Raw genomic sequence first — 110,500 nt, 5'->3', positions numbered from 1 at the left:
GGGTGCCGCGCTGGCCGAGAAGGGCTTCACGACCGATCCGGAGGCGGCCCGTCGGGCCGTCGAGGACGCCTGGGACGGGCCGTCCGCCGCCGGCTTTGCGGGAGCGTGAATTCGAGGTAATTACGGAAGTTCACAGAAAGTGAATTGAGTAATTACCTCGATAGGCTCCCGGTATTCTCCTGCCCGGTTTCCGTGGGCCTAAACCCACTGATTTCTTGAAGCCGGAACATCGGACTCCGAGCACCCCGCGACGGGTTGCATGATTGTGACCCGTTGCACATGCTGCCCGTTTTGTGTGTTATATACCGGTCATTTACCCCCAAAACGCCGCCACTCGCGCGGAAGCACGCGCCCGCGCGATAACACATGAGGCGCCCATACGTAACCCCATCCGGCGATGCATTTTTTAATTCCACTGGGTAAATTCAATTTGCATGACCGCCGCGCAAGCAGACCTGCGAATCGATCGCCCGGAAGTGGCCGACGGAGCCGCCCTGTGGCGGATAGCGAGGGATTCCAAGGTCCTCGACCTGAACTCGTCCTACAGCTATCTGCTCTGGTGCCGTGACTTCGCCGCCACATCGGCCGTTGCCCGCGACGGGCACGGCGTGCCGATTGGCTTTGTCACCGGCTACCTGCGGCCGGACCGGCCGGACACGCTGCTCGTGTGGCAGGTGGCGGTGGACGAGGCTTACCGTGGACGGAAGCTCGCGGCTTCACTGCTCGACGAGCTGGCCGCCCGGACGGTCGCGGAGCACGGGACGGCGACTGTGGAGACCACCATCTCACCCGACAACACCGCGTCCCAGCGGCTGTTCACCTCGTTCGCCGAGCGGCACGGCGCCCGGCTCGAACGCGAGGTGCTCTTCGGGACGGACCACTTCCCCGACGGACCGCACGAGCCCGAAGTGCTGTACCGCATCGGCCCTCTCCCCGCCGCGGCCCGCGACTGACCGACCGGCCCCCGGGCTTCGGCCCGCCGGTCCCGGCCCTCCGGCCCTCACACTTCCCGGCAGAGACCGCACCGGTCCCCGGATCCGTACGACCTTCCTCTCCCACCCTCACCCCACGAGGAGCGATTCGTCGTGACCATCACCCAGCCCGACCTCAGCGTTTTCGAGACCGTCGAGTCCGAGGTGCGCAGCTACTGCCGCGGCTGGCCCACCGTCTTCGACCGTGCGCACGGCAGCCGCATGTACGACGAGGACGGCCACGAGTACCTCGACTTCTTCGCCGGAGCGGGCTCGCTCAACTACGGGCACAACAACCCCGTCCTGAAACGGGCGTTGATCGACTACCTGGAGCGGGACGGCGTCACGCACGGGCTGGACATGTCGACCACGGCCAAGCGCCGCTTCCTGGAGACGTTCCAGAACATCGTCCTGCGGCCGCGCGACCTGCCGTACAAGGTCATGTTCCCGGGCCCGACGGGCACCAACGCCGTGGAGTCCGCGCTCAAGCTGGCGCGGAAGGTGAAGGGGCGCGAGTCGATCGTGTCGTTCACCAACGCCTTCCACGGCATGTCGCTGGGCTCGCTCGCCGTGACCGGCAACGCCTTCAAGCGGGCCGGCGCCGGCATCCCGCTGGTGCACGGCACGCCCATGCCGTTCGACAACTACTTCGACGGCACCGTCGAGGATTTCCTCTGGTTCGAGCGGCTGCTCGAGGACCAGGGCTCCGGCCTCAACAAGCCGGCCGCCGTGATCGTCGAGACCGTGCAGGGCGAGGGCGGCATCAACGTCGCCCGTACCGAGTGGCTGCGCGCCCTGTCCGAGCTGTGCGCACGCCAGGACATGCTGCTCATCGTCGACGACATCCAGATGGGCTGCGGCCGTACCGGCGCCTTCTTCTCCTTCGAGGAGGCGGGCATCACGCCGGACATCGTCACCGTCTCCAAGTCGATCAGCGGCTACGGCCTGCCCATGTCGCTGTGCCTGTTCAAGCCGGAGCTGGACATCTGGGAGCCGGGCGAGCACAACGGCACCTTCCGCGGCAACAACCCGGCCTTCGTCACGGCGACCGCCGCGCTGGAGGCGTACTGGACCGACGGGTCGGCGATGGAGAAGCAGACCCGCACCCGCGGTGAGCAGGTCGAGCAGCACATGATCGCCATCACCGAGGAGAACCTCGCCGACATCAAGGAGTACCGGGGCCGCGGCCTGGTCTGGGGCCTGGAGTTCCACGACAAGGACCGCGCGGGCCGCGTCGCCAAGCGCGCCTTCGAGCTCGGACTGCTCATCGAGACGTCCGGCCCCGAGAGCGAGGTCGTCAAACTCCTGCCGGCGCTCACCATCACGCCCGACGAGCTGGACGAGGGCATGAAGACCCTCGCCCGCGCCGTGCGCGAGACCGCCTGACACCCCACCCCTTCCGGCGCCTTCGGCCCACGCGACCGTGGGCGCCGGGGACCCTGCACACCCTTCACCTAGGAGGCATCGCAACACCGTGATCGTCCGTTCGTTCAAGGAGATCGAAGGCACCGACCGGCACGTGAAGTCCGCGTCCGGCACCTGGGAGAGCAAGCGCATCGTCCTCGCCAAGGAGAAGGTCGGCTTCTCCGTGCACGAGACGATCCTGTACGCGGGTACGGAGACGTCCATGTGGTACGCGAACCACATCGAGGCCGTCGTCTGCACCAAGGGCGACGCCGAGCTCACCGACCGCGAGACGGGGAAGACGTACCACATCACCCCCGGCACGATGTACCTCCTGAACGGCCATGAGCGGCACACGCTCAAGGTCAAGGAGGACTTCCACTGCATCTGTGTCTTCAACCCGCCCGTGACCGGACGGGAGGACCACGACGAGAACGGCGTTTACCCGCTGCTCACCGAGGAGGTGTGAGTCACCGTGACCATCACGACCACGAACATCACCGATCTCTATCCCACCCGCGGTGCCACCGAGGTGGCCACTCCCCGGCAGGACCCGGTGGTCTGGGGCAGCCCCGACACCCCCGGCCCCGTGTCGGCCGGTGACCTCCAGGCGCTGGACCGCGACGGCTTCCTCGCCATCGACCAGCTCATCGGGCCGGACGAGGTCGCCGTCTACCAGCGGGAGCTGGAGCGGCTGACGAGCGACCCGGCCATTCGGGCGGACGAGCGCTCCATCGTGGAGCCGCAGTCCAAGGAGATCCGGTCCGTCTTCGAAGTGCACAAGATCAGCGAGGTCTTCGCGAATCTGGTGCGCGACGAGCGCGTGGTCGGCCGGGCCCGGCAGATCCTCGGCTCGGACGTCTACGTCCACCAGTCGCGGATCAACGTCAAGCCGGGCTTCGGGGCCAGTGGCTTCTACTGGCACTCGGACTTCGAGACCTGGCACGCCGAGGACGGTCTGCCGAACATGCGGACGATCTCGGTCTCGATCGCGCTCACCGAGAACTACGACACCAACGGCGGTCTCATGATCATGCCGGGGTCGCACAAGACGTTCCTCGGGTGCGCGGGGGCCACGCCGAAGGACAACTACAAGAAGTCCCTGCAGATGCAGGACGCGGGGACCCCGTCCGACGAGGCGCTGACGAAGATGGCCTCGGAGTACGGCATCAAGCTGTTCACCGGCAAGGCCGGTTCGGCGACCTGGTTCGACTGCAACTGCATGCACGGCTCGGGCGACAACATCACGCCGTTCCCGCGCAGCAACGTGTTCATCGTGTTCAACAGCGTGGAGAACACGGCGGTCGAGCCGTTCGCGGCACCGATCCGGCGACCGGAGTTCATCGGCGCGCGGGACTTCACGCCGGTACGGTGAATCGGCTCGGCCGGGGGTCCGGGGGTCGCCCCCCGGACAACACAGCATCGGCGCGCGGGACTTCACGCCGGTGAAGTGAGCCGCGTCTGAGATTCGGGCAGGGGCCTCTTCGTGTGGGACGGGAGGCCCCTGCCCGATGCCGTTCCGCCCGGCCGGCTCAGCCCGCCAGCACGTCCAGCAGCCGGTCGACGTCCGCCGCCGTGTTGTAGAGGTGGAACGCGGCCCGCAGGTTGCCCGCCCGGTCCGAGACCTGCACGCCCGCCCGGCTCAACTCGCCCTGCCGGTGGCCGAGTCCGGGCACGGACACGATCGCCGAGCCGGGCGCGGGGACCACCTCGTGACCCAGGGAGCCCAGCCCGTCCCGGAACCGGTCGGCGAGGGCGGTGTCGTGGGCGTGGACGGCGTCCACGCCGAGCTCCTCGATCAGCGCGAGGGAGTGCCGGGCGCCCGTGTAGGAGAAGAGCGCGGGGCTCTCGTCGAAGCGCCGCGCGGAGTGCGCGAGTTCCTCGACGGGGCCGTAGCAGCTGTCCCAGGGGTGCTCCCCCGACGCCCACCCGGCGAACAGCGGCGTCAGTCCGCCGAAGTCCTCCGGGACGACGAGGAACGCGACGCCGCGCGGGCAGAGCACCCACTTGTAGCCGACGGCGGCCACGAAGTCGAAGTCGTCCGCGGCCAGCGGCAGCCACCCGTTCGACTGGGAGGCGTCGACCAGCGTCCGCGCGCCGTGCGCCCGGGCGGCGTCCCGCAGTGCCGCGAGGTCGGCGATCCGCCCGTCGGCGGACTGCACGGAGCTGACCGCGACCAGCGCGGTGTCCGGGCCCACCGACTCGGCGATCCGCTCCAGCGGCACACTGCGCACCTTGAGGTCGCCCCGCATGTGGAGGGGATTCACCAGGGAGCTGAAGTCGGCCTCCGCGGTGAGGACTTCGGCGCCCGCGGGCAGTGAGGCCGCGACGAGCCCGCTGAAGGTGGCGACGGACGCGCCGGTCGCCACCCGGGAGGCGGGGACGCCGAGGAGGCGGGCGACGGCGGACCGGCTCGCCTCGACGTCGGCGAACATGTCGAGGGGCTGCCCGGCCGCCGCCGACTGGGCCGCGTCACGCATCGCGGCGAGGGTACGGGCGGGCAGCAGGCCGGTGCTGGCGGTGTTCAGGTACGTGGTCTTCGGATCGAACTCGGCACGGACGAGGGTCTCGAAGCTCTCCATGGCACCACTGTGCGGCCCCGGGACCTCCCCGTCCATTGCGTATTTCTGCGCGATATCCCCAAGGACTGCTTATGCGATCCCGGTGACCTGGGCGTTTCAGTTCTGGGGCACCGCACAGCCGTCCGGGCCGCACGCCTCCGCGGCCCCGTCCCCGGCGTCGACGAGCTTCAGCGGCGCCCGCTCGCCCCACGCCTGCGTCAGTGCCTGGGCGAAGACCTCGGCGGGCTGGGCGCCGGAGACGCCGTAGGTCCGGTCGAGCACGAAGAACGGCACCCCGGTCGCCCCGAGCTGCGCGGCCTCGCGTTCGTCGGCGCGCACCTCGTCGGCGTAGGCGGTGGGGTCGGCGAGCACCGCCCGGACGGTGTCCGCCTCCAGGCCGGCGCCGACGGCCAGTTCCACGAGCCGTTCGTCGTCGTTGAAGACGGAACGCTCCTCGGCGAAGTTGCCCCGGTAGAGCGCGTCCAGCAGCGCCTCCTGCCGGCCCTCCTCCTTGGCCAGGTGCAGCAGCCGGTGCATGTCGAAGGTGCTGCCGTGGTCACGGCCCCGGGTGCGGTAGTCCAGGCCCTCGGCGGCGGCCTGCGCGCCGAGGTTGTCCTCACCGGCCCGCGCCTGCGCCTCGCTCATGCCGTACTTCGCGGTGAGCATCGTCAGCACGGGCTGGACGTCGTCCTTGGCCCGCCCGGGGTCCAGCTCGAAGGACCGGTGCACCACCTCGACGCCGTCCCGGTGCTCGAAGGCCGCCAGCGCCTTCTCGAAGCGGGCCTTGCCCACGTAGCACCAGGGGCAGGCGATGTCGCTCCAGATCTCGACGCGCATGTGTCGGCTCTTTCTCCAGGTCGTAAGCGTGCGGAGGCCTCCCCTCCGCCGCGTACGTGAACGTTCAAGCGTCGCGTCTCATTCCCCGGGCACGTCGAAGCGCAGGTACAGGTGATGGTCACCCTCGGCGGGCGGGTTGTCCGGGTCCGGGAACCAGCCCTGGCGGGCGTAGAAGGCCTGGGCGCGCCGGTTGCCGACGTGGACGTCGAGGACGGCCGTCCGCCTGCCGTCGGCCTGCCACTGCTCGACGCAGGCCGCGTGCAGGGCGGTGCCGATGCCGGAGCGCCAGTGGTCGGGGTCGACATGGAACTGGTACAGCTTGACCGTGCCGGCCCGGGCGTCCTCCGGGACGCGGAACGAGGCGATGGCGACGATGCCGCCCCGCTCCACGGCGCACAGCACGTGTCCGTCGGTCCGCTCGACGGCGGTGCGCCAGGCGGCGGCCCAGTCGTAGCCGTCGTCGGGGAGCCCGTCCGGGTAGTACGTCGCCCGGGCGCGGACGTGCAGGGCGGCCACGGTCTCCGTCTCGGCGGGCAGGACGGTGCGGATCACCCGGGTTCCGGTCACACGTTCGTCGATCACACTGTGCAGGACGCCGGGCCCGGGCGTCCGGTTGCCTCAGCTGCCGTCGCGCAGGTCCGCCGGCGGGCTCGGCCGGAACTCCAGGTGGTCGAACCTCGCCACGCAGCCCTCGCCCGTCGGCGACTGGGTCATGAAGCCGGCCAGGGCCGCGCCCGTCTCCTTCTCGTCGCCGAGGGTGAACACGCGGACGAAGGTCCAGCGCTCACCGTCGCGGGAGGCGTGGAAGGCGAAGGCCCGCCCGGTGCGGCTGACGCGCAGCCACACCGCATCGCCCTCCACGGTGAAGGAGTTGCAGTCGTCGGAGTGCCCCCGGGTGACCACCGTGCAGACGGTGGCCATGTCCGGGGAGTACTCCAGGCACAGCTTGGCCCAGGCCCGCTCGCCGACGTGGACGTACAGCACTCCGGCGTCGAAGGCGGCCCGGAAGCCGACGGTGACGCGGGCGATCAGCTGGAAGTCCCCCTCGGGAGCACCCAGCAGCCGGGGCGCGTCGGTGGCGGGCTCCAGCACCTCCCCGCCCGGCGGCACGAACCGGTCCTGTCGGGGCCCGGCCACGCCGGTGAGCACGCCGTCCTCATAGGACCAGTTGCCGTCGGGTCCATAGGGACGGAGGGGAAAGGGCAGTTCGGGAAGTTCGACGTCCATCTGCTGATTCTCTCCGGATCAAGGGGATACTCGGGGGCGCGGGGAACTGCGCGACAAGCCACAACGGCGCGGCACCCCGCGTACGAACCGCACTCCCGCGGCGCTACCGCTCAAGAACCCCGTTGAACCGCCGAGGCAGCCCCAGCGGATTGTCGTCCCGCAGCTCCGCCGGCAGCAGCGCCTCGGGCGCCCCCTGATAGGCAACGGGCCGCAGCCACCGCTCGACAGCCGTACCCCCCACCGACGTGGACGTCGACGTCGTCGCCGGGTACGGCCCCCCGTGATGCTGAGCCGCCGCCACCGCGACCCCCGTCGGCCAGCCATTGACCAGCACCCGCCCGGCGAGCGGCGTCAGCTCCGCGAGGATCTCCGCCCCGCGCCCCTGACCCGCCGCCTCCTCGGCAGAGAGCTGCACGGTCGCCGTGAGGTTCCCCGGCAGCCGCGACAGCACGCCCCGGACCTCGGCCTCGTCGTTGTAGCGGGCCACCACGGTGACCGGCCCGAAGCACTCCTCCAGGAGCAGGTCGTGCTCGCCCTCGGCGGCCAGCCGCCCGGCCGGCACGGTCAGGAAGCCGGGGCTGACGGTGTGCTCGCCGCCCGCGCCGGGCGTCACCGGGGACTCCACGTCGGGCAGCGCCGCGCGCTCGGCGACCCCGGCGACGAAGTTGTCCCGCATGCGGTGGTCGAGCAGCACCCCGGCGTCGGTGTCGCTGACGGCGTCCGTGAGGGTCTTGACCAGGCCGTCACCGGCGGCGCCGGACGGCACCAGGACCAGGCCCGGCTTCACGCAGAACTGGCCGACGCCCAGGGTCATCGAGCCGGCGAGCCCGGCGCCGATGGCCTCGGCCCGCTCGGCCGCCGCGGCCTCGGTGACGACGACCGGGTTCAGGGAGCCCAGTTCGCCGTGGAAGGGGATCGGCACGGGCCGGGCCGCCGCCGCGTCGAACAGGGCGCGGCCACCGCGTACGGAACCGGTGAAGCCGGCCGCGGCGACCAGCGGGTGCTTGATCAGCTCGATGCCGGCGTCGAAGCCGTGCACCAGGCCGAGGACGCCCTCGGGGATGTCGTGCCGGGCGGCGGCCCGGCGCAGCACGCTCGCGACCAGCTCGGAGAGCGCCGGGTGGTCGGGGTGCGACTTGACGACGACCGGGCAGCCCGCCGCGAGGGCGCTCGCGGTGTCACCGCCGGGGACGGAGAAGGCGAAGGGGAAGTTGGAGGCCGAGTAGACGGCGACAACGCCGAGCGGCACCTTGTAGCGGCGCAGGTCGGGGATCGGCGGGGTGGCCGTGTCGTCGGGGTGGTTGATGACGACGCCGAGGAACTCGCCCTCGTCGACGATGTCGGCGAAGGCCCGCAGCTGGTAGCAGGTGCGGGCGAGTTCGCCGGTGAGCCGGACCGGGCCGAGCGCGGTCTCGGCGTCGGCCACCTCCACGAGGGTGTTCTCGGCCGCCTTCAGCTCGTCGGCGGCGGTGCGCAGGAAGGCCGCGCGGACGGTGCGGTCGGCGAGGGCCTCGCGCGCCGCGTGGGCGGCACGGACGGTGGTGTCCACCTCCTGGGCCGTGGCCTCCACCGCGACCTGTTCACGCTGCTTCCCGGTACGGGGGTCGACACTCCAGACTGGTGCTGCTGCCACCGCGGGTCCCTCCACGTGCTCTGCGTTCTCTGCATCGGGGTCGTTCGATATACTGAACGCTGTCTCCGATGATGAATACGGTGGACATTATTTCCCGTCGAACGAAGGGGTCAAGGGCGATGTCGGCTGGCGAGACGGGGGGCGGAGCGCAGGTCAAGTCCGCCGTGCGGACGGTTGAACTGCTCGAGTACTTCGCCGGACGCCCCGGCATGCACTCCCTCGCGTCGGTCCAGGAGGCGGTCGGCTACCCCAAGTCGAGCCTGTACATGCTGCTGCGCACACTGGTCGAACTGGGCTGGGTGGAGACGGACGCGACGGGCACGCGGTACGGCATCGGCGTCCGGGCCCTGCTGGTCGGCACGTCGTACATCGACGGCGACGAGGTGGTCGCGGCGGCCCGGCCGACGCTGGACCGGCTCTCCGACGACACCACGGAGACCATCCACCTCGCCCGGCTGGACGGCACCAACGTCGTCTATCTGGCCACCCGTCAGTCCCAGCACTACCTGCGGCCCTTCACCCGGGTCGGCCGCCGGCTGCCCGCACACTCGACGTCGCTGGGCAAGGCGCTGCTGAGCACCTACAGCGACGAGCAGGTCCGCAAGATGCTGCCGGAGACCCTGCCGGCGCTGACCGAACACACCATCACCGACCGGGAGAAGCTCATCGAGGAGCTGCACCAGGTGCGGGAGCAGGGCTTCGCCGTGGACCGCGAGGAGAACACGCTGGGGCTGCGCTGCTTCGGCGTGGCGATCCCCTACCGCACCCCCGCGCGGGACGCGATCAGCTGCTCGGTGCCGGTGGCGCGGCTGACGCCGGCGCACGAGCAGATGGTGAAGGACGCCCTCTTCGACGCACGGGACCGGCTGACCCTGGCGACGCGTAGGCTCTGATCCATGCACATCGCACTGCGCGAGGTCCACGACAGCGATCTGCCCGTCTTCTTCCGGCAGATGAACGATCCGGAGGCCCTGCGCATGGCGGCCTTCACCCCGCCGGATCCCGCCGACTGGGACGCGTTCACGGCGCACTGGAACAAGATCCGGGCGTCGCGCGACGTCGTGCGGACCATCCTGGGCGACGGTGACGTCATCGGCAGCGCCGCGGTGTACGGGGATCCGGGCGAGCGCGAGGTGACGTACTGGGTGGACCGGGCGTACTGGGGCCGGGGCGTGGCCACCGCCGCCCTGCGGGCCCTGCTCGCCGAGGTCGAGGACCGTCCGCTGTACGCGCGGGCGGCGGCGGACAACACCGGGTCGCGGCGCGTGCTGGAGAAATGCGGCTTCGAGACGAGCGCCCGGGCCCGGGGCTTCGCTCCGGCGCGGGGCGAGGTGATCGACGAGGTCGTCCTCCACCTCGCGGTCTGACGTCCTCCACCGCGCGGCGGAGGCGAGCCGCGGCGGCCGGGGCGCGGGCCGCCGGCCTCGCCCTCCGCGACCGGCCGGCACGCGAACCGCACGACTGGGCCGGCCACGCGCCGAGCGGTGAGGCTCCAGGCGGCCACCGGGACCGAGGCCCGCTTCGCGGGAGCGGTTTCATGAACGGATGATGAGAAAACGGGGCGCATGGGAACGATCCGCTCCCGCTCGTTCGTCCTGTGGGCGGGATGAACAAGACGATCAGGCGCGCATCGGTCTTCACGCTGCTCCTGGTGTTCGCTCTGCTGGTGCGGGCGACCTGGGTGCAGTTCTACGACGGTCAGGCGCTCGCGGACGACAAGGACAACCGGCGCAACGCGATCGAGACGTACGCGGAGCCGCTCGGGAACATCATCGTGGCCGGACGCTCGGTCACCGGATCGGCGCCGACGAAGGGCGGCGACCTCACGTACAAACGCGCGTACACGGACGGAGAGCTGTACGCGGCGGTGACGGGCTACGCCTCGCAGGCGTACGCGCCGACACAGCTGGAGGGCATCTACCAGGACCTGCTCAACGGCACGGACCCGCGGCTGAAGACCCTCATGGACACGGTCACCGGCCGGCGGGCCGATCCGGGCAACGTGATCACGACGATCGACCCGGACGTGCAGAAGGCCGGGCTCGAGGCGCTGGGCGACAAGAAGGGCGCCGCCGTCGCGATCGACCCCAAGACGGGCAGGATCCTCGCGGTCGTCTCCACCCCGTCGTACGACCCGTCGTCGCTGACCGACGCCAACACCGCCGGTGAGGCATGGCAGAAGCTCACGAGCGACCCGGACAAGCCGCTGACCAACCGCGCGCTGCGCCAGCCGCTGCCGCCGGGCTCGACGTTCAAGCTCGTCGTGGCGGCGGCCGCGCTGGAGGACGGGCTGTACGGGTCGGTGGACGAGCGGACCGACAGCCCGGACCCGTACACCCTGCCGGACACCACGACGGACCTGTCGAACGAGAACCCGAACGCCCCCTGCGAGAACGCCACGATCCGCACCGCGCTGCAGTACTCGTGCAACAACGTCTTCGCGAAGATGGCCGTGGACCTGGGCCAGGACAAGCTCCGGGCGACGGCCGAGAAGTTCGGCTTCAACGACGAGACGCAGGACGTGCCGGTACGGGCCTACACGAGCACGTACCCGAAGGACATGGACCGGCCGTCGACCGCCCTGACGGGTATCGGCCAGTTCGACGTGACGGCCACCCCCCTCCAGATGGCGATGGTGTCCGCGGCCATCGCCAACGGCGGCAAGCTGGTCTCGCCGCACATGGTGTCGCAGATCACCGGCGGTGACGGCGACGTGCTGGAGGACTACGACGACTCGGCGGAGACGAAGCAGATCGTCAGCTCCTCCACCGCCGAGCAGTTGCAGTCGGCCATGCGGACGGTGGTCGACGAGGGCACCGGGTCGAACGCGCAGATCTCCGGCGCGACCGTGGGCGGCAAGACGGGCACGGCCCAGCACGGCGAGAACAACAGCAAGACGCCGTACGCCTGGTTCACGTCCTACGCCAAGTCCGACTCGTCGGACGGGGAGGTCGCCGTGGCCGTGCTCGTCGAGCAGTCCGACGCGGCCCGCTCCGAGGTCAGCGGCAACGGGCTGGCGGCCCCGGTGGCCAAGGCGATGATGAAGGCGGCGCTCAAGGACTAGCGCGCGGGCCGCGACTCAGGGGCCGGAACTCACCTCCACCTCCGGTTCGGGCTGCCATACGGTGTTCGGCGCACCGTACGGTCGACGCGGCCGACGCTGCTACAGTTCCGGATCCCCGCCCGGCGCACGGCTGTTCGACGCCGGGGAAGCCGCTGCGAGGAGAGTCCGCCCGTGGGCACAGTCGTCGACGACGCCGCCTCCGTGGAGTTCCACGCCTTCTTCGAACGCCACTACGCCGAACTGTCCCGGCTCGCCCATCTGCTGACGGGCGAGCCGGACGCCGCCGACGACCTGGCGGCGGACGCCCTGCTCGCGCTGTGGCACCGCTGGGACCGGGTGCGCGCGGCCGACCATCCGGTGGCGTACGCGCGCGGGGTCGTCGCCAACCTCGCCCGCAGCCGGATCCGCAGCGCGGTGCGCGAGCGCCGGCGCGTCGCCCTGTTCTGGTCGCAGCGCGAGGAGAGGACGGAGAACCCGGACGTCGCGGGCGTGGTCGACGTGCAGGAGGCGTTGCGCGCCCTGCCGTTCCGCAAGCGGGCGTGCGTGGTGCTGCGGCACGCGTTCGACCTCTCCGAGAAGGACACCGCGCTCGCCCTGGGCGTCTCGGTGGGTACGGTGAAGAGCCAGACGTCGAAGGCAATGGCCGAACTGCAGCGGGTGCTCGGCACGCGGGGAGCGCCGCAGCAGGTGCACGCGGCGATCGCACGCACCGGTGAGGCCGCGGGAAGGAAGCGATGACCGGGCGGCGGGACGTGGACGAGGAGCTGCGTGCCCGGCTGCACGAGGCGGCCGGGGCGCACGAGCCCGACCGTGCGCGCATGCTGGCCCGGGTCGAGCGGGGCATGGCGGGCGGGGGCCACGCCGGGCGCCGGGCGGCCCGCCCCCCGGCGCTGGGCTGGGCCCGGGTGGCCGGCGCGACGGCGGCGGTGGCGGGCGTCCTCGCGGCCGGCGGGTACGGTGTCGCGTCCGCGGTCAAGGACGACGCTCCCCCGCAGCGCTCGGTCGCCACCTCGCCGACGTCCTCTCCGTCGCCGGCCGGCCCTACGAGCCCCGCGCCCCGGCCGTCGTCCGTCGCACCGGCACCGAGCGTCTCGGCCGGGACGGGGGAGCCGGACCGGCCGTCGCCCTCCGGGACACCGGCCGGCACCGCGACCGCCACCGCCCCTCCGCCGGCCGCCGGGTCCGAGGACGGCCCGTTGTGGTCGGACGGCTCGGTCGACCCGCACAGCAACGACTACTGGGCGCAGAGCAACATCACCCTGCGGACGAGCAGCCCGCTGACCGCGCTCACCGTCGAGCTGAGGGTGGCGCAGACCGGCGGGGTCGCCTCCACGGGCGCGTGGCGGTCGCTGCCCGAGGACGACTTCACGTTCACGGTCGAGGAGCGGGACGGCTTCCTCGTCCACCGGTGGACGCTCAAGCAGGGCCGTACGGTCCCGGCGGGCGAGTGGATGTTCGCGGGCCAGTACGACCACGAGCGCGGCGGCCGGGACGCGAACGGCGACCGCTACTCCGCGACGGCCGGCGCAGGGGCCGAACAGCTTTCGGTGCAGGGGGGTTTCGCGCCGCACGACGGCGGTTCGTGAGGAAACTCCGCGGACCCGGCAACCCTTTCCCCGTCCGTGGCGACCAGGGAGCGAAAGCTCCCCCTCCCCACGCAAGGACATGGGCATGACTGCAGCACAACAGCGCGTCCGCCACCGCCGGAGGCCCGGCAGGCGCCGGGCGGTGATCGCCTCGGCCGCCGCCCTGGGCCTCACGGGTGCGGCGATCGTCACGACGACGATGCTGACCACCGCCGGCGCCGCGTCGTCCTGGCCCACGGACACCGGCAGCAAGCCCGTCTCGTCGACGATCCCGGTCTCCGGCACCTACGACGGCAAGATGAAGAAGTTCTACGGCACCGGCGACCTCGGCACCTCCGGCCAGGACGAGGACCAGGGACCGATCTTCGAGCTGGCGGACGGCGCCGTTCTCAAGAACGTGATCATCGGCACGCCGGCCGCGGACGGCGTCCACTGCAAGGGGTCGTGCACCCTGCAGAACGTCTGGTGGCTGGACGTCGGCGAGGACGCCGCCAGCTTCAAGGGCACGTCGCCGTCGGCCGTGTACACCGTGTACGGGGGCGGCGCGAAGAACGCCGACGACAAGGTGCTCCAGTTCAACGGCGCGGGCAAGCTCGTCGTCACCAAGTTCCAGGTCGAGAACTTCGGCAAGCTGGTGCGCTCCTGCGGCAACTGCAAGAAGCAGTACCAGCGCACGATCGTCATCAACGACGTGGACATCACCGCGCCCGGCAAGTCGATCGTCGGCGTCAACCAGAACTACGGCGACACGGCGGCGCTGCGCAACATCCGCGTCCACGGCGACAGCAAGAAGAAGATCGAGACCTGCGTCCGCTTCCAGGGGAACAACACCGGCAAGGAGCCCACGGCGCTCTCCCCGGTAGGCCCCTACGGCAAGACGTGCGACTTCACCGCGTCGGACATCAGCTACGAGTAGTCGTCCGAGCCCCCGGTCCGCCGGTCCGCCCCCCGGGCCGGTGCGCGCCGTCCGAGCCCCCACTCGGCCGGCACGGCGAACGCCCCCGCCGGTGACGACCGGCGGGGGCGTTCCCTCGTTCCCCGGGAATGCGGGAGGTCACTCGACGAAGTACGTCGGGTTGGGCAGCTTGTAGGTCCGGTCCGCGTAACCGCCCTGCAGGTCGGAGTACTGGTCGCCGAAGTTGGCGACGATGTCGTACCCGAGGTCCCGCTCGATGTGGCGGCGGGTGCCCGCCTTGTACTGCACGGTGGTGCAGGTCCAGGTGCCCGGGGTGGCGCAGTGGGACAGGTAGGACGGCGGGTTCGCCTTGTCCTTGAGGAACATGTGGCCGGCGTCGAGGTTCACATCGGCGCCCACCTTCTTCAGGTTCTCGACGGCGGCGGCGCGCTGGGACTCGCTCAGGCCGGAGTTGTAGAAGACCTCGACGCCCTTCTCCTGCGCGTAGCGCACGAGTTCGGGGCTGCCGAACACGGCCGGGCGGTCGGCCTTGTTGACGTAGGCGGCCCAGGTGGCGCTGTCGTAGCCGTAGTTGTTCTTCTTCTCGTAGTCGAGGCTGAGCAGCAGCGTGTCGTCGATGTCGAAGACGACCGCCGGCCGGGAGCCCTTGTGGTGCGCCGCCGCGCGGGCCGCCTTGTCGATCTGCTTCCTCGCCGCGGCGTCGACGCTCGCCAGGTCCCTGGCGTACGGGCTGTCCGGGGAGGCCTGGTAGACGCCGTCGTCGTCGGGCGCGGTGCCGTAGTAGGCGTCGATGTCCTTGGTCAGCTGCCCGATGTTGTAGGGCTCGTGGGTGGAGTTGGCCGTCGACTGGCCGGCGGTGGCCGCACCCGTGCCGTAGAGGGCGGCACCGGCGACGGCGCAGGCGGCGGTGACGGCGGCGATGCGCAGTGGTTTATGCATGGGACACGTTTCTACGCGCGTCACCCCCGGGTGCGCGAGAGATGTGGCCGGATCGGTACCCCTTTACCTGGCAAAGATCGTGTCAAGCCAGTCGAGGGCGTCGTCCTGCAGGGGGCGGGTGAAGGCGTGTCCGACGCCGGGCACGACCTCGGTGCGCAGCCGGTCGCCGGCGCCCAACGACTCCCAGACCGCGCGGAGTCGGGCGTGGGCCGCCCGTACGCCCTCGGGCGTGAACAGCGGATCGTGTTCGCCGCTCAGGAACAGCATCGGTTTCGGTGCCGCCAGGCTCGCCACGTCCGGGAGGTCGAGGTGCCGGGCGAGTCCGGGGTGCAGCATGTGGAACGCCGACTGTCCGCGCAGGGTGTTGTTGCCGGGGACCATCATCTCCTTCAGGCCGGTCATCCAGCACACGCTGACGGCGGCGGCGACGTCGTCGCTGAGCGCGGCCGCCTGCCAGGCGCGGTAGCCGCCCAGGGAGAAGCCGAGGGCCGCCACCCGCCGGGCGTCCACCCGGTCGAGGCCGGCCAGGAAGCCGGCCGCCCGGACGTCCTCACGGGCCATCAGCCCGGCGAGGGAGCTGCCGAGGTGGTAGAGGTTGCTGGCGAAGGCTTGCTGCCGCTCGTAGGTGAGCGGGTCGCGGTCGCCCCAGCCGAGGGCGTCCAGGCACAGCACCACGTAGCCGTGCCGGGCCAGTTCGTCGCCGGGGAACCGCCCGTCGAAGTGCCGTTCCGCCCAGTCCCGCGCGGCGGCCAGGCGGGTGTCGTCGTACCAGGGCCGGACCAGTTTCTCCTTGCCGATGTCGAAGCGGGAGCCGTGGTCGTGCAGGAGGAGGACGGCCGGGAAGGGCCCGGCGCCCTGCGGGGTGAGCAGGGCGCCGCGGACCCGGGCGTAGCGGGTGAGGGAGAGGGTGACCGTCTCGCGCGTGTATCCGTCGCCGTCGTGGCGGTCGGCGAACTCGGGGGCGTACGGCGTGCCCTCCTGCCGGTCGACGAGGAGGTGTGCCTCGACCGTGGCGCGGGCCGTCCGCCGCCACCGCGCGAAGTCGCGGACCGGCGAGGTGCCCCAGGCGAGCGGGAAGGTCAGCTCGTCCCTGAGCGCCCGGTGGAAGCCGGGCAGGTCACCGGTGGCCGGCATACGGACGCCAGTCGCCGAGGTACGCCTCCCTGGTGTGCGCCGCGGCCTCGGCGCGGGTCAGCTGCGGGCGGCTGTCCGGGACGGTGATCGCGGCGCCGGGGCCGGTGTTGCGGTACTCGCGGAACCGCTGCTCCTGCCACGGGTACGTGTCCCGCATGGTGGCGTAGGGCGCGAGGGCGTCGATGCCCGCGCCGAGGTGGGTCTCGCGCACCGTGAGCATCGGGCGGGCGGTGGTGTCGGAGCTGGGCACCCAGGGGCGGGCCAGCTTGTAGTAGCCGTCGGGCGCCTCGCTGGTGACGTGGCCCCGGGTCACCAGGTAGCCGCGCGGGTTGGCGCCCGCCGTGGAGGGCGCGAACACGAAGCCGTAGGGGGCGGCGGCGAGGTCGGTGCGGACCAGGGTGCGGAAGTGGCAGTTCTCGTACACGGCGGTCGCCCGGCCGAAGACGAAGTCGACGTCCCCCTCGACGTAGCAGTGGGCGTAGTACTGGCGGGCGAAGTGGTCGAGGGCGCGTGTGTCGGCGTAGAGGGTGTCCTGGTGGCCGAGGAAGCGGCAGTGGTGGAACGCCGTGCGGTCGCCCTGGGCCTTGAGGGCGACGGCCTGGGTGCCGGTCCAGTCGGGGTGGTCGGCGCGCAGCCAGTCGTTGGCGAAGGTGATCCGGTGGGCGGTGAAGCCGTCGGCCTGCACGGTGACGGTGGCCGAGCCGCTGGTGCCGTAGGTGCCGGAGCCGTCGGGCCTGGGGGTGCCGGCCGCGTTGTCGTGGACGACGACGGTGTCACGCGGGTCCTCGGAGGCGCCGATCCAGGTGGCGTCGGTGCGGGTGGCGTCGACGGTGACGGTCTCGCGGTAGGTGCCGGGCGCGAGGACGAGCGTCCAGCCGCTGCCGGCGGCGGCGGTCACGGCGGCCTGGACGGAGGTGAAGTCGCCGCGGCCCTGCGGGTCGACGTACAGGGTCTTCGGGGTGCGGCGGGCGGACGGCGAGCCGTGGCGGCCGAACGGGCGGGAACGGTGGCCGGCGAGGGCCGGGCCGGCGGCGAGACCGACGGCGGTGCCGGCGCCGGCGGTGGCGAGCAGGAAGCGTCTGCGGGACGGGGCGGGACGGGGCATGCGGGTACTCCTTCGGGAGGACGGGGCCGGGGTGGGCCGGGGCGGTGCGGGCGCCCCGGCCCGGTTCGGGGGCGCGTCAGCGCAGGCGGCCGGCGCCCGCGCCGTGGTCGACGACCGCGGGGACGGCCTTCGCCGGGAGGACCTTGGTGCGCAGGGTGGGCGTCCAGCCCGCGCCCGGCTGGAGGGTCTCGCCCGGGATCTCGGCGTTGTGCACGGCGATCAGGTCGACGGTGCGGCCGTTGACCTGGTTGTGCGCGGCGGTGACCGGCGCCTCGCTCCACTTCTTCAGGACCTTCGCGGCGCTGATCCCGGCCGGGAGCGTGAAGGCGTTGTGCTCGGCGACGAGCGCGGACTCCTTGCCGACGCCGAAGCTGTAGGCGTAGTCGTCCGAGGCCACGAAGTGGTTGTTGTAGACGTCGACCTGGCCGAAGCGGACGCGGGGCGCACGCTCGACGAGGTTCCGGAACAGGTTGTGGTGGAAGGTCACCTTGAGGTGGCCGCGGTCGCCGACGGCGGTGGACTCGCTGTCGCTGTTGCCGATCAGGATCGTCTTGTCGTGCTCGGCGAAGATGTTCCAGGAGGCGGTGACGTAGTCGGCGCCCTTGACGATGTCGAGCTGGCCGTCGTGCTGCTGGTAGAGCATGCCGAAGTAGGTCGGGGCCGCGCTGTCGGGGTGCTCGCCGTCGGTGAAGGTGTTGTGGTCCAGCCACACGTGCGTGGACCCGTGGACGACGGCGCTGTCGTACTCGGAGTTCCAGTTGCCCTTGTCGCCGTCCGTGGGATCCCACTGCGGGAAGCAGTCCACGGGGCTCTCGAAGGTGAGGTTGCGGACGATGACGTTGTCCACGCCCTTGATCTGCAGGCTGGCGCCCTTGAGTCCGGCGTTCCTGCCGACGCCGATGATGGTGGTGTCGGCCGGGACGTTCGCCTTGATCGACTGGTCCTGCCGGGCGGCGGAGGCGCGGCGCAGGCCCTCGGGGCTGTCGTCGGGCTCGTCGCTCAGGTCGGTGTCCAGACCCCAGTTCTCGGGCGAGTACTTCTCCAGATAGGCGTCGAAGTCGTAGCCGGGGGCGGCGAAGGCGTCGCAGCCCGCGGAGACGGCGTCGATGGTGCCCTTCACCTTGATGATCCTCGGCGCGTCGCCGCCGGCGGCGAGGGCGGCCTTGAACTCGGCCCAGGTGGTGACCGTGTACACGTGCGCGGCGTCGGCGGCGGCGCCTCCGGTGGTGCCGGTGCCCTGGGAGGCCCAGCCGTCCTTCGCCGGCAGCGTCTGCCGGGCGACGTCATGGGAGTGGTGGTGGCCGGGGCCGGCCTCGGCGGTGGCGGCGGTCAGGCTCAGCACGAGGGCGGTGCAGCCGGCCAGCGCGGCCACTCGCCCTGTGGCATGCGCATGCCATCTCTGTGTGCTCATGGTGCGGCTCTCCATTTCCGGTTCAGGGGTTGTTACGCGGTGCCCGACTGCGGCCAGGTGATCCAGGACGCCGGGACGTCCTCGTCCAGCCGGCGCACGTCCCGGTGCGCCAGCACCCGTGTGCGCAGCAGCTCCCGCGCGACCAGCCGGGCCACCTCGATCGCGCCCGGCGGGTTGAAGTGGGTGTTGTCCTGCTCGGTGGCGGTCCAGTTGAAGTACGTCTTGGTCTCCTCGACGCCGAGCCGCTGCCACAGCGCGAGCGACAGCGCCTGCACGTCGAGCAGCGCCACGCCCTCCTCGGCGGCCAGCGCCCGCATCGCCGCCGGATACTCGCCGTGACTGGGCACCGCGTCGCCGGCCGCGTCGAAACGGCGCCGCTCGACGGGCGTGGCCAGCACGGGCCGCGCCCCGCGGGCCCGGGCGCCGTCGACGTAGAGACGCAGATGGTCCTGGTACGTGGTCCAGGGCTCGGTGTGGCGGGTGGGGTCCTCGTCCTTCTCGTCGTTGTGCGCGAACTGTACGAGGAGCAGATCCCCGGGCCGGATCACACCGAGGATCGCGTCCAGCCGCCCCTCGTCCACGAAGCTCTTGGAACTCCGCCCGTTCACCGCGTGGTTGGCGACGGGAAGGTCCTTGTGGAGGAAGAACGGCAACGCCATGCCCCACCCGGTCTCGGGCGCCGCGTCGGCGTACTTCTGCGCGGCGGTGGAATCACCGGCGATGTAGAGCGTGCGGGACCGCCGCCCACCGGCCCGCGCGGCACCGGCACCGGCGAACGCCAGGGGCAAGGCGGCGACAGCGGCGGCAGTGATGTGTCTTCGGCTGAGAGACACGCTGGTGCACCTTTCGAAGAGGGGGAGGGTACTCACCTCAGGGGCGCGGGGCTGTATCGATGTGCGGCTCCGCCGCGTGGGCGCGACAAGCCAGGGACGGCCCGCAAGGCCCGCAACGCACAGGCCGCCCCACGGCGATGTCCGGCCAGGGCGCTCAGCCCACCTGCTCGTTCCACTCGGCCTGCGCCTCGTTCAACTGCTCCGCCATCGTGTCGAGGAACGACTTCGCACTCATCTTCCCGAGCAGCACCTTCTGGAAGTTCGGCTCGTTGTCCGCCTTGGAGATGGTGTTCCAGTCCGGCAGGTAGTACGGCAACTGGACGATGGTCGTGGACCCGTCGTTCAGCGCCTCCGCGGCCAGCTTCGTCGGCTCGGCCTTGGCGATCCACGCGTCCTTCGCGGCGTCCGTGTTTGACGGCACCTGCCCGGCCGCCTCGTTGAACTTCGAGTTCTGCTCCTTCGAGGTGGCGAACTCGATGAACTTCCAGGCGGCCTCCTTGTTCTTGGAGCTCTTGAAGAGCCCGAGCCCGTCGACCGGGTTGGACACCTGGACCCGCTTGCCGGAGGCGCCGACCGGCTGCGGGATGCCGCGGAACTTGTCGACGCCGAGCGCCTTCACGTGGTCCTGGTAGGAGCCCAGGTTGTGGTTGAGCATGCCGATCGTGCCGGAGTCCCACTGCGCGACCATCTTCGCGAAGTCGTTGTTGACGTCGGCGGCCGGCGTGACCTTCTTGTACAGGGCCGTGTACTTCTCCAGCGCCTCGACGTTCTTCGGGTCGTTGACGGTGGTCTTCTTCTTGTCCGCGTCCCAGAAGGAGGTGATGCCGGACTGCCCGTACATCGCGTCGAGCGCCTGGGCGATGGAGCCGGAGCCGCCGCGGATGGTGTAGCCGAACTCGTTCTTGCCCGCGGCGGTGAGCTTCTCGGCCGCCGTGTAGAAGGCGTCCCACGTCGTGGGCGCCTCCAGGCCCGCCTTGTCGAACAGGTCGGTGCGGTAGTAGAGGACGCCGTTGTTGGCCGAGGTCGGCACCGAGTACAGCCGGCCGTCGCCGCCGCCGGCGGCCCGCAGCGACTCGATCATGTCCTTGTTGACCCTGCCGTTCAGGGACGAGCCGGTGAGCCGGTTGTCCAGCGGCTCCAGCGCGTTCTGGGCGGAGAACCCGGCGAGCATCGCCGCGCCGACGCCGCCGACGTCGGGCAGGCCGCCGCCCTGGATGGCGGTGTCGACCTTGGACTGGTACTCGGTGGCGGCGATGCCGACGTACTCGACGTCGATGTCCGGGTTCGCCTTCTCGAAGTCGGCGATGATCTCCTTCCACACGGCCGTGCGGATGCCGCCGTTGTTGTCCCAGAAGACGATCTTCCCCTTGCCGCTGCCCTCGGCGCCCTTGTCGCCGCCCGCCCCGCTGCCGTCGTCACCGCAGGCGGTGGCGGTCAGCGCGAGCACGGCCCCCAGGGCGACGGCGGCGGACGTCCGGCGCCTGCCTGTGCTTCTGCTGCTGCGCATGCTGATCTTCATTGGTCGGCTCTCTTCTTCTGGATCCAACAGTGCGGTGCTGAACAACGTGGGGGGGTCGGTGGGTGGTGCCGCGGGTGGCTCAGTGGGTGCCGAGCTGCTGCTGCGGTCCCGAGAAGCGCTTCACCAGCGCGGGCACGGCCGCCGCCGGGTCGAGCCGGTAGGCGTAGAAGTCGCGCGGGTCGAAGGCGGTGCCCCACTCGTCGTGGCGGCCCGTCGTGTTGCGCAGGATCGATCCGCGCTGCACCAGCTCGGCGGTGGGGTCGGCCTGGTAGGGGTGCTGGACGTCCTGGTAGTAGCTGTTCTCGATGACCATCTTCGTGGCGCCGCGCGACCAGTTCCCGTACGTCCACACGGGGTCGCCCGGGTCGGCCTGGGCCGTCAGGTAGTTGTTGTACAGGTGGGCGTAGGCGGCGTTGTCGACCGAGGGGTTGCGCTGCTTGGTGTTCGCGAACCAGTTGTGGTCGATGGTGATCTGCGTCCGGACGTTCGTCGTCCAGCCGAGCCCGAACGTCTTGTTGTTGTTCTCGAACCGGTTGTACGACACGGTCACGTACTCGCTGTCCTTGCGGACGTCGAGCTGTCCGTCGCAGATGTTCGAGAAGCGGTTGTGGTCGACCCACACGTGGTGGGCGGTGTCCATCTGGATGCCGTCGAAGTCGGTGTCCTTGCAGTCCCAGTTCCCGGCGACCGCCGAGTCGCGGATCGTCAGATTGCGGATGATCACGTTGTGCGTGCCGGGGTTCAGGTGCAGCTCGCCGTGGACGATCTCGCCGGTGCCGCCGACGCCGATGATCGTCTTGTCCGAGCCGACGGCGATCTGCGCGCCGAAGGGCTCGACGGCGATCGTGCCCGCCACCCGGATGACGTACGGCTCCTTCGCCGCCGCGTACTTCGCCAGCGCGGCCTGGTCGGTGACGGTGACGACCCGGCCGCCCGCGCCGCCGGTGGTGCCGCCGGCGAGGGAGGCGAAGCCGTGGGGCCGGTCGGTCAGGTGCGGGTTGCCCGCCGCCCCTTCTTCCGGCGGAGCGGCGGCGTGCGTCTCCCCGGCCGCCCCGAGGGCGAGGGCGGTGACCAGGCCCAGGACGGCGGCGAGGGTTCTGCCGGTGCCCGGCAAGCGCTTGCTACGGAGGTGCGTCATTGCGGCTCCCAACAGGCGTACGGGTGGGGTGGGTTACTGGGGTCGGATCCGGAACCGGGTGAACTCGGCGGCCCCGGCGTGTCCCTGGCCGGCGGGCGCGAGCGCGAACAGGCCGAGCAGGGCGCCGACCCAGCGCCACGGGGTGGCGGCGAAGGCCTGGCCGGTGGGCCGGTGGCCGTCGCCGAGGTCGTAGGAGAAGCGGCAGCGTGCCCCGGGCGCCGTCTCGATCCGCAGCCGTACCCGTCCCCCGGGTGCGACGCGGGGGTGGTCGGCGTCCCGTTCGGCCTCGGCCACCGACTCGGCGAACCGGTGCACCAGGTGCACGGCCCCGTCCGCGCCCCGCTGGAGCCCGATCCAGCGGTAGGCGTCGCCCAGCACCGCCAGTCCGGCCCGGGCGCCCGGCTCCGCGCTGTCCAGGCGCAGCTCCACCTCGACGGCCGACGGCAGGCCGGGCAGTCGCTGCGTCAGGACGTGCGGCAGCTTGCGCAGGTCGTGCGCGTCGGCCGTGCGGACGCAGGCGAGTCTGAGCCCGTCCCCGGAGTGCTGGGTGGCCCAGCCCTCGCCGGGGTTGGCCGTCCACGACCACTGGCGTCCGTACCGTCCGCCGGGGAAGTCGTCGTCGGTCGCGGGCGCCGCGGGCGGCTGCGGCGGCAGGGCGGGACGCCGGTGGACGGTCACCGGGGCGCCGTCGTCGCCGAGGACCGGCCAGCCGTCCGCGCCCCAGGTCATCGGCTGGAGGTGGACCACCCTGCCGTACGCGCCGCGCTGCTGGAAGTGCAGGAACCAGTCCTCGCCGGCCGCGGTGCGCACCCAGCCGCCCTGGTGGGGGCCGTTGACGTCGGTGTCCTTCTGTTCGAGGACGACCTTCTCCTCGTACGGTCCGAAGAAGCCGCGGGAGCGGAAGGCGCCCTGCCAGCCGGTCTCCACTCCCCCGGCGGGCGCCAGGATCCAGAACCAGCCGTCGTGCCGGTAGAGCTTGGGGCCCTCCAGGGTGAACCAGCCCGGGACGCGGTCGGCGTCGACGATCACCTTGCCCTCGTCGAGGAGCCCGGTGCCGTCGGGGTGCATGCGGTGTCCGGTGAGGCGGTTCTTGATGCCGGAGCGGGAGCGGGCCCAGGCGTGCACGAGGTAGGCGTCGCCGGTCTCCTCGTCCCACAGGGGGCAGGCGTCGATCAGGCCCTTGCCGGGTTTCACCAGGTGCGGCTCGGTCCACGGGCCCCGGATCTCGGGGGCGTTGACCTGGAAGATGCCCTGGTCGGGGTCGCCCCAGAAGATCCAGAAGCGGTCGGCGTGGTGGCGCAGGGACGGGGCCCAGACGCCGCAGTCGTGCCGGGGCGCGGCGAAGGCGTCCGCCGGTTCCAGGCGCTCCAGCGCGTGGCCGACCAGGGTCCAGTTGACCAGGTCCCGGGAGTGCAGCAGCGGCAGGCCGGGGGCGCGGCCGAAGCTGGAGGCGGTCAGGTAGAAGTCGTCGCCGACGCGCACGACGTCCGGGTCGGACCAGTCGGCGTTCAGCACCGGGTTGGTGTACGTGTCCGCGGTCTCGGGGGTCACGGGCTCACCGCCTTGCGTACGAGGGTCGCGGCGCCGTCGGCGTCGAGGCGGCCGTCGGCGACGACGGTGACGACGCGGCGGACGAGGGTGTCGCCGGGGGCGAGCGCGAGCCGCTCGTCGTGGGCCAGGGAGGAGCCGACGCCCGGGTACTCCTCGGTGCGCACGAACCACGGGTCGCGCCGGGTCCGTTCGGTGGCCCCGGCGAACACCAGCGACCAGGTGTCGCCGGTGAGGGCGAGCCAGTCGGCGGGGCTGCCGTGGACCTGCCGCTCGCCCTCGCGGTCGGCGGTGAAGACGTGCGGGGCCGTGCTCTGCTTGCGGGCCCGCCAGAAGAAGCCGCCGTAGGCCGCGCCGGGGCGCCCGTTGGTGGCGGGGCTGCCGATGGTGAGGGGGTCCGGGGTGACGTTGGTGAGGGAGAAGGTGAAGTCCAGCGCCCAGGCGGTGTCCGTGAGTCCGGTGGCCGCGACGGTACGGCGCTCGCGCAGCAGCTCGGTGCCGGCGGCGACCCAGCGCAGCTCCTCGACGAAGCCGTCGGGGTCGCGGAGCTGGAAGGCGGCGTGCCGCTGGGCGCCGTGGTTGTCGAGCTCGGTAGGCCCCTGGTCGCGGACGTAGGTGCGCCCGCCCCAGAAGTTGTGGCCCTCGACGTCGGGAACGGCGACACCGACGCCGAGGTGGTGGAGGTGGTCGGCGGGGTTGAACTCGGTGACGACGGTGCCGGCCAGGGTGGTGACGGGGTGCAGGTAGGGGCGCGGGGAGAGCCGGACGGGCAGCTCGGGCCGGACGACGTACCGGCCGACGGGGCGGCCCGCCACGCGCAGCACCGGGGAGTCGGTGCCGGTCATCGGGTGCTCACCTCTTTCAGCGGGTGCTCCGTGCGCGGCGCCCACGGGGCACCGAGTTCGGAGTACAGGGAGAGGGTGTCGGCGGCGGCGGCCACGAGTCCGTCGACGCCGGGGACCACGCGGCGGTTCTCGCCGGGGAGGCGGTGCCAGGCGCCGTCGGGCAGCGGCTCCGGGTCGGGAGCCCGGCGGATCGCCTCCACGACCTTCATGAACGCGCCGGTCTCGTCCGGCGGGACCAGCAGGCCGGCGCCGGTGGTGAGGTGGCCGACCAGGTTCTCCAGCAGGTCGGTGCGGCCGTGGTCGTACTCCTCGGGTCCGTGGCCTGCACGCTGGAGCAGGACGCGGTCCTGCTTGTACCAGAAGGTGATCCGGCCGCGGCTGCCGTGCACCAGGACGTACGGCTCGTCGGCCCGCTCCGCGCACAGGGTCGCGGCGACGGTGACGCGATGGCCCCGCGCGGTGGTGATCCGCACGCACGAGGTGTCGTCGGCCTCGATGTCGTTGGCGTGGCTCAGCTCGGTCTCGATGCCGGCGACGTCCTCGGCGCGGGCGGTGCCGCCCACCGCGAGGGCGGTGGCGACGGCGTGCGCGAGGGGGTTGGTCAGCGCGCCGTCGATCACGTCGGCGCCGTTCAGCCGCCGCCGGCCCGCCCAGGGAGCCCGGCGGAAGTAGGCCTCGTCGCGCACCCAGGCCCCGGCCCCGCCGACGCCCACCACCTCCCCGACCGCGCCCTCGGCGATCAGCGCGCGGATCGCGGGCACGGCGTGCGAGCCCAGCGACTGGAACCCGACCTGGCAGGCGACGCCGGCCTCGGCGACCCCGTCGGCCATGCGCCGGAACTCGGCGTACGACGGTGCCGGGGGCTTCTCGAGCAGCAGGTGCACGCCCCGGCGGGCGGCGGTCAGCGCGAGGTCGGTGTGGGTGGGGATCGGCGTGCAGATCACGGCGATCCGGGCGCCGGTGGAGTCGAGCAGGGCGCCGAAGTCGGCGGACTGCTCGGGGAGTTCACCGCCGGCCTCCTGCTCGGTCAGCGGGGTGAGCTCGCAGATGCCGGCCAGGCGGACCAGGCCCGCCCGCTCCAGGCGGCGGATGTTGGCGACGTGCCAGCGGCCGTGGCCGCGGGCGCCGGCGAGGACGACGGGAACCCGGCTCATCCCTTCACCGCCCCCGCGCTGAAGCCGGTGATCAGCCACTTCTGGATGAAGGCGAAGACGATCACGACGGGGACGGCGGCGATGATGCCGCCGGCGGCGAGCGCGCCGAGGTCGACGCTGTCCGCGCTCATCAGGGTGTTGAGGCCGACCGGGATGGTCTGCTTGTCCTGGTTGTTGAGGAACATCAGGGCGAACAGGAAGTGGTTCCAGGAGTGCACGAAGGCGAAGGAGCCGACGGCGATCAGGCCCGGCCGCAGCAGCGGCAGCACGACGACCCGGAAGGCCCGGAACCGGCCGCAGCCGTCGACCCAGGCGGCCTCCTCCAGGGAGTAGGGGACGTTCTTGATGAAATTGCTGATGAGGATCATCGACAGCGGCAGCTGGAAGACCGTCTCGGCGATGATGACGCTGACCAGCGAGTTGATCATCTGGAGTTCGGCGAAGATCTCGAACAGCGGGACCAGCAGCAGCGCGCCGGGCACGAACTGGGAGCAGAGCAGGGCGAGCATGAAGCCCCGCTTGACCTTGAAGTCGAACCGGGCGAGGGCGTAGCCGCCGGCCAGGGCGACGAGCGTCGTCATCACCAGGGTGGCGAGGCCGACCAGCACGCTGTTCTGGAAGAAGGTGCCGAAGCTGCGGTCGGTCCACACCTTCTCGAAGTGCTCGAAGGTGACGGGCCAGGGCACCAGCGAGGTCGAGCCGGCCGGGCGCACCGCGAAGAGCAGGATCCAGTAGAACGGGATCAGGGTGAAGACCAGGTAGATCCCGAGCGGCAGGTAGATCTGCCAGCGGGGGACCTCGTCCCAGGCGGGGCGCTTCTTCGCGGGGCGGGGCGGTTCCTGGCCGGCCCGCACGGGCGCGGGGGCGGGCGCGGGGGCCTCCTTGGTGATCACTTGTTCTCGCCTCCGAACTTGCTCAGCCGCAGGTAGACGATCGAGCAGAAGAGCAGGATCACGAACGCGACCGTGGTGAGGGCCGACGCGTAGCCGAAGTCGTGGGCGTCGACGCTGGTGTTGGCGATGTAGAGGGGCAGGGTCGTGGTCTCGCCCGCGGGTCCGCCGCCGGTCAGCGTGTAGAGCAGGTCGACGTTGTTGAACTCCCACACCGCGCGCAGCAGGGTGGACAGGATGATGGCGTCCTTCAGGTGGGGCAGGGTGATGTGCCAGAACTGCTGGAACCGGCTGGCCCCGTCCACCTCGGCGGCCTCGTACAGGTCCTTCGAGACGGACTGGAGGTCGGCGAGGATGAGGATCGCGAAGAAGGGCACGCCGCGCCACAGGTCGGCGACGACCGCCGCGGAGAACACGGTCGAGGTGTCCGACAGCCAGCTGGTGCCGTACGAGCCGATGCCCATGTCGGCGAGGTAACGGGTGACGCCGGTCTGGGAGTTGTAGAGCAGCACCCAGATCGCGGAGGTCAGGACGCCGGAGACGGCCCACGGGGAGAAGACCAGGGCGCGCCCGATCCCCCGGCCCACGAAGGTCTGGTTGACGATGAGCGCCAGCGCCAGGCCGAACAGCAGCTGGAGGCCGACCTCGACGAAGACCCACTTGGCGCTGAAGACGAGGGTGTCCCAGAACTGCGGGTCGTCGGTGAAGATCTTGACGAAGTTGTCGAAGCCCGCGAAGCCGTTCCGCCACGGCTTGGTCGGGTTGTACTCCTGCAGGCTGTAGTAGAAGACGCTGATGACCGGGTAGGCGATGAAGCCCAGCATCAGCAGGGCGGCCGGACCGATCAGCAGGTACGGGAGCCTGCGCGGCGTGGCGGAGGCACGGCGGCGCCGCCGGGGTGGCGCGGGCGGTTTCGCCACGGCTGCGGCTTGGGCCATGACAGTTCTCCGTTCTGGTACGTCGTGCGTGGGTGGTGCGTGTGCGGTGCGCCTGCGGCGCGGCGGCGCGGGAAGCGCTTTCTCCGGGTGCATGGGTGTGCGGTGTCCCGCTGCCGCGGGGTCAGCCGGCGTACGGGTCCCGCACCGTGCCCGGGCGGGCCAGGAACTCGAAGTCGCAGCCGGTGTCGGCCTGGGTGATCTGTTCGTTGTAGAGCGCGCCGTAGCCGCGTTCGTAGCGGGCGGGCGGCGGCGTCCACGCGGCCCTGCGGCGCTCCAGCTCCTCGTCGTCCACATGGAGTTGCAGGGAGCGCGCCTCGACGTCGAGGGTGATCGAGTCGCCGGTGCGCACCAGCGCGAGCGGTCCGCCGACGTACGACTCGGGTGCCACGTGCAGCACGCACGCGCCGTAGCTCGTGCCGCTCATCCGGGCGTCGGAGATCCGCACCATGTCCCGCACACCCTGCTTGAGCAGGTGGTCGGGGATGGGCAGCATGCCGTACTCGGGCATGCCCGGCCCGCCCTTGGGGCCGGCGTTGCGGAGCACCAGCACGCTGTCGGCGGTGATGTTCAGCTCCGGGTCGTTGATGGTGCGCTGCATGGTCCTGTAGTCGTCGAAGACGACGGCGGGACCGGTGTGCTTGAGCAGGTGCGGTTCGGCGGCGATGTGCTTGATGACGGCGCCGTCCGGGCAGAGGTTGCCGCGCAGGACGGCGACCCCGCCCTCGGCCGCGACCGGGTTGTGCCGGGGCCGGATGACGTCGTCGTCGTGGACGAGGGCACCGTCGAGCTGCTCGCGCATCGTGTCGTGCGAGACGGTGGGACGGTCCAGGTGGAGCAGGTCGGGGATGCGGGAGAGGAAGCCGGGCAGGCCCCCGGCGAAGTGGAAGTCCTCCATCAGGTACGTCTGTCCGCCGGGACGGACGTTGGCCAGCACGGGGACGGTGCGGGCGATGCGGTCGAAGTCGTCCAGGGTGAGGGTGACACCCGCGCGGCCCGCCATGGCGATCAGGTGGATCACCGCGTTGGTGGAGCCGCCGAGGCCGAGCACGGTGGTGACGGCGTCCTCGAAGGCGTCCGCGGTGAGGATGTCGCTCAGCTTGCGGTCCTTGTGGACCAGCTCGACGATGCGCAGCCCGGCCGCGGCGGCCATCCGGTCGTGGCCGGAGTCGACGGCCGGGATGCTGGAGGCGCCCGGGACCGTGACGCCGAGGGCCTCGGCGGCGGCGGTCAGCGTGGAGGCGGTGCCCATCGTCATGCAGTGGCCGGGCGAGCGGGCCAGGCCGCTCTCCAGCTCCTGCATCTCGCAGTCACCGATGAGGCCGGCCCGCTTGTCGTCCCAGTACTTCCACATGTCGGTGCCGGAACCGAGGGTCTCGCCGCGCCAGTGCCCGGGGAGCATGGGCCCGGCGGGCACGAACACCGCGGGCAGGTCGGCGCTGGCGGCGCCCATGAGCAGGGCGGGCGTGGACTTGTCGCAGCCGCCCATCAGCACGGCGCCGTCGACCGGGTAGGAGCGCAGCAGCTCCTCGGTCTCCATCGCGAGCAGGTTGCGGTAGAGCATCGGGGTCGGCTTCTGGAAGGTCTCGCTGAGCGTGGAGACCGGGAACTCCAGCGGGAAGCCGCCCGCCTGCCACACGCCCCGCTTCACGGCCTGGGCGCGGTCGCGGAGGTGGACGTGGCAGGGGTTGATGTCGGACCAGGTGTTGAGGATCGCGATGACCGGCTTGCCGAGGTGCTCCTCGGGCAGGTAGCCGAGCTGGCGGGTGCGGGCGCGGTGGCTGAAGGAGCGCAGGCCGTCGGTGCCGTACCACTGGTGGCTGCGGAGCTGTTCGGGGGACTTCCCGGGCGTCATATCGCCCACCCCGCGGCGATCGCGGCCACCTCGGCGCGCTCGCTGTCGGGCAACGGCTTGCTGGGCGGGCGGACCTCGCGGCGGCACAGCCCGAGGGAGGCGAGGGCCTCCTTGACGACGGTGACGTTGTTGGCGGAGCCGTTGGCGGCGCGCAGTTCCTCGAAGCGGCGGATCTGCTCCCAGACCTTCATGGCGGCCGGGTAGTCACCGGATCGAAGCGCTTCGATCATGTTCAGCGAGACGGCCGGGGCGACGTTCACCAGGCCGGAGGTGAATCCGGTGGCGCCCGCGGAGAAGTAGGAGGGTGCGTACGGCTCGGCGAGCCCCGCCACCCACACGAAGCGTTCGAGGCCGGCGTCGCGGGCGAAGGCGGCGAACCGGGCCGCGTCCGGGACGGCGTACTTCACGCCGAGGACGTTGGGGCAGTGGTCGGCGAGTTCGGCGAGGCGGGCCCCGGGGAGCTGGGGGTTGCGCAGGTAGGGCACGACGCCCAGTTCGGGTACGGCCTCGGCGATCGCGCGGTGGTAGTCGACCCAGCCGCCCTGGGAGACGTAGGGGTGGACGGGCTGGTGGACCATCACCATCTGGGCGCCCAGCTCGCGGGCGTGCTGGGCGGAGGCCACCGCGGTCGGCACGTCGTGGCCGACGCCGACCAGGATGGCCGCCCGGCCGCCGGCCTCCTCGACCGTCAGCTCGGTGACGAGGCGGCGCTCGGCCGGGGAGAGGGCGTAGAACTCGCCGGTGTTGCCGTTGGGGGTGAGGGTCGTGATGCCGGCGTCGAGGAGACGACGCAGCAGGGCCCGGTAGCCGGCCGGGTCGACGGAGCCGTCCTCGGCGAACGGGGTCACCGGGATCGCCACCACGTCGGCCAGGGCCGCCCGCTGGGTCTCGAACGTCGTTGTCATGCCTGACCGACCTCTTCCTGGGCCTCGGTTCCCGCGTGCGGGAAGGCCCGCTCGACGAACGACGCGATATGGGCGTGGAGGGCGCTCGCCGCGCCGTCCGCGTCGCCCGCGAGAGCGAGGCGCAGGATTTCCTGGTGCTCGCCGGCCTCCCGTTCCCAGGAGGGATCGGCGGCCCAGGCGACGGCCGAGACGAGGGCCGCCTGGTCGCGCACCTCGTCGAGCATCCGGCCGAGCAGCGGGTTGCCGCACGGTACGTACAGGGCGCGGTGGAACTCGCGGTTGGCGAGCGACCGTTCGGCCGTGTCCGTGGCCTGGTCGGCCCGGGACAGCGCGTCACGGGCGGCGTCCAGGGAGGCGCCGCGGCGCACCGCGCGCTTGAGCGCCTCCGGCTCCAGGAGCAGCCGCACGTCGTAGACCTCGCGCGCCATGTCCGCGTCCACCATCCGCACGGTGACGCCCTTGTACTGGCTCATCACGACCAGTCCGGTGCCGGCCAGGGTCTTGAGCGCCTCGCGCACCGGTGTCTTGGACACCCCGAACTGCGCGGCGAGGTCGGTCTCGACCAGGGCCTGACCGGGCGTCAGGCGTCCGGTGAGGATGCGGCGTTTGATCTCCTCCAGCACGTACTGCGTGCGGGAGGGGATCGGCGTGGGCACAGAGGTCATGCGCGCCTCTCGGATCTCACATATCGCGTCTCATATATGACGTACGGAGTACGACGCGTTGAAGGTAGGAGGGGCGCAGGGCCGCGTCAATGCTTCTGACAAAGAAAGTTCGGGTGGCGCTCAGACGGCGGTGCTGTGGCCCTCGCGCGCGGTGTCGGTCCGGCCGCCGAACGCCGCGGCTGCCCGTGCGGTCGCCGTCACGGGGGTGAGCGTGGGCCCGACGTGCGTGACGAGCAGGCGCCGGGCGCCGGCCTCGCGGGCGGTGTCGCCCGCGTCCTCGGGCGTCAGGTGCACCTGTTCGCCTTCGCGATGCGTGTCGATGTCCGCCTCGCACAGGAAGAGGTCGGCGTCGCGGGCGAGGCCGGTGAGCGCGGCGCACGGTCCGCTGTCCCCCGAGTAGGCGAGGACCCGGCCGGCGCACTCGGCCCGCAGCCCGTACGCCTCACCGTCGTGCCGGACGGCGCGGGCGGTGAGGCGCAGGCCGCCGTGGCGGGCGGTGTGGCCGTCGTGCAGCGGCCCGAAGTCGAGGAACGCGTCGAGGAACGCGGTGTCCGGGCGCCCGAAGAACCCGGCCAGGCGCTCGGCGCAGCCCTGCGGGGCGTACACGGGGACGGGTGCGGGCGGGGTCATGCCCCCGTGGGCGAAGGCGTACAGCGCGGACAGCAGGTCGGCGGTGTGGTCCGCGTGGAGGTGGGAGATCCAGATCGCGCTCAGCCGCGCCGGATCGGTGTGCCGCTGCAACTCGGCGAACGTCCCGGTCCCGGCGTCCACCCACACCTCGGCACCGCCGCCGCGCAGCAGATACCCGGAGCAGGGCCGCCCGGGTGCCGGGTGCGGGGAGGCGGTGCCGAGGACGGTGAGGGAGAACGCCATACGGCGAGCGTAGGCGCCGACGGGGCCCAGCCGTGTGGGCCGGGCTGGCGTGGGGCCGCGCTCCCGCGGGGCGGGCCCGCGGGAGCGCGGCGGGACGCCGGGGCGACGACCGGCCGGGCTCGGCCCCTTCGGGCCCTCGAGGGCGGCGGGCGTCGGCCCCCGGCGGTACGGCGTGTGCCTCCGTCAGGGCCCCGACGGCGGGCGGCGGGGCCATGGCGGGGCCGACGCAGCCGCACGGCGGTGACCGGAGCGTCGGCCCCCGCGGTGCGGGCTCCGGGACGGCGGCCCGGTACTGCCCCGCGTCGCCCCGCGCCACAGGCCTGGGTGCGCCCACCCGATGGTGCGAGGCCCGCCCTCTACGGCCTGACGCTCCGCTCCCCTATCGCGCGGGGCGCGACGGGCGGGTCCAGTTCGGGTCGCGGCCGCTGAGGCCCACCGTGCGGTCCAGCAGTGGGGCGTCGGCCGGGACGGGGACGGGGGGACCGAAAAGGCCGCCTCCGTCGGACTCCTCCGCGGCGGCGGTGAGGAAGCCGTGCGAGACCTGGAGCGCGGCCGGGTCGGGCGCGTACTCCTGGCCGGTGGCGCGGGCCAGGTCCCAGGCGTGGATCACCAGCTCGTCGACCGCCACGGCAGCGGCGACCGCGCCGGGCAGATCGACGCCGCCGGCCCGGGTCATGCCGGTCCAGGCCTCCGGGGCCCGCCAGGCGTCGGCGAGCTCGTCGAGCACCTTGGGCAGCTCCTCGCGCCAGCCGGGACCGATGTCCGGCACGCTCGCGCCGGGGCTGGTGTCGGTGGTGGCGCCCAGGTCCTTGCGCGCGGCGTCGCGGAAGGCGGCGGCCAGGCCGGTCAGATGGCCGAGCATGTTGCGGACGGCCAGGTCGGGGCACGGCGTCGGGTCGCCGAGGCACGCGTCGCTCACGCCCTCCGCGAGGCGCGCCACGATCCGCGTCTGCGGTCCGAGGTCGAGTGTGGGGGTGTCCTGGGTCATCAGCTGCTCCTCGGTGACGCGTGGCCGGCTCTCTCGGAAGGTAGACCGGCCACGGCCGCGGAACTCATCGGTCACCGTCCACCCCGGTACGGCGCGCCCTGCCCCGCCGCACCCCGCCTCTGGACGCACCCGGCCCCTCACCTCCCCGCGAGCGCCGAGCGCACCGCCTCCAGGTCCCCGTCCGACGCCAGACCGGCGTGGTACAGCCGCAGTTCCGTCGCGCCCAGCTCACGCGCGCGTGCCGCGTCCTCGGCGAGGGTGTCCGGGCTGCCGCCCATGCCGGAGACCACGGTGAGGTTGGCGGCCAGGACGGCCCCGGTACGGCCCACCTCGGCGAACGGGGTCAGCAGGCCCGCGCCGCCCGTGCACGGCACGGTCACGCCGTCCGCGACGGACAGGATGTGCGCGGGGTCGACGCCGGCGTTGGCGCCGCAGTGGTACGACACCGGGTCGGCGTGCAGCATCACCTGGAAGCCGTCGGGTGCGGCGGCCCGGACGGCCGCGACCGCCGCCTCCTGGAGGGTGCGCGCGGTGTCGTCCCGCCAGGCGCGCGTGGCGTTCGCCGGTGTCTCGCCGAGCAGCTTCTCCACGCCCGCCCAGCCCCCGTCCGAGGGCGCGGCCCCCCGCCACACCGGCTCCAGCGCGGCCCGTACGGCGGCGGCCAGTCCGTCGGGGTCCAGTCCCCGCGTGCCGTATCCCGCCCGGCAGTCCGGGCAGAAGCAGAGCGACATCAGGTACTGCCCGGCGTCGCCGAGGCCGACCCCGCCGGTCTTGTCGTGGGCGTGCAGGTGCGCCAGCCCGTACCAGCCGAGGGACTCCAGTTCGGTGCCGCGTGCGCCGGGCCGCACCGCCGCCTCGGCGGCCAGATCGGTGAGGTACGCGCGCGTGGCGGGCTGCGCGATGCAGGGCGCCCAGGGGTAGCGGTCGCCGTAGGCGTTGACGACGGAGGTGTGCGGCTGTTCGGCGCCGAGGCGGGAGTTGTGGGCGAGGACGACCCAGGTGTGCACCTCGAGTCCCGCGTCCGCGAGCGCGGCGGCGGCCTCGCCCCAGGCGTCGCCGGGCGCCCAGTCGCCGGCCTCGTACGGGCGGGGCTCGCGGCCCTCCCAGCGGGCGGCGTCCGGCGGGTAGAGGACGGCGGCGTACTCGGCGGTGACGACGCGGTGGCGCGGGTGGCGGGGGGTGAGGGCGCGGGTGGAGTGGTAGGCGGCGGCGAGCGTCACCTGCTCCACGCCGAGGCCCGCGACGAACCCGGCCGCCCCGGGGTCGCCGTTGACGTCCCACGGGTAGACGAACGCCGACGTCCTCACTTGCCGTCCCCCTCGTCGCCGTCCGCGCCCTCGCCGTCGAGCAGCGCGTGTCCCCGCTCGATCAGCTGGGCGAGCTGCTTCACATGGTCCTCGCTCGGCTCGTGCAGCGGCGCCCGCACCTCCCCCACGTCCAGCCCGCGCAGCCGTACGCCCGCCTTGACCAGGGCTACGGCGTATCCGCGGCCCTGGGCGCGCAGTTCGACGAACGGCCGGTAGAAGCCGTCCAGCAGGCGGTGCGCGGTGGCGTCGTCGCCCGCGTGGAGCGCCCGGTGGAAGGCGAGGGCGATCTCGGGGGCGAAGCAGAACACGGCGGACGAGTAGAGGGTGATGCCGAGGGCGCGGTAGGCGAGCTGGGTCTGCTCGGCGGTCGGCAGCCCGTTGAAGTAGAGGAAGTCGCCGCCGGGGACCTCGGTGCGTACGGCGCTGACGATGCGCTGCATCAGGTCGAGGTCGCCGAGCCCGTCCTTGAGACCGATGACACCGTCCGTGCGGGCCAGTTCGGCGACGCTCTCCGGGGTGAACACGGCGTTGTCCCGCTGGTAGACGATCACGGGGAGGGAGGTCGCGGCCGCCACCTCCCGGTAGTGCCGCAGCAGCCCCTCCTGCCCGGCGACGACCAGGTACGGCGGCATGGCGAGCAGTCCGTCGGCCCCCGCCTCCTCGGCGAGCCGGGCGTAGCGCACGGCGAGCGCGGTGCCGTAGCCCGCGCCGGCGACGACGGGCACCCGCCCGGCCGTCTCCTCCACGGCCGCCCGCACGCAGACCTGGAACTCCTCGGGCGTGAGCGCGTGGAACTCCCCGGTGCCGCAGCAGGCGAACACGGCGGCGGCCCCGGCCTCGATGCCGCGGCGCACGTGCGCGCGGTAGACGTCGAGGTCGACCTCGCCGCCGGGGCCGTACGCCGTGACGGGGAAGAACAGCGGCCCGCTGGGGACAGTGAGCCGGGCGGCGAGAGGGGCTGAGGTCACGGGCGGTCCCCATTCCATATGTATGATCTGCGTCTATATTTCTGAACGCCTCCACGCTAAGCCGCCGCCCGGAGGCCGGTCAAGCGCGCCAACTCCCGACACACCAGCGGACTCTTCGCTTCCGCACCGCTCCGCCCGGATACTTGACGGGCCGCGCCTCCCCTCCTTAGCGTGTCCACGCATATGAACGCCGTACGTGCATGCGTATGGCGGCCGCTTCGAGGAGACCCCAGGAGACCCCGAGGATGCCCGCTCCCCGCACCGTTCTGCTCACCGGCGCCGCCGGCGGCCTCGGCACCCTGATGCGGGACCTGCTCCCCGGCTACGGCTACGAGCTGCGCCTGCTCGACCTGCGCCCCGTCGAGGGCGAGCCGGACGCGATCGTCGCCGACCTCGCCGACAAGGACGCCGTGCGCGAGGCGGTCCGGGGCGTCGACGCGATCATCCACCTCGCCGGCATCTCCCTGGAAGCCTCCTTCGAGAAGATCCTCAAGGCGAACATCGAGGGCACGTACAACTTGTACGAGGCCGCCCGCGAGGAGGGCGTCGGACGCGTCGTCTTCGCCTCCTCCAACCACGCCGTCGGCTACACCCCGCGCCCGCAGGGCGACGACCCCCTCATCCCGGTCGACACCCCGCGCCGCCCGGACACCTTCTACGGCCTGTCCAAGTGCTTCGGCGAGGACCTCGCCCAGCTCTACTGGGACAAGCACGGCCTGGAGACCGTCTCGGTCCGCATCGGCTCCTGCTTCCCCGAGCCGACCAGCGTGCGCATGCTCTCGGTGTGGATGAGCCCCGCCGACGGCGCCCGGCTCCTGCACGCGGCCCTCACCGCGGAGCACGTCGGCCACACCGTCGTCCACGGCTCCTCCGCCAACACCCGGCTCTGGTGGGACCTCACCTCCGCGCGGGCACTCGGCTACGAACCGCAGGACGACTCCGAGCCGTACGCCGAGAAGCTCATCGCCGAACAGGGCGACCTCGACCCGGACAACCCGGCGCACGCGCACCTCGGCGGCCACTTCGTGACCGACCCCCCGATCTGGCCGTACTGACCGGAAGACGACCCCACGACGGGCGGGCGGGCACCGAACGGGCCCGCCCGCCCCCGTATGCGGGCGTCCGCGCTGCCCGTTCCCACCCCGTACACCGCTGCCTCCCAGGTCCGGGACGGGCACCCGGCGGCCGAAGCGGGCACAACCGGGCAGCATCGGGCCCGCAACAAGCCTGGTCAGTGCCGCGGAGCCGCTGTAGAACTTCACCCAAGGGCCGCACAGGGCCCGAACGGGCAAGGACGCGGCGACGAGGCGGTGAGGCGGGTGTTCGGCATGAGCACGAGGACGGCGGAGGAACGGCAGCGCGAGATCGTGCGGGTCGCCCGCGCCACCGGCTCGGTCGACGTCACCGCGCTCGCGGCCGAACTGGGCGTCGCCAAGGAGACCGTACGGCGTGACCTGCGCGCCCTGGAGGACCACGGCCTGGTCCGCCGCACCCACGGCGGCGCCTACCCCGTGGAGAGCGCCGGCTTCGAGACCACGCTCGCCTTCCGCGCCACCAGCCACGTCCCCGAGAAGCGCCGGATCGCCTCCGCCGCCGCCGAGCTGCTCGGCGACGCCGAGACGGTCTTCGTCGACGAGGGCTTCACCCCCCAGCTCATCGCCGAGGCCCTCCCCCGGGACCGCCCGCTGACCGTGGTCACCGCGTCCCTGCCGGTGGCGGGCGCCCTCGCCGAGGCCGGCGACACCTCCGTGCTGCTGCTGGGCGGCCGGGTCCGCCCCGGCACGCTCGCCACCGTCGACCACTGGACGACGAAGATGCTCGCCGGGTTCGTCGTCGACCTGGCCTACATCGGCGCCAACGGCATCTCCCGCGAGCACGGCCTGACCACCCCCGACCCCGCCGTCAGCGAGGTCAAGGCGCAGGCCGTCCGCGCCGCCCGCCGCACCGTGTTCGCCGGCACGCACACCAAGTTCGGCGCGGTCAGCTTCTGCCGCTTCGCGGAGATCGGCGCGCTGGAAGCCATCGTCACCAGCACCCTCCTGCCCGCGGCCGAGGCCCACCGCTACTCGCTGCTCGGACCGCAGGTCATCCGCGTCTGAGAACCACCCGCACGTCCCCGCAGGGCACCCCCATGCCCCGCACTGCCCCGTACCTCCCCATATGTTCAGGAGCGATCCATGCGAACCCAGAGCCGACGGAGGCCGCGAGCCCTGCTCGCCACGGCCGCCGCAGGGACGCTGCTCGCCCCGCTGCTCTCCGGCTGCTGGGTCGGGGCGGGCGGGGCCGGGTCGGGCGGCGACGCCATCAACGTCCTGATGGTCAACAACCCTCAGATGACCGTGCTGCAGAAGCTCACCGCCGACCACTTCACGAAGGAGACCGGCATCAAGGTGAACTTCACCGTCCTGCCGGAGAACGACGTCCGCGACAAGATCAGCCAGGACTTCGCCAACCAGGCCGGCCAGTACGACGTCGCCACCCTCTCCAACTACGAGATACCGATCTACGCCCGCAACGAGTGGCTCCACGAGATGGACCCCTACGTCGCGAAGGACCCGGCGTACGACGAGAAGGACATCCTGGGGCCGATGCGCGAGTCCCTCACCGGCGACGACGGCAAGCTCTACGGGCAGCCCTTCTACGGCGAGTCGTCGTTCCTCATGTACCGCAAGGACCTGTTCGCCGCCAAGGGCCTGACGATGCCCGCCCACCCCACCTGGACCCAGGTGGCGGACCTCGCCGCCGAACTGGACGGGGCCGAGCCCGGCATGAAGGGCATCTGCCTGCGCGGACTGCCCGGCTGGGGCGAACTGATGGCCCCGCTGACGACGGTCGTCAACACCTTCGGCGGCACCTGGTTCGACAAGGACTGGCAGGCCCGGCTCGACTCGCCCGAGTGGGAGAAGGCGACCAAGTTCTATGTCGGCCTGGTCCGCGAGCACGGCGAGTCCGGCGCCGCCCAGTCCGGCTTCGCCGAGTGCCTGAACAACCTGACCCAGGGCAAGGTCGCCATGTGGTACGACGCCACGTCGGCGGCAGGCTCCCTGGAATCGGCCAAGTCCCCGGTCAAGGGAAAGATCGGCTACGCGCCGGCCCCCGTCGAGAAGACCGACTCCTCCGGCTGGCTCTACACCTGGGCCTGGGGCATCCAGAAGGCGTCCCGCAACCCCGACAAGGCCTGGAAGTTCGTCTCCTGGGCCTCGGGCAAGGAGTACGAGCAGCTCGTCGGCGACAAGATCGGCTGGTCCGACGTCCCGGCCGGCAAGCGGGCCTCGACGTACGAGAACCCGGCCTACCGCGCCGAGGCCGCCGCCTTCCAGGAGATGACCCGCGAGGCCATCGAGGGGGCGAAACCGGGCGACCCCGGCGTGCAGCCGCGCCCCGCGCCCGGCATCCAGTTCGTCGGCATCCCCGAGTTCACCGACCTCGGCACCAAGGTCTCCCAGGAGATCAGCGCGGCCGTCGCCGGACGCCAGTCCGTCGAGGAGGCCCTGAAGAAGTCCCAGCAGCTCGCCGAGAAGATCTCCGAGGAGTACGAGGGACGATGACCGCCACGACCTCGGCCCCCGCGGCCGCACCCGACCACGTCCGCACCACCGTCCGCCCGCCGTCCTCCCGGCTGAGGGCCTGGGCCACCCGGGCCCCGCTGCTCCCCGCCCTGATCTTCATGATCGCGGTCACCCAGCTGCCCTTCGTGGCCACCCTGGTGATCTCCCTCTTCGACTGGAACGCCCTCTACCCGGACGCCCGCCACTTCACCGGCCTCGCCAACTACGGCGACGTCCTCACCGACCCCGACCTGCGCACGTCGGTGTGGACGACGATCCTGCTCACCGTGGCGGTGGTCCTCGCCAGCCTGGTCCTCGGACTGGCCCTCGCCCTGCTCCTCGACCGCCGCTTCAAGGGCCGGGGCGTGGTCCGCACCCTGCTGATCGCACCGTTCCTGGTCGTCCCGGTGGCGGCGGCACTGCTGTGGAAGCACGTCCTGTACAACCCCGAGTACGGCCTGCTCAACGGCCTGTTGCACTATGTCGGCGGCCCGCAGCCGGACTGGATCTCGAACACCCCGCTGCTCGCCGTCGAGGCCTCACTGGTGTGGCAGTGGACGCCGTTCATGATGCTGATCCTGCTGGCCGGGCTGCAGAGCCGGGACCAGCAGCAGATCGAGGCCGCCCGGGTGGACGGGGCGAGCGACTGGCAGATCTTCGTCCACCTCACCCTCCCCCACCTGCGCCGCTACCTCGAACTGGGCGCCCTGCTCGGCTCGATCTACATCGTCCAGAACTTCGACGCGGTCTTCACCCTCACATCCGGCGGCCTGGGCACGGCCAACCTGCCCTACACCGTCTACCAGAGCTTCTACCAGGCCCACGAGAACGGGCTCGCCTCGGCCGCGGGCGTCCTGGTCGTCATCGGCTCGATCATCATCGCCACCTTCGCGCTGCGCGTGGTGTCGTCCCTGTTCCGCGAGGAGGTGTCCCGCGCATGAGCGCCACCGCCGTACGCCCCGCCGCCGTACGCACCGAGCCCGCCCGAGCCCGCCGCAGGGGCGGCGCCGGCCTGGGCCTGGTCGCCTGGCTGGCCGGGATCGTCTTCTTCCTGCCCATCGCATGGATGGCCCTGACCTCCTTCCACTCGGAGGAGGACGCGGCCGCCAACCCGCCGTCCTTCGCCGCCTCGCTGACCCTGGACGGCTACCGCGAGTTCTTCGGCGCGGGCGGCGGCGCGAGTCCCTGGCCGGCGCTGATCAACTCGGCGGTGGCCTCGGTCGCCTCGACCCTGTTCGTCCTGGTGCTGGCCCTGCCGGCCGCGTACGCGCTCTCCATCCGCCCGGTGAAGAAGTGGACGGACGTCCTGTTCTTCTTCCTGTCCACCAAGATGCTGCCGGTGGTGGCGGGCCTGCTGCCGATCTACCTGTTCGCCAAGAACACGGACCTGCTGGACAACATCTGGCTGCTGGTCGTCCTCTACACCTCCATGAACCTGCCGATCGCGGTCTGGATGATGCAGTCCTTCCTCGCCGAGGTCCCGGTGGCGATCATCGAGGCTGCCCGGGTGGACGGCGCGAGGCTGCCGACGGTCCTGGCCCGGGTGGTCGCCCCGATCGCCCTCCCCGGCATCGCCGCGACCTCCCTCATCTGCTTCATCTTCAGCTGGAACGAACTGCTCTTCGCCCGGGTGCTGACGGGCGTGGTCGCCGAGACCGCCCCCGTCTTCCTGACCGGCTTCATCACCAGCCAGGGCCTGTTCCTGGCGAAGGTGTGCGCCGCGTCGCTCGTCATCTCCCTGCCGGTGCTCGCCGCGGGGTTCGCCGCCCAGGACAAACTGGTCCAGGGCCTGTCGTTGGGAGCCGTGAAATGAAGGCCGCCGTCATCGAGTCCGTGGGCCGTGCCGTCGTCAGCGAGGTCCCGGACCCGACGCCGGGCCCGCGCGAGGTCGTCGTCGAGGTCGCGGCCTGCGGCCTGTGCGGCACCGACCTGCACATCCTCCAGGGCGAGTTCGCGCCCAAGCTGCCGATCGTGCCGGGCCACGAGTTCGCCGGCGCGGTGGTCGGCGTCGGCACCCAGGTCACCGAGGTGTCGGTCGGCGACCGGGTCGCCGTCGACCCCTCCCTCTACTGCTACGAGTGCCGCTACTGCCGCACCGGCCACAACAACCTCTGCGAACGCTGGGCGGCCATCGGCGTCACGACGGCGGGCGGCGCGGCGCAGTACGCGGTGGCACCGGTGGCGAACTGCGTGAAGCTCCCCGAGCACGTCCGCACCGAGGACGCGGCCCTGATCGAGCCCCTGTCCTGCGCGGTCCGCGGCTACGACGTCCTGCGGTCCCGCCTCGGCGCCCACGTCCTGATCTACGGCTCGGGCACGATGGGCCTGATGATGCTGGAGCTGGCCAAGCGGACCGGCGCGGCGAGCGTGGACGTGGTGGACCTCAACCCGGCCCGCCTGGAGACGGCCCGCGGCCTCGGCGTCTCGGCGTCGGCCGCGACCCCGGACGAGCTGGACCGCCCCCAGGGCTGGGACCTGGTCATCGACGCGACGGGCAACGCGGCGGCGATCCAGGACGGCCTGGACCGGGTCGCCAAGGCGGGCACGTTCCTCCAGTTCGGCGTGGCCGACTACGCGACGCGGGTACAGATCGACCCGTACCGCATCTACAACCAGGAGATCACCATCACCGGCTCGATGGCGGTCCTGCACAGCTACGAGCGCGCGGCGGAACTGTTCGCGAACGGCGTCCTGGACCCGGACGTCTTCATCAGCGACCGCATCCCACTGGACCGCTACCCGCAGGCACTGGAGCAGTTCGCGGCAGGCGTGGGCCGCAAGATCGTGGTGGTGCCGTGAGCCCGGTCGCCGCCAGCCCGTCCGGCGTTTGAGGACGAGGCCGTCCGGGCCGAAGCGGAGGTCCGGGGGCGGCAGCCCTCAGGGACGGGAACGGGAAGGGGCGGCGGGGGCGAAACCCACCGGCGCCCCGCCCCACCTCCCCCGCGCCCCGAATGGCCCCCGGGTAAGGGAACGGTAAAACGGCCTCGCTCGTTCACCCGGCATGACAGCTATGACCCCCGGCTCGAACATCCCCCTCTCCGCCGCCCGCGTGACGGTGGACGTCACCGCCCCCGTGCGGCTGGACGTATCGGGCCTGCTGCTCACCGCCGACGGCAAGGTGCGCTCAGACGACGACTTCATCTTCTACAACCAGCCCACCGGCCAGGGCGTGACGTACCGCTCCGGCGGCGGCACCGCCCCGGACGCGATCACGGTCGACACCGCCGCCGTCCCGCCGGGCATCGAGAAGATCGTCGTCACCGCCAGCCCGGACGCCGCCGGCCAGACCTTCCAGGGCATCGAGCCGACCGCCACCATCCGCAACGCGGACGACAACTCCGTTCTCGCCACCTTCACGCCCCCGCAGCTCGGCAGCGAGACGGCACTCGTGATCGTGGAGGTCTATCTGCGCAACGGCGCCTGGAAGGCCCGCGCGGTCGGCCAGGGCTACGCCAACGGCCTCGCGGGCATCGCCACCGACTTCGGCGTCACGGTGGAGGAGCCGGCGGCCCCCGCCCAGCCGGCCCCGCCGCAGGCGGTCACCCCGCCGCCGGCCCCGCCCGCCGCCGCGCCCACGATGCCCGCCGCTCCCCCGGCGCCGCCGGCCACGCCGCCCGCGCCCGCTCCGGGCACCGGGAAGATCAACCTCGACAAGGGCCGGGTCAGCCTCCAGAAGAACCAGACGGTCTCCCTGATGAAGGGCGGCCGGCCGCTGCTGTCCCAGGTCAAGATGGGCCTCGGCTGGGAGCCCGCCTACCGCGGCAAGGACATCGACCTGGACGCCTCGGTCATCGCCTACGGCCCGCAGCGCAACCACATCGACAGCTGCTACTTCGGCAAGCTCCAGATCGTGAACGGCGCGATCCGCCACTCCGGCGACAACCTCACCGGCGAAGGCGGCGGGGACGACGAGGTGATCACCGTCGACCTCGGCCGGCTCCCCATGGACGTCTCCGGCCTGGTCTTCACGGTCAACTCCTTCTCCGGCCAGAAGTTCACGGAGGTCGCCAAGGCCTACTGCCGCCTCCTGGACGGCACGACCGGCGAGGAACTGGTCCGCTTCGACCTCACCAGCGCCGAGCCGCAGACCGGCGTGATGATGGCGAAGCTGATCCGCCAGTTCTCCGGCGAGTGGGAGATGACCGCCATGGGCAACTTCGTCAAGTCCCGCACGGTCCGGGGCATGGTGAAGCCGGCGGGCCAGGCGCTGTAGGGGGCCGGGCACAGGGCCGCCCCCCCGGACCCCCGGCGCGGCCCTACGCCCGCAGACCGTCCACCACCAGCGACAGATACCGCCGTACGGACGTCCCGTCCTCCGCCCCGGCCATCTCGGACGCCGTCACCACGCCGTGCACCAGCCGCAGCACCTCGACGGGCTCGACGTCGCGTCGCAGCGCGCCCTCGTCCTGCGCCGCCCGGACCAGCCGCGTCGCCGCCCCGCGCACGCAGTCACCGCACGCTGCGCCCACCGCGGCCCCGCCACCGGTGACGGCCGTGCCCAGCAGCGCCTTCAGCCCGCTCACCTGAAGCATCCCGACGGCGAGTTCACCGAGCCACGCCACGAGCGCCTCGCCCGCCGGCCGTCCGGCCGCGATCACGTCGGCACGGGCGGCGATCGCCTCGATCCGCTCCAGGTAGGCGGCCTCCAGCAGCGCCCGACGCGTCGGAAAGTGCCGGTACAGGGTGCCGACACCGACCCCGGCGCGCTTGGCGATGTCGTCCAGCGAGGCGCCCTCACCGCGCTCCGCGAAGGCCTGCGCCGCCACCGCGAGCAACCGCTCACGATTGCGCCGGGCATCCGCCCGCATGGGCCTGACCTGCGCCATCCCACTACTCCCTGCCCGCCGGGGAACCTCCCCGGCAGCCTACCGCGCGGGGTCCGCACGGCCGGCTGAGCGGCCCGGTGAGCGGCCCGCGGCCCGCACCCGTCGTGCGTGGGTGCGGGCCGCGGGGACCGGTGGCGTCAGGCCGCCGCCCAGGGCCAGTCGGCGTCCCGGGCCGCCTCCAGCAGCGGGACCATCCGGAAGGCCGCGTCCGAGAGACCTCCGAAGGTGTGCCGGTTCGCCCGGCCCGACGGGCCGTGGCCCGCCCGGTATCCCGCGAGGTTCCAGGTGTAGACCGGCACGTCCGCCGGGACCTGCTCGGTCGGGTCGCCGTGCCGGCTGTACGCGTACTGCTCGTCGGTGACGATCAGCACCCGGTCGTGCTTCTTGTAGTGCCGCCGGACGGCCTCGGTCGTATCGGTGCCGCCCAGGTCGCCGAAGCGGCCCAGGATCTTCAGCACCGACCCGCCCCTGCGGAAGGGCACGCGGTTGCTGGTCGTCCCGAACTCGACGAGGTCCGCGTCCGCCGCCCGCAGCGCGAGCGCCGTGCCGAAGACCGCGGCCGCGTCGGCCCGGTTGAGCTCCGAGCGGTCGGACATCCGGGAGTAGAACATGGAGCCCGAGCGGTCCACGAGGACCAGTGTCCGGCCGGGCAGCGCGGGCACGTTGGCCAGCGAGTGGCCGAGCGCCTGCTCCAGCGGGTAGGACCAGCGCAGCGACGGCGCGTGCCGGTACGCGGCGAGGTAGCGGAAGGGGAACTGCCGCGAGCGCGCCACCTGCTCCGGGTCGCTGATCCGCGCCGCGACCCGTGCGGCGACCTCGTCGGACACACCGGCCTCGTCGAAGTTGCGCAGGTTGCGGACGAGCGCCATGGCACCCATGGACGGGATCACGGCTTCCCACGCCGCCTTGTCCATCGGGCCCTGGAGCCAGCCGGCCAGCATCTCCCAGGTGATGCCCGCCGCCGCGAGCCGCTCGGCACCGTCGGGTGCGGTGACGACCGCCCGCCGCCGTTCGACGGGCAGCGCCATCAGCTCGCGGTGTGCGACCAGGACGCGGTTCGACGCGGGCGGCACCGCGGTGTCGGGGTTGTGCCGGCGGTCCAGCGCGTACTGGAACAGCTCGCCCTGCCACGGCTTGGCCGGGTCCGGCGCCGCGTGCACCAGGTTGAGGATGTCGCCGAAGCGGTACCCCTTGGACGCGGTGTCGTACTTCAGCAGCGACTTGCCGTGGTAGAGCCGCCGTACGGCGTCGGCGATCCCCCGCTTGACCGGCTTGGGCACGGCGCGGCCGTACGTCGCCGTCCAGTAGGCCAGCAGCTCGCCGGGCTCGTCGGGCCGCTGGAGCACGGAGGCGACGACCTCGCGGTTGGTGGGGCCGCCCGTGGCGCCGGCGTCGAGGCGGGCCTTGACGTACTCGGCGGCGCCGACGATCGAGGCGGTGCGCAGGTTGCCCTCGCCGCGCAGCCAGCCGAGCAGGCCGGCCGTCCAGGACGGGTCGGTGAGGGCGAGTTCGCGCACCAGGCCGGCGAACCGGTCGTCGCGGCCGGCGCCGGACTCGTAGAACGTCTGCTGCGACACGAAGTTGCCGACCGCCAGCAGGAAGAGCTCGGAGCGCGGGTCTCGCTCGCGGCCCCGGCCGCCCTGGTGGGTGGTGAGGACGCGGCCCGTCGACGTCACGCGCGAGGCGGGCTGCGCCTTCGCGGACCTGGTGTTGAATCGCGCCATGATGAATTCCCCCGAATTCGTCCGGAGGGAGGCGTGGCGAAGGGAGGGTGCCCGAGGTCGGAATCGGCGACGGGACTGTCCGGACGCTCTTCCGTTTGAGCTACACCGACCCTGGGTCGGTGACGGGATTCGAACCCGCAGCATTCCGGTCTAAGGAAGTAGCCGCTGCCCGCGCACCGGGCACCCACCATTCGCTGCGCCTCCCGAGATCAAGTCGGCCGCGGCATCGGGTTCTTTTTCGAGAAGAAGTAGCCGCGGCCCGCGCACCGGGAGGTGCGTGAAGTTTTCGGTGTCCAGAGTTCAGGTCGGCGGAACCGACAAGGTGCTCTAACCCCTGAGCTACACCGGCGCGTTGTGCCGGAGACGGGACTCGAACCCGTGACCGCCCCATTATGAGTGGAAGTAGGTCCTGCCTTCGCACCTGGACGTTCATCACTCTAAAAGGGCGGCCACCGGCCGGGCGAGCGAATTAATTGCCGCGCTTCTGCCGCTTCCACGGCCCGGTGATGGCGAGCATGATGCCGGGCGTCTGGATGTTGGCGTACAGGGTCCGGCCGTCGGGCGAGAAGGTGACGCCGGTGAACTCGCTGTACTCGGGCTCCTCTTCGGACCCGATGTTCAGCTCGTTGCGGGCGATGGGGTAGGTACGGCCGCTGTCCGTGGCGCCGAACAGGTGCTGGACGCCTTCGCCGTCCTCGGCGATGACGAGGCCGCCGTAGGGCGAGACGGTGATGTTGTCGGGGCCGTCGAAGGCACCGTCGGCGGAGGGGTCGGGGTTGACGCCGAGGAGGACCTTCAGGGTGAGGGTGCGGCGCTTGGGGTCGTAGAACCAGACCTGGCCGTCGTGCGGCCGGGGGCTCTCGTCACGGGCGAAGGAGGAGACGACGTAGGCGCCGCCGTCGGCCCACCACATGCCCTCCAGCTTGCGGGCGCGGGTGACCTGGCCGTCGGTGAACTGCTTGCGCACGGACGTGGTCTTCGCGTCACGGTCGGGGACGGCGACCCAGTCGACGCCGTAGACGGTGCCGGTCTTCGTGGCGCGGGAGAGGTCGTCGACGAACTTGCCGCCGGAGTCGAAGCACTTGAACGCCTCCAGGACGCCGGCGTCGTCGGCGAGGGTGCGCAGCCGGCCCCGGCCGTGCCGGAAGCCCTCCGGCGGGGTCCAGCGGTAGAACAGGCCGTTGGGGCCGGAGGCGTCCTCGGTGAGGTAGAGGTGGCCGCGCTTGGGGTCGACGACGACGGCCTCGTGGGCGTAGCGGCCCAGCGCCTTCACCGGCTTGGGGTCGCGGTTGGCCCGGCGGTCCTCGGGGTCGACCTCGAAGACGTAGCCGTGGTCCTTGGTCATGCCGTTCTTGCCGGCCTTGTCCTCGGTCTCCTCGCAGGTCAGCCAGGTGCCCCACGGGGTGCTGCCGCCCGCGCAGTTGGTGGCGGTGCCGGCGATGCCGACCCACTCGGCGACGTGGCCGCCGCGGCGGACCTCGACGACCGTGCAGCCGCCGGCGGCCGCCGGGTCGTAGACGAGGCCCTCGGTGAGCGGCACCGGGTGGTCCCACTTGGTGCGGGGGCCGCCGAGTTCGTGGTTGTTGACGAGGAGGGTGGCGCCCCGCGGGCCCTCGAAGGTGGCGGTGCCGTCGTGGTTGGAGGGGGTGTACTCGCCCGTCTCCAGCTTGGTCCGGCCGCTGTACGTGACGATCTCGTACCGGAAGCCGGCGGGCAGGGCGAGGATGCCGTCCGGGTCGGGGACCAGCGGTCCGTAGCCGATCCCGCCGTGGTCGTGGCCGTGGCCGTGCGCCTGGTCCGCGCTCTCGGTGTCGGTGGACGCGAGGGCCTGCGGGGCGGTGGCGAGGGCGCCGACACTGCCCGCCAGCACGACTCCGGCACCGGTGAGTGCGGATCGGCTGGCGAAGTCCCTGCGGGTGAGCGACATGGTGTCTCCTGTGACGATGAGCGTGCCGTGGAGGGTGGCGGACCTCGGTTCGGCGTCACGTTGTCGCCCACGTCTGAACACCAGCTGAACTGAACACGACCACCCCCTGCCCACTTGCATGAATCGCACGGGGGAGGTCGTCACCGCGGGCAGGCGTGCCCCCAAGCGCGGCACGGATGGGCACGGCGGCACCCCGCAAACGCCACGCAGCGCCCCGCGGACACGCGTCACCGCGGGCAATCGTGCCGCCAAGCGCGGCACGGGTGGGCACGGCGGCACCCCGCAAGTGCCGGGCCGCGTCACCCACCCCGCGCCCGCGGCAGCGCCGGGCACCCCGCAGGCGCCGGCCGCGGAACCCACCCGCCGGTCCGCTGGACCAAGGGCTCCAGGACGCCCCGGTCACCTCGCCCGCTCAACCCCCGTGCTGCGACCTCGCCTTGAACGCCGCCTTACGCGCCTCCTTGGCCACCTTCTTGTCGGGGTGCAGCCGCCCCATCGCCTCCAGGACGTCCGCCGTGGCCGGGTGCCCGACCCGCCAGGCGGTGTCGAAGAACCCGCTGTGCTGCATGGCCAGGCCCTGCACGAGGGCCCGCAGCTCCTCGGAGTTGCCCTCGGCGGCGAGCTGCGCCGCCACGGTGTCGATGGTCAGCCAGAAGACCATCTCCTCGGGCGGTGCGGGCACGTCCCGCGCCCCGTGCTCGGTCAGCCAGACCCGGGCCAGCCCCCCGAGTTCCGCGTCGTCGAGGACCTCCCGCAGCGCGGGCTCGGCCTCGGCGCCGACCAGGGACAGCGCCTGCTGGCAGCGCAGCCGGCGCAGGGGCGCGCCGGCGTCCGAGCCGCGGGCCGCGGCCAGCAGTTCGCGCGCCGCGGCGAGCGGCTCGCGGTGGGCCAGCCACAGCTCGGTCTCGGCATGGGCCGACACCGGCGGGAAGGACGCCGTGCCGTCCAGCAGCGCGTCGGCGCCCTTGTCGGCGAGGTCCCCGACGGCGGGTGCCTCGAAGCCGGCCTCCAGCAGCCGGGTGCGCAGCGCGTACAGCCCGAGCGGGGTGAGCCGGACCATGCCGTAGCGGGCGACGTCGGCCTCGTCGACGGGCGCCGCGGGTTCCTCGTCCGCGTCGGCCATCAGGGCCTCGTCCACCGGCTGGTAGGTGACGAGGCCGACGGGCTCCAGCAGCCGGAACTGGTCGTCCAGCCGCATCATCGCGTCGGAAACCTGCTCCAGGACGTCGTTGGTGGGCTCGCCCATGTCGCTGGGCACGATGACGGACGCGGCCAGCGCGGGCAGCGGCACCGGGGTGTCGTCGGGCCCCTCCTCGCCGACAGTGAGGAGGTACAGATTGCCGAGCACGCCGTCGAGGAACTCGGCCTCGGCCTCGGGGTCCCAGCCGAGGGACGTCAGGTCGACCTCGCCCCCCTCGGCCATCGCGTCGACGATGTCGTCGAGGTCGGGCACGCTCGCGTCGGCGAGCACCGTCTCCAGGGCGGTGAGCCACACACCGAGCACGTCCTGCGGGGAGCCGCCGGTGAGCAGGGCGAGGTCCTCGCCCGTCGTGACGGTGCCCTGCTCCTCGTCGGTGATCTCCACCAGCCCGGTGTCCACCGCGATCCGCCACGCCTCGCTCGCGTAGGCCGCGGCGTCGTCCCCGGTCAGCCCGAGCAGTTCGGCCGCGGCCGACAGCTGCTCCTCGACGAGCCCGCCACCGGCGTCGACGCGGGTGTCCGGCCCGGCCCAGCGGGCGAGCCGGGCGGCCCGGGAGAGCACCGGTGTGGACAGCGCGTCGCGGGCCAGCTCCGCTTCGGGTCGCAGCCGTGCGGGCGGCAGGGTGGAGCTGTCTGACATCGGCTGATTCTCCTAGCGTGCCTCGACCGCCGTACGGCCATCCTCACCGCCGTACGGCTCAGCCGCTCAGCCTAGACGGGTTTCCACCGATGCCGCCCGGTTCATCTCCCCGTCGGGTGCCGTACATGGCCGAAACCTTGACAACTGACCTGAGCAGGCAGGAGATTGACGCGCGTAGAAAGCGGGGGGACAAGTGTTCACTCAGGTCCACGTGGACCCTGGGGCCCCTCGCGTTGCACCCTCGTCCCGGCGCTCTGTCTCGTCCCCGGAGGGATCCCGTTGGCCAGCAAGTCCTCCGCGCGCCTCGCCGCGCTCACCGTCGCCGCCGTCTGCTCGGCTGCGTCCACCGTCGTCCTCACCTCGCCGGCGCACGCCGACTCGGTGCGCATCCACGACATCCAGGGCACGACCCGGCTGTCGCCGTACGCCGGCCGGCAGGTCACGGACGTGGCCGGAACCGTCACCGGCGTCCGCGGCTACGGCTCCTCCAGAGGCTTCTGGATGCAGGACTCCCAGCCGGACGCGGATCCGGCCACCAGTGAGGGCGTCTTCGTCTTCACGAGCTCCACCCCGAAGGTCGCCGTCGGTGACGCGGTCACCGTCTCCGGCACGGTCTCGGAGTTCGTCCCGGGCGGCACCTCGTCCGGCAACCAGTCGCTGACCGAGATCACCCGGCCGACGGTCACCGTCGTCTCCAGCGGCAACGCCGTCCCGGCCGCGACGACCGTCTCCGCCCGGTCCGTGCCGCGCGCCTACGCCCCCGAGGGCGACCCGGCCGCGAACGGCTCGGTCAACGCCCTGCCGCTGCGCCCGGCGCAGTACGCCCTGGACTACTACGAGTCCCTGGAGGGGATGAACGTCCGGGTCGCCGACGCCCGCGTGGTCGGCGCCTCCGACCCGTACACCGAGCTGTGGGTCACGGTGAAGCCGTGGGAGAACGCCGGCCGCCGCGGCGGCACGGTCTACGGCTCCTACGACTCCCAGAACACCGGCCGGCTCCAGATCCAGTCCCTGGGCAAGCCGGCCGACTTCCCCGCCGCCACCGTCGGCGACACCCTCGCCGGCACGACCGCCGGCCCGCTGGACTACAACCAGTTCGGCGGCTACACGCTGGTCGCGAGCGAGATCGGCGCCCTGCGGAGCGGGGGCACCGAGCGCGAGTCGACGCGGGCGCAGAGCGACCACGAGCTGGCGGTGGCCACGTACAACGTCGAGAACCTCGACCCGTCCGACGCCACCTTCGCCGCGCACGCCGACGCGATCGTGCAGCACCTGAAGTCGCCCGACATCGTGTCCCTGGAGGAGATCCAGGACAACAACGGCGCCAAGGACGACGGCACGGTGGCCGCCGACGTGACGGTCGGCAAGCTGATCGACGCGATCGTCGCGGCGGGCGGCCCGCGCTACGAGTGGCGGGGCATCGACCCGGTCGACAAGGCGGACGGCGGCGAGCCCGGCGGCAACATCCGCCAGGCGTTCCTGTTCAACCCGGAGCGGGTCTCCTTCACCGACCGCGAGGCCGGCGACGCGACCACCGCGACCGGGGTGACGAAGGTGCGCGGCAAGGCGGTGCTCACGCACTCCCCCGGCCGCGTCGACCCGGCGAACGCGGCCTGGGAGAACAGCCGCAAGCCGCTGGCCGGCGAGTTCGTCTTCCGCGGCCGGACGGTCTTCGTCATCGCCAACCACTTCAACTCCAAGGGCGGCGACCAGGGCCTGACCGCGCAGTACCAGCCGCCGGTGCGCAGCTCGGAGACCCAGCGCCACGCCCAGGCGACGGCGGTGAACACCTTCGTCAAGGAGATCCTCTCCGCCCAGAAGAACGCGGACGTCATCGCCCTCGGCGACATCAACGACTTCGAGTTCTCCGGGACGGCGAAGGTCCTGGAGGACGACGGCGCGCTGTGGTCGGCGGTCAAGTCCCTGCCGCGCAGCGAGCGTTACTCGTACGTCTACCAGGGCAACAGCCAGGTCCTCGACCAGATCCTGGTCAGCCCGTCGATCCGGCGCAGCGGGCACCTGTCCTACGACAGCGTGCACATCAACGCCGAGTTCCACGACCAGATCAGCGATCACGACCCGCAGGTGCTGCGCTTCCGTCCGTAGCGGCAGGGGGCTGCTCGGGCACCAGGCCGAGGGCGTGGTCGTACCGGCTGCCGGTGAAGCCCCGTACGTCCGGATGGGTACGCACCCGGTCCCACTGGTCGGTGGCCGCGCCGATGCCCTCGCCCGGCGCGGCCAGGGCGGCGTCGTAGGCCTGGGTGCTCTCCCACTCGGCGTAGTTCAGCACATGGGTGCCGTCGGTGCTCAGGTGGAAGTGGGCCGAGATCAGGCCGCGGTGACCCGCCGGGTCGTCGGCGAGCGCCTTCAGCACGAGGCCGACCCAGTCACCGCGGCGCTCTGCCGCGTCCGGGACGAAGTCGATCCGGACGGTCACGATCAGGCCGGGGACCCGGGTGTCCCCGGCCTGGCGCTCCCGGCTTCCGTGGCGCCGGTACCGGCCGAGTTCCAGCCGTTCGATGCCCGGCACGGCGGTGTCGATCTCGTCGACGCGCTCCTGCCGGTGCGTCTTGACGAAGGCCTCGTACGCCTGCTCGCTCGCCCACTGCGAGTGGTGCAGGAGTGTGCTGCCGTCGTGGCCGGTGTAGACGTGGTAGCTCAGCAGGCCGCCGGCCGGCCAGGGACGGTTCTGCCAGGTGCGGGCGATGGCGTCGACGGTCTGCCGCTGCCGCTCGGGGGTGCCCACGCGCCAGGTGCTGAAGAAGGGTGCCCGCGCGTCGGGGCGGGCGAGTTCGGGGTGTGCGTCGGTACGGCGGGCCATGCCGGCCTCCACTGATCGGTGGTCGTCGGGTGCACGCACCACCCTCCGACCTCGACCAAGGTCGAGGTCAAGCCCGGCCCGTCGGCATCCAGACAGGAACGACGAGGGGCCCCGTGCAGGGGACCCCTCGTCGCGCCGTCTCCGGAATCAGCAGTGGCCGTGCCGCCGGCGCCACAGCACACCCGCCGCGACCGCCGCACCGGCCGCCGCGCCGGCGACGAGCACCGGACGCGGATGCCGCATCCCGGCCCGGGCCGCACCGCGCACCCGCTCGGGCACCCGCTGCCGGGCCTCGTGCCGGGCGGTGTGACCGGCCCGGTCCGCCTTGTCGTGCACGGTGTGACCCGCACGGCTCGCCCTGTCCTGCACGCTGTGACCGGCCTGCGCGGCGGAACTGCGCAGCTGCACGGTCATGGCGCCGGCCTTGTCCCTGAGGTCGGCGGCCCGGGCCTTGGCGCGGCCCTTCACGTCCGCCTTCCCCGCCAGCTCCTCCACGGTGTCGCCGAGCTGGCTGCGGGTCTGTTCGATCTGCCGTCGCAGCTCGTCGGGCCCTTTGGCCCCTCCGGTCGGCTGCGCGGTGGAGCCGGTCCTTGCGCCGTCTCCGCTCGTCGCGTCGGTCATCGATGCGCCCTTTCCCTGATCTCGTCCACGTCGGCCCTGACACTGCCGAGGGTCTGCTCGGGCGTGGGGGGTGCGGCACGGCGGAGCTGGGCGCGGCCGGTCATGGCCAGGATGCCCGCGATCACGAAGAGCAGCGCCGTCACGATGAGTGCCGCGGCCCAGACGGGCAGCGCCAGCGAGAGTGCGGCGGTGGCCGTGCCGGCCAGGGCGAACAGGCCCACGTAGGCGATGGCGCCCGCGGCACCGAGCATTCCGCCGCCGCGTCCGGCGCGCTTGCCCTTCTCGGCCAGCTCCACCTTGGCAAGGGCCACTTCCTGGCGCACGAGCCGGGAGAGCTGTTCGGTGGCCTGACCGACGAGTTCGCCCACGGAGTGGTGCTCGTCGCGCACAGGCCTGGTGTGCATGGTCCCGGTCACGGTGTTCCGCCTCCTCTCGGTTCGGAGGCATCCGGGTACCCCCGCCCGACGGGCACTACCCCTGCGCTCGACCGGTCAGCATCACTTACCCATACCTCGTAGAAAATTTAAGTAGAGCTACACCATCCGTCGGCCGACACTACCTCCATGACGACTGAGGACCACCCCGCGCCCGCCGCCCCTCCCCGCCCCTTCGGCCGCGCGCTGTGCGCCATGGTCACCCCCTTCACCGAGGCGGGCACGCTCGACCTCGACGGTGCGCAGCGGCTCGCGGACCGGCTGGTGTCGCGGGGCTGCGACGGTCTGGTGCTGTCCGGCACGACGGGCGAGTCGCCGACCACCACGGACGCGGAGAAGACGGCGCTGGTCACGGCGGTGCGGGAGGCGGTCGGGGGCCGGGCGGCGCTGGTCGCCGGGGTGGGCACCGCCGACACCCGGCACACGGTGGAGCTGGCGCGGGCCGCCGAGAAGGCCGGCGCGGACGGCCTGCTGGTGGTCGCGCCGTACTACAGCAGACCCCCGCAGGACGCGCTGGAGGCCCACTTCCGGGAGATCGCGGACGCCTGCGGGCTGCCGGTCATGCTCTACGACATCCCGGGCCGCACCGGCACCCGCATCGAGCCCGACACGATCGTCCGGCTGGCCGGACACCCGCGCGTCGTGGCGGTCAAGGACTGCTCCTACGACCTCCTCGGCACCCAGAAGGTGCTCTCCCGCACGGACCTGGCGTACTACGCGGGCTGCGACGAGCAGATCCTCGCCCTGTACGCGATCGGCGCCGCGGGCTGTGTCAGCACGGTCGCCAACGTCGCACCGGAGCCGTTCCGGGCCGTCCTGGACGCCTTCGACGCGGGCGACACCCGGGAGGCGGCCCGGCTCCAACGGCGGACGATCCCCCTCATCGAGCTGATGATGGCCTCGGACCTGCCCGGCACGGTCACCGCCAAGGCCCTCCTGAACGCGCTGGGCCTGCCCGCGGGCCCGGTCCGCGCACCGCTGCGCCCCGCGGACGCCGCGACGACCGACCGGCTCCTGACGGCATACGCCGATCAGTTCCAGGTGTAGCCGTCGCGGAACAGCAGCGTGTGCTCCAGCACGTTCTCCATCGGGTCGTCGACCTGCCCCACGTGGACGTCGAGGAGCCCCACCCGGGGCCCGTTGTGCGAGCCGGTGGTCGTCTCGTCGGCGTGCGCGGCCCCCGCCGGCCTCCAGCACACCAGCGCCGCGGCACCCGTCCCGGCCGGCCGGCGCGCCACACCCCTCACCCGCTCGTTCGGCGGTTCGTCCGCCGACCCCACCGGAAGGTCACGCGGAGTCATCCGTACGGGGACGTGCCCTCCCGAACAGGCCCTGCGGGGGCCGTCGGAAGGGCACGTCGACAACGCACCGACCAGTGGGGACCGGTCAGTTGTGGCTGTGCAGGACGTCGTTCAGGCCGCCCCACACCGCGTTGTTCGGGCGGGCCTCGACCGCGCCCGTGACCGAGTTGCGGCGGAAGAGGATGTTGGAGGCGCCGGAGAGTTCGCGGGCCTTGACGACCTGGCCGTCGGGCATGGTGACGCGGGTGCCGGCGGTGACGTACAGGCCGGCCTCGACCACGCACTCGTCGCCGAGCGCGATGCCGACGCCCGCCTCGGCGCCGACCAGGCAGCGCTCGCCGATGGAGATGATCACGTTGCCGCCGCCGGAGAGCGTGCCCATGGTGGAGGCGCCGCCGCCGATGTCCGAGCCGTCGCCGACGACGACGCCCGCGGAGATGCGGCCCTCGACCATCGACGTGCCGAGCGTGCCGGCGTTGAAGTTGACGAAGCCCTCGTGCATGACGGTGGTGCCCTCGGAGAGGTGCGCGCCGAGGCGGACGCGGTCGGCGTCGGCGATGCGGACGCCCTTGGGGGCGACGTAGTCCGTCATGCGGGGGAACTTGTCGATCGAGGTCACCTGGAGGTGCAGGCCCTCGGCGCGGGCGTTGAGGCGGACCTTCTCGACGTCGTCGACGGCGACCGGGCCGAGCGAGGTCCAGGCGACGTTGGCGAGGTGGCCGAAGATGCCCTCGAGGTTCTGGCCGTGCGGCTTGACCAGGCGGTGCGAGAGCAGGTGCAGGCGCAGGTAGACGTCGTGGGCGTCGATCGGCTTGTCGTCGAGCGAGGCGATGACCGTGCGGACCGCGACCACCTCGACGCCGCGGCGGGCGTCCGGACCGACCGCAGCGGTCGCGCCGCCGCCGAGCAGCTGGGCGGCCTGCTCGGCGGAGAGCCGCTCGGTGCCGGCCGGGCCGGGCTCGGCGGACAGTTCGGGGGCGGGGAACCAGGTGTCGAGGACGGTGCCGTCGGCGGCGATCGTGGCAAGCCCGGCGGCCACGGCGCCGGTGGTGCGAGGAGCAGTCGTGTCGGTCATGAGGGCAACCTAACCGGCCGGGGGCGTCGGGTGCGAACCGGTCGGCGGGGCATCTCACGTGGCGGGCGCGTGCCTGCGGGGCGTCCTGCGCGGGTGTGGCGGGGGTGCACGGTGCACGTGCGTGGCGAGGTGGCCCTCAGCCGCAGAACACCGCCTCGCCCCCCAGCCGCGGAACGCCGCCTGCCCGTCTGCAGAACACCGCCCGCCCCAGCTGTGGGCAGTCGTGCCTCCCCCAGTGCCTGAACGGCCTGGGAGGTGCCCCCCAGGGGCGGCGCGGGGGGCGCGGCCCCACCCGCGCCGCCGGGCCACGCGAACCCTCCTCGCCCCGCCTCAGCGCCGGGCACCCCGCGACGCCCGGCACACAATCCGCCCCCCCCACCCACGCCGGGCACCCTGCGCCGGCGCCCCGCCCGGGCAACCGCCCCGTTCAGCCCAGCACCCGCCCCAGCACCACCCGCGCATACTCCTCGTCGTACGGCGCGTCCGTCAGCAGCACCTGGAGGCAGATCCCGTCCAGCACGGCCACCAGCGCCCGCGCCGTGACCGGGTCCGTGCGGGCGGGGAGGAGGGTGCCCACGCCCTCCGCCCACTCCGCGGCGACCGGCCGCAACGCCGGGCGGCGCAGCGCGGCCAGGTACAGCTCGTACTCCAGCTCGACCCCCGTACGGTCGCCGGCCAGCCACTCGCCGAGGACGCGGGCCAGTTCGGCGGGCAGGTCGGCGGCGGGGTCCGACAGCGCCGGGTGCGCGGCGACGACCCGGGCGAAGCCCTCGTTGGCCTGGCGCAGGGCGGCGACCAGGAGGTCGTCGAGGGTCGCGAAGTGGTACGTCGTGGAGCCGAGCGGCACGTCCGCCTCCGCGGCGACCGTGCGGTGGCTGAGCCCCGCGATGCCCTTCGCCCCGACGACCCGGATCGCCGCGTCGATGATCCGTTGCCGCCGCTCGGGGTCGTAGCGCCGTGCCATCAGTGCGCCCCGCCCAGGTTCAGCACCACCACGCCGACGATGATCAGCGCGATGCCCGCCGCCTTGGTGAGGGTCATCCCCTCCCCCATGAACGCCATCCCGATCGTGGCGATGGCCGCCGTGCCCACGCCGGACCAGATGGCGTAGGCCGTGCCGACGGAGAGGGTCTTCAGCGTCTGGGCGAGCAGCGCGAAGGAGATCAGATAACCGAGGGCGGTCAGCACCGACGGCACCAATCGGCTGAAGCCCTCGCTGTACTTCATGGCGGTGGTCCCGGCGACCTCGGCGGCGATGGCTCCGGCCAGGAGCAGATATCCCATGTGTACGAGCGTACGTAACGAGGCCGGTCGCAGACAGGAGAACGGCGGCACCCGTTGGGTACCGCCGTTCTCGCAAGCAGGGTGTCTCAGACGTTGAACCCGAGCGCCCTCAGCTGCTCGCGCCCGTCGTCCGTGATCTTGTCCGGGCCCCACGGCGGCATCCAGACCCAGTTGATGCGCAGCTCGTTGACGAGGCCGTCCGTGGCGGACTTGGCCTGGTCCTCGATCACGTCCGTCAGCGGACACGCCGCCGACGTCAGGGTCATGTCGACGGTCGCGATGTTCGCGTCGTCGACGTGGATGCCGTAGATCAGGCCCAGGTTGACGACGTCGATGCCCAGTTCGGGGTCGACGACGTCCATCAGGGCCTCGCGGAGCTCCTCCTCCGAGGCCGGCTTCATCTCCACGGTCTCGCTCATGCCGTCGTCTCCTTCTCGGCGTCGGCGTCCAGGGCCTGGGCCGTCGCGTCCTTCCAGGCCATCCAGCTCAGCAGGGCGCACTTCACCCGGGCCGGGTACTTCGACACCCCGGCGAACGCGACCGCGTCCTCCAGGACGTCCTCCATGGCGTCGTCGGGCTCGATCTTCCCCTTGGACTGCATCAGCTCCAGGAAGGTCTCCTGGATCTTCTGCGCCTGGGCGAGGTCCTTGCCGACCAGCAGGTCGTTCAGTACGGAGGCGGAGGCCTGGCTGATCGAGCAGCCCTGCCCCTCGTACGAGACATCGCTGATCGTCGTGCCGTCGTACTTCACGCGCAGCGTGATCTCGTCACCGCACGTCGGGTTGACGTGGTGCACCTCGGCGTCGCCATCCCTCAGACCACGCCCGTGCGGGTGCTTGTAGTGGTCCAGGATGACTTCCTGGTACATGGAGTCCAGCTTCATGCGATTCGCTCGTCCCGTCAGCCGAAGAAGTTCCGTACGTGCTCCAGGCCGTCGACCAGCGCGTCGATCTCGGCCGGCGTGGAGTACAGATAGAACGACGCTCGCGTGGTCGCAGGAATTCCGTACCGCAGGCAGACCGGCCGCGCGCAGTGGTGGCCGACCCGGACCGCGATGCCCTGCTCGTCGAGGACCTGGCCCACGTCGTGCGGGTGGATGTCGCCCAGGGTGAAGGAGATCGCGGCGCCGCGCTCCTCGGCCGTGGTGGGGCCGATGATGCGCAGGTCGGGGACCTCCGCGAACCGCTTCACCGCGTACTCGGTGAGCGCGTGCTCGTGGGCGAAGATCTTGTCCATGCCGATCGACTGCAGGTAGTCGATCGCCGCGCCCAGACCGACCGCCTGCGCGATCGGGGGCGTGCCCGCCTCGAACTTGTGCGGTGCCGGGGCGTACGTGGAGGAGTGCATCGAGACGGTCTCGATCATCTCGCCGCCGCCGAGGAACGGCGGGAGGTCCTCCAGCAGCTCCTGGCGTCCCCACAGGACACCGATGCCGGTCGGGCCGCACATCTTGTGGCCGGTGAAGGCCACGAAGTCGGCCTGGAGGGCCTGTACGTCCAGCGGCATGTGCGGCGCGGCCTGGGAGGCGTCGACGCACACGAGGGCGCCGACCTCCTGGGCGCGGCGCACGATCGCCTCGACCGGGTTCTGGGTGCCCAGGATGTTGGAGACCAGCACGAAGGAGACGATCTTCGTCTTCTCGGTGATGACCTCGTCGATGTTCGACAGGTCCAGGCGGCCGTCGTCCGTGAGACCGAACCAGCGGAGCTTCGCGCCCGTGCGCTGCGCGAGCAGCTGCCACGGCACGATGTTGGAGTGGTGCTCCATCTCCGTGATGACGATCTCGGTCTCGTGGTCCACGCGGTAGGGCTCGTCGGCCCAGCCGAGCATGTTCGCCACGAGGTTGAGGGACTCCGAGGCGTTCTTGGTGAAGATCACCTCGTCGCGCGACGGTGCGTTGATGAACTCGGCGACCTTGTCACGCGCGCCCTCGTACAGCGCCGTGGCCTCCTCGGCGAGGACGTGCACGCCACGGTGGACGTTGGCGTTGTGCTGCTCGTAGTACTCGTCGAGCACGTCGATGACCTGGCGGGGGGTCTGCGAGGTCGCGGCGTTGTCGAGGTAGACGAGCTTCCTGCCGTCATGGATCACTCGGTCCAGGATCGGGAAGTCCTTGCGGATCGCCTCGGTGTCGAGGAGGCCCGGCAGCTGTGTCACGCGGATGCGCCACCCTTCGTGTATGCCTCGTAGCCCTCTTCCTCCAGCTTGTCGGCGAGCTCGGCGCCGCCGGACTCCACGATGCGGCCGGCCGAGAAGACGTGGACGTAGTCGGGCTTGATGTAGCGCAGGATGCGCGTGTAGTGGGTGATCAGCAGGGTGCCGACCTCGCCGGTCTCGCGGACACGGTTCACGCCCTCGGAGACGACGCGCAGCGCGTCGACGTCCAGACCGGAGTCGGTCTCGTCGAGGATCGCGACCTTCGGCTTGAGCAGCTCAAGCTGGAGGATCTCGTGGCGCTTCTTCTCACCGCCGGAGAAGCCCTCGTTGACGTTGCGCTCGGCGAAGGCGGTGTCCATGTTGAGGCGCTCCATGGCCTCCTTGACCTCCTTCACCCAGGTGCGCAGCTTGGGGGCCTCGCCGCGGACGGCGGTGGCGGAGGTGCGCAGGAAGTTGGAGACCGAGACGCCGGGGACCTCGACCGGGTACTGCATGGCGAGGAAGAGGCCGGCGCGGGCGCGCTCGTCGACGGACATCTCGAGGACGTCCTCGCCGTCGAGGGTGACGGTGCCGCCGGTGATCGTGTACTTGGGGTGACCCGCGAGCGAGTAGGCGAGGGTCGACTTGCCGGAGCCGTTGGGGCCCATGATGGCGTGCGTCTCGCCCTGCTTCACGGTGAGGTCGACGCCCTTGAGGATCTCCTTCGTGGCGTTGTCGGCCTCGACGGTGACGTGCAGGTCTCGGATTTCAAGCGTTGCCATGGGTGCCTCAGGACTCCTGGGTGAGGGAGACGAGCACGTCGTCCCCTTCGATCTTTACGGGGTATACGGGGACGGGGCGCGTCGCCGGAAGACTGTCGGGCTTGCCCGAGCGGAGGTCGAAGCGCGAGCCGTGCAGCCAGCACTCGATGTGGCAGTCGTCGACCTCGCCCTCGGACAGCGAGACGTTCGCGTGCGAGCAGATGTCGTGGATCGCGAAAATCTCGCCCTCGGTCCGCACGACGGAGATCGGCGTGCCGTCGAGTTCCACCCGCTTCGGGGTGTCCTCCTCCAGCTCGTCCGCTCCACAGACGCGTACGAAGGTCATGCGACCGACGCCTCCAGCTCCTCTTCGATCTTGGCGAGGAGGCGCTCCTCGATGTCCGGGACACCGATCTGCTGGACCAGCTCGGCGAAGAAGCCGCGGACCACCAGGCGGCGGGCGTCCATCTCGGGGATGCCGCGCGCCATCAGGTAGAAGAGCTGCTCGTCGTCGAAGCGGCCGGTGGCGGAGGCGTGGCCGGCGCCGACGATCTCGCCGGTCTCGATCTCCAGGTTCGGCACCGAGTCGACCCGCGCGCCGTCCGTGAGGACGAGGTTGCGGTTCATCTCGTAGGTGTCGGTGCCCTCGGCCTTGGCCTCGATGAGCACGTCGCCGATCCACACCGCGTGCGCGTCGTCGCCCTGGAGCGCGCCCTTGTAGACGACGTTCGACTTGCAGTGCGGGACGTTGTGGTCGACGAGGAGGCGGTGCTCCTGGTGCTGGCCCTTGTCGGTGAAGTACAGGCCGAACAGCTCGGCCTCGCCGCCGGGGCCGGCGTACTGCACGCGCGGGTGCAGGCGGACCAGGTCGCCGCCGAAGGTGACGACGACGGACTTGAAGGAGGCGTCGCGGCCGATCAGGGTGTTGTGCTGGCCGACGTGCACGGCCTTGGCGTCCCAGTCCTGGACGGAGACGACGGTCAGCTTGGCGCCGTCGCCGAGCACGAACTCGACGTTGGCGGCGAGCACCGCGTCACCGGTGTGGTCGATGACCACGACGGCCTCGGCGAAGGCCCCGAGCTCGACGACCTGGTGGCCGTAGGCGACCCCGCCCTCGCCGTGCACGGCGATGCGGATCGGCTCGGTGAGCACCGTCTCCTTGGGGACGGTGACCACGCCGGCCTGCTCGAAGGCGGAGTACGCCTGGGCGGCGACGCGGTCCACCGGGGCGCCCGCCCGGCCGATCCGGGCGTCGTCGCGCCCGACGGTCTCGACGGTGACGCCCTCCGGCGCCTCGACGGTGACCTTGACGCCCTCGCCGGTGACGGTGGCGGTGCCGTCGTGCAGGCCGCGCAGCCGCTCCAGCGGGGTGAACCGCCACTCCTCCTCGCGACCGTGGGGGACCGGGAAGTCCGCCACGTCGAAGGACGGGGGCGCGCTCATGCGCGTGGCGACGGTCGAGTCGGCCTCGGCGGCCACCGCGATCGCACCGGCGGTGGTGGAGCCCACCGGGATGTTCTGAGCCTCAGCCATGGCTGTCGTAGTGCTCGCTTTCCGTTACGTAAGGGGCTGGACGGTCAGGACCGGGGGCGGGTCAGCCCACCGCGCCTTCCATCTGCAGCTCGATCAGCCGGTTGAGCTCGAGGGCGTACTCCATCGGCAGCTCCTTGGCGATCGGCTCGACGAAGCCGCGCACGATCATCGCCATCGCCTCGAACTCGGTCAGACCGCGGCTCATCAGGTAGAAGAGCTGGTCCTCGGAGACCTTGGAGACGGTCGCCTCGTGGCCCATGGACACGTCGTCCTCGCGCACGTCCACGTACGGGTACGTGTCCGAGCGGGAGATGGTGTCCACGAGCAGCGCGTCGCACAGCACGTTCGACTTCGATCCGGCCGCGCCCTCGCCGATCTCCACCAGGCCGCGGTAGGAGGTACGGCCGCCGCCGCGCGCCACCGACTTGGAGACGATGTTGGAGGACGTGTTCGGCGCCATGTGGACCATCTTGGAACCGGCGTCCTGGTGCTGGCCCTCACCCGCGAAGGCGATGGACAGCGTCTCGCCCTTGGCGTGCTCGCCCATCAGGTAGACGGCCGGGTACTTCATCGTCACCTTGGAGCCGATGTTGCCGTCGATCCACTCCATGGTCGCGCCCTCGTACGCCACGGCGCGCTTGGTGACCAGGTTGTAGACGTTGTTCGACCAGTTCTGGATGGTCGTGTAGCGGCAGCGGGCGTTCTTCTTGACGATGATCTCGACCACGGCGCTGTGCAGGGAGTCCGACTTGTAGATCGGAGCCGTGCAGCCCTCGACGTAGTGCACGTAGGCACCCTCGTCGACGATGATCAGGGTCCGCTCGAACTGGCCCATGTTCTCCGTGTTGATACGGAAGTAGGCCTGCAGCGGGATCTCGACGTGCACGCCCGGCGGGACGTAGATGAAGGAGCCGCCGGACCAGACGGCGCTGTTCAGCGACGCGAACTTGTTGTCGCCGACGGGGATGACGGTCCCGAAGTACTCCTTGAAGAGCTCCGGGTGCTCCTTCAGGGCCGTGTCCGTGTCCAGGAAGATGACGCCCTGCTCCTCCAGGTCCTCGCGGATCTGGTGGTAGACGACCTCGGACTCGTACTGGGCCGCGACACCGGCGACGAGGCGCTGCTTCTCCGCCTCGGGGATGCCGAGCTTGTCGTACGTGTTCTTGATGTCCTCGGGCAGGTCCTCCCAGGACTCCGCCTGCTTCTCCGTGGAGCGCACGAAGTACTTGATGTTGTCGAAGTCGATGCCCGACAGGTCCGAGCCCCAGTTCGGCATGGGCTTCTTCTCGAAGAGGCGCAGGCCCTTGAGGCGGAGCTTGGTCATCCACTCCGGCTCGTTCTTCTTGGCGGAGATGTCCCGGACGACGTCCTCGTCGATGCCGCGCCTGGCAGAGGCGCCGGCCGTGTCGGAGTCGGCCCAGCCGTACTCGTACTTGCCCAGGCCCTCGAGCTCAGGGTGAGCAGTCTCCGTGGGGAGAGTCATGCGGGGTTCCTCCCGGCCGTGCTTGCGGATGCGTTGTCGGTGGTCTTGGAAGTCTTGGGGACGTACGTGGTGCAGACGCCGTCGCCGTGCGCGATGGTCGCGAGCCGCTGCACATGCGTACCGAGCAGCTCGGCGAAAAATTCCGTCTCCGCCTCGCACAGCTGCGGGAACTGCTCGGCGACGTGGGCGACCGGGCAGTGGTGCTGGCAGAGCTGCTCGCCCTGCTGGGGCCGGGGCGCGCTGCGCGCGGTAGCAGCGTACCCGTCCGCGCTCAGGGCCTTGGCCAGGGCTTGTGTCCGCTGCTCGGGGGCGACGCCCTCGACGGCCTTGCGGTACGCACCGGCCTGGGCGGCGATCCGGGCGCGGGCGAAGGCGGCGATCGCCTGCTCCCCGCCCTCCTGCTCGGCGATCCAGCGCATGGCGTCCGCGGCGAGCTTGTCGTACGACTGGTCGAAGGCGTCGCGGCCGCAGTCGGTGAGCGCGAAGACCTTGGCCGGGCGCCCGCGCGTGCGCGTACCGTAGACCCGCTGTTCACGGGCTTCGACCACGTCGTCGGCGACCAGGGCGTCGAGGTGGCGCCGGACGGCGGCCTGGGTCAGACCCAGACGCCCGGCGAGCTCGGCGACGGTCGACGGCCCGTGGTCCAGGATGGAGCGCGCGACACGGTTGCGGGTGGACCGCTCACCGGTCGCGAGTTCCTCCTGCGGAGCCTCGCCAACGTTTTTCACAACGCCATTGTTGCGTAATTCCTCAGGGGCGGGCAAGCCGGGTCCGGACGGCCGGACGGTGCCCTGCGTCACTTAGGTATACCTAAGGTGACCTGCGGAAACGATCTTTGATCGATCAAAACGGTGGCGTTCGGGGCGCGTTTCGGCCAGACTCGCCCGCATGCCCGCACCCGCTCCGACCGGCCCACTCGTCACCCGCGGCACGATCGCCGCCGGCCTGCGTGAGCTGGGCGTCCGGACCGACGACACCCTCCTCGTGCACTCCTCGCTCCGCTCCCTCGGCTGGGTCTGCGGAGGCCCCGTCGCGGTCGTCCAGGGACTCCTCGACGCGCTCGGCCCGGACGGCACCCTGGTGGTCCCCACCCAGACCGGCGACCTCTCCGACCCGGCCCTGTGGAGCAGTCCGCCGGTACCCGCCCAGTGGTGGGACACCATCCGCACCGCGATGCCCGCCTACGACCCGCTGATCACTCCCTCGCGCGGGGTCGGCGTGATCCCCGAGACCGTGCGCACCTGGCCGGGCGCCCGGCGGAGCGCGCATCCGCAGACGTCCTTCGCCGCGGTCGGCCCGCGCGCCGCCGAGGTGGTCGCGGGGCACGCGACCGACTGCCGGCTGGGCGAGCGCAGCCCCCTGGCGACCCTGGAGCGGCTGGGCGCGCGGATACTCCTGCTGGGGGCGGGCTACGAGGCCTGCACCGGCTTCCACCTCGCCGAGTACCGGATCCCCTCCCCGGTGGTGGAGGTGGGGCGGCCGGGACCGGTGGGCTGGGAGCGGGTGACCGAGGTCTCCATCACCTCGGAGCGGTTCGACGAGCTGGGCCACGACTTCGAGCGGGACCGGCCCGTCGTCCGCGGGCGGGTCGGCGCGGCCGACGTACGGCTGTTCCCGCTGGCCGACGCGGTCGCCTACGCCGAGCGGTGGCTGCCGCTGCACCGTCCCCGTGCGGAGGACATCGCGCACCCCCGCGCCTGAGCCCTCGGCGGCGTACCTAGACTCGTGACCCATGCGAAGCGAGCCCGTGGTCCAGGTCCAGGCCCTGGTGAAGCGGTACGGCACGAAGACCGCGGTGGACGGCCTCGACCTGGTGGCCCGGGCGGGTGTCACCGCCGTACTCGGCCCCAACGGGGCCGGCAAGACGACCACCGTCGAGACCTGTGAGGGGTACCGCAGCCCGGACTCCGGCACGGTGCGCGTGCTGGGCCTCGACCCGGTACGGCAGGGCCCCGAGCTGCGTCCCCGGCTCGGCGTGATGCTCCAGTCCGGCGGCGTCTACTCCGGGGCCCGCGCGGACGAGATGCTGCGCCACGTCGCGAAGCTGCACGCCCACCCCTTGGACGTCGACGCCCTGATCGAGCGGCTCGGGCTGGGCTCCTGCGGCCGGACGACGTACCGCAGGCTCTCCGGAGGCCAGCAGCAGCGGCTCGCCCTCGCGATGGCCGTGGTCGGACGCCCCGAGCTGGTGTTCCTGGACGAGCCCACCGCGGGCCTGGACCCCCAGGCCCGCCGCGCCACCTGGGACCTCGTACGGGACCTGCGCGGCGACGGCGTCTCGGTGATCCTCACCACGCACTACATGGACGAGGCCGAGCAGCTGGCCGACGACGTCGCGATCGTCGACGCCGGCCGGGTCGTCGCCCAGGGCTCCCCCGAGGAGCTGTGCCGCGGCGGCGCCGAGAACACGCTGCGCTTCACCGGCCGGCCCGGACTCGACGTGGCCTCGCTGCTCAAGGCCCTCCCCGCGGACTCCTCGGCCGCCGAGCTGACGCCGGGCTCCTACCGCGTCGTCGGCAAGGTCGACCCGCAACTGCTGGCCACGGTGACCTCCTGGTGCGCCCAGCACGGGGTGATGCCGGACCGCATCTCGGTGGAGCGGCACACGCTGGAGGACGTCTTTCTGGAGCTCACGGGCAAGGAGTTGCGCGCATGATCCGTCCCAGGACAGAGGATGGCCGGGGGTCCGGGGGTCGTCCCCCGGGAAGGCACAGCCTGGAGCTCACGGGCAAGGAACTGCGCGCATGACGACGACCACCGGCACCTACACCCCCCGGCCCGGCGCGGCGCCGCTCGGCCGCATGATCGCGACGCAGGCCGCGCTCGAGACGAAGATGCTGCTGCGCAACGGCGAGCAGCTGCTGCTGACGGTGATCATCCCGACGCTGCTGCTGGTGCTGTTCAGCTCGGTCGACATCGTCGACACCGGCGAGGGCGAGGCCGTGGACTTCCTCGCCCCCGGCATCCTGGCGCTGGCCGTGCTGTCGACGGCGTTCACCGGGCAGGCCATCGCCACCGGCTTCGAGCGCCGCTACGGGGTGCTGAAGCGGCTCGCCGCGTCGCCGCTGCCGCGCTGGGGCCTGATGACCGCGAAGACGGTGTCCGTGCTGGTCACCGAGGTGCTCCAAGTGGTCCTGCTGACCGTGATCGCCTTCGCGCTGGGCTGGTCGCCGCACGGCAACCCGTTCGCCGTGCTGCTGCTCATGGTGGTCGGCACGGCGGCCTTCTCCGGGCTCGGGCTGCTCATGGCCGGCACGCTCAAGGCGGAGGCGACGCTCGCCGCCGCCAACCTGGTCTTCCTGCTGCTGCTGGTGGGCGGCGGGGTGATCGTGCCGCTGGACAAGTTCCCGGACGCGGCCCAGGACGTGCTCGGCCTGCTGCCGGTGTCCGCCCTGTCGGACGGGCTGCGGGACGTGCTGCAGCACGGGGCCGGGATGCCGTGGGGCGACCTCGGGATCCTCTCCGTGTGGGCGGTCGTGGGGCTCGCGGCCGCCGGGAAGTTCTTCCGCTGGGAGTAGGAGGAGACGCGATGGGCGACCCTCGTGAACGCGTGCACAAGCGGCCGCCTACGATGGACGGCGTGCCAAACGTGACCCGCGCCGACGCCGCAGCCGCGGTGCGCAACCCGCTCGCCTTCATCGCCGCGCGCTGGACCCCGGAACCCCGGACGGTCCAGCGGGCGGCCCTCGCGCCCCTGGTGATGTCGGTGATCATCGTCATCACCGGCGGCGCCGTACGGCTCACCGGCTCCGGGCTCGGCTGCCCGACCTGGCCCAAGTGCACCGACAGCTCCCTCACCGCGACCAGCGAGATGGGCCTGCACGGCGCGATCGAGTTCGGCAACCGCATGCTGACGTACGTGCTGTGCGCCGCGGTCGGCTGGGCGATCATCGCCGCGCGGTCGCAGAAGCCGTACCGGCGCAGCCTGACCCTCCTGGGGTGGGCGCAGTTCTGGGTGGTGATGAGCAACGCCGTCCTCGGTGGGATCGTCGTGCTGGTCGGCCTCAACCCGTACACGGTGGCGGCCCACTTCGTGGCGACGACGGCGCTGATCACCCTGGCCACGCTGATGTGGCAGCGGACCCGGGAGGGCGACACGGAGCCGCGCCCCCTGGTCGGCACGTCCGTGCGGCAGCTCGTGTGGGTGATGACCGCGGTCTCCGCGCTGCTGATCCTGGTCGGCACGGTGGTGACCGGCGCCGGTCCGCACGCGGGCGATTCCAGCGACGTCCCGAGGATGCCCGTCGACTGGGAGATGATCTCCAAGGGGCACGCCGTGCTGGCGTGGGTCGTGGTGACGCTGACGTTCGCCCTGTGGTTCGTGCTGAAGGCGGTCGACGCGCCCAAGGGGCCGCTGGCCCGCACCCGCGACCTGTTCCTGATCCTCCTCGCCCAGGGCGTCATCGGCTACGTGCAGTACTTCACCGACCTCCCCGAGGTCCTGGTCGGCCTGCACATGTTCGGCTCGTGCCTGGTGTGGATCGGGACGCTGCGGGTGCTGCTGTCGCTGCGGGAACGCCCCGAGGAGACGGCGGCCGAGCTGCCCGTTCAGGAGTACGAGGCCACCAGCGTGTCGATGGCCGGCCCCAGGTAGTCCCGGGTCAGCTCGCCGCGGCGGGCGATCCACTCCTCGGCCGGCGGCTCGGGGGTCCCGTAGCGCCGGCGCGCGATGTCCTCGACGACCTCGCCGGGCGCGCCGAGGCCGGGCAGTTCCGCCAGGGCCTCTCCCTTGGTGATCAGGCGGCCGTCCCGCAGCGTGACGCTGGCGCGGGCGAAGGTGAGCAGGCCCAGGTCGACCCAGGCGTCCTCCCGCCACAGCTCCGCCTTGCGCAGGACCGGCCGCCAGTAGTCGCGCTCGTTGCGGACGACGTACTCGGCCAGTTCCGCGTCCGGCACCGGCGGCAGCAGGAGGTCCGGCGACGCGCCGTACAGGACGCGTCCGAAGCTGTGCAGCTCCCGCCGGGTGACCGGGGTGACCGTCCGCTTGAACAGCTGGCGGTGGGCCCAGGTCAGGTGCCGCTGCTCGGGGTCGGCGGCGGTGTCGGGGGACAGATAGGTGCAGTGCAGCTGCCCGGCCAGGGGCTGGGCGCGCAGGCGGGCGTGGAGCTGCCCCAGCCGCCAGGCCGTGCGGGCCGTGGCAGGCCGTGGCAGGACGGCGATCAGGTCGAGGTCGCTGCGGCCCTCCTGGTAGTCGCCCCCGCCCAGTGAGCCGTGGGCCCAGACGGCGACGGGGTCGAGGGGCAGCAGCCCGGTGAGGAAGCGGTCGAGCAGCGCGTCGGTCGGCATCGGATCAGTATGTGCGGCTCACTCCAGTGCGTACACCCGGCGCGCGTTGCCCGACGCGATCATGGTCGCCACCCGCTGCGCGTCCGCCTGCGCCCACGCCCCCTCGGCCACCCAGGTGCCGAGCACCCGGCCGAGGGCCTCGCGGAACAGGCGGGCGCCCACGACGTGCAGCTCGGGCAGGCCCTGGGCGCCGCTGGAGAACAGAATCTTGCCGAACGGGGCCAGCTCCAGGATCTCCGCGAGCACGGTCGCGGCGCGGGCGCCGGTGCGCACCAGGGCGGCGCCCGAGTCGGCGTAGACGTGCGGGAAGACGCCGGCGAGGTGGGCGGCGTGGCGGTGGTACGGGTAGCCGTGCAGCAGGACCAGGTCGGTGCCGAGGCCGGCGGTGGCCCGCACGAAGTCGGTCAGCAGCACGGGGTCGGTGCGGTCGATGCGCAGGCCCGGTTCGCCGAGCCCGGCGTGCAGTTGGAGCGGCAGTCCGGAGGCGACGGCGATCCACAGCAGGTGCCGCAGCAGGACGGGGTCGCTCAGCTCACCGCCGACCTCGCGTCCGGCCAGCCAGCGGGCGGCGGCGCCGCGCACCTCGCCGGGGCCCGGCGGCTCCGGGGCGAGCGCCAGCCCGTGCCGCACTCCGGCGACGGAGGTGAAGGCGACGGCGTACGCTGCGGCAGCGTGGACGGACTCGGCGAGGTTGGCGAGGAAGGACTCGACGGTGCCGGAGGTGTCGGCGACCTGCTCGGCCAGCAGCTCCAGGCGCACGATCGCGTGGGCGTCGGCGTCCGCCGCGCTGGCCAGCTCGGCGGGGCCGGTGAGGTCGCCGGGCAGGTCCGCGTCGACCAGGTAGGTGGTGATGCCGCTGCCGCGCAGCAGCCTGCGGTCCGCCTCCAGGACGCCGAGTTCGCGGCGCCGGGCGAGGTAGCGGGCGGGTGTGCAGTGCGGTTCCAGGCCGAGCAGCGGCGGGCACCAGCGGCGTACCGCGAAGCCGGTCTGCGTGTCGAAGAGGGTGGTGCCCGGGGCGGGCGGTCCCTCGGTGCGGGCCAGCTGGGCCTCGAAGGTGCCGAGACCCAGCTCCGTTCTCAGGACGCCGTGGCAGTACTGGTCCACCAGGGACGGCGTTTCGATCATCCGGACTCCCCGCGTCGGGACCGTGTGCCTCACGGCTTCCTACGGTCCTAACGGGTGAACCGGCGTCAGGTGTTGCTCGGCCCGCCGACCTGGATGCCCGCCATGCGCGACCACTCGTACCGGCCGGTCGTGACCTTGGCCGCGAACTCGCCGTCGAAGTCCTCGTGGACGGTGATCCCGGACTTCTCCACGGCCTTCTGGGCGATCTCGTAGGAGGGGGCGACCAGGTCGCCCCAGCCGCCGTCCTCGCCGACGAGGACGACGCGGGCGCCGCGCCGGCCGATGTAGGCCACCTGGCCCTCGGCGCCGCCGTGCGCCTTGGAGAAGGAGTCGATCCGCCGGGCCAGCCGGGTCACCTGGCGCTCGGCCTTCGCATCAACCTGCTGCGTGTCTGCCATGACCAGGATGCTACCGAGCGGTAGATCAAACGGCGACGGGGGGGGGGGGGGGGGGGGGGGGGGGGGCCCCCCCCCCCCCCCCCCCCCCCCCCCGGCGGCCCGTCACGGATACCGAGTGCCATGCTGAACTTCATCGCCCGCCGGATCGCCTCCGGCGTCCTGCTCTTGGTCGTCATCTCCCTGCTCAGTTACGTGCTGCTGTCGATCCCCGGCACCGACGTCGGACGGCAGCTCCTCGGCCAAGGCGCCGACCAGGCCGCCGTCGACGCGAAGAACGCCGCCCTCGGCCTGGACCGGCCGGTGCTGCGGCAGTACGCCGACTGGCTGGTCCACGCCGTACGCGGAGACCTCGGCACCTCGTGGTTCACCAGCGAGGACGTCACACAGGCGGTGCTGGGCCGGCTGCCGGTCACCCTCAGCCTGATGATCGGCGTCACGCTGGTCACCACGGTGGTCTCCTTCCTGCTCGGCGTCCTGGCGGGAGTGCGGCGCGGCGCCGTCGACCGCTTCGTCCAGGTGCTGGGCGTCGTGGGCTACGCGCTGCCCGGATTCCTGGTGACGCTCGTCCTCGTGCTGGTCTTCGCGGTCCGGCTGAACTGGTTCCCGGCCATCGGCTACATCCCGTTCGCCGACTCCCCCAGCGGCTGGCTGTCCACGGTCACGCTGCCGGTGCTGTCCCTGTCGGTCGCCTCTGTGGCCGGCGTCTCCCAGCAGGTGCGCGGCGCGGTGATCGACGTCCTGCGCCAGGACTACGTCCGTACGCTGCGCGCCCGCGGTCTGCCCGCCTCCCGGGTCGTCTTGCGGCACGTCCTGCGCAACGCCTCCGCGCCCGCGCTGTCGGTCCTCGGCATGCAGTTCGTGGGACTGCTCGGCGGCGCTGTCGTCGTGGAGCAGATCTTCGGGCTGCCCGGCATCGGCAGCATGACCGTCACCTACACGACCCGCGGCGACATCCCCGTGATCATGGCACTGGTCATGCTCACCGTCGTCGGGGTCGTCCTGATCAACCTTCTGGTCGACATCCTGATCGGCTGGCTCAACCCCAAGGCGAGGGCCGCATGAGCGAGAACCTTCCGGCCGACGTGCCCGCCCCTGTCCCGAGCCCTCCCGACAGCGCGGCGAGAGCCGCGGGCCCCGGGTCCGCGCCCGGCCGCCGCGTGCTGCGGCGCCTGCTGCGCAACCCCCTCGGCGCGGGGTCCGCCGCCGTGCTCCTGCTGCTCGTCACCGCGGTCCTCCTGGCACCCTGGCTCGCACCGCAGGATCCTTCGGCCGCCGCGCTCGGCCAGGCCTTCGCCGACCCCGGCGGGGCGCACCCGCTGGGCATGGACTCCGCGGGCCGTGACATCCTCTCCCGCATCCTGTACGGCGGGCGCAACACCCTCGGCGGAGCGCTGATCGCCCTCGGCATCGCCCTCGCCGTCGGCGTGCCGGCCGGCCTGTACGCCGGCTACCGCGGCGGCCGGTTCGACGCCGCGGCGAACTGGACGGTCGACCTCGTCATGGCACTGCCCGCGATGGTGGTGCTCCTCGCCTCCCGCGCCATTCTCGGCCCCCGTGCGTGGGCGCTGATGGTCGTGCTGGGCGTGCTCGCCGCACCGAGCTTCTACCGCCTGGTGCGGGGCATCGTCGCGAGCGTGCGCAAGGAGCTGTACATCGACGCCGCGAAGGTCTCCGGCCTGTCCGACGCCCGCATCGTGGCCCGGCACGTCCTGATCGTCGTGCGCGGACCGGTCATCATCCAGGTGGCGCTCGTCGCCGGCGTCGCGATCGGCCTGCAGGCCGGCCTGGAGTTCCTCGGCATCGGCAGCGGGTCGACGGCGACCTGGGGCGCGATGCTCAACGAGGCGTTCCAGAACATCCAGCGCGCGCCCCTGCTGATGCTGTGGCCCGGCCTCGCCCTGGGGCTGACCAACGGCGCCCTCGTCCTGTTCGCCTCGGCCCTGCGCGACGGCTTGGAGGACCGAGCCGGCCGGCCGCCCGCCCGCCCTGGGGCCGCGCGCCCCCGCGCCGCGCCGGTACCCGCCGACGAGGACCGGCACGTCGCCGGGGATACGCCGGACGAGCGGGCCGAACTGCTGTCCGTGCGCGGGCTGACGGTGGCCTACGCGCAGCCGGACGGGACCGAGAAGGAGGTCGTGCACGGCGTCGACCTCGATGTGCGCGCCGGGGAGATCGTGGGCCTCGTCGGCGAGTCCGGTTCCGGCAAGACGCAGACCGCCTTCGCCGTGCTCGGGCTCCTGCCCGACGGCGGACGGATCGGCTGCGGCAGCGTCCTGGTCGGCGGACGGGAGGTGACCGGGCTGCGCGAACGCGACCACCGCGCGCTGCGGGGCCGCACCGTCGCCTACGTCCCGCAGGAGCCAATGAGCAATCTCGACCCCGCGTTCACCATCGGCAGCCAGCTCATGGAGCCCATGCGCCACGCCCTCGGCCTCTCCCGGCGGGAGGCGGCCCGGCGCGCCGTCGAGCTGCTGCGCCTGGTGGAGATCCCGCAGCCGGAACGCACGCTGCGGCTCTACCCGCACCAGATCTCCGGCGGCATGGCCCAACGGGTTCTCATCGCCGGCGCGATGTCCTGCGATCCCGAACTCCTCATCGCCGACGAACCCACCACGGCACTCGACGTACGGGTCCAGGCGGAGGTCCTCGACCTGTTGCGCCGGCTGCAGCGGGACCGCGGACTCGGCGTCCTCCTGGTCACCCACGACCTCGGGGTCGTCGCGGACCTGTGCGACCGCGTCGCCGTGATGAACGGCGGCCGGATCGTGGAGACCGGCACCGTCGAACAGGTCCTGCATTCGCCCGAGGACCCCTATACCCGCACTCTGCTCGATGCCGTCCTCGACGAGGCTCCGGCACGTGGCCCCTGGCAGCCCCGAGAGGCGAGGAGCACCACCGTATGACCGCCGCCGACGTCACCGAGACCGCCGATCCCGCCGTCGCGGCGGACGCCCTGCTCCAGGTGCGGGGCCTGCGGGTGTCCTTTCCCGGCCGCGGCCGGCGCGCCCCGCGGACCGAGGTGCTCAAGGGGGTGTCCCTCGACATCCGGCCGGGCGAGACGCTCGGCCTGGTCGGGGAGTCCGGGTCGGGCAAGACCACCATCGGACGCGCCGTGCTCGGCCTGGTGCCGGTGCGGACCGGCTCGATCAGCTTCGACGGAGAGCCCATCCACGCGGCCGGGCGCGCCCGCCGCCGGGCACTGAGCCGGGAAATCCAGGTCGTCTTCCAGGACCCGTACACCTCCTTGAACCCCTCGCTCACCGTCGGGGACACCCTCGCCGAGCCCCTGGTCGCGCACGGTACGGCTCCGCGGGAGGCCCGGGACCGGGTCCGGGGCCTGCTCGACCGCGTCCACCTGCCCGCGGACGCCGCGCACCGGCTGCCCCGCGAGTTCTCCGGGGGTCAGCGGCAGCGCGTCGCCATCGCCCGGGCGCTGGCCCTGCGGCCCCGGCTCGTCATCTGCGACGAGCCGGTCTCCGCACTCGACCTGACGACGCAGCGGGCCGTGCTCGACCTGCTGCTGGACATCCAGGAAGAGACCGGGACGGCGTATCTCTTCGTGACGCACGACCTGTCCGTGGTGCGCTTCATGAGCCACCGGGTGGCGGTGATCCACCGCGGGGAGATCGTGGAGACGGGTGACGCCGCCGACGTCACCCGGGCTCCCCGGCACGCCTACACCCGGGCACTGATGCTCTCCGCGCCCGTGGCGAACGTCGCCGCACAGCGCCGGCGCAGGGAGGCGGCGGAGAGCCTCGCCGACTGACAGGGGGACAGAGGCCGGGAAATCATTTCGCCCGGACTCGCCCGTCAGGTACGGTCGGGACGTTTCACCGCCGGCAGCCCGTGAGCTTCACGCGTGGCCCTCCCGGCAGTCCCCCGGCCGAAAGCAGGTTCCTCATGGCATGTCGCATCAGTGAGCTCGTACTCGGTTGCCGTGACCCCGAGTTGCTGGCGCGGTTCTGGTGCGAGGTCCTGGACTACGTCGTGCTGGATCGCGAGGACGACGGCACGCTGGAGATCGGACCGCGCGAAGGGTTCGGTGGTCCGCAGCCGACGATCATCCTCAGCTACCGGGAGGAGCCGGAGCCGGGGAAGTCCCGCCTGCACATCGACGTCAACGCCACCGACCGCGATCAGGACGCCGAGCTCGAACGCCTTCTGAAGCTCGGCGCGCGCCCGGCCGACATCGGCCAGACGGGGAAGGAACACTGGCATGTCCTGGCCGACCCCGAGGGCAATGAGTTCTGCCTGCTCAAGGCCCGCCTCGCGCCGCTCCAGCGTGTGACGGACTGAACCGACCGACCACCGGTGGGCGCGACCGGAAGCGCTGCGCCGCGCCCACTGGTGGGGTCGACCCGCCTGGTGCCCTACGCGAAGTGCTGGTTCGCCGAACCGTCGCACTTCTGGATCCGCAGCGGCTCGCTCGGACCTGCCAGGGTGAGGCAGAGCCCCCTCGCTGCCGTCGGCCGGATCGTGGCCCCGTCACGGACGAACTTCTGGTGGGTCCCGCCGTGGCAGTTCCACAGGATCAGGCCCGTGCCGGCCGGGTATGCGGTGTCGGGGACGTCCAGACAGCGGTCCTGGGTCAGTTCGGTGTGGAGGGTGCCCCGCGCCGGGTCGTACCACCATCCCTGGTTGCGGCCACCGTGGCACTGCCAGCCGAGGACACGGGTGCCGTTGGCGCTCTCGGCGGCACCGGCGTCCACGCAGGTGCCGGTGGCCCGGTTCGTCAGCGGCCGGTAGACCGCGTCCCACGCGTACGGGACGAGGACCGGCTTCCCGGAGGAGTCGACGTCCGCGCAACTCGCCTCCTCGGCACCCGAGTCGTACAACTGCGTGAGGCAGGCGGCGAAGGCCGCGTGACCGCGCTGGTTGGGGTGGAAGGACTGGCGGAGCGAGTTCTCGTCCGGCGTGCCCGGCTTGGAGAGGTCGATGTAGGCGCCCCTGGCCCAGGTGTCCTCCATGCACACCTCATGGCCGTGGAAGAGGCGGGAGTTGTCGAGGTAGACCGCACCGGTGTCGGCCGCGGCCTTGCGCATGCCGCGTTCGAAGGCGGGGACCGCGCTGTTGCGGCCCCAGGCGGTGTCGGAGTCGTATCCCAGGCCGCCGCAGGCGAGCTTGCCGGAGAAGTTCGGGTTGTCGCGGAAGTCGGGGCCGATGGGGCTGGGATAGCCCATGACGACGAGCTTGTAGTCGCCGTCGGCGTATCCCGCGTCCCTCATCACGCTCTTCAGGTCGCGCACGGTCTGCTCGACCTTGGGCACGAGGGCGTCGACACGGGCCTGCCATCCGGGGGCGTACTTGGGTTCGCAGGCACCCTGGACGAGCAGGTAGCGCGTGACGCAGTCGGTCATCACGGGGCCGAACTGGAGGTCGTCGTTGGCTCCGGCGACCAGCACCACCATCTTGACGCGGGTGTTGCGCGCCTTGATCGCGAGGCTGTCGCTCTGCACGAGCTCGTCGGCGTACTGCTTCGACCCGCCGATGCGGATGTTCCCGGTGTACGCGCCGGAGCACGACACGTTGAACGTGAGGTCGGCGGGGATGCCGGTGCGGTGGATGGCGGCGTCCGGCGAGCGGTGGCACCAGTTGTCGGGGCCGTTGGTGCCGGGTTCGTAGGTGCCGGTCCCCTCGCCCGAGATCTCGCTGTCGCCCAGCGATATCAGGCTGGTCCTGCGGTCACCGAGAGGTCGCTCCGCCGGGTCTCCGTAGAGCTTGGTGGCCTCGGCCGCGCGGACGGCCTCCAGTTCGGGGGAGAGCGGTACGGAGGAGACGGACTCGGCGGAGCCGGGCCGGGCGGCCTGCGCGGGAGTGGCGGCGGTGATGCTTCCGCATGCCACCGCCAGCGCGGCGGCAGCCGCCGTCAGCCAGTGGTGTCTGTGCCGTATGCCCTTCACTGCACCTCCTGGTGGTGGGGTCACCAAGGGTTTTACTGGCCGGTAGGCGCCGTGGGAACACGCGAAACAAGACAACTGCTCAACTTTTGCGGCCCGCCCCGGCCTGCCACGCCCATCCGCCGTCCTGGGTCCTTCGGGGCTTCGCCGGCACGCACCGCCACGCGAGGACCGCGGCGGTCAGGTAGGCGAGCGCGCCGACGGCCATGCTGGTGCGCAGTCCGGCGCCGTAGTCGGTGGCCGTGGCGAGCAGGCTGCCGCCGAGCGCCACGCCGGCGGCGCTGCCGATCTGGCGGGTGGTGTTGAACAGCGCGGAGGCGGCCCCCGAGTAGGCCGGGGGAGCAGCGCCCATCACCGTGGCGGTCGAGCCGGTGAGGGCGAAGGAGGTACCGAACCCGGCGGCCGCCAGCGGTGCCACCAGCAACGGGTAGGCGGGGTCGGCCCCCGCCGCTGCCCAGCCGGCCAGTCCCAGCGCCGCCAGCAGCATGCCGGAGACCACCAGGGGGCGGTCGCCGGTGCGACGGGTCAGTCGCCCGGACAAGGCGGAGGCGAACATGGTCATCGCCACCGCCGGGAACAGTGCCAGACCGGTGTCGAGGGCACTGAAGCCGCGCTGGTGCTGGAAGCTCAGGCTGGCGGTGAACACCATGCCGTAGAAGCCGAAGTTGAACAGCAGGCCGATGACGGCGCCGCCACTCATCGCACGAGAGCGCAGCAGACTCGGCGGAAGAACGGGAGACCGGGCCAGCCGCTCGCGCACCGCGAACGCCACAGCGGCCAGTACGGCCAGGCCCAGCCCGATGAGGATCGCCGGATCGGACCAGCCCCGCCGTCCGGCCTCGTTGAGCGCTCCGATCAGCAGCGCCACCGCGGCCACGACCGCGCACTGCGCGGGCATGTCCAGGGCCCGCTCTGCGCGCCGGGGCGAGCGCGCGACGTACCGCAATGTCAGCACCGTGCAGGCCGCGCCGATGGGCAGGTTGATGAGGAACACCCAGCGCCAGCCCACCGTGGAGACGAGCAGCCCGCCGAGCAAGGGCCCGGCGGAAGCCGCGATGCCCGCCATGGAACCCCAGAGCCCGAAGGCCCTCGAGCGTGCGGCCCGCGCCGGGTAGGCCTGCTGGAGCAGGGCCAGGGAACCGGGGACGATCAGCGCCGCCCCCAGCCCTTCCACCAGTCGGGCCGCGACCAGGAACGGGGCGTTCGGGGCGAGCGCGCACGCGGCCGAGGACACGGTGAACACCGCCACGCCCGAGCAGAAGACCCGCCGGTTTCCCAGCCGGTCGCCCAGCGCGCCGCCGGTCAGCAGGAACGCGGCGAAGACCAGGGTGTACCCGTCGGTGATCCACTGGACGCCGGTGAGCGAGGCCGACAGCGCCCGGCCGATCACGGGCACGGCGACGTTGATGACCGTCACGTCCAGGATCACCATGAAGTACCCGGCGCACACCGCCAGCAGCGGCGCCCACGACCGCCGCTCGGGCTCGGGGGACGGCACGGACCCGTTGCCACCGGCCGACTCCGCGAACGCCACAGCTCCCACTCCGTCCCGTCCGCGAAGACCCCACACCGAAAACGACCATAAGGGACGTGGGCTACATATCGCCGGAACCGGGCCTGACGACGACGCTGACGTGCGCGCCGGGCCGTGCCTCCACGCGCGCGATCGCCGCGCGGTCCCCCGGCAGCACGGAAGTGGCGGTCCTGGCGGCCCCGGTCAGTTCGAGGCGCCAGCCGCCCGCCCGGGGCGGCACGGAGATCTCGGTGACACCTCCCCCGGCCCGGTACGACAGCCGAAAGGCCCCGCTGTCCGGCTCGTACGCCTCGGCGGTGATCCGGCCGGCGACCGCCGGGGCGTACGGCGCCGCGGTCTGCTCCTTGTTGGTGCGGAAGCGTCCCTCGGCATCGACGGCGCAGTACCCGCCGCCGTAGCACCAGACGTAGCCCGCCCAGCCGGAGCTGTAGCGGTTCAGGGACGACAGGGCGTCGCGGTAGAAGCGCCCCATGTTCGGCAGGGAGTTGTTGAGCGGGCCCCATTCCCCCACCACGACGGGGACGCGGTACTGGCGCGGGTAGACGGTCACCGCGGCCTCGTACGCCTCGATCCAGCCGGCCGACGGGTCGTAGTCGGCGCCCGCCTCCATCGCCGTGTTGTAGAAGTGGGGCGCGTAGACGGCCTTGGGATCGTCGACGCGGCCCAGGCCGGTGGGGACGCCCTCCCCGACGATGGGGGTCGGTTCGAAGAAGACCCAGGAGTCGTCGTCGACGGAGCGGACGGCGTCGGCGAGGCGGTTGTACAGCGGGGTGAGCTGATCCCGCTCGATGCGCCGGGCGGCCGTCGGCAGGTCCTCGCCCTGCGCGATCTCGCCCATGGGCTCGTTGATCAGGTCGTAGCCGAGGACGGCCGGATGGCCACCGAGGCGCCCGGCCAGCACCCGCCACATGTCGGTCTGGGCGCGCCGCAGGTCCGGGTCCTCGTAGAGGTGGGTGAACGCGCGCTGCACGGCCGGTTCGAAGTACTCGGAGAACCAGTCGTCGGGGTGCGGGGTGAACGGCAGACCGTCGGTCCGCGTCGCCCACTCGGGGATGCCGCGGTGTCCGAACGCGGGCCCGAAGACGTCCTGGTGCGCGTCGATCAGCACCTGGATGTGGTGCTTGTGCGCCCAGTCGAGGATGCGTTCGATGCTGCGGAGGTACCGCTCGCTGTAACGGCCTCGCTCGGGTTCGAGGTCGTCCCAGAAGACCAGCAGCCGCGCGAAGTCGAACCCCCGGGACCGCAGGTCCCGGAAGTGACGTTCGCCGATCGCGGAGAGGGCGGCCTCGCCGCGGTGGGCCTTGTCCTCGACGTTCCAGCCGCGCAGCGTGAGAGCGCGGCCCCGGTCGTCCGTGAGCCGGGGGATGCCGGGGAGTGGACCGCGGTGGCCCTCGACGGCGGGCTTCGCGTGGGCGGTTGCGGTGGACAGCAGGACGGTGCAGACGAGCGCGGCGAACAGACGGCGGTACATGAGACCTCCGGCACGGTCGGTCGGCAGTGCGGCAGATCACATCAGGAAAGCTGAGGATTGTTCAAGAGTGCGGGGAGTCGACGTTCGGCGCCGTGACCAAGGCCGTCTACCGGGCGCCGTACCCCACGGGCGACGTCCGGCACGCCTCCGACCTCTCCGTCACCGACTCGGGCCGCCTGCTGATCTCTTCGGCGTCGGACGAGGGGGACGACGGGCCGTTCGACTCGGCGGTGAGTGACGCGGGCTCGGTCTCGCTCGACCGCTCGGGACGGGTGCGGCTGACGGTGGCCAGGCACCCCGAGGTACTGCGGAGGTTCAAGGACCACAAGGTCGAAGCCGTGGACTGCGTGTCCGGTTCCGGCATCGCGGTCCTCGGCACGGACGACGAGAACGCCGGCAGCGCGGTGACGACTGCCCGCATCTGCGACTGACCACCCGTTCGGCACGAGGTTCCGGGCACTCGGCCCTGCCGAATTCGCCCCCGCCGTACGCCGCTTCGTGTGATTCCCGGCAGGCGCGGGTTCCCGTAAGGCCGGCTGAGCAGCCTATCGTTACGGGCATGACCTTCCACCTGACGACGGAACCCACCGTCTTTCGCGCAGCGCTCCGGGAGCAGTTCGAGACGTTCCTCGACGAGCATCGGGACGCGCTGCACGACAGCCTGGACGGACTGACGGAGGAGCAGGCGCGCCGGTCGTTGGTGACGTCCAAGACCACCTTGCTGGGCCTCGTCAAGCACGCCACGTTCGTCGAGAAGGTCTGGTTCGACGAGGCGATCACGTGCCGGCCCCGCAGCGAGATCGGGATTCCGGGCACGCCCGACGAGTCGTTCGATCTCCACGACGACGACACGGTCGCCTCGGTCCAGCGTGCCTACCGGGAGACCTGCGCGGCGTCCCGTCGGGCCACGGCGGACCTGACGCTGGACGACATCGTCCGGGGCAACCGCCGAGGCCCGCTGCCGCTGCGCTGGGTCTATCTGCACACCCTGCGGGAATTGGCCCAGCACTGCGGCCACGCGGACATCCTGCGCGAGCAGGTCCTCGACGGCCCGGCACGCACCGTCTGACGGCCGGCCACGGGGCCCTGCCGTGCGCGTCCGCCGCTCGGACGACGGCACCTGTGGCGCGATCATGTTGATCTTGTGCACCTTTGCGGTCGACGGCATGGAACCCGGACAAGGCCGCCCATCTCTCCCCGTGATCTCCGGCGGCTCCGTGATAACACGAAGTGATCACCTCCGAGAGGGGCCTACGATCTCATGGGTATCTTCAGCCGCCGCCCGTCCACCATGGTCGAGCCCACGTCGACTGTCCGCTCCCATGCGCACGTTGCCGAGGGCGAGATCGACGGTGTCGCACTCGACCCGACGCTGCGGTCCCTGACCGGGCGGTGGACCATCGACCGCCCGCACAGCCGCATCGGGTTCTCCGTACGGCACGCCATGGTCACGACGGTGCGCGGGGCTTTCACCGACTACGACAGCACCCTGTACTTCGACGGAGTCCGGCCCTCCGAGTCACGGGCCGACCTCGTCATCCGGGTCGCCAGCGTCGACACGGGCGTGGAACAACGGGACGCGCACCTCGTCGGCGCCGACTTCTTCGACGTACGCCGCTTCCCGGAGATGGTGTTCCGCAGCACCTCCACGACACACGAGGGCGGGGAGAGCTTCCGGATGACGGGAGACCTGACCATCCGTGACGTCACGCGGCCCGTCGACCTCCAACTCGACTACCTCGGCTCCGTCACGGACCCCTTCGGCTTCGAACGAGCCGGCTTCGACGGCACCACCACCATCGACCGCACCGAGTGGGGCCTGGTGTACAACCAGCGCCTGAAGGCGGGCGGCACGATGGTGAGCGAGAAGGTCCGGCTGCAGTTCGACATCTCCGCGATCCGGGCGACGTCATAGCGGCTGGACAGACCGTCGGAGGCACCGCGCCGGTCAGCCCGCGGAGGCGGGCCCCGGCGGCAGGTGGACGGTCATGATCAGGTGGCAGGTCTCGTCCCCTGCGCCGCGGTAGGCGTGGGGGGCGTCGCCGTCGAAGGTGGCGGTCTGTCCGGCGTGGACGGGGTGCTCGGCGCCGTCGACGACGAGGGTCATCCGCCCTGACGTCACACTGACCGTCTCGACGACTCCGGCCTGGTGGGGGTGGCTGGGGTATTCCTCGCCCGGCTGGAGCCGCCAGCGCCAGACCTCGACCGGGGCGGGGCCCGAGGTCGTCAGCATCAGCCGGGCCTCGCTTCCCCGCTCCCCCGCCCACAGCGGCATCACGGCATCGGCGGACACCACGCGGACGCGGCCTTCGGCCGGCCCCTCCATCAGCGCGGACACCGAGACGCCGAGGGTGTCGGCCAGCCGCACCAGGGTCGCGAAGTTCGGATTCCCCTGGGCCTTCTCCAAGCCGACCAGCGCCCCCTTGCTGACCTTCGCACGCCGGCCCAGCTCGTCCAAGGACAGGCCGGCGCGGGTGCGGGCAGCCCTGACGTTGTGCGCAAGCGTGCGCAGAGCTGCCTCTGTCTCGGTCATCCGATCCCCATCCCGCGAGTGGACCACTTCAATGCACCGCCCGGTCGTTCGGTTGACACGGGACGGTCGTTTCACTGTACGGTCTAGTCGTTCCATTGACATAGTAAGGGATGTGCGTCCGTGATCGCTCTGCTGCTGGCCCTGGGCAGCTCCCTCGCCTACGGCTGCGCCGACTTCCTCGGCGGCCTCGGCGCCCGCAAGGCCCACGTCCTGCGCACCGTCGTCGTGGCGGCGCCCGCCTCCCTCGCGGTCGAGCTGCTGCTCTGGCCGGTGCTCGGCGCCACGTTCAGCACCGGCGCACTCACCTGGGGCGCCGCGTCCGGCGTCGCCTCGGCCGCCGCCTTCGCCCTGCTCTACCGGACGCTGGCGATCGGGCCGATGAACGTCCTCTCGCCCATCACCGCACTCGTCTCCGCCATGCTCCCGGTCGGCGTCGGCCTGCTGCAGGGCGAGCATCTCGGCCTCGCCGGTCTCCTGGGCCTGCCCCTGGCGCTGGTCGCCGTGGTGCTGGTCAGCGCCGGGCACGGCGGCGGAGCGGCCCGGCCGTCGCGCACCGCACTGCTGCCGGCGTTCGGCGCGGGCGCGGCGATCGCGCTGCAGCTGGTCTTCCTGCACCAGGCGCCGTCCGACAGCGGCGTCGCCCCGCTGATCGTCGGCCGTGCCGTCTCCTCGGCCGTCACCCTGGCCGCGGCCGGACTGATGTTCCGCAGGCTCGGCACCGAGAAGCCCGCGTACGCGGTGTCGGCCGCCGCCGGCGTGCTGGACTCGGTGGCGAACCTGCTGTTCCTGCTCGCCGCCCGCAGCGGGGACCTGGCCGTGGTCGCCGTCATCACCGCCCTCTACCCCGCCGGTACCGTCCTGCTCGCCCGCGGCGTCCTCGCGGAACGCGTCCACCGCGGCCAGCTCGTCGGCCTGGGCACCGCCGCCGTCGCCGTCAGCCTCCTCGCCCTCACCTGACCCGCTCCGCCACACCACCGCCGCGCAAGGAGTACCGCATGTTCATCCAGCCCTGGGACGCCGGCCTCGACGAAGCCGAATGGCAGACCTGGATCGCCGAAGGACACGACTTCGGCATCCTCGGCGTCAACGGCCTGCCCGGCGAGCCGCCCGTCGCCGTCCCCACGCACTTCACCGGCGGTCCCGGCCACCTCCTGATCCACTTCGCCCGGCCCAACCCGGTCTGGAAGGCGATCGAGAACGACCCGAACGTCCTGTTCACCGTCTTCGGCGACTACGCCTTCGTCCCCGGCCCCTGGCGTGCCAGGCCGGACACCCCGCCCAACGACGGCGTCCCCACCAGCTACTACACCGCCGTGCAGTTCACCTGCCGTGCCACGGTCGTCGACGACCCCGAGGCCAAGGCCGAACTGCTGCGCCGCCAGATGGCCCATTTCCAGCCCGACGGTGATCACGCGCCCCTCGCCGTCGACCGGCCCCCGTACGGCCGGATGCTGTCCGGCATCCGCGGCCTGCGTCTGGAAGTGACCGATGTGCGGGCGAAGTTCAAGTACGACGACCACAAGACCGTCGAACACCGCACCGCCGTCGCCGATCACCTCACCGAACGCGCCCAGGGTCTCGACCTCCCCACCGCGGCCCAGCAGCGCCGCCGCCTGGACCGCATCGGCCCCTGGAAGCCCTGAGCGCTCCGCGAGGAGGGCCGCACTGCGGCCGCCGGTCCGTCGTGGCCGGTCGCGCAGTTCCCCGCGCCCCTTCGGGAAGCGGTCTCTGCGGGACGCTCGAAAAAGACGCCCCGGATTCCCGACAGGCGACCGCCCGCTCGCATACCACCCGCCCCCGTACGAAGGACGGAACAGCCCCTCCCATGACCACCTTCCGCCTCTCCCCCGCCGTCGCCGACGCCTTCCCCGACACCCTCGTCTCCCTGGTCACCGCCAACGGCCTGCACGGCCGCGCACCCTGGCCCGACACCTCTGCCGCCCTGGAGGCACTGGAACAGCAGCTCGCCGACGGCACCTGGCAGCCCGCCGACGAGACCGACCCCCGTATCGAGGCCTGGCACACGGCCTACCGTTCCTTCGGCACCAATCCCCGCCGTGTCCGCCCCAGCGTCGACGCCCTCGGCCGCCGCATGGTCAAGAAGGGCACCCTGCCGCGCATCAACCCGGCGGTCGACTCGTACAACGCCGTCTCCGTCCGCCACGGCCTGCCCGCCGGCGCCTTCGACCTCGGCCACGTCACCGGCGACGTCGAGATCCGCTACGCGGACGGCACCGAGGAGTTCACTCCCCTCGGCGAACCCGACACCGTCGAGAATCCCAGGTCCGCCGAGATCATCTACGCCGATGCCGCCGGCGTCCTCACCCGTCACTGGAACCACCGCGACGCCCACCGCACCCGCGTCACCGAGGACTCCGCTCACGTCGCCTTCGTCCTCGAAACCCTCCATGCCACCCGCGACGGCCACCTCCTCGAGGCGGCAGCCGAGGAACTGCGCGGCCTGCTCGTCCCGCACGCCGCCGAGACCCGGGTCGCCCACCTCACCCGGGAGCGGCCCCAGGCCACGGCCTGACCGCCGGCCGTGCCGCACAGCTCGCCGCCGGCGCCGGTCGCGCGGGCTTGCTCTTCACTCACCGCCCCGCTCACACAGGGCGGCGGCCACGAGGTTCTCCAGGGCCTCGCGAGGCACGTCGCCGCCGGACACCAGCCGGTCGAAGACCAGTCCGTCGACGCAGGACAGCAGCGTGCGCGTGCGGTTCTCGACGTCCCTCACGCCGTGCCGGGCGAGGAACGACCGGACGGCCTCGCGGCCGGCGTTCTCGCGGGGTACGAGGATCTCCCGCAGTTCCGGGTCGCGCACGCTCTCCACGGCGCAGGCGCAGCGGGCGATCGAGCGGCGGCGGCCCTCTCCCGTGAGTCGCTGCCGGACGAGCAGCGCCATGCCGTTCACCAGGTCTTCGGCGGTGCGGAGGGGTGGGAGCTGCTCGGCCGTCGTGTGCAGCTCCGCCTGGTCGAGCTGGACCAGGCGGGTGACGAGTCCGGTGAGCAGCGCGGCCCGGGTGCGGAAGTACGCCGATGTGGTGCCGGGCGGCAGGCCCGCCCGGCGGTCCACCGCACGGTGGGTCAGGCCGCGGATCCCTTCGTCGACGAGGACGTCGAGAGCCGCGTCTGCGAGAAGGGTGCGTCGATCCGTGTCCATGCCCCTTTTCTACACTTGTAGAGCTTCGGCTAGGATCGGCTTTCTACAGGTGTAGAAGAAGTGAGGGCTCGCCATGGGTGACACAGCAGTGATCATCGGAGGGGGCATCGGCGGACTGGCCGCCGCGATCGGTCTGCGCCGCGCCGGATGGAAGGTGACCGTCGTCGAGCGCGCGCCCGTGCTCGACGACGTCGGGGCGGGCATCTCGCTGGCCGCCAACGGCCTTCGGGCACTGGACGAGCTCGGCGTGGGCAAGGCGGTGCGGGAGGCCTCGCGGGGCCAGTACAGCGGCGGCACCCGCACGCCACGTGGTGGCTGGCTGGCCCGGATGGACGGCGCGGCGCTGGAGAAGGCGGTCGGCACGCCCATCATGGGCATCCCCCGCGCCACCCTGCACCGGCTGCTGCGCGAGGCCCTGCCCCCCGAAACGCTGCTGATCGGCTCCGAGGCCGGTTCGGTTCGGCAGATCGATCCCGGGACGGTACGAGTCGGTTGCGGCGACACGGTCCTGGAGGCCGATCTGGTGGTGGCGGCCGACGGCATCGGCAGCAAGGTCCGCGCCCGTCTCTTCCCCTCCCACCCCGGCCCGGTCCACAGCGGCTCGGCGGTGCTGCGCGCCATCACCGAGCATCCGGTCGCCCTGCGCACCGACTTCGAGCTGACCTGGGGGCACGGTGCCGAATTCGGGCACATCGCGTTCCCCGACGGGCGCGCCGAGTGGCACGCGGTCCTCAACGACCTTCCCGCGGGGACACGGTTCGCCGACCCCCTGGCCGAACTGCGCCGACGATTCCACGCCTGGCACGACCCGATACCCGCCCTGCTCGACGCGACCCGAGCCGACGCCGTGCTGCACCACGACGTCAACGAACTGCGCACACCGCTGCCCTCGTACACGGTCGGCCGGATCGCGCTGCTCGGTGACGCGGCACACGCGATGACCCCGAACCTGGGGCAGGGTGCCTGCCAGGCGCTGGAGGACGCGGTCACCCTGGCCGCCGCGCTCACCACGGAGGCCGGCACGGACGCCGCGCTCGCCCGGTACGACGCCGAGCGCCGGCCCCGCAGTCAGGCCGTCGCACGCGCCGCCCGGCAGGCCGGGCGGATGGGCCAGCAGCTCTCCCACCCGTTGTCCGTCGCCCTGCGCAACACCGCGATGCGACTGACGCCCTCCCGTGCCGCCGTGCGCATGATCCTCCGGCACCACGACTGGACTGCCCCGCGGCTGAGCTGATCCCCAGGCGGATACGGGCCTTGGCCGGGGCCGGCACGTGTCCGCCGAGCCGCACGAGCGTGAGGGGTGCGTCCGCGGGCAACAGGCCGGTGCGGAAGACGGCGGTCTTCGAACCGCTTTGCCGGAAACCAGGTTTGTCCCGTGACGGCAGGAGTTACAGTCGGCGGGCAGTGGTTGCCCGCCGACGGGACGGTGGCCCCGTTCGGGAGCCGGGGGTCATGGCCCGTTGGTCACCGTCGTGAATCGTGAGCCGTCGTAGAGGTGGTAGCCCCCATGAGCATCGTCGACCTGGCCGCACTCGGTGACTCCTTCACACGCGATCCGTACCCTGTGTACGCCCGCTTACGGGCCCAGGGCCCCGTGCACCGCATCCGGATGCCGGAGGGGAACGCGGAGGCCTGGCTCGTCGTCGGCCACGAGGCCGGGCGCGCCGCGCTCGCGGACCCGTCGCTGTCGAAGGACTGGAGCAAGGCGTCCCCCTCACTGCCGCTCGGTGCCATCTCCTCCGGTCCGCACATGCTCAGGGCCGACCCACCCGACCACACGCGGCTGCGCAAGCTGGTCGCCCGGGAGTTCACCGCCCGCCGGGTGGAGGAACTCGCCCCGCGCATCCAGAAGACCACCGACGCCCTCCTGGACCGGATGCTCGCAGCGACCGACGGGCGCGCCGACCTCGTCGAGGCCCTGTCCTTCCCGTTGCCCATCTCCGTCATCTGCGAACTCCTCGGAGTTCCGGACCTCGACCGCGATTCCTTCCGCACGTGGTCGAACGACGCCCTCGGCGCCACCGACCCCGAAGCCCGCAGGGCGGCCGCGGCGTCCATGGCGCGGTACCTGGAGGAACTGCTGGCGAGCAAGCGGCAGCGGCCGGGCGACGACCTCATGAGCGCGCTGATCCACGGTCCGGACGACGACGGCGCCGGCGGCGACCGGCTGTCTGCCGACGAACTCCTGGGGATGGCCTGGCTGTTGCTGGTGGCGGGCCACGAGACGACCGTGAACCTCATCTCCAACGGCGTCCTCGCCCTGCTCACCCATCCCGAGCAACTGGCCGCGCTCCGCGCCGACCTCACCCTCATCGACTCCGCCGTCGAGGAGATGCTCCGCTACGACGGTCCCGTGGAGACCCCGACGTACCGGTTCACCACCGAGCCGCTGACGATCGGCGACACGGTCGTTCCCGGGGGCGGAGAGCTCGTTCTCGTAGCCCTGGCCGACGCCGACCGGGACCCGGCGCGCTTCGCCGAGCCCGAACGCTTCGACATCACGCGCGACGCCCGTGGCCATGTGGCGTTCGGCCATGGCATCCACTACTGCCTCGGCGCACCGCTGGCCCGCCTGGAAGCGCGCATTGCCATCCGAACGCTGCTGGAGCGCTGCGAGAACCTGGAGCTGGACATCCACCCGGCTGCCATCGCCTGGCGTCCGGGGCTGATGATCCGTGGCCCGCGGCGTCTGCCGGTGCGGTTCACCTCGTAGGCGCGTCTTCCCGGAATTCCGCTACGGCTTGCGGGCCAGCCCCGCGGCGATGAGTCGCTCCCAGACGGTGAGCTCCCGCTCGCCGTCGCCGCTCCACGGACCGCCATCCTCGTCCGGACGCCAGGCGGATGCCGGGACGACCCCGGGGGCGAGGATCTCCAGGCCGTCCAGCAGGGACTCGATCTCCTCGTCGGTCCGCCACCGGCCTCGGCCGAAGGTGCCCTGGAGTACTTTCTCGGCCTCCGCCGTCTCCGGGTTGTGCCCGGAACGGAAGTGGCTGACGAAGAAGTAGCTCCCGGACGGCACGTGGTCGCGCCAGTAGCGGACGATGTCGCCGGGGCCCTCCTCGTCGTTGACGTGGTGGAGGATGGCGCTGAACATGACGGCGACGGGACGGTCGAAGTCGATCAGCGCCCGGGTGTCCGGGTGGGTGCGTACACCCTCGGGGTCACGCACGTCGACCGGCACGACCCGCGTCCGCTCGTTCTCCTCCAACAGGGCCCGCCCGTGCACCAGCACCTGGGGATCGGTGTCGACGTACACCACATGGGACTCGGGGGCGTGCCGTTGCGCGACCTGGTGCACGTTGTCGGCGGTCGGAAGACCACTGCCGAGGTCGATGAACTGCCGTATCTCGGTGGTCGTCACGATCTCTCGCACCGCCCGCGTCAGGGCCGCACGGTTGGCGAAGGCGATCGCCACCGAACCAGGGAGGTCGCGCTTGAACACGTCTCCGATCTCCCGGTCCACGGCGTAGTTGTCCTTGCCGCCGAGCAGGTAGTCGTACACGCGGGCGATGCTGGGTTCGGTGCTGTTGATAGAGGAACTCTCTCCCGTCATGGCAGCCATCTTCTCGCGCGACGACGACTGCTCACCACCACTTCGGCAACACCCCGGGCGGGCCACGCGTGTATCGCGCATCGGGCCGGGTAGGCGCCTCAACCGGATCATCTGATTCCGCTTTGAGTCCCCACGTCGCGTGAAGCTGGAGGAACACTCATGAACAAGCCGATGCGGCACGTCGTGACCACGGGGATCGCAGCCGTAGGGGTCGGAGGTGCGCTTCTGGCCGGCGCGGGCTCGGCGACGGCGACTCCGCAGCACCGTGGGCACACCGACCGTCCGGCCACGGTGACAGCCGGACACCATCACGCCCGGAGGTCCGCCTCGCACCAGCGCACCGACCCGTGGGTCATGGACCAGCTGCGCATGTTCGATCCCGCGGCCGCCCGGCGGATCGCCGTGTACGACCCCTGGGTGAAGGACCAGCTGGCCCAGTTCGCCGGGCAGGTCGACTGAGCCTCCGCCCGGGCGTTTCGACTGCCGGTGCCCGATGGTGGCGGCGGACCCCACTCCGCCTTCCGTCCGGTGGCGCCCGCCGGCGTCAGGCCCCGTCGAGGGCGGCAGCGACCCGGCTCATGACGCGCTGCCAGTGCTTCCGTCGCCGTTCACGCTCCTCCGGGCTCGCCATGTGCTCCTGGTGGAACCGGAGCATGGTGCGGGCCCCCTCGGCGGCGGGAGCCAGGGCGACTTGGACCGTGGTGGTGCCATGGGTGACGCGAATCTTCTTCCCGGCGTGGTAGCCGCGCACCTCGCCCATCACTCCTTCGGCCGTCCGGTAGGGAGTGCCCCGTTCCGGGGCGAGGACCGTGTCGAGGCCGAGCCAGAGAGCGAGCCCCTCCGCGCCGCTGATGAAGTCCCATACGACAGACGGCGGGTGGGGGAGGGTGCGGGATACCCCGATCTGCCAGCCGGCGTCCTGGGTGAGTCCTGTGGGCATGGCGGTCATCCTTCCTCGGTGTGGCGGGCACGCAGGGCCCTGACCTTGTGACGGTTGCCGCAGTGCTCCATGGAGCACCAGCGGCGGCGCCCCGGCCGTGAGGTGTCGACGTAGACGAGGTGGCAGTCCTCGGCGGCGCAGGTGCGGATGCGGTGCGCGAAGGGGCCGGTGAGGAGTTCGACGGCGTCCCGGGCGACGGTGGCCGCCAGGTGGGTGCCGGTAGAGTCTCCGGCCCACTGCCGCTCGCCGGTCGGGGTGATGGCGGGGGCCAGGGCCGGACGGGCGGCGGCCTCGTTGATGACCTCCAGGTCGCCCGGCGGGTGAGGCTCGTCGCGGGTGTGCGCGATGACCACGCGGAACAGCGCGTCGCGCAGCCTTCGCATGTCGGTCACCTCGTCCGCCGAGATCTCCAGCACGGGTGTCGGGGTCAGCCGCGACCGGTCCGCCCAGGCCGCGAGGTCGGCAGCTTCGTGCAGAACCTCGTACCGGCGGTAGGGGCCGGGGCCTCCGGTGGTCAGCAGTTCCAGGGACAGCGCGCCGGGGTCGAAGCGGTAGGCGACGCCCGTGTGCGAGTACAGCGTCAGCCCCTTGGCCGGGGTCGAATCCATGTAACCAATATAACCGGTTACGCGAAGACGGGGTGGGGTTTCGGTCATCCCCGGCACACATGCGCCGGGGCGGTGGCGCGAAGCGCCTGACCCTCACGTGGCGTGATCCGCTGTCCGGTCGTCATGACGCAGTGACGGACAGCCGGAGTGCAAGAGACTCCGGAGTTCCCCGATCTGCTGCGAATTGATCGACGAGCGGTCGACCGCGTTCCGCGCCGCGATCCGCATGGGGCATGCGCTTCCGCCGGTTCATGACGAGGAGTGCGGCACGGGCGGCGGCGGCTCACCGTGCCGGTGCGCCCGGCCCCTTCACCAGCAACTCCCGCGCCCGGTCGGCGGCCTCACCGAACGGGTCGGGGAAGACGCCCAGCCCGTGCGCGACCAGCGCCCCCTCGTGCAGCAGCATCAGCGCTCGTGCCAGCCGGTCCGCGCCGGACTCGTCGACCTCCCGGGCGAGGCGGGTGAACAGGTCGAGCATCCACCGCTTCTGCCCGGTGATGACCGCGTACGCCGGATGGGCCGGGTCGCCGATCTCCGCATGGGCGTTGATCATGCTGCACCCCCTGGGCCCGTGTTCCGCCGCCCACGCTCGCGACGCCTCGAAGACCGCCAGGATCCGGGCGGCCGGCTCCTGCCCCGCGACCGCGTCCAGACGGCCGCCGAGGAGTTCCCGCCAACGCTCGTCGCGTCCGGCCAGGTACTCCACGACGATCTGCTCCTTCGAGCCGAACCGGTCGTACAGCGTCTTCTTGGTCACCCCGGCCTCGGCGGCGATGAGGTCCACACCCACAGCATGGATGCCGTGCTCGTAGAACAGCCGCTCGGCGGCTTCCACCACGCGGCGCGCCCCGGGCGTCATGCGGACGCGGTGCGGCTTCTCCACGGTCTCCATGCTCTCCATGGTCGCAAGTATACCGATCTGTATAGTGGGCACCCGAGACGAGTAAACCGATCTGTATACCTCGATTCGTCCACGGGATGTGGTCCACGTGAACGCCCTGCTCTCGGCCGCCTTCGTACTGAGCTGGAGTTCCGGTTTCATCGGCGCCAAACTCGGCGCGGGAACCGCGGACGCGGCCACGCTCCTGATGTGGCGTTTCCTGCCGCTCGCGCTGGTCCTCGTCGCCGTCGCGCCCGTCTCACCGGCGGCATGGCGGGGACTGAGGCTCCGGGACGCCGGCCGGCAGATCGCCATCGGCGCCTTGTCGCAGAGCGGATATCTGCTCAGCGTCTACTACGCCATCCAGCTCGGTGTCTCCAGCGGCACCACCGCACTGATCGACGGCGTACAGCCCCTCGTCGCCGGCGCGCTCGCCGGGCCCTTGCTGCGGCAGTACGTCTCGCGCCGGCAGTGGGCGGGCCTGTGGCTGGGGCTCGCCGGAGTCGCCACGGTCACCCTGGCCGACGCGGCGGCGACGGGCGCGGACGTCGCCTGGTGGGCGTACTTCGTCCCCTTCCTCGGCATGCTGTCACTGGTGGCGGCCACCTTCCTGCAGGGCCGCTCACGCGTGCCGGTCGCGCCCCGGGCGGCGCTGACGCTCCACTGCGCGACCAGTGCCGTCCTCTTCTCCGGGCTGGCGGTCGGCACCGGGGCGGCGGTTCCGCCGGCCGACTCCTCGTTCTGGGTGGCGACCGCCTGGCTCGTCGTGCTGCCCACCTTCGGCGGGTACGGGCTGTACTGGCTGATCCTGCGCCGGTCCGGCATCACCGCGGTCAACACCCTCATGTTCCTCATGGCCCCGGTCACGGCCGTGTGGGGCGCCCTGATGTTCGGCGAGCCCTTCGGTGCGCAGACCGCCCTCGGACTGGCCGTCGGCCTCGGGGCCGTGGTGGTCGTCCGCCGCGGAGGTGCCGCGCCCCCGGCACGTCCCGCACGGTCCGCCACGGACCGTGCGGTCGAGCCCTCCGGGGAGAGGCGCTGACCTCCGACGGCGTCGGCGCGGACGACCGCGCGGTCAGCCGCCCTCGGGAGCGTCCACGACGGCACCGTTCTCGTCGATCATGTGGGTGCGCCAGTACACGTCCCACTTGTCGTCGACCTGCCGCGGCACCTTGCCCTCGGGGTAGCGCGTGTAGCCCTCGGGAGGCTGCTCGCCGTCGGAGACGCACGCGGAGCCGGTGCCCCCGACAGACGTGACGGGGTACTCGCCTCCGCTGCAGATGTCCTCCCGGTACTCCAGCGAGCACCCGGTGAGCACCAGGGCCGCCGTGGCACACCCGAGAGCGGCGGCAGCCGTGACGCGGGCAACGCCGCGCCGGGCGCGGTCGGCAGGTCGGCAGTTCCTGCTGGTCTTGCGCACAAGGTCTCCTAGCGTCGGTAGGCAGGTTTCCCACCTTCGCCGACGCCCGGCGGTGGGTCCTGAGTACGCGTACTCAGCGCACGCACTCGCCGGTGCTCACTTGCCGGTACGCCCTACAACCCGGGGCCGTTGTAGGCGCCGCGGTGGGGCTTGGTGGTGGCGGGGACGGGGTTGCCCCAGTAGTCACGGCCGCCGTTGTCCGTCACCACCGCGCCGTTGTCGAGCGCGGGTGAGGAAGCCTTCAGCTTGTAGCCGTCCACGGAGTAGATCGTGTCGCCCCCTGTGCCGGGGTTCACGAACCGGGGGTCGCCGGCGATGCCGTTGTCGGTCGGCCGGGGCACGCCCTGGAAGACGTTCCACTTCCAGGAGATTCCGGTGCCGGTGGGCAGCCGGGAGTCGCTCGTGCCCACCCAGATGTTGTTCTCGAGCACGCTCTCGTCGGGGAGTGTGATGTCGAACTTCTTGTCCGTGCAGTACATGACGTTGTTGTACATGTGCAGCGCGGATCGGCCGCTGCCGCCGCTGCTCATGCGGCAGTCGTTCTCGGAGATGTTGTAACGGATGATCTCCTTCGCGCCGCCGATGGTGCCGCAGCCGTCGCAGTCGAGGAAGAAGCCCCCGATGTTGTCCCGGCTGAAGTTGTACTGGATGGTGCAGTAGCCGGTGTTGCCCCAGTCGCAGTCGAAGGCCTGGCTGTCGGCGACCGACATCTTCGTGATGCCGTAGACGGCGTTCTTCTGGATCGTCGGGTTGTGGTCACCGAGCACCCAGATCCCGGCGAAGTTCCCGCCGGAGAAGGGGTAGACGCCGTTTCCGGTGCCGGAGGCCACGTTGTACTGGATCAGAGGTGCGTCGGCATAGCTTCCGATGATGGCGTCACCGCCGACGTCACGCACGGTGTTGTGCTCGATCAGCACGCCGGACCCCTTGGTGGCCATGGAGCCCACGCGGATCTTCAGCCCGCCGCCGCCGGTGTTGCTCACCTGGTTGTGGTGGACGTGGACGTCGTCGAGGGTCGAGCCCGCGCCGGTCGCCCCGGTGACGATGCCCGCGGACTGGACGTAGTCCTCGGTGGTCGAGCCGCCCTTGTTCGTCTGCCCCGCCACACGGTCGATGATCAGGTTGCCGATGTCGAACCCACGGTGGGACCTGCCGTCGGTCGCGGAGATGCGCACGCCCGTCCGGCGTGCCAGTGACCCCGCCGGGTTCGTCACCTTGAGGTTGCGGATCGTCCAGTGGTCCTGGTCGGTCAGCCTCAGCGCGTCCGCCGCGCCGTCGCCGTCGATGGTGGGCGGGGCGCCGGTGCCGTAGCTGGTCACGGTGATCGGGGCGGCGGCCGTGCCGCTGCCCGCCGGGGCGAGCGTGCCGGTGCAGGTGGTCCCGGCCGCGAAGGCCAGGGTGTCGCCCGGCCCGTACGTCTTCGCGTTCGCCTGGCCGATGCTGTTGAAGGGGCTGCTCTGGCTGCCGGTGCCGGCCTGCGACGCCGAACAGTCGACATAGCTGGTCGTTCCGGCGGCCGACGCCGGTACGGCCGGCAGAGCGATCACGCTTGCGCCGGCGAGTGCCGCGGCGAGGAGTGCGCCGTTCAACGCCTGCCGTCCGCCACCGGTGACTTTGGCCCTCATGGGTGCGCCTCTCTGCTGGAGTCCGCCAGAAACTAGGGCCGCGCGTGGACCGAGTCAATGGTTTTGTATCGTTCGATCAAATGTCGATCGAAATCCTCAGGGGTCGTGTGGAGATCATCGAGGGCGCCAGAACCCGCTCGGACATCGGCTCCCGGACGGGGAGCCGGAGGAGGAGAATTGATCAGATGACCTGTGCGTGATCAGATAAGGTCTCCGGGGAGACACCGGATCCGATCACAAGGAGGAGTGTCGATGGCTGCTTCGGCCGAACGACGGCGCTCTCGCATCCTCGACGTCGTGCGCGAGACCGGTTCCATCCGGATCGTGGAGCTCGCCGAGCGCCTCGGCATCCCGGCAGTCACCGTCCGGCGCGATGTCGCCACGCTCGCCGACGAGGGCAAGGTGGAGCGGACCCACGGCTCGGTGGCCCTCTCCGCCGGCACCTCCGGTGGGCAGGCCGCGGGGCAGGGACGGGTGATCGGCATGCTGGTGCCGACCGTCGGCCAGTACTTCGACGAAGTGATCGCCGGGGCCAGTGCCGCGGCGACCGCGGCGGGGGCCCGGCTGGTCCTGGGCATCGCGCCGTACGGGGCCGGCAGTGACCGCGCCCAGGTGGAGCGGCTGCTGGAGTCGGACGTCGACGGGCTGCTGCTCACGCCGGGCTGGACCCCCGGCGGAGGGCTGGAAGGCGGCGACTGGCTGGGCGAACTGCCCGTCCCCGCCGTCCTGGTGGAACGCCGGGCGGCACCGCTGAGCCCGGCGGCGCAGTGGGACGCGGTCTGCTCCAATCACCGCCACGGGGTGCTGCTGGCGCTGCGCCGCTTCGTCGCGCTCGGACACGACTCGGTACTGCTCGCCGCCCGCGCCGACACCCGTACCGCCTGCGAGGTGCGCGCCGGCTACGCCGAGGCCGTGGCACAGCTCGGACTGCCGACGCTGCCCGTGGTCGACGTGTCCAGCCCCGAGAGTTCCCGTTCGCCGGGGGACGACGCGGACCTGGCCGCCCGGATCGCCGAGGCCGCCCGCTCCGGCGTGCGCGCCGTGCTCGTGCACAACGACCAGGACGCCCTGCAACTGCCGTCGCTGCTGCGCACGCACGGTCTGACGGTGCCGGAGGACGTGGCGATGATCGCGTACGACGACGTGTACGCCTCGCTGTCGGAGCCGCCGCTGACGGCGGTGGCTCCGCCGAAGAGGGCGGTCGGCTCCGGCGCGTTGGATCTGCTGCTGCGGCGGCTCGACGCGGGCGGCGCGCTGCCCGTGCACCAGATCGAGCTGCTGCCCACGCTCAAGCTGCGCAAGTCGTGCGGAGGCCCGGCGTAGTCAGCCCAGGCCGGCCGGGAACCGGGGCCCGGTTCCCGGCCGGCCGCGTCGGTCCGGAGCGGGCTTGCACCCCGTTCTGATCGAATAATCAATCGGTCACCCCGGCTCGTCCACCGGCCGTCCCGCACCCGTGCCCGCTGAGAACGGAGCTTACAGGTGGGCGAGGCGAGGCCAGCAGCCCCGTCGTCCGCAGGTTCAGGATTGATCAATCAGGTCATTTGATCGAAAGGTATTGACTTCGATCGCAGCGCATCTCAGGATGGCGCTCACCTCAGCGTGACCTCGCAGCGCCTGGCCGGACGCCGGCGCACGTGACCTCTCCAAGGAGCCGCGCCATGCCTTCCTCTTCGCTTTCCCGCCGCAGAACGTACGGGTCGGGCCTCGTCGCCGCCGCGACCGCGCTGTGCCTCGCCACCCTCTCCGCCTGTGGTTCGGGCGACGACACCGACACCTCCGCCGGGAAGGGTCCCGTCACCATCACCTTCTGGGGCTGGGCCAAGGGAACGCAGGAAGTCGTGGACGCCTTCAACGCCTCCCAGCAGGACGTCCGCGTGAACTTCCAGGAGATACCGTCCGGCAACGCGGGCGGCTACGCAAAGATCTCCAACGCCGTGAAGGCGGGCAACGCCCCCGACGTCTTCAACGTGGAGTACCCCCAACTGCCGGACTTCGTCAGCCGCGGCGCGGTCCAGGACATCGGTGAGCACGTCTCCGACGGCCTCAAGTCCAAGTACCTGCCGCAGGCGATGCGGATGACCACCCTGGGCGGCACCACCTGGGCCCTCCCGCTGGACGTGGCGCCGCAGACCTTCTACTACCGCAAGGACGTCTTCGAGAAGGCGAAGATCACGGCCCCGCCGAAGACCTGGGAAGAGTTCCGGGCGGACGCGGAGAAGATCAAGAAGGCCGTTCCCGACGCGCGGATCGCCACGTTCTTCCCCGACGACCCGAGCACCTTCGAGGCCATGGCCTGGCAGGCCGGCGCGCAGTGGTTCAAGGCGGAGACGGAGTCCTGGAAGGTCGGCTTCCAGGACCAGGCCACCAACAAGACCGCCGCCTACTGGCAGAAGATGATCGACGACGACCTGGTGCAGGTCGCCCCGTCCTTCTCCCAGCAGTGGACGGCCTCCCTGCAGAAGAACCAGACCGTCGGCTACCTGGGCGCGAGCTGGGGCGCGGGCGTACTGGGCAGCACGCTGCCCGACCAGAGCGGCAAGTGGGCCGCCGCCCCGATGCCGACGTTCGACGGGGCGCCGGCGAGCGGCATGCTCGGCGGCACCACGTTCGCCGTGTCCAAGGACAGCAAGAAGGCGGAGGCGGCGGTGAAGTTCGCGGAGTGGGCGACCACCACCGAGGACGGCATCACGGCACGCATCTCCACCGGCACGTCCTCCGCCTACCCGGCCGCGCCCGCTCTCGTGCCGATCGCCAGGGGCACCTTCAAGAGCACCCTCTTCGGCGACCAGGACCTGTACGGCATGTTCCAGGACGGCGCGAAGTCCATCCGGGCCGACTGGGCGTGGGGCCCGGTCATGGGCACCACCAACAACTCCCTCAAGGACTCCTTCGCCAAGGTCCACGACGGCAGCGACATCATGACCGCCGTGCGGGGCGCCGAGACGGCCACGAAGAAGGAGCTGGACAACCGCGGGATCAAGGTGACGGGCTGATGGTCGCCCTCGCACCGCGGAAAGCCGGATCCCCCGCCGCCCACCCCGCTCCCCGGCGGCCGTGGCGGCCGGGGGCCCCGGCCCTCCTCCTGCTCCCGTTCTTCGTCCTGTTCACCGCCTGCACGCTGATCCCGATGGGGAACGCCCTCTACCTCAGCCTCTACAGCGAGAAGCGGTCCGGACTCGGCTTCGGGGGCGTGGAACGCGTCTTCAGCGGCCTCGACAACTACACCAGCGCCCTGCACGACCCGGCGTTCCGTGACGGTTTCGTCAACCTCGCCCTCTACTGCCTGTTCTACATCCCGCTGATGGTCGGCCTGTCGCTGCTGCTCGCCCTGTTGCTCGACTCGGCCCTCGCCCGTGCGAAGCGGCTCTTCCAGCTGGCCCTGTTCCTGCCGCACGCCGTGCCCGGCATCATCGCGGCCCTGATCTGGATGTACCTCTACACGCCGGGCGTGAGCCCCGTGATCGGCGCCCTCGACTCGGTCGGCCTCCAGATCGACATCCTGGGCAGTCCCGTACCGGCCGTGGTCAACATCGCCCTGTGGGAATGGACCGGGTACAACCTGATCATCTTCTTCGCGGCGCTCCAGGCGATCCCCCGCGAGGTACTGGAGGCGTCCGTCGTCGACGGTGCCGGCCCGCTGCGCACCGCCCTGAGCATCAAACTTCCGCTGATCCGGCCGTCGTTGGTCATGGTCGGGCTCTTCACGGTGATCGGCTCGCTGCAGCTGTTCACCGAACCGATGATCCTTCACGGCGCGGCCCCCGGCGTCGTCACCACCTGGACACCCAACATGTACGCCTACACCGCGGCCTTCGAGCGCAACGACTACGGCCTGGCCGCCGCCTCCTCCGTGCTGCTCGCGCTGGCGGCCGCCGCCCTCTCCTTCCTGGTCACCCGGCTCTCCGGCCGCCGCTCCACCGAGGCGAAGGGAGCCGAGGCGTGAGCACCGTCGCACCCGTGAGGCCCCGGCAACGACGAGGCCCCACCGCTCCCCCGCCGCTGGACACCAGGCGGCGCCACTGGTCGATGTCGAAAGCCGCCGTGAACGGCGTGCTCGTCCTGGCCACGCTCTACATGCTCCTCCCGCTGCTGTGGCTGCTGACGGCCGCGGCGAAGAACACCGGCGACCTGCTCGGCGGGCGTACCCTCTCGCCCGAGCGCTGGCACCTGGGCCAGAACCTCGCCGATCTGGCGTCCACCGGCGACGGGGTCTACTTCCGCTGGTACCTCAACTCGCTGCTGTACGCCGGAGTCGGCGCCGCGCTGTGCGCCCTCGTCTGTGTGGCCGCCGGCTACGCGTTCCACGTCTACCGATTCCCCGCCAAGGAGAAGCTGTTCGGTCTGGTCCTGCTGGGCGTGCTCGTGCCGACGACGGCGCTCGCGCTGCCGATGTATCTGCTCGCCTCCAAGGTGGGGATCGTCAACAGCTTCTGGGCCGTCTTCCTTCCGTCGCTGGTCAACCCGTTCGGCGTGTATCTCGCCCGGGTGTTCTGCGCCGGATACGTGCCCGGGGAGGTCCTGGAGGCGTCCCGGATGGACGGCGCCGGGGAGCTGCGCACCTTCTGGTCGATCGGGCTGCGGATGGTCATGCCCGGCTTCGTCACGATCTTCCTGTTCCAGTTCACCGCGATCTGGAACAACTTCTTCCTGCCGCTGGTGATGCTCTCGGACACCAAGCTCTTCCCGGTGAGCCTCGGGCTCTACTCGTGGAACACCCAGACGCGCTCGTTCCCCGAGTACTACCCGCTGGTGGTGACCGGCTCGCTGCTCGCGGTCGTCCCCCTGGTCGTCGCCTTCGTCGGGCTGCAGCGGTTCTGGAAGGCGGGTATGACGGCCGGAGCCGTCAAGTAGGGCCCTCCGTCCGCTTCCGTCGTCCGCCCCCTCCACCAGTCACCCGGGAGAATCCCGTGCACAACCCCGCTTCCGTCACCGACGCCGCCCTGGTTCCGGTACCGGTGCCCGGCCGCCGGCCGCGGGCCCTGCTCGCCATGCACACCGATCTGGCGCCCAAGCTGATCGGCGCCCCGACGATGCGCCGGCTGACCGAGCTCTGCGATCTCGACCCGGCGCTGGTCGCCGACGACTTCGGCGCGCCGGCCGCCTCGGCGGCCCTGAGCGAGGCCGAGATCCTCATCAGTTGCTGGGGCTGCCCGCCGCTGACGGAGGAAGTCCTCGCCCGGGCCCCCCGGTTGCGGGCGGTCGTCCACGCCGCGGGGTCCGTCAAGCACCACATCACCGAGGCCTGCTGGCGCCGGGGAATCGCCGTCACCTCGGCGGCCTCGGCCAACGCCGTGCCGGTCGCGGAGTACACCGTCGCCTTCGTCCTCCTGGCGGGCAAGGACCTGCTGCGCATGCGGGACGACTACCGTCGTCGCCGCGCCGACCACGACTGGCAGACGGCCTACGAGAGAGCCGGCAACTACCGCCGGACCGTGGGCGTCGTGGGGGCCTCACGGATCGGCCGGCGCGTCCTGGAACTCCTGCGGGCCCACGATCTGGAACTGCTGCTGCACGACCCGTATCTGCTGCCGGGCGAGGCGGAACGGCTGGGCGCGAGGGCCGTCGGACTCGACGAACTGTGCGTCAGGAGCGACGTGGTGAGCGTGCACGCGCCCGAACTTCCCGCGACGCACCACCTCATGAGCCGCGAGCGGCTGGCGTCGATGCGCACCGGGGCGACACTGATCAACACGTCCCGGGGCTCGCTGGTCGACCAGGCCGCACTGACCGAGGAGCTGGTGTCCGGGCGGCTCGACGCCGTGCTCGACGTCACCGTCCCGGAGGTTCTGCCGCCGGACTCCCCGCTGTACGACCTGCCCAACGTGGTCCTGACCCCGCACGTCGCCGGTTCCCTGGGGACCGAGCTCCACCGCATGGCGGCTGCGGCGGCCGACGAGCTGGAGAGATATGTGAACGGCCGGCCCTTCGCGCACCCGGTGTCCGCCGAGGAATGGGAACGCTCGGCCTGAACCGCCGAAGGTCTCGCGACCGGTGGGCCGGGACGGATCCCGGGGCGGGCCGGTGAACGGCCCCGTGGCCTCGCGGCAGGGGCCGCCCGCCGACGTGGTGAGCGTGCGCGCCGACGGTGCGGTCGCCCGCGGAGGTCACCTGGTCCTCGTCGGTGACGTCGCGAAAGCCTCGACGGCGGCCGTACGAATGGTGTGCGGAGTACGAGGGGAGTGCGCGGTCAGGAGGCGGCCTCGATGGTGATCCGGCCGGCGCCGGCCAGCTGGTCGGGACCGGCGTCGATGTGGCCGAGGACCAGGAGGTCGGCGGAGGCGGAGGGGCCGTCGCGGTGGAAGAGTGCGAGGTTGCCCCACGGCGCGTAGTACGCGAGGTCGCCGGCCTTGGCCGCGGTCGGCTCGGGGGCGCCGTCGGTGTCGAGCCTGCGCGGCGGGTAGCCGATCCGCTCCGTGCCGTGGAAGTCCTTCAGGTCGATCGTGAGCGGGAGCAGGGTGACCAGGTCGCGTGCGGCCGGGCTGTCGTTCAGCGTGGCGTCGACGGGCCGGCCGTCGAGGGCGACACGGAGGTCCATGGAGGTGTTCCTTCCGATACCGGTGTCTCCGGGCGTCCCCCCGGGCACGACGAGGACGGCATCGCCGTGCCGGGTGCGCCGTCGGAGCGGGCTGCCGGGGCGGTGCGGGCGAAGCCCCGGCGGGACGGGCGGATCGTGGGCGGCGTCCTGCGGGTCAGCCGGGCATCGGCTCGGCGTAGTGCCGGAAGCCGTCGCGTCCGGTGTGGAGGGCATACAGGCGCTCGGCCAGCACGGCGGGGCTGGAGTGCTCCGCGTCGGGCCTGATCGCCCCGGGGACGATCAGCTGGGCGACGTGGATGTTCTCGGGCGCGAGTGCCTCGTGGAGCATCGCCGCGTAGGCGCTCTCGGCGGCGAACGCGATCGAGGTGCCGGCCCGCTCGGGGTGCGGGCGTACCGCGCTGCCGCCGTTGACGAACAGCAGGGTGCCGCGTCCCAGGGCCCGCATGCCGGGCAGGACGGCGTCGACGCAGGTGACCGGGCCCTTGACGGAGAAGGCGAGGGGGGCGTCCAGGTCGGACGCACCGGTGTCGAGGACCGGCTTCATGAAGTCGGCGCGCGGCACCGGGCTGAACTGGAGGATCTCGATGGGCCCCAGGTCGTCGGTGGCCGCCCGCAGTGCCGTGGTGAGCGAGGCGGGGTCGAGGACGTCGGCGGGGTAGCCACGGGCGTGGATCCCGTCGTCGTCCAGGGTGGTGGCGAGGCTGTCGAGGCGGCCGGCGTCGCGGGCGACGAGCGCGACGCCGTGGCCGGCCTTTCCGAAGCGGCGGGCGGTGGCGAGGCCCAGACCGGGGCCCGCACCGACCAGTGCGAAGGTGGTCATGGTGAGCGATTCCTCAGCGGTTCGCGGGGCGGGCGACGCCGTGCGTGCCCGGCCCGGGGTGGTGGGGTGTGGCCGGGTCAGGGCTTGAGCAGGGTCTTGATGGCGCGGCGTTCGTCCATCGCCCGGTAGCCCTCGGCGACCTGGTCCAGGGGCAGGGTGAGGTCGAAGACCTTGCCCGGGTCGATGCGCCGCGACAGGACGCGGTCGATCAGGTCGGGCAGGTAGCGGCGTACGGGGGCGGGGCCGCCACGCAGGCCTACGTGGGAGAAGAACAGTTCCTGGCCGTCGACGGCGACCTCGTGGGGGACGCCCACGAAGCCGACGTTGCCGCCGGGCCTGGCCGAGTGCAGGGCCTGCTGCATGGCCTGGGCGGTGCCGACGCACTCCAGCACGCTGTCGGCGCCGATGCCGCCGGTCATGTCCTTGATCCGGGCGACGCCCTCGTCACCGCGCTCGGTGACGATGTCGGTGGCGCCGAACTCGCGGGCGAGTTTCTGCCGGGGCTCGTGCCGCGACATGGCGATGATCCGCTCGGCGCCCATCTCCTTGGCGGCGATCACCGCGCACAGGCCGACCGCGCCGTCACCGACCACGACGGCCGTGGAGCCGGGACGGACCTCGGCGGCCTCCGCGGCCCACCAGCCCGTCCCCATGACGTCGGAGACCGCCAGCAGACCGGGCCAGAACTCCTCGTCCGGCACGTCGTCGGTGGCGACCAGGGTCCCCTGGGCGTTGGGGATGCGTACGCGGTCGGCCTGGCAGGTGCTCATGAACTCACGGTTCAGGCAGCTGGACTGGAAGCCGTTCCGGCAGTTCGCGCAGGTGTTGTCGGAGGTGGCGAACGAACCGACGACGAACTGGCCGGGCCGCACCGCGGTGACCTCGCTGCCGACCTCCTCCACGAAGCCGACGTACTCGTGGCCCATGGGGTGCGCCCCGTCGGTCGGCTCCAGGCCTCGGTAGGGCCACAGGTCCGAGCCGCACACGCAGGTGACGGCCGTGCGGATGATCGCGTCGGTCGGGTGGAGGATCTCGGGGGCGTCGAGGGTCTCGAAGCGGATGTCGCCGGGGGCGTGGATCACTGCTCCGCGCATGGGGGGATTCCTTACGGGACGGGCGCCGGCCGGGTGTCCCGCCGGCGCCGGGTGGGGGGTGCGAGCCGGGGCACGGGCTCCTCGGCGGCCGCCTTCGCGGCCGGAGGACGAGTGCCCCACGTCCTCCAGGTAACCGGCTTCTCGCTCCCGCGACGAGTCACCGTCAAGGGGTGTACCGCCAGTACATCCCTTTGGCCCCGTCAGGGACGTACCGTCGGGGTGTGGACAACCGTGAAGAGGCCCGCGAGTTCCTCACCTCGCGGCGAGCGAAGATCACCCCGGAGCGGGCCGGCCTGCCGTCCGGGAGCCGACGGCGCGTGCCCGGCCTGCGCAGGAGCGAGGTCGCCGCACTCGCGGACATGAGCGTGGAGTACTACGCCAAGCTCGAACGCGGCCATCTCGCCGGCGTCTCCCCGGCCGTCCTCGAGGCCGTGGCCCGCGCGCTCCGGCTGGACGACGCGGAACGCGCCTACCTGCTGCATCTGGCCCAGGCCGCGGACGGCTCCGACGCCCTCACCCGCCCCCGGCGCCGGGCCGGCCGGCAGTGGAAGCCGCACCGCAGCCTGCAGTGGACGCTGGACGCCATCACCGCCGGGCCCGCGTTCGTCCGCAACGGCCGCATGGACCTGCTCGCCGCGAACGCGCTCGCGCGCGCCTTCTACGCCGACGTGTACGCGGCCGCCGGAAACCAGGGAAACCTCGCCCGCTTCAACTTCCTCGACCCCGCGTCGCGCCGCTTGTACCCCGACTGGGACCTCTTCGCCGACATGGCCGTCGCCATCCTGCGCACCGAGGCCGGCCGCAACCCGCACGACAAGGACCTGCACGATCTCATCGGCGAGCTGTCGACCCGCAGCGACGAGTTCCGCACCCGCTGGGGGGCGCACGACGTCCGTCACCACGGCACCGGCACCAAGCGCTTCCACCACCCGGCCGTCGGGGAACTGACTCTCGCCTTCGAGGGCATGGACATGGCGGCCGAGCCCGGCCTCACCCTCACCGTCTACACGGCCGAACCCGGCTCCCCCTCCGAGGAACGGCTGCGTCTCCTCGCCTCCTTGTCCGCCACGCGGGAAGCCGGCACCGCCACCGAACCGTCTCGCTGAAGGCGCCGGCGCTCAGTCCGCCAGGCGCGCCATCCACGCCTCGATCTCGTCGGCGGCGCGGGGCAGGGCCGCCGACAGGTTCTCGTGGCCGTCGTCGGTGACGACCAGGTCGTCCTCGATCCGGACGCCGATGCCCCGCCACTCCTCGGGCACGGTCAGGTCGTCGGCCTGGAAGTACAGGCCCGGTTCGACGGTCAGGCACATGCCCGGTTCCAGCACGCCGTCGACGTAGTCCTCCGTGCGGGCCCGCGCACAGTCGTGGACGTCCAGGCCCAGCATGTGGCCGGTGCCGGCCATGGTGAAGCGGCGCTGCAGGCCCAGCTCGTACGCCCGGTCGACGGGACCCTCGATGAAGCCCCACTCGACGAGCCGCGCCGTCAGGTGGCGCTGGGCCGCCTCGTGGAAGTCGCGGTACGGGGCACCCGGCTTGACCGTCGCCATACCGGCCTCCTGGGCCTCGTACACCGCGTCGTAGATCTCGCGCTGCAGGGGCGTGAAGGTGCCGTTGATCGGCAGCGTGCGGGTGACGTCGGCGGTGTAGAGGGAGTGCGTCTCCACGCCGGCGTCGAGCAGCAGCAGGTCTCCCGGGCGCACCGGGCCGTCGTTGTCGGTCCAGTGCATGATCGTGGCGTGTTCGCCGGCGGCGCAGATCGAGCCGTAGCCCACCGCGTTGCCCTCGAGGCGCGCCCGGCGGAAGAAGGTGCCCTCGATCCAGCGCTCCGACGACGCGATCGCCCGGGACAGCTCCCCTACGACGTCGGTGAAGCCGCGCACGGTGGAGTCCACCGCCTTGCGCAGTTCCCCGAGTTCCCAGGCGTCCTTGACGAGACGGAGGTCGCTGAGCGCGTCCTCCAGTTCGGCGTCGCGCTCGGCGTCGGTGGTGACGGCGGCCTCGAGGGCGGGGTCGATCCCGCGGACGATCCGGGTCCGCGGGCCGGTGGCGGCGGCCAGGTCGGCGACGGCGTCGCGGACGTCGCGGCACGGCAGGCCGAGCACGCGCTCCGATTCGGCGAGTGAGCGGCGCCGGCCCGTCCACAGTTCGGCGTGGGCGCCGGTCCAGAACTCGTCGTCGTCCCTGCTGTCGCGCGGCAGCTGGTAGCAGTAGGCGTCGTGGCCGCCGTCCGCGCGGGGTTCGAGAACGAGCGCGCCGTCCCGGACCTGGTCGCCGGTCATGTGCACGTATCCCGTGTACGGCCGGAAGGGGTAGGTGTCGTCGTTCGAGCGGACCTTGAGGTTGCCCGAGGGGATCACGAGGCGTTCGCCGGGGAACCGTGCGGAGAGCGCGGCGCGGCGGCGGGCCGCGTAGGGGGCCTGCTCGGCGGGCTGGAGGTCGTGTCGTTCCGTGTCCGCCCAGCCCGTCCGCATCAGAGCGGACAGCTCCTCGGAGATCACCGGGTAGAGGCTGTTCTTACGACGGTTCGCCACGTCATGCACCTTCCGTTGGGCTTCCTCGGGGCTCCCAAGGGGCTGCCAAGGGGTCGTACCCCGCCGCCGGTCCGGGGCGGCATCCGGACGGTACCGCCTCGCGACGGCTCTCGGTGCCCGGGCGTGCCAGTGGCACTGATCGGACACAGGCCCGGCCGGAGCAGGGATAATCGCCCCATGGTGAACGGGAAGCTCGGCGATGCCCTGCGGATGCTGGGGCTCGGTGACTCGACGTGCCGGGTCTACCTGGCCCTGCTGGAGCTGGCCCCCGCTCCGCTGGACGCGGTCGGCGCGGCGGCCGGCCTGGGCGGCGCCGACCTCGCCGCGGCGTACGGCGAACTGGCGGACGCCGGTCTGGCCAGTGCCGCGGCCGGGGACGGGGACGTGGTGGCCCCGGTGCCGCCCGCGGCGGGCCTGGAGATCCTGGCCCGGCACCGGGCGGCCGAGCTCGAGGAGTCCCGCATCGCCGTCGGAGGGGCGTTCGAGTCGTTCCGGCGCCGGCGGCTCGCCGCCTACAACGACGATCTCGTCGAGGTCGTCACCGGGGAAGCCATCGGGCCGAGGATGCGCCATGCGTGGGCCAGTGCCCGCGAGCAGATCCGGCAGTTCGAGTCCCCTCCGTACGCGCCGCTGGCCAGTGCGACCGACGACGCCCTGGCGACGCTGGCCCGCGGGGTGAGGCAGCGTGTCGTCTACTCGCGGGAGTCGCTGGAGCACCCCGGCCATCTGAAGGACGTCATCGAACCCTGCATCGAGGCGGGCGAGCAGGCCAGGGTGCTGCCGTCGGTGCCGGTGAAGCTCCTGATCATCGATGAGGCGTACGCGCTGGTGTCGTTGTCCATCAAGGAGGCGGACGTGCACAACACCATGCTGGTGGTGCAGCCCTGCGGCCTGCTGTCCGCGCTGACGGCCCTGTTCGAGCAGGCCTGGCAGAACGCCCTGCCCATCCACGGCCTCACCGCACGCCCCGCCGGGCTCCCGCCCGCCGACCGTCGCCTGCTGCGTCTGCTGGCCGGCGGTGCGACGGACGAGGTCATCGCCCGTGAACTGGGCGTCAGCCGCCGCACGCTGTTCCGCCGCCTCCAGCTCCTCATGACCCGGCTCGGCGCCGCGAACCGCTTCCAGATGGCCCTGCAGGCGCAGCGCTCGGGCTGGCTGTGACCGGGGCCCGGGCAACGCGTGCCCGGGCCGCGACGACCCACCCGGCAGCCGCTCCGACCGCGTACCAGAGCAGGTCCGGTGCGTTGAAGGTGGAACCGAGGACGAGGCGGGCCGCGGTGCTCTGCCGGGAGAGCGCCGCCGGCAGGCCGGTGAGCTGGAGGAACTCGACACCCCAACTCACGGCCAGGGCAACCGCGGCGGCTTTCCACGGTGGCGTCCGTGGCGCCGCGAGGACGACGAGGACGAAGACCAGAAGCGTGTAGAGGGCGTCGCCCGCGTACTTGGCCACCTCTCCCTCCGACACCGCCCTGATCCCGGTTCCCGCGCCGACGATCGCCAAGGCGGCCGGCCCCGCGGCGAGGCGGACACGTAACGGGTCGCCCTCGACGGGGGCGCGGGTGCGGGGGGTCCGGGTCATGCGGTCATTCTGCTGTACGCCCGACGCCCTCTGGCGTACGCGCGTAGACCTCGGGCACCATCGTCATGCACCGCATGCTCAACCATCCCACAGGCAGCATGACGCACTGCATGGAGGTTCTTCGATGAAGTCTCCGAGAGGCACCCGCATCCGGTCGGTCGTCACGGCTCTGGCCCTGGTGGCCGCGCCGGGCGCCGTCGTCGTCGGCAGCGCCGGCGACGCGTTCGCGGTGACCAAGATCAGTCACGCCACCGCGACGTCGATGTTCCGCGAGGTCGGGATCACCTGGTCGTCCTCCGGCAACTGCTCCGACCGCAACAACTCGACCTGTACGTCCTTCGATCAGCTCAACCTGGCCACCGCGCAGGGCGCCCAGACCCTCAAGCGGGCCAGCGGGTGCGCGCTGAACATCACGGGCGGGACCGAGACCGGACACGCCTCCGGCACGTACTCGCACTGGAACGGCTACAAGCTCGACTTCAGCAAGTACACGTGCGTCGGCACCTACATCAAGAACACCTTCACCTACATCGGACTGCGCGGCGACGGCGCTCCGCAGTGGCGATCGGGTTCGGGCAACGTCTACGCCGACGAGGGCAACCACTGGGACGTCACGTACTACAACTGCGGCGGCTGCTGAACCCTTCCGCCGAGGCCGGGACACGCGCCCACCGGCGCGTGTCCCCCACGCCGTTCAGGCGGTGGCCTCGTCGAGGAGCTCCAGCAGGTGCCGGTAGGGGCGGCCGGTGGCGCGGGTCATGCCCATCTCGCAGGTGCGGTTGCAGGAGGCGTACGCGTCGTAGGTGCGCTCGGTGATCTCGGCGGCCTGGGCCGCGGTGGCGGCGGCGGTGATCTCCGGGTGCAGCAGCCCGCGGTCACCCGCGAACGCGCAACAGCCCCAGGAGTCGGGGACGGTGACCTCGTCGCCGACGGCCGCGGCCACGGTGCGCAGGGCGTCGTCGATGCCCAAGTGCACGGTGGAGCAGGTGGGGTGCAGGGCGAGGCTGCCGAGCCGGCGCGGTGCGGGCAGCGCGGGGAGCAGGTGCTCGGCGGTGAAGACGACGCTGTCGACGAAGCGCAGGGAGGCGAAGCGGGCGCGGTCGGACTCCCCCAGGGCGTCGGGGAGTTGCTCCAGGCCGTGGGTGCACGAGGAGGCGTCGCAGACCACGGGCAGCCGGCCCCGGTCGGCGGCCTGCCACAGGGCCTCCAGCGTGCGGGCGGCCATCGTGCGGTGCCCGGCGGTGTAGCCCTTGGACTGCCAGGGGGTGCCGCAGCACAGGTCCCCCAGCCCTTCCGGCACGGTGACGGGGACGCCGGCGCGGTCGCACAGCCGCAGGAAGGCCGCCGCCGAGCCGCCCGCGCCGTCGGGGGCCGCCTCGGGGGCGAAGACGCTGCCGATGCAGGCGGCGAAGAACACCGCCCGCGCGTCGGCGGGGCGCCGGGGCGCGGGCCGGGCCGGGCCGCCGCGGGGGATGTCGCCGGCCCAGGCGGGCACCAGTTCCGCCGCGCCGAGCCGGCGGACGGCGTCCGTGGCGGCGCGGACGGCGGACGCGGGCGCGGCGTGGGCGGTGTTCAGCGCCAGCCGCACGCCCTTCACGGCACTCCCCCACCGCCGGGCGACGGCGTTCCCGGTGCGCCGGGACAGGGCGCCGTGGCGTTCGGCGCGCAGGCGTTTCATGACGGCTCCGGTGTCGATGACGACCGGGCAGGCGGTGACGCAGAGGCTGTCGGCGGCGCAGCTGTCGACGGCGGCGTAGGCGTAGTCGGCTTCCAGGGCGCGCCTGCGCTCCTCGTCCCCGCCGGCGGCGGCCAGCGCGATCTCCCGCTGCAGGACGATGCGCTGCCGGGGCGTGGTGGTGGCGTCCGCCGTGGGGCAGACGGGTTCGCAGTATCCGCACTCGACGCACGCGTCGACGGCCGGGTCGACTTCCGGGACGCTCTTGAGGTTGCGCAGGTGGGCGGTGGGGTCGTCCTCGAGGAGTACACCGGGGCCGAGCACCCCGTGCGGGTCGCACAGCCGCTTCAGTTCCCGCATGACGTCGTACAGTTCGTCGCCGTACTGGCGGCGGACGAAGGGCGCCATGGCCCGTCCGGTGCCGTGCTCGGCCTTCAGGGTGCCGCCGGCGTCGAGTACGAGGTCGACCATGGCGTCGGTGAAGCGGGCGTAGCGCTCGGTCTCCGCGGGGGTGTCGAAGGCCTGGGTGAGCATGAAGTGGAGGTTGCCGTCGCGGGCGTGGCCGAAGATCACCGCGTCCTGGTAGCCGTGCCGGTCGAAGAGGCCGGTCAGTCCCTCGCAGGTGCGGGTCAGCCGTTCCATGGGCACCGCGATGTCCTCCAGCAGCGCGGTGGTCCCGGGTCGGCGTGCTCCGGCGACGGCGGTGTAGAGGCCCTTGCGCAGGTGCCAGAGCCGGGCCCGGACGCCGGCGTCGCGGACGAGGGTGGTGGGGCCGACGGCGGGCAGGCGGTCCAGCACCGGCTGCGCGGCCGCGGTCCGCTCGTCCAGCAGTGCGGCGCTGTCCTCGGCGAACTCCACCAGCAGCGCCGCGTGCCGTTCCACGCGCAGCCCGCGCAGGGCCTCGACCGGGTCCGGGGACCGCTGTGCCACGCGCAGGGAGGCGGCGTCGAGGAGTTCGGCGGTGCGGGCGCCGGCGGCCAGCAGCGCGGGCAGTGCGTCGGTGGCCTCGGCGAGGCCGGGCAGCACCAGCAGGCCGGTCGCGGTGTGCGGCAGCAGGGGCACGGTGCGGAAGACGGCCTCCCCGACGAAGCCGAGGGTGCCTTCGCTGCCGATCATCAGGTGGGCGAGGATGTCGGCCGGCGCGGTGTGGTCCAGGAACGCGTTGAGGCCGTAGCCCATGGTGTTCTTCAGGGCGAAGAGCCGCTCGACGGTGGCGCGGGAGGCCGGCGAGTCCCGTACGCGGTCACGCAGTCGCAGCAGCCCCGCGTGCAGGTCGGGTTCGCGGGCGCGCAGGGCCTGGTCCGCGTCGGGGGCCGCGGTGTCGACGACGGTGCCGGAGGGCAGGACGAACTGCAGGGACTCCATGGTCCGGTAGGCGTTGTCCCGGGTGCCGCAGTTCATGCCGCTGGAGTTGTTGGCGACCAGACCGCCGATGGTGCAGGCCGACTCGCTCGCCGGGTCCGGGCCGAGCCGGCGTCCGTACCGGATGAGCCGCGCGTTGGCCTGACGTACCGTCAGGCCGGGTTGCAGCCGGATGCGCAGGCCGTCGTCGAGGACTTCGGCGGAGCGCCAGTGGGTGCGGACGTCCACGAGGACGCCGTCGCCGCCCGCCTGTCCCGACAGGCTGGTTCCTCCCGAGCGCAGGGTCACGGGCAGGCCCGCGGCGCGTGCCCCGGCCATCAGCGCGCCCACCTCGGCGGCGGTCGCGGCGCGCACGACGGCCTGCGGGGTGAACAGGTAGGGCGACGCGTCGTGGGCGGCCGCGACGCGGCGGGGCACGTCGACGCTCACCCGGGCCGGGTCGCCGACGCAGCCGGCCAGCAGTTCGGCCAGGTCACGGGGGTGCCCGGCGGCTTGAGATGGGGCGGCGTTGGTGGGCATGGCTCCTCGGTACGGCTGGTCAGCGGACGGGGCGGGCCGGATCGGTGATCCGCAGCAGGCGTGGCGGGTGGGCCGCGGGTTCGGGCAGGCGCAGCGGGGACCGCCCGGGGGTGATGCTGCCCAGGAGGGTGGCCCGGCGGGCTCCGGTGGCCGAAGGGAGGGTGCCGGGCAGGCCGTGGACGGTGAGGAAGCCGAGGATCGCGAAGGCCAGGGCCTCCTTGGCGTCGGAGGGCATCCCCAGGGCGTCGCTGGGGCGCAGTGGCACGCCGGGCAGTTCGTCGCCGAGCATGCGCATCAGGACGGGGTTGCGGATGCCGCCGCCGGAGACGGCGAGTTCGGTGACGCCGTGGGCGCGGCAGGCGTCGGCGACGGTGACGGCGGTGAGCCTGGTCAGGGTGGCGAGGACGTCGTCGGCCTCGGGTGTGGGCGCCTTCTCCAGTGCCCGCCGCAGGTAGGGCAGGTGGAAGTGCTCCTTGCCGGTGCTCTTCGGGGCGGGCCTGAGGTAGTACGGGTCGTCGAGCAGGGCGCGCAGCAGTGCGGGACTGGTGCGGCCCGCGGCTGCCCGGCGGCCGTCCTCGTCGTAGGCGGCGGCGCCGTCCGTGAAGTGCCGTACGGCCGCGTCCAGCAGGGCGTTCGCGGGTCCGGTGTCGAAGGCGAGCGGCTCGGCGCCGGGCGCGACGACGGTGACGTTGGCGATGCCGCCGAGGTTGAGGGCCGCCGGTGTGCCGGGCAGCGCGCGCAGCAGCATGGTGTCGGTCATGCCGACCAGCGGGGCGCCCTGGCCGCCCGCGGCGACGTCCCTGCTGCGCAGGTCGGAGACGACCGGGAGTCCGGTGGCCTCGGCGATCCAGGCCGGCCGGCCGAGTTGGAGCGTGCCGCGGACGGTGCCGTCCTCGACCCAGTGGTGCATGGTCTGGCCGTGCGAGACGACCAGGTCGGCGGCGCCGTCGCACAGTTCGCCGAGGGCGCGCCCGGCGGCTTCGGCGAAGGCCTGTCCCACGCCCGTGTCCAGGGCGCAGACGGCCTGGGTGGTCGTGGTGGCCGGCGGCAGGGTGGCGGAGATCAGGTCCCGCAGCCCGGCCGGGTAGGGGACGGAGAGGTGTCCCAGCGGCCGCAGGCGGAGGGTGTCGCCGTCCAGGGTGAGGTCCGCGGCGGCGGCTTCGATGGCGTCGTAGGAGGTGCCCGACATCAGGCCGATCACGCGCACGACGCCTCCCGGCGCGTGGTGCGGCCCGTGGCCGGGGTCTGCTGTGGCTGCGGCATGGCTGCTCCAGGGATGTTCTCGGCAGGGTACGGCGCCGGGGCCTTGCCGAAGGCCCCGGCGCGGGGGGGGGGGGGGGGCGGGGTGGGCGGGCCCGGGGGGGGGGGGGGGGGGGGGGGGGGGGGGGGGGGCGGGGGCGGGGGCGGGCCCTGGAGGTGCGCCGGGTGGG

General features: G+C 72.0%; 109 protein-coding genes and 1 pseudogene (1 of these 110 cut by a window edge). 46 read left to right on the top strand and 64 right to left on the bottom strand.

All coding sequences use genetic code 11. The annotated features are described in order from the left end of the window. The 5 genes from ACIRG6_RS32060 to thpD all read left to right on the top strand — a co-directional run. Positions 1-109, top strand: partial view of a pyridoxal-phosphate-dependent aminotransferase family protein gene (locus ACIRG6_RS32060; RefSeq protein ID WP_403325240.1) — the final stretch only. Its footprint begins 1,022 nt before the window's first position; 109 of the gene's 1,131 nt are visible here — the last part of the coding sequence; its start codon lies beyond the left edge, outside the window; its stop codon occupies positions 107-109. Between the two features lie 325 nt (positions 110-434). Next, the gene (gene ectA, locus ACIRG6_RS32055; protein ID WP_364682995.1) at positions 435-953 is read left to right on the top strand and encodes a diaminobutyrate acetyltransferase; all 519 of its coding nucleotides are present in this window, start codon (positions 435-437) and stop codon (positions 951-953) included. Between the two features lie 132 nt (positions 954-1,085). Continuing rightward, complete coding sequence (gene ectB, locus ACIRG6_RS32050) at positions 1,086-2,357, top strand: diaminobutyrate--2-oxoglutarate transaminase (RefSeq protein WP_403325178.1); 1,272 nt, start codon at positions 1,086-1,088, stop codon at positions 2,355-2,357. 88 nt (positions 2,358-2,445) lie between these two features. After that, positions 2,446-2,844 (top strand): ectoine synthase, encoded by a 399-nt coding sequence (locus tag ACIRG6_RS32045; RefSeq protein ID WP_043374438.1) that lies wholly within the window; start codon positions 2,446-2,448, stop codon positions 2,842-2,844. A gap of 6 nt (positions 2,845-2,850) precedes the next feature. After that, complete coding sequence (thpD, locus tag ACIRG6_RS32040; protein ID WP_189228461.1) at positions 2,851-3,750, top strand: ectoine hydroxylase; 900 nt, start codon at positions 2,851-2,853, stop codon at positions 3,748-3,750. 157 nt (positions 3,751-3,907) lie between these two features. Here thpD and ACIRG6_RS32035 read toward each other — a convergent pair whose 3' ends face one another. The 5 genes from ACIRG6_RS32035 to ACIRG6_RS32015 form a co-directional block, all read right to left on the bottom strand. Then, positions 3,908-4,993 (bottom strand): aminotransferase class V-fold PLP-dependent enzyme, encoded by a 1,086-nt coding sequence (locus tag ACIRG6_RS32035; protein ID WP_318218031.1) that lies wholly within the window; start codon positions 4,991-4,993, stop codon positions 3,908-3,910. 60 nt (positions 4,994-5,053) lie between these two features. After that, positions 5,054-5,773 carry a DsbA family oxidoreductase gene (locus tag ACIRG6_RS32030; protein ID WP_364683002.1) on the bottom strand — a complete coding sequence of 240 codons (720 nt, stop codon included), beginning with the start codon at positions 5,771-5,773 and terminating at the stop codon, positions 5,054-5,056. Between the two features lie 78 nt (positions 5,774-5,851). After that, entirely contained in the window at positions 5,852-6,355 is a 504-nt protein-coding gene (locus ACIRG6_RS32025) for a GNAT family N-acetyltransferase (protein WP_364683004.1), read from the bottom strand. A gap of 36 nt (positions 6,356-6,391) precedes the next feature. Continuing rightward, entirely contained in the window at positions 6,392-7,000 is a 609-nt protein-coding gene (locus tag ACIRG6_RS32020; protein ID WP_403325175.1) for a DUF1349 domain-containing protein, read from the bottom strand. 103 nt (positions 7,001-7,103) lie between these two features. Then, positions 7,104-8,633, bottom strand: a complete 1,530-nt coding sequence (locus ACIRG6_RS32015; RefSeq protein ID WP_364683008.1) for an aldehyde dehydrogenase (NADP(+)) — start codon at positions 8,631-8,633, stop codon at positions 7,104-7,106. A gap of 119 nt (positions 8,634-8,752) precedes the next feature. Here ACIRG6_RS32015 and ACIRG6_RS32010 point away from each other — a divergent pair, with 119 nt between their 5' ends. From ACIRG6_RS32010 to ACIRG6_RS31985, 6 genes are all read left to right on the top strand, one after another. Then, the gene (locus ACIRG6_RS32010; RefSeq protein WP_033283195.1) at positions 8,753-9,526 is read left to right on the top strand and encodes an IclR family transcriptional regulator; all 774 of its coding nucleotides are present in this window, start codon (positions 8,753-8,755) and stop codon (positions 9,524-9,526) included. A gap of 3 nt (positions 9,527-9,529) precedes the next feature. Then, a complete protein-coding gene (locus ACIRG6_RS32005) occupies positions 9,530-10,000 on the top strand; it encodes a GNAT family N-acetyltransferase (RefSeq protein WP_318218036.1) in 471 nt (156 codons plus the stop codon). A gap of 239 nt (positions 10,001-10,239) precedes the next feature. After that, positions 10,240-11,697, top strand: a complete 1,458-nt coding sequence (locus ACIRG6_RS32000; RefSeq protein ID WP_364683011.1) for a peptidoglycan D,D-transpeptidase FtsI family protein — start codon at positions 10,240-10,242, stop codon at positions 11,695-11,697. Positions 11,698-11,868: 171 nt separating this feature from the next. Continuing rightward, a complete protein-coding gene (locus ACIRG6_RS31995; RefSeq protein ID WP_239771178.1) occupies positions 11,869-12,435 on the top strand; it encodes a SigE family RNA polymerase sigma factor in 567 nt (188 codons plus the stop codon). Continuing rightward, on the top strand, positions 12,432-13,283 hold the full coding sequence (locus tag ACIRG6_RS31990; protein ID WP_403325172.1) for a hypothetical protein: 852 nt from the start codon (positions 12,432-12,434) through the stop codon (positions 13,281-13,283). The genes ACIRG6_RS31995 and ACIRG6_RS31990 overlap by 4 nt, the downstream gene beginning before the upstream one ends. Before the next feature lie 85 nt (positions 13,284-13,368). Further along, the gene (locus tag ACIRG6_RS31985; protein WP_318218038.1) at positions 13,369-14,199 is read left to right on the top strand and encodes a pectate lyase; all 831 of its coding nucleotides are present in this window, start codon (positions 13,369-13,371) and stop codon (positions 14,197-14,199) included. A gap of 138 nt (positions 14,200-14,337) precedes the next feature. Here the strand turns inward: ACIRG6_RS31985 and ACIRG6_RS31980 are convergent, their stop codons facing one another. The 19 genes and pseudogenes from ACIRG6_RS31980 to ACIRG6_RS31890 all read right to left on the bottom strand — a co-directional run bounded on the left by ACIRG6_RS31980 (position 14,338) and on the right by ACIRG6_RS31890 (position 35,211). Beyond that, complete coding sequence (locus ACIRG6_RS31980; protein ID WP_364686374.1) at positions 14,338-15,138, bottom strand: HAD family acid phosphatase; 801 nt, start codon at positions 15,136-15,138, stop codon at positions 14,338-14,340. 63 nt (positions 15,139-15,201) lie between these two features. Continuing rightward, positions 15,202-16,272, bottom strand: coding sequence for a dienelactone hydrolase family protein (locus ACIRG6_RS31975; RefSeq protein WP_364686371.1), 1,071 nt, complete (start codon positions 16,270-16,272; stop codon positions 15,202-15,204). Beyond that, complete coding sequence (locus tag ACIRG6_RS31970; RefSeq protein WP_403325169.1) at positions 16,256-17,377, bottom strand: pectinesterase family protein; 1,122 nt, start codon at positions 17,375-17,377, stop codon at positions 16,256-16,258. The genes ACIRG6_RS31975 and ACIRG6_RS31970 overlap by 17 nt, the downstream gene beginning before the upstream one ends. A gap of 76 nt (positions 17,378-17,453) precedes the next feature. Beyond that, positions 17,454-18,788 (bottom strand): pectate lyase family protein, encoded by a 1,335-nt coding sequence (locus tag ACIRG6_RS31965; RefSeq protein WP_364686365.1) that lies wholly within the window; start codon positions 18,786-18,788, stop codon positions 17,454-17,456. 32 nt (positions 18,789-18,820) lie between these two features. After that, the gene (locus tag ACIRG6_RS31960; RefSeq protein ID WP_364686362.1) at positions 18,821-19,621 is read right to left on the bottom strand and encodes a rhamnogalacturonan acetylesterase; all 801 of its coding nucleotides are present in this window, start codon (positions 19,619-19,621) and stop codon (positions 18,821-18,823) included. A gap of 154 nt (positions 19,622-19,775) precedes the next feature. Beyond that, positions 19,776-21,140 (bottom strand): ABC transporter substrate-binding protein, encoded by a 1,365-nt coding sequence (locus ACIRG6_RS31955; RefSeq protein WP_318218044.1) that lies wholly within the window; start codon positions 21,138-21,140, stop codon positions 19,776-19,778. A gap of 85 nt (positions 21,141-21,225) precedes the next feature. Then, positions 21,226-22,278, bottom strand: a pseudogene (locus ACIRG6_RS31950) (pectate lyase family protein); the annotation flags it as partial. A 33-nt stretch (positions 22,279-22,311) separates the two neighbouring features. Continuing rightward, positions 22,312-23,829 (bottom strand): glycoside hydrolase family 43 protein, encoded by a 1,518-nt coding sequence (locus ACIRG6_RS31945; protein WP_364817892.1) that lies wholly within the window; start codon positions 23,827-23,829, stop codon positions 22,312-22,314. Continuing rightward, on the bottom strand, positions 23,826-24,671 hold the full coding sequence (locus ACIRG6_RS31940) for a DUF6807 domain-containing protein (protein WP_318218047.1): 846 nt from the start codon (positions 24,669-24,671) through the stop codon (positions 23,826-23,828). The genes ACIRG6_RS31945 and ACIRG6_RS31940 overlap by 4 nt, the downstream gene beginning before the upstream one ends. After that, on the bottom strand, positions 24,668-25,825 hold the full coding sequence (locus ACIRG6_RS31935; protein ID WP_403325166.1) for a Gfo/Idh/MocA family protein: 1,158 nt from the start codon (positions 25,823-25,825) through the stop codon (positions 24,668-24,670). Before ACIRG6_RS31935 ends, ACIRG6_RS31940 begins: the two co-directional genes overlap by 4 nt. After that, the gene (locus ACIRG6_RS31930; protein WP_364686349.1) at positions 25,822-26,718 is read right to left on the bottom strand and encodes a carbohydrate ABC transporter permease; all 897 of its coding nucleotides are present in this window, start codon (positions 26,716-26,718) and stop codon (positions 25,822-25,824) included. The genes ACIRG6_RS31935 and ACIRG6_RS31930 overlap by 4 nt, the downstream gene beginning before the upstream one ends. Beyond that, positions 26,715-27,653, bottom strand: coding sequence for a carbohydrate ABC transporter permease (locus tag ACIRG6_RS31925; protein WP_364686346.1), 939 nt, complete (start codon positions 27,651-27,653; stop codon positions 26,715-26,717). Before ACIRG6_RS31925 ends, ACIRG6_RS31930 begins: the two co-directional genes overlap by 4 nt. A 121-nt stretch (positions 27,654-27,774) precedes the next feature. Continuing rightward, positions 27,775-29,505 carry an L-arabinonate dehydratase gene (gene araD, locus ACIRG6_RS31920; protein ID WP_364686343.1) on the bottom strand — a complete coding sequence of 577 codons (1,731 nt, stop codon included), beginning with the start codon at positions 29,503-29,505 and terminating at the stop codon, positions 27,775-27,777. Next, positions 29,502-30,410 (bottom strand): dihydrodipicolinate synthase family protein, encoded by a 909-nt coding sequence (locus tag ACIRG6_RS31915; protein ID WP_364686340.1) that lies wholly within the window; start codon positions 30,408-30,410, stop codon positions 29,502-29,504. The genes araD and ACIRG6_RS31915 overlap by 4 nt, the downstream gene beginning before the upstream one ends. Next, positions 30,407-31,075, bottom strand: coding sequence for a GntR family transcriptional regulator (locus ACIRG6_RS31910; RefSeq protein ID WP_189228435.1), 669 nt, complete (start codon positions 31,073-31,075; stop codon positions 30,407-30,409). The genes ACIRG6_RS31915 and ACIRG6_RS31910 overlap by 4 nt, the downstream gene beginning before the upstream one ends. A 120-nt stretch (positions 31,076-31,195) precedes the next feature. After that, a complete protein-coding gene (locus ACIRG6_RS31905; RefSeq protein WP_364686337.1) occupies positions 31,196-31,948 on the bottom strand; it encodes an MBL fold metallo-hydrolase in 753 nt (250 codons plus the stop codon). Between the two features lie 379 nt (positions 31,949-32,327). Further along, complete coding sequence (locus ACIRG6_RS31900) at positions 32,328-32,936, bottom strand: TIGR03086 family metal-binding protein (RefSeq protein WP_364683156.1); 609 nt, start codon at positions 32,934-32,936, stop codon at positions 32,328-32,330. A 137-nt stretch (positions 32,937-33,073) separates the two neighbouring features. Then, entirely contained in the window at positions 33,074-34,243 is a 1,170-nt protein-coding gene (locus tag ACIRG6_RS31895; RefSeq protein WP_364683158.1) for a hypothetical protein, read from the bottom strand. Then, positions 34,240-35,211, bottom strand: coding sequence for a 5-dehydro-4-deoxyglucarate dehydratase (locus tag ACIRG6_RS31890; RefSeq protein ID WP_364683160.1), 972 nt, complete (start codon positions 35,209-35,211; stop codon positions 34,240-34,242). Before ACIRG6_RS31890 ends, ACIRG6_RS31895 begins: the two co-directional genes overlap by 4 nt. A gap of 245 nt (positions 35,212-35,456) precedes the next feature. Between ACIRG6_RS31890 and ACIRG6_RS31885 the strand changes: the two genes are divergently transcribed. From ACIRG6_RS31885 to ACIRG6_RS31855, 7 genes are all read left to right on the top strand, one after another. Then, on the top strand, positions 35,457-36,266 hold the full coding sequence (locus ACIRG6_RS31885) for an NAD-dependent epimerase/dehydratase family protein (protein WP_364683162.1): 810 nt from the start codon (positions 35,457-35,459) through the stop codon (positions 36,264-36,266). A gap of 273 nt (positions 36,267-36,539) precedes the next feature. Then, positions 36,540-37,310 (top strand): DeoR/GlpR family DNA-binding transcription regulator, encoded by a 771-nt coding sequence (locus ACIRG6_RS31880; protein WP_350725474.1) that lies wholly within the window; start codon positions 36,540-36,542, stop codon positions 37,308-37,310. A 78-nt stretch (positions 37,311-37,388) separates the two neighbouring features. Then, positions 37,389-38,759 carry an ABC transporter substrate-binding protein gene (locus tag ACIRG6_RS31875; RefSeq protein WP_365022723.1) on the top strand — a complete coding sequence of 457 codons (1,371 nt, stop codon included), beginning with the start codon at positions 37,389-37,391 and terminating at the stop codon, positions 38,757-38,759. After that, positions 38,756-39,700, top strand: a complete 945-nt coding sequence (locus ACIRG6_RS31870) for a carbohydrate ABC transporter permease (RefSeq protein WP_350725478.1) — start codon at positions 38,756-38,758, stop codon at positions 39,698-39,700. Before ACIRG6_RS31875 ends, ACIRG6_RS31870 begins: the two co-directional genes overlap by 4 nt. Then, complete coding sequence (locus tag ACIRG6_RS31865; RefSeq protein WP_364683166.1) at positions 39,697-40,572, top strand: carbohydrate ABC transporter permease; 876 nt, start codon at positions 39,697-39,699, stop codon at positions 40,570-40,572. Before ACIRG6_RS31870 ends, ACIRG6_RS31865 begins: the two co-directional genes overlap by 4 nt. Beyond that, complete coding sequence (locus ACIRG6_RS31860; RefSeq protein ID WP_350725481.1) at positions 40,569-41,558, top strand: zinc-dependent alcohol dehydrogenase family protein; 990 nt, start codon at positions 40,569-40,571, stop codon at positions 41,556-41,558. The genes ACIRG6_RS31865 and ACIRG6_RS31860 overlap by 4 nt, the downstream gene beginning before the upstream one ends. Positions 41,559-41,769: 211 nt before the next feature. Beyond that, the gene (locus tag ACIRG6_RS31855) at positions 41,770-42,972 is read left to right on the top strand and encodes a TerD family protein (protein WP_364683238.1); all 1,203 of its coding nucleotides are present in this window, start codon (positions 41,770-41,772) and stop codon (positions 42,970-42,972) included. Positions 42,973-43,015: 43 nt separating this feature from the next. On the opposite strand, the gene ACIRG6_RS31850 is transcribed toward ACIRG6_RS31855, so the two are convergent. The 4 genes from ACIRG6_RS31850 to ACIRG6_RS31835 form a co-directional block, all read right to left on the bottom strand. After that, positions 43,016-43,585: a TetR/AcrR family transcriptional regulator gene (locus ACIRG6_RS31850; RefSeq protein WP_239771212.1), complete on the bottom strand. Its 570-nt coding sequence runs from the start codon at positions 43,583-43,585 to the stop codon at positions 43,016-43,018. A 137-nt stretch (positions 43,586-43,722) separates the two neighbouring features. Then, positions 43,723-45,309, bottom strand: a complete 1,587-nt coding sequence (locus ACIRG6_RS31845) for a TROVE domain-containing protein (protein ID WP_403325161.1) — start codon at positions 45,307-45,309, stop codon at positions 43,723-43,725. Between the two features lie 469 nt (positions 45,310-45,778). After that, positions 45,779-47,236 (bottom strand): alkaline phosphatase PhoX, encoded by a 1,458-nt coding sequence (locus tag ACIRG6_RS31840; RefSeq protein ID WP_364683171.1) that lies wholly within the window; start codon positions 47,234-47,236, stop codon positions 45,779-45,781. A gap of 412 nt (positions 47,237-47,648) precedes the next feature. After that, entirely contained in the window at positions 47,649-49,076 is a 1,428-nt protein-coding gene (locus tag ACIRG6_RS31835; RefSeq protein ID WP_403325160.1) for a hypothetical protein, read from the bottom strand. 279 nt (positions 49,077-49,355) lie between these two features. Between ACIRG6_RS31835 and ACIRG6_RS31830 the strand changes: the two genes are divergently transcribed. Then, on the top strand, positions 49,356-51,182 hold the full coding sequence (locus ACIRG6_RS31830; protein WP_403325158.1) for an endonuclease/exonuclease/phosphatase family protein: 1,827 nt from the start codon (positions 49,356-49,358) through the stop codon (positions 51,180-51,182). Here ACIRG6_RS31830 and ACIRG6_RS31825 read toward each other — a convergent pair. The 3 genes from ACIRG6_RS31825 to ACIRG6_RS31815 form a co-directional block, all read right to left on the bottom strand. Next, the gene (locus ACIRG6_RS31825; protein WP_403325156.1) at positions 51,142-51,897 is read right to left on the bottom strand and encodes an antibiotic biosynthesis monooxygenase family protein; all 756 of its coding nucleotides are present in this window, start codon (positions 51,895-51,897) and stop codon (positions 51,142-51,144) included. The two genes, ACIRG6_RS31830 and ACIRG6_RS31825, sit on opposite strands and share 41 nt — an antisense overlap. A 147-nt stretch (positions 51,898-52,044) precedes the next feature. After that, positions 52,045-52,518, bottom strand: a complete 474-nt coding sequence (locus ACIRG6_RS31820) for a DUF3618 domain-containing protein (RefSeq protein WP_364683179.1) — start codon at positions 52,516-52,518, stop codon at positions 52,045-52,047. Then, the gene (locus ACIRG6_RS31815; RefSeq protein ID WP_350721651.1) at positions 52,515-52,934 is read right to left on the bottom strand and encodes a phage holin family protein; all 420 of its coding nucleotides are present in this window, start codon (positions 52,932-52,934) and stop codon (positions 52,515-52,517) included. Before ACIRG6_RS31815 ends, ACIRG6_RS31820 begins: the two co-directional genes overlap by 4 nt. A 147-nt stretch (positions 52,935-53,081) precedes the next feature. Between ACIRG6_RS31815 and dapA the strand changes: the two genes are divergently transcribed. After that, positions 53,082-53,999 (top strand): 4-hydroxy-tetrahydrodipicolinate synthase, encoded by a 918-nt coding sequence (dapA, locus tag ACIRG6_RS31810; RefSeq protein ID WP_403325154.1) that lies wholly within the window; start codon positions 53,082-53,084, stop codon positions 53,997-53,999. Here dapA and ACIRG6_RS31805 read toward each other — a convergent pair. The 12 genes from ACIRG6_RS31805 to ACIRG6_RS31750 all read right to left on the bottom strand — a co-directional run bounded on the left by ACIRG6_RS31805 (position 53,984) and on the right by ACIRG6_RS31750 (position 63,253). Beyond that, on the bottom strand, positions 53,984-54,253 hold the full coding sequence (locus ACIRG6_RS31805) for a hypothetical protein (RefSeq protein ID WP_364817865.1): 270 nt from the start codon (positions 54,251-54,253) through the stop codon (positions 53,984-53,986). The two genes, dapA and ACIRG6_RS31805, sit on opposite strands and share 16 nt — an antisense overlap. A gap of 85 nt (positions 54,254-54,338) precedes the next feature. After that, positions 54,339-55,328, bottom strand: a complete 990-nt coding sequence (gene dapD / locus ACIRG6_RS31800; protein WP_225636002.1) for a 2,3,4,5-tetrahydropyridine-2,6-dicarboxylate N-succinyltransferase — start codon at positions 55,326-55,328, stop codon at positions 54,339-54,341. A 427-nt stretch (positions 55,329-55,755) separates the two neighbouring features. Beyond that, complete coding sequence (locus ACIRG6_RS31795; RefSeq protein ID WP_403325153.1) at positions 55,756-56,292, bottom strand: TetR/AcrR family transcriptional regulator; 537 nt, start codon at positions 56,290-56,292, stop codon at positions 55,756-55,758. Beyond that, on the bottom strand, positions 56,292-56,612 hold the full coding sequence (locus ACIRG6_RS31790; RefSeq protein WP_318218072.1) for a DMT family transporter: 321 nt from the start codon (positions 56,610-56,612) through the stop codon (positions 56,292-56,294). The genes ACIRG6_RS31795 and ACIRG6_RS31790 overlap by 1 nt, the downstream gene beginning before the upstream one ends. 86 nt (positions 56,613-56,698) lie before the next feature. Then, positions 56,699-57,031, bottom strand: a complete 333-nt coding sequence (locus ACIRG6_RS31785; RefSeq protein WP_009187969.1) for a metal-sulfur cluster assembly factor — start codon at positions 57,029-57,031, stop codon at positions 56,699-56,701. Then, positions 57,028-57,495 carry a Fe-S cluster assembly sulfur transfer protein SufU gene (sufU, locus tag ACIRG6_RS31780; RefSeq protein ID WP_225635999.1) on the bottom strand — a complete coding sequence of 156 codons (468 nt, stop codon included), beginning with the start codon at positions 57,493-57,495 and terminating at the stop codon, positions 57,028-57,030. Before sufU ends, ACIRG6_RS31785 begins: the two co-directional genes overlap by 4 nt. Before the next feature lie 17 nt (positions 57,496-57,512). Then, complete coding sequence (locus tag ACIRG6_RS31775) at positions 57,513-58,769, bottom strand: cysteine desulfurase (protein ID WP_318218073.1); 1,257 nt, start codon at positions 58,767-58,769, stop codon at positions 57,513-57,515. Continuing rightward, positions 58,766-59,530, bottom strand: coding sequence for a Fe-S cluster assembly ATPase SufC (gene sufC / locus ACIRG6_RS31770; protein WP_351140627.1), 765 nt, complete (start codon positions 59,528-59,530; stop codon positions 58,766-58,768). The genes ACIRG6_RS31775 and sufC overlap by 4 nt, the downstream gene beginning before the upstream one ends. A 7-nt stretch (positions 59,531-59,537) precedes the next feature. After that, positions 59,538-59,855 (bottom strand): non-heme iron oxygenase ferredoxin subunit, encoded by a 318-nt coding sequence (locus ACIRG6_RS31765; protein ID WP_189228406.1) that lies wholly within the window; start codon positions 59,853-59,855, stop codon positions 59,538-59,540. Then, the gene (sufD, locus tag ACIRG6_RS31760; RefSeq protein ID WP_225635996.1) at positions 59,852-61,042 is read right to left on the bottom strand and encodes a Fe-S cluster assembly protein SufD; all 1,191 of its coding nucleotides are present in this window, start codon (positions 61,040-61,042) and stop codon (positions 59,852-59,854) included. The genes ACIRG6_RS31765 and sufD overlap by 4 nt, the downstream gene beginning before the upstream one ends. Before the next feature lie 61 nt (positions 61,043-61,103). Continuing rightward, positions 61,104-62,525, bottom strand: a complete 1,422-nt coding sequence (gene sufB, locus ACIRG6_RS31755; RefSeq protein ID WP_189228404.1) for a Fe-S cluster assembly protein SufB — start codon at positions 62,523-62,525, stop codon at positions 61,104-61,106. Beyond that, positions 62,522-63,253 carry a helix-turn-helix transcriptional regulator gene (locus ACIRG6_RS31750; RefSeq protein WP_350721657.1) on the bottom strand — a complete coding sequence of 244 codons (732 nt, stop codon included), beginning with the start codon at positions 63,251-63,253 and terminating at the stop codon, positions 62,522-62,524. Before ACIRG6_RS31750 ends, sufB begins: the two co-directional genes overlap by 4 nt. 160 nt (positions 63,254-63,413) lie before the next feature. On the opposite strand from ACIRG6_RS31750, the gene ACIRG6_RS31745 reads away from it, so the two are divergent. From ACIRG6_RS31745 to ACIRG6_RS31730, 4 genes are all read left to right on the top strand, one after another. Continuing rightward, complete coding sequence (locus ACIRG6_RS31745; protein WP_364683196.1) at positions 63,414-64,226, top strand: aminoglycoside N(3)-acetyltransferase; 813 nt, start codon at positions 63,414-63,416, stop codon at positions 64,224-64,226. Between the two features lie 31 nt (positions 64,227-64,257). Next, positions 64,258-65,181 carry an ABC transporter ATP-binding protein gene (locus ACIRG6_RS31740; RefSeq protein WP_318218076.1) on the top strand — a complete coding sequence of 308 codons (924 nt, stop codon included), beginning with the start codon at positions 64,258-64,260 and terminating at the stop codon, positions 65,179-65,181. Between the two features lie 88 nt (positions 65,182-65,269). Continuing rightward, the gene (locus ACIRG6_RS31735; RefSeq protein ID WP_403325152.1) at positions 65,270-66,043 is read left to right on the top strand and encodes an ABC transporter permease; all 774 of its coding nucleotides are present in this window, start codon (positions 65,270-65,272) and stop codon (positions 66,041-66,043) included. A gap of 53 nt (positions 66,044-66,096) precedes the next feature. Continuing rightward, positions 66,097-67,119, top strand: a complete 1,023-nt coding sequence (locus ACIRG6_RS31730) for a COX15/CtaA family protein (RefSeq protein WP_365020615.1) — start codon at positions 66,097-66,099, stop codon at positions 67,117-67,119. Here the strand turns inward: ACIRG6_RS31730 and ACIRG6_RS31725 are convergent. The 3 genes from ACIRG6_RS31725 to ACIRG6_RS31715 form a co-directional block, all read right to left on the bottom strand. After that, entirely contained in the window at positions 67,074-67,811 is a 738-nt protein-coding gene (locus ACIRG6_RS31725) for a nucleotidyltransferase (RefSeq protein WP_364683202.1), read from the bottom strand. The genes ACIRG6_RS31730 and ACIRG6_RS31725 overlap by 46 nt on opposite strands. Before the next feature lie 18 nt (positions 67,812-67,829). Then, on the bottom strand, positions 67,830-68,936 hold the full coding sequence (locus tag ACIRG6_RS31720) for an amidohydrolase family protein (RefSeq protein ID WP_403325151.1): 1,107 nt from the start codon (positions 68,934-68,936) through the stop codon (positions 67,830-67,832). A gap of 65 nt (positions 68,937-69,001) precedes the next feature. After that, positions 69,002-69,334 carry a hypothetical protein gene (locus tag ACIRG6_RS31715; protein ID WP_225635988.1) on the bottom strand — a complete coding sequence of 111 codons (333 nt, stop codon included), beginning with the start codon at positions 69,332-69,334 and terminating at the stop codon, positions 69,002-69,004. A gap of 120 nt (positions 69,335-69,454) precedes the next feature. On the opposite strand from ACIRG6_RS31715, the gene ACIRG6_RS31710 reads away from it, so the two are divergent. The 4 genes from ACIRG6_RS31710 to ACIRG6_RS31695 all read left to right on the top strand — a co-directional run bounded on the left by ACIRG6_RS31710 (position 69,455) and on the right by ACIRG6_RS31695 (position 73,630). Then, positions 69,455-70,396 carry an ABC transporter permease gene (locus ACIRG6_RS31710; RefSeq protein ID WP_403325150.1) on the top strand — a complete coding sequence of 314 codons (942 nt, stop codon included), beginning with the start codon at positions 69,455-69,457 and terminating at the stop codon, positions 70,394-70,396. Beyond that, complete coding sequence (locus ACIRG6_RS31705) at positions 70,393-72,237, top strand: dipeptide/oligopeptide/nickel ABC transporter permease/ATP-binding protein (protein ID WP_403325149.1); 1,845 nt, start codon at positions 70,393-70,395, stop codon at positions 72,235-72,237. Before ACIRG6_RS31710 ends, ACIRG6_RS31705 begins: the two co-directional genes overlap by 4 nt. After that, positions 72,234-73,100: an ABC transporter ATP-binding protein gene (locus ACIRG6_RS31700; protein ID WP_403325148.1), complete on the top strand. Its 867-nt coding sequence runs from the start codon at positions 72,234-72,236 to the stop codon at positions 73,098-73,100. The genes ACIRG6_RS31705 and ACIRG6_RS31700 overlap by 4 nt, the downstream gene beginning before the upstream one ends. A 134-nt stretch (positions 73,101-73,234) precedes the next feature. Further along, positions 73,235-73,630, top strand: coding sequence for a VOC family protein (locus tag ACIRG6_RS31695; RefSeq protein WP_318216089.1), 396 nt, complete (start codon positions 73,235-73,237; stop codon positions 73,628-73,630). Between the two features lie 74 nt (positions 73,631-73,704). On the opposite strand, the gene ACIRG6_RS31690 is transcribed toward ACIRG6_RS31695, so the two are convergent. The 3 genes from ACIRG6_RS31690 to ACIRG6_RS31680 all read right to left on the bottom strand — a co-directional run bounded on the left by ACIRG6_RS31690 (position 73,705) and on the right by ACIRG6_RS31680 (position 78,236). Beyond that, positions 73,705-75,234 (bottom strand): ricin-type beta-trefoil lectin domain protein, encoded by a 1,530-nt coding sequence (locus ACIRG6_RS31690; RefSeq protein WP_403325147.1) that lies wholly within the window; start codon positions 75,232-75,234, stop codon positions 73,705-73,707. Between the two features lie 79 nt (positions 75,235-75,313). Continuing rightward, positions 75,314-76,765 (bottom strand): MFS transporter, encoded by a 1,452-nt coding sequence (locus ACIRG6_RS31685; protein ID WP_403325146.1) that lies wholly within the window; start codon positions 76,763-76,765, stop codon positions 75,314-75,316. Between the two features lie 61 nt (positions 76,766-76,826). Next, positions 76,827-78,236, bottom strand: a complete 1,410-nt coding sequence (locus ACIRG6_RS31680) for a cellulase family glycosylhydrolase (protein WP_403325145.1) — start codon at positions 78,234-78,236, stop codon at positions 76,827-76,829. A 92-nt stretch (positions 78,237-78,328) separates the two neighbouring features. Between ACIRG6_RS31680 and ACIRG6_RS31675 the strand changes: the two genes are divergently transcribed. From ACIRG6_RS31675 to ACIRG6_RS31665, 3 genes are all read left to right on the top strand, one after another. After that, positions 78,329-78,667, top strand: coding sequence for a hypothetical protein (locus ACIRG6_RS31675; RefSeq protein ID WP_364683821.1), 339 nt, complete (start codon positions 78,329-78,331; stop codon positions 78,665-78,667). A 128-nt stretch (positions 78,668-78,795) separates the two neighbouring features. Beyond that, positions 78,796-79,305 carry a DinB family protein gene (locus ACIRG6_RS31670; RefSeq protein WP_403325144.1) on the top strand — a complete coding sequence of 170 codons (510 nt, stop codon included), beginning with the start codon at positions 78,796-78,798 and terminating at the stop codon, positions 79,303-79,305. A 192-nt stretch (positions 79,306-79,497) separates the two neighbouring features. Continuing rightward, on the top strand, positions 79,498-80,151 hold the full coding sequence (locus ACIRG6_RS31665) for a YceI family protein (RefSeq protein WP_403325143.1): 654 nt from the start codon (positions 79,498-79,500) through the stop codon (positions 80,149-80,151). Positions 80,152-80,184: 33 nt separating this feature from the next. Here the strand turns inward: ACIRG6_RS31665 and ACIRG6_RS31660 are convergent, their stop codons facing one another. After that, on the bottom strand, positions 80,185-80,769 hold the full coding sequence (locus ACIRG6_RS31660; protein ID WP_350718565.1) for a helix-turn-helix domain-containing protein: 585 nt from the start codon (positions 80,767-80,769) through the stop codon (positions 80,185-80,187). 120 nt (positions 80,770-80,889) lie between these two features. On the opposite strand from ACIRG6_RS31660, the gene ACIRG6_RS31655 reads away from it, so the two are divergent. The 3 genes from ACIRG6_RS31655 to ACIRG6_RS31645 all read left to right on the top strand — a co-directional run bounded on the left by ACIRG6_RS31655 (position 80,890) and on the right by ACIRG6_RS31645 (position 83,302). After that, positions 80,890-81,726: an EamA family transporter gene (locus ACIRG6_RS31655; protein ID WP_364683815.1), complete on the top strand. Its 837-nt coding sequence runs from the start codon at positions 80,890-80,892 to the stop codon at positions 81,724-81,726. Between the two features lie 38 nt (positions 81,727-81,764). Then, positions 81,765-82,412, top strand: coding sequence for an FMN-binding negative transcriptional regulator (locus tag ACIRG6_RS31650; protein WP_403325142.1), 648 nt, complete (start codon positions 81,765-81,767; stop codon positions 82,410-82,412). A 182-nt stretch (positions 82,413-82,594) separates the two neighbouring features. Then, positions 82,595-83,302 (top strand): B3/B4 domain-containing protein, encoded by a 708-nt coding sequence (locus ACIRG6_RS31645; RefSeq protein WP_403325141.1) that lies wholly within the window; start codon positions 82,595-82,597, stop codon positions 83,300-83,302. A gap of 54 nt (positions 83,303-83,356) precedes the next feature. On the opposite strand, the gene ACIRG6_RS31640 is transcribed toward ACIRG6_RS31645, so the two are convergent. Then, positions 83,357-83,929 carry a TetR/AcrR family transcriptional regulator gene (locus tag ACIRG6_RS31640; protein WP_403325140.1) on the bottom strand — a complete coding sequence of 191 codons (573 nt, stop codon included), beginning with the start codon at positions 83,927-83,929 and terminating at the stop codon, positions 83,357-83,359. A 73-nt stretch (positions 83,930-84,002) separates the two neighbouring features. On the opposite strand from ACIRG6_RS31640, the gene ACIRG6_RS31635 reads away from it, so the two are divergent. Together ACIRG6_RS31635 and ACIRG6_RS31630 are read left to right on the top strand one after the other, a co-directional pair. Beyond that, entirely contained in the window at positions 84,003-85,163 is a 1,161-nt protein-coding gene (locus ACIRG6_RS31635) for an FAD-dependent monooxygenase (protein WP_364683807.1), read from the top strand. A gap of 273 nt (positions 85,164-85,436) precedes the next feature. Beyond that, complete coding sequence (locus ACIRG6_RS31630; protein WP_403325139.1) at positions 85,437-86,642, top strand: cytochrome P450 family protein; 1,206 nt, start codon at positions 85,437-85,439, stop codon at positions 86,640-86,642. A gap of 21 nt (positions 86,643-86,663) precedes the next feature. Here the strand turns inward: ACIRG6_RS31630 and ACIRG6_RS31625 are convergent, their stop codons facing one another. Then, complete coding sequence (locus tag ACIRG6_RS31625; RefSeq protein WP_403325138.1) at positions 86,664-87,482, bottom strand: SAM-dependent methyltransferase; 819 nt, start codon at positions 87,480-87,482, stop codon at positions 86,664-86,666. Positions 87,483-87,641: 159 nt separating this feature from the next. Between ACIRG6_RS31625 and ACIRG6_RS31620 the strand changes: the two genes are divergently transcribed. After that, positions 87,642-87,941 carry a hypothetical protein gene (locus ACIRG6_RS31620; RefSeq protein WP_364683801.1) on the top strand — a complete coding sequence of 100 codons (300 nt, stop codon included), beginning with the start codon at positions 87,642-87,644 and terminating at the stop codon, positions 87,939-87,941. 85 nt (positions 87,942-88,026) lie between these two features. On the opposite strand, the gene ACIRG6_RS31615 is transcribed toward ACIRG6_RS31620, so the two are convergent. The 3 genes from ACIRG6_RS31615 to ACIRG6_RS31605 form a co-directional block, all read right to left on the bottom strand. Next, on the bottom strand, positions 88,027-88,422 hold the full coding sequence (locus ACIRG6_RS31615; RefSeq protein WP_403325137.1) for an SRPBCC domain-containing protein: 396 nt from the start codon (positions 88,420-88,422) through the stop codon (positions 88,027-88,029). Positions 88,423-88,427: 5 nt separating this feature from the next. Beyond that, positions 88,428-89,030, bottom strand: a complete 603-nt coding sequence (locus ACIRG6_RS31610) for a CGNR zinc finger domain-containing protein (RefSeq protein WP_364822521.1) — start codon at positions 89,028-89,030, stop codon at positions 88,428-88,430. Positions 89,031-89,313: 283 nt separating this feature from the next. Further along, positions 89,314-89,922 carry a TetR/AcrR family transcriptional regulator gene (locus ACIRG6_RS31605; RefSeq protein WP_403325238.1) on the bottom strand — a complete coding sequence of 203 codons (609 nt, stop codon included), beginning with the start codon at positions 89,920-89,922 and terminating at the stop codon, positions 89,314-89,316. 97 nt (positions 89,923-90,019) lie between these two features. On the opposite strand from ACIRG6_RS31605, the gene ACIRG6_RS31600 reads away from it, so the two are divergent. After that, positions 90,020-90,952 (top strand): DMT family transporter, encoded by a 933-nt coding sequence (locus ACIRG6_RS31600; RefSeq protein WP_403325136.1) that lies wholly within the window; start codon positions 90,020-90,022, stop codon positions 90,950-90,952. Between the two features lie 33 nt (positions 90,953-90,985). Here the strand turns inward: ACIRG6_RS31600 and ACIRG6_RS31595 are convergent, their stop codons facing one another. Both ACIRG6_RS31595 and ACIRG6_RS31590 read right to left on the bottom strand, forming a co-directional pair. Next, positions 90,986-91,330, bottom strand: a complete 345-nt coding sequence (locus tag ACIRG6_RS31595) for an SCO0607 family lipoprotein (protein ID WP_403325135.1) — start codon at positions 91,328-91,330, stop codon at positions 90,986-90,988. Between the two features lie 113 nt (positions 91,331-91,443). Beyond that, a complete protein-coding gene (locus ACIRG6_RS31590; RefSeq protein ID WP_403325134.1) occupies positions 91,444-92,955 on the bottom strand; it encodes a right-handed parallel beta-helix repeat-containing protein in 1,512 nt (503 codons plus the stop codon). A gap of 252 nt (positions 92,956-93,207) precedes the next feature. On the opposite strand from ACIRG6_RS31590, the gene ACIRG6_RS31585 reads away from it, so the two are divergent. From ACIRG6_RS31585 to ACIRG6_RS31565, 5 genes are all read left to right on the top strand, one after another. Then, a complete protein-coding gene (locus ACIRG6_RS31585) occupies positions 93,208-94,278 on the top strand; it encodes a substrate-binding domain-containing protein (RefSeq protein WP_403325133.1) in 1,071 nt (356 codons plus the stop codon). A gap of 335 nt (positions 94,279-94,613) precedes the next feature. Then, positions 94,614-95,948, top strand: a complete 1,335-nt coding sequence (locus ACIRG6_RS31580) for an ABC transporter substrate-binding protein (protein ID WP_364822528.1) — start codon at positions 94,614-94,616, stop codon at positions 95,946-95,948. Then, positions 95,948-96,898: a carbohydrate ABC transporter permease gene (locus ACIRG6_RS31575; RefSeq protein WP_403325132.1), complete on the top strand. Its 951-nt coding sequence runs from the start codon at positions 95,948-95,950 to the stop codon at positions 96,896-96,898. The genes ACIRG6_RS31580 and ACIRG6_RS31575 overlap by 1 nt, the downstream gene beginning before the upstream one ends. 83 nt (positions 96,899-96,981) lie before the next feature. Then, positions 96,982-97,806: a carbohydrate ABC transporter permease gene (locus tag ACIRG6_RS31570; RefSeq protein WP_189233008.1), complete on the top strand. Its 825-nt coding sequence runs from the start codon at positions 96,982-96,984 to the stop codon at positions 97,804-97,806. Positions 97,807-97,943: 137 nt separating this feature from the next. Next, positions 97,944-98,924 (top strand): hydroxyacid dehydrogenase, encoded by a 981-nt coding sequence (locus tag ACIRG6_RS31565; RefSeq protein WP_403325236.1) that lies wholly within the window; start codon positions 97,944-97,946, stop codon positions 98,922-98,924. Positions 98,925-99,142: 218 nt separating this feature from the next. On the opposite strand, the gene ACIRG6_RS31560 is transcribed toward ACIRG6_RS31565, so the two are convergent. From ACIRG6_RS31560 to ACIRG6_RS31550, 3 genes are all read right to left on the bottom strand, one after another. Then, the gene (locus ACIRG6_RS31560; protein WP_318216067.1) at positions 99,143-99,490 is read right to left on the bottom strand and encodes a cyclophilin-like fold protein; all 348 of its coding nucleotides are present in this window, start codon (positions 99,488-99,490) and stop codon (positions 99,143-99,145) included. A gap of 154 nt (positions 99,491-99,644) precedes the next feature. Further along, entirely contained in the window at positions 99,645-100,310 is a 666-nt protein-coding gene (locus ACIRG6_RS31555; RefSeq protein ID WP_403325131.1) for an SDR family oxidoreductase, read from the bottom strand. Between the two features lie 77 nt (positions 100,311-100,387). Continuing rightward, positions 100,388-101,404 carry a zinc-dependent alcohol dehydrogenase family protein gene (locus tag ACIRG6_RS31550; protein WP_365022382.1) on the bottom strand — a complete coding sequence of 339 codons (1,017 nt, stop codon included), beginning with the start codon at positions 101,402-101,404 and terminating at the stop codon, positions 100,388-100,390. Positions 101,405-101,625: 221 nt separating this feature from the next. Between ACIRG6_RS31550 and ACIRG6_RS31545 the strand changes: the two genes are divergently transcribed. Then, positions 101,626-102,510: a helix-turn-helix domain-containing protein gene (locus ACIRG6_RS31545; protein ID WP_403325130.1), complete on the top strand. Its 885-nt coding sequence runs from the start codon at positions 101,626-101,628 to the stop codon at positions 102,508-102,510. 12 nt (positions 102,511-102,522) lie between these two features. Here ACIRG6_RS31545 and ACIRG6_RS31540 read toward each other — a convergent pair whose 3' ends face one another. Next, on the bottom strand, positions 102,523-103,935 hold the full coding sequence (locus ACIRG6_RS31540) for an aminopeptidase P family protein (RefSeq protein WP_403325129.1): 1,413 nt from the start codon (positions 103,933-103,935) through the stop codon (positions 102,523-102,525). A 177-nt stretch (positions 103,936-104,112) separates the two neighbouring features. Between ACIRG6_RS31540 and ACIRG6_RS31535 the strand changes: the two genes are divergently transcribed. Continuing rightward, the gene (locus ACIRG6_RS31535; protein WP_403325128.1) at positions 104,113-105,096 is read left to right on the top strand and encodes a helix-turn-helix transcriptional regulator; all 984 of its coding nucleotides are present in this window, start codon (positions 104,113-104,115) and stop codon (positions 105,094-105,096) included. On the opposite strand, the gene ACIRG6_RS31530 is transcribed toward ACIRG6_RS31535, so the two are convergent. After that, on the bottom strand, positions 105,026-105,514 hold the full coding sequence (locus tag ACIRG6_RS31530) for a ribosomal maturation YjgA family protein (RefSeq protein ID WP_403325127.1): 489 nt from the start codon (positions 105,512-105,514) through the stop codon (positions 105,026-105,028). The two genes, ACIRG6_RS31535 and ACIRG6_RS31530, sit on opposite strands and share 71 nt — an antisense overlap. Positions 105,515-105,638: 124 nt before the next feature. On the opposite strand from ACIRG6_RS31530, the gene ACIRG6_RS31525 reads away from it, so the two are divergent. Then, positions 105,639-106,154, top strand: a complete 516-nt coding sequence (locus tag ACIRG6_RS31525) for a hypothetical protein (RefSeq protein ID WP_351136261.1) — start codon at positions 105,639-105,641, stop codon at positions 106,152-106,154. A 54-nt stretch (positions 106,155-106,208) separates the two neighbouring features. On the opposite strand, the gene ACIRG6_RS31520 is transcribed toward ACIRG6_RS31525, so the two are convergent. Then, positions 106,209-109,070, bottom strand: coding sequence for an FAD-binding and (Fe-S)-binding domain-containing protein (locus ACIRG6_RS31520; RefSeq protein WP_403325126.1), 2,862 nt, complete (start codon positions 109,068-109,070; stop codon positions 106,209-106,211). 19 nt (positions 109,071-109,089) lie between these two features. Further along, positions 109,090-110,277 (bottom strand): anhydro-N-acetylmuramic acid kinase, encoded by a 1,188-nt coding sequence (locus ACIRG6_RS31515; protein ID WP_365024802.1) that lies wholly within the window; start codon positions 110,275-110,277, stop codon positions 109,090-109,092. Positions 110,278-110,500 lie beyond the last annotated feature (223 nt).

Origin of the sequence: Streptomyces flaveolus (assembly GCF_044765825.1) — a bacterium.
GTDB lineage: Bacteria > Actinomycetota > Actinomycetes > Streptomycetales > Streptomycetaceae > Streptomyces > Streptomyces flaveolus.
This window is presented reverse-complemented; position numbering and strand designations above follow the sequence as displayed.

Bases quoted from the DNA above. Each gene is read 5' to 3' on its own strand.
- ACIRG6_RS31695 (WP_318216089.1), top strand. From the start codon at position 73,235: ATGGCATGTCGCATCAGTGAGCTCGTACTCGGTTGCCGTGACCCCGAG.
- ACIRG6_RS31850 (WP_239771212.1), bottom strand. From the start codon at position 43,585: ATGGCGCAGGTCAGGCCCATGCGGGCGGATGCCCGGCGCAATCGTGAG.
- ACIRG6_RS31870 (WP_350725478.1), top strand. From the start codon at position 38,756: ATGACCGCCACGACCTCGGCCCCCGCGGCCGCACCCGACCACGTCCGC.
- ACIRG6_RS31715 (WP_225635988.1), bottom strand. From the start codon at position 69,334: ATGGCAGACACGCAGCAGGTTGATGCGAAGGCCGAGCGCCAGGTGACC.
- ACIRG6_RS31765 (WP_189228406.1), bottom strand. From the start codon at position 59,855: ATGACCTTCGTACGCGTCTGTGGAGCGGACGAGCTGGAGGAGGACACC.
- ACIRG6_RS31565 (WP_403325236.1), top strand. From the start codon at position 97,944: ATGCACACCGATCTGGCGCCCAAGCTGATCGGCGCCCCGACGATGCGC.
- ACIRG6_RS31855 (WP_364683238.1), top strand. From the start codon at position 41,770: ATGACCCCCGGCTCGAACATCCCCCTCTCCGCCGCCCGCGTGACGGTG.
- ACIRG6_RS31580 (WP_364822528.1), top strand. From the start codon at position 94,614: ATGCCTTCCTCTTCGCTTTCCCGCCGCAGAACGTACGGGTCGGGCCTC.
- ACIRG6_RS31575 (WP_403325132.1), top strand. From the start codon at position 95,948: ATGGTCGCCCTCGCACCGCGGAAAGCCGGATCCCCCGCCGCCCACCCC.
- ACIRG6_RS31955 (WP_318218044.1), bottom strand. From the start codon at position 21,140: ATGAAGATCAGCATGCGCAGCAGCAGAAGCACAGGCAGGCGCCGGACG.
- ACIRG6_RS31910 (WP_189228435.1), bottom strand. From the start codon at position 31,075: ATGACCTCTGTGCCCACGCCGATCCCCTCCCGCACGCAGTACGTGCTG.
- ACIRG6_RS31730 (WP_365020615.1), top strand. From the start codon at position 66,097: ATGGACGGCGTGCCAAACGTGACCCGCGCCGACGCCGCAGCCGCGGTG.
- dapD (WP_225636002.1), bottom strand. From the start codon at position 55,328: ATGACCGACACGACTGCTCCTCGCACCACCGGCGCCGTGGCCGCCGGG.
- ACIRG6_RS31935 (WP_403325166.1), bottom strand. From the start codon at position 25,825: ATGAGCCGGGTTCCCGTCGTCCTCGCCGGCGCCCGCGGCCACGGCCGC.
- ACIRG6_RS31585 (WP_403325133.1), top strand. From the start codon at position 93,208: ATGGCTGCTTCGGCCGAACGACGGCGCTCTCGCATCCTCGACGTCGTG.
- ACIRG6_RS31680 (WP_403325145.1), bottom strand. From the start codon at position 78,236: ATGTACCGCCGTCTGTTCGCCGCGCTCGTCTGCACCGTCCTGCTGTCC.
- ACIRG6_RS31840 (WP_364683171.1), bottom strand. From the start codon at position 47,236: ATGTCGCTCACCCGCAGGGACTTCGCCAGCCGATCCGCACTCACCGGT.
- ACIRG6_RS31615 (WP_403325137.1), bottom strand. From the start codon at position 88,422: ATGCCCACAGGACTCACCCAGGACGCCGGCTGGCAGATCGGGGTATCC.
- ACIRG6_RS31825 (WP_403325156.1), bottom strand. From the start codon at position 51,897: ATGGCCCGCCGTACCGACGCACACCCCGAACTCGCCCGCCCCGACGCG.
- ACIRG6_RS31965 (WP_364686365.1), bottom strand. From the start codon at position 18,788: ATGAGCACACAGAGATGGCATGCGCATGCCACAGGGCGAGTGGCCGCG.
- ACIRG6_RS31790 (WP_318218072.1), bottom strand. From the start codon at position 56,612: ATGGGATATCTGCTCCTGGCCGGAGCCATCGCCGCCGAGGTCGCCGGG.
- sufU (WP_225635999.1), bottom strand. From the start codon at position 57,495: ATGAAGCTGGACTCCATGTACCAGGAAGTCATCCTGGACCACTACAAG.
- ACIRG6_RS31880 (WP_350725474.1), top strand. From the start codon at position 36,540: ATGAGCACGAGGACGGCGGAGGAACGGCAGCGCGAGATCGTGCGGGTC.
- ACIRG6_RS31530 (WP_403325127.1), bottom strand. From the start codon at position 105,514: ATGACCCGGACCCCCCGCACCCGCGCCCCCGTCGAGGGCGACCCGTTA.
- ACIRG6_RS31845 (WP_403325161.1), bottom strand. From the start codon at position 45,309: ATGGCGCGATTCAACACCAGGTCCGCGAAGGCGCAGCCCGCCTCGCGC.
- ACIRG6_RS31835 (WP_403325160.1), bottom strand. From the start codon at position 49,076: ATGTCAGACAGCTCCACCCTGCCGCCCGCACGGCTGCGACCCGAAGCG.
- ACIRG6_RS32035 (WP_318218031.1), bottom strand. From the start codon at position 4,993: ATGGACGGGGAGGTCCCGGGGCCGCACAGTGGTGCCATGGAGAGCTTC.
- ACIRG6_RS31640 (WP_403325140.1), bottom strand. From the start codon at position 83,929: ATGGACACGGATCGACGCACCCTTCTCGCAGACGCGGCTCTCGACGTC.
- ACIRG6_RS31915 (WP_364686340.1), bottom strand. From the start codon at position 30,410: ATGACAACGACGTTCGAGACCCAGCGGGCGGCCCTGGCCGACGTGGTG.
- ACIRG6_RS31525 (WP_351136261.1), top strand. From the start codon at position 105,639: ATGAAGTCTCCGAGAGGCACCCGCATCCGGTCGGTCGTCACGGCTCTG.
- ACIRG6_RS31620 (WP_364683801.1), top strand. From the start codon at position 87,642: ATGAACAAGCCGATGCGGCACGTCGTGACCACGGGGATCGCAGCCGTA.
- ACIRG6_RS31990 (WP_403325172.1), top strand. From the start codon at position 12,432: ATGACCGGGCGGCGGGACGTGGACGAGGAGCTGCGTGCCCGGCTGCAC.
- ACIRG6_RS32000 (WP_364683011.1), top strand. From the start codon at position 10,240: ATGAACAAGACGATCAGGCGCGCATCGGTCTTCACGCTGCTCCTGGTG.
- ACIRG6_RS31550 (WP_365022382.1), bottom strand. From the start codon at position 101,404: ATGCGCGGAGCAGTGATCCACGCCCCCGGCGACATCCGCTTCGAGACC.
- ACIRG6_RS32020 (WP_403325175.1), bottom strand. From the start codon at position 7,000: ATGGACGTCGAACTTCCCGAACTGCCCTTTCCCCTCCGTCCCTATGGA.
- ACIRG6_RS31900 (WP_364683156.1), bottom strand. From the start codon at position 32,936: ATGACCCAGGACACCCCCACACTCGACCTCGGACCGCAGACGCGGATC.
- ACIRG6_RS31590 (WP_403325134.1), bottom strand. From the start codon at position 92,955: ATGAGGGCCAAAGTCACCGGTGGCGGACGGCAGGCGTTGAACGGCGCA.
- ACIRG6_RS31720 (WP_403325151.1), bottom strand. From the start codon at position 68,936: ATGATCGAAACGCCGTCCCTGGTGGACCAGTACTGCCACGGCGTCCTG.
- ACIRG6_RS31925 (WP_364686346.1), bottom strand. From the start codon at position 27,653: ATGGCCCAAGCCGCAGCCGTGGCGAAACCGCCCGCGCCACCCCGGCGG.
- ACIRG6_RS31710 (WP_403325150.1), top strand. From the start codon at position 69,455: ATGCTGAACTTCATCGCCCGCCGGATCGCCTCCGGCGTCCTGCTCTTG.
- ACIRG6_RS31740 (WP_318218076.1), top strand. From the start codon at position 64,258: ATGCGAAGCGAGCCCGTGGTCCAGGTCCAGGCCCTGGTGAAGCGGTAC.
- ACIRG6_RS31605 (WP_403325238.1), bottom strand. From the start codon at position 89,922: ATGGAGACCGTGGAGAAGCCGCACCGCGTCCGCATGACGCCCGGGGCG.
- ACIRG6_RS31635 (WP_364683807.1), top strand. From the start codon at position 84,003: ATGGGTGACACAGCAGTGATCATCGGAGGGGGCATCGGCGGACTGGCC.
- sufB (WP_189228404.1), bottom strand. From the start codon at position 62,525: ATGACTCTCCCCACGGAGACTGCTCACCCTGAGCTCGAGGGCCTGGGC.
- ACIRG6_RS31905 (WP_364686337.1), bottom strand. From the start codon at position 31,948: ATGGCGTTCTCCCTCACCGTCCTCGGCACCGCCTCCCCGCACCCGGCA.
- ACIRG6_RS31725 (WP_364683202.1), bottom strand. From the start codon at position 67,811: ATGCCGACCGACGCGCTGCTCGACCGCTTCCTCACCGGGCTGCTGCCC.
- ACIRG6_RS31885 (WP_364683162.1), top strand. From the start codon at position 35,457: ATGCCCGCTCCCCGCACCGTTCTGCTCACCGGCGCCGCCGGCGGCCTC.
- ACIRG6_RS31985 (WP_318218038.1), top strand. From the start codon at position 13,369: ATGACTGCAGCACAACAGCGCGTCCGCCACCGCCGGAGGCCCGGCAGG.
- ACIRG6_RS31625 (WP_403325138.1), bottom strand. From the start codon at position 87,482: ATGACGGGAGAGAGTTCCTCTATCAACAGCACCGAACCCAGCATCGCC.
- ACIRG6_RS31745 (WP_364683196.1), top strand. From the start codon at position 63,414: ATGCCCGCACCCGCTCCGACCGGCCCACTCGTCACCCGCGGCACGATC.
- ACIRG6_RS32010 (WP_033283195.1), top strand. From the start codon at position 8,753: ATGTCGGCTGGCGAGACGGGGGGCGGAGCGCAGGTCAAGTCCGCCGTG.
- ACIRG6_RS31865 (WP_364683166.1), top strand. From the start codon at position 39,697: ATGAGCGCCACCGCCGTACGCCCCGCCGCCGTACGCACCGAGCCCGCC.
- ACIRG6_RS31670 (WP_403325144.1), top strand. From the start codon at position 78,796: ATGACCTTCCACCTGACGACGGAACCCACCGTCTTTCGCGCAGCGCTC.
- araD (WP_364686343.1), bottom strand. From the start codon at position 29,505: ATGACGCCCGGGAAGTCCCCCGAACAGCTCCGCAGCCACCAGTGGTAC.
- ACIRG6_RS31875 (WP_365022723.1), top strand. From the start codon at position 37,389: ATGCGAACCCAGAGCCGACGGAGGCCGCGAGCCCTGCTCGCCACGGCC.
- sufD (WP_225635996.1), bottom strand. From the start codon at position 61,042: ATGGCTGAGGCTCAGAACATCCCGGTGGGCTCCACCACCGCCGGTGCG.
- ACIRG6_RS31970 (WP_403325169.1), bottom strand. From the start codon at position 17,377: ATGCCCCGTCCCGCCCCGTCCCGCAGACGCTTCCTGCTCGCCACCGCC.
- ACIRG6_RS31665 (WP_403325143.1), top strand. From the start codon at position 79,498: ATGGGTATCTTCAGCCGCCGCCCGTCCACCATGGTCGAGCCCACGTCG.
- ACIRG6_RS31555 (WP_403325131.1), bottom strand. From the start codon at position 100,310: ATGACCACCTTCGCACTGGTCGGTGCGGGCCCCGGTCTGGGCCTCGCC.
- dapA (WP_403325154.1), top strand. From the start codon at position 53,082: ATGACGACTGAGGACCACCCCGCGCCCGCCGCCCCTCCCCGCCCCTTC.
- ACIRG6_RS31650 (WP_403325142.1), top strand. From the start codon at position 81,765: ATGTTCATCCAGCCCTGGGACGCCGGCCTCGACGAAGCCGAATGGCAG.
- ACIRG6_RS31520 (WP_403325126.1), bottom strand. From the start codon at position 109,070: ATGCCCACCAACGCCGCCCCATCTCAAGCCGCCGGGCACCCCCGTGAC.
- ACIRG6_RS31610 (WP_364822521.1), bottom strand. From the start codon at position 89,030: ATGGATTCGACCCCGGCCAAGGGGCTGACGCTGTACTCGCACACGGGC.
- ACIRG6_RS31660 (WP_350718565.1), bottom strand. From the start codon at position 80,769: ATGACCGAGACAGAGGCAGCTCTGCGCACGCTTGCGCACAACGTCAGG.
- ACIRG6_RS32005 (WP_318218036.1), top strand. From the start codon at position 9,530: ATGCACATCGCACTGCGCGAGGTCCACGACAGCGATCTGCCCGTCTTC.
- ACIRG6_RS31820 (WP_364683179.1), bottom strand. From the start codon at position 52,518: ATGACCGACGCGACGAGCGGAGACGGCGCAAGGACCGGCTCCACCGCG.
- ACIRG6_RS31785 (WP_009187969.1), bottom strand. From the start codon at position 57,031: ATGAGCGAGACCGTGGAGATGAAGCCGGCCTCGGAGGAGGAGCTCCGC.
- ACIRG6_RS31735 (WP_403325152.1), top strand. From the start codon at position 65,270: ATGACGACGACCACCGGCACCTACACCCCCCGGCCCGGCGCGGCGCCG.
- sufC (WP_351140627.1), bottom strand. From the start codon at position 59,530: ATGGCAACGCTTGAAATCCGAGACCTGCACGTCACCGTCGAGGCCGAC.
- ACIRG6_RS31940 (WP_318218047.1), bottom strand. From the start codon at position 24,671: ATGACCGGCACCGACTCCCCGGTGCTGCGCGTGGCGGGCCGCCCCGTC.
- ectA (WP_364682995.1), top strand. From the start codon at position 435: ATGACCGCCGCGCAAGCAGACCTGCGAATCGATCGCCCGGAAGTGGCC.
- ACIRG6_RS31805 (WP_364817865.1), bottom strand. From the start codon at position 54,253: ATGACTCCGCGTGACCTTCCGGTGGGGTCGGCGGACGAACCGCCGAAC.
- ACIRG6_RS31645 (WP_403325141.1), top strand. From the start codon at position 82,595: ATGACCACCTTCCGCCTCTCCCCCGCCGTCGCCGACGCCTTCCCCGAC.
- ACIRG6_RS31860 (WP_350725481.1), top strand. From the start codon at position 40,569: ATGAAGGCCGCCGTCATCGAGTCCGTGGGCCGTGCCGTCGTCAGCGAG.
- ACIRG6_RS31975 (WP_364686371.1), bottom strand. From the start codon at position 16,272: ATGCCGGCCACCGGTGACCTGCCCGGCTTCCACCGGGCGCTCAGGGAC.
- ACIRG6_RS31795 (WP_403325153.1), bottom strand. From the start codon at position 56,292: ATGGCACGGCGCTACGACCCCGAGCGGCGGCAACGGATCATCGACGCG.
- ACIRG6_RS31700 (WP_403325148.1), top strand. From the start codon at position 72,234: ATGACCGCCGCCGACGTCACCGAGACCGCCGATCCCGCCGTCGCGGCG.
- ACIRG6_RS31705 (WP_403325149.1), top strand. From the start codon at position 70,393: ATGAGCGAGAACCTTCCGGCCGACGTGCCCGCCCCTGTCCCGAGCCCT.
- ACIRG6_RS32030 (WP_364683002.1), bottom strand. From the start codon at position 5,773: ATGCGCGTCGAGATCTGGAGCGACATCGCCTGCCCCTGGTGCTACGTG.
- ACIRG6_RS31570 (WP_189233008.1), top strand. From the start codon at position 96,982: ATGTCGAAAGCCGCCGTGAACGGCGTGCTCGTCCTGGCCACGCTCTAC.
- ACIRG6_RS31980 (WP_364686374.1), bottom strand. From the start codon at position 15,138: ATGCATAAACCACTGCGCATCGCCGCCGTCACCGCCGCCTGCGCCGTC.
- ACIRG6_RS31535 (WP_403325128.1), top strand. From the start codon at position 104,113: ATGGTGAACGGGAAGCTCGGCGATGCCCTGCGGATGCTGGGGCTCGGT.
- ACIRG6_RS31560 (WP_318216067.1), bottom strand. From the start codon at position 99,490: ATGGACCTCCGTGTCGCCCTCGACGGCCGGCCCGTCGACGCCACGCTG.
- ACIRG6_RS31630 (WP_403325139.1), top strand. From the start codon at position 85,437: ATGAGCATCGTCGACCTGGCCGCACTCGGTGACTCCTTCACACGCGAT.